Annotated in this window: 138 protein-coding genes and 1 tRNA gene (1 of these 139 running past the window's edge); 92 read left to right on the forward strand and 47 right to left on the reverse strand. The window is 59.4% G+C overall.

Translation table 11 applies throughout. The features are described 5' to 3' along the window. The 4 genes from AC4PS6_RS02660 to AC4PS6_RS02675 all read left to right on the forward strand — a co-directional run. A protein-coding gene (locus AC4PS6_RS02660; RefSeq protein ID WP_014719143.1) for a DUF969 domain-containing protein crosses the window boundary here: on the forward strand, positions 1-694 show its 3' portion. Its footprint begins 23 nt before the window's first position; the window shows 694 of its 717 coding nt (coding positions 24-717); its start codon lies beyond the left edge, outside the window; its stop codon occupies positions 692-694. Continuing rightward, on the forward strand, positions 691-1,641 hold the full coding sequence (locus tag AC4PS6_RS02665; protein ID WP_056785791.1) for a DUF979 domain-containing protein: 951 nt from the start codon (positions 691-693) through the stop codon (positions 1,639-1,641). The genes AC4PS6_RS02660 and AC4PS6_RS02665 overlap by 4 nt, the downstream gene beginning before the upstream one ends. A gap of 7 nt (positions 1,642-1,648) precedes the next feature. After that, a complete protein-coding gene (pcp, locus tag AC4PS6_RS02670) occupies positions 1,649-2,278 on the forward strand; it encodes a pyroglutamyl-peptidase I (RefSeq protein WP_073842558.1) in 630 nt (209 codons plus the stop codon). Between the two features lie 64 nt (positions 2,279-2,342). Next, positions 2,343-2,834, forward strand: coding sequence for an anti-virulence regulator CigR family protein (locus AC4PS6_RS02675; protein ID WP_014719140.1), 492 nt, complete (start codon positions 2,343-2,345; stop codon positions 2,832-2,834). Positions 2,835-2,846: 12 nt separating this feature from the next. Here the strand turns inward: AC4PS6_RS02675 and AC4PS6_RS02680 are convergent, their stop codons facing one another. From AC4PS6_RS02680 to AC4PS6_RS02690, 3 genes are read right to left on the reverse strand one after another with little or no spacing between them, the layout of a single operon-like run. Beyond that, on the reverse strand, positions 2,847-4,247 hold the full coding sequence (locus AC4PS6_RS02680) for a heavy metal sensor histidine kinase (RefSeq protein ID WP_020300940.1): 1,401 nt from the start codon (positions 4,245-4,247) through the stop codon (positions 2,847-2,849). Further along, a complete protein-coding gene (locus AC4PS6_RS02685; protein WP_003192516.1) occupies positions 4,244-4,915 on the reverse strand; it encodes a heavy metal response regulator transcription factor in 672 nt (223 codons plus the stop codon). The genes AC4PS6_RS02680 and AC4PS6_RS02685 overlap by 4 nt, the downstream gene beginning before the upstream one ends. Before the next feature lie 42 nt (positions 4,916-4,957). Continuing rightward, positions 4,958-5,218: a DUF2790 domain-containing protein gene (locus AC4PS6_RS02690; RefSeq protein WP_020300939.1), complete on the reverse strand. Its 261-nt coding sequence runs from the start codon at positions 5,216-5,218 to the stop codon at positions 4,958-4,960. A 184-nt stretch (positions 5,219-5,402) separates the two neighbouring features. Here AC4PS6_RS02690 and AC4PS6_RS02695 point away from each other — a divergent pair, with 184 nt between their 5' ends. Continuing rightward, a complete protein-coding gene (locus AC4PS6_RS02695; RefSeq protein WP_336827386.1) occupies positions 5,403-6,107 on the forward strand; it encodes an HAD family hydrolase in 705 nt (234 codons plus the stop codon). Here AC4PS6_RS02695 and AC4PS6_RS02700 read toward each other — a convergent pair. The 3 genes from AC4PS6_RS02700 to csrA form a co-directional block, all read right to left on the reverse strand. Next, complete coding sequence (locus AC4PS6_RS02700; protein ID WP_014719136.1) at positions 6,069-6,365, reverse strand: DUF1652 domain-containing protein; 297 nt, start codon at positions 6,363-6,365, stop codon at positions 6,069-6,071. The two genes, AC4PS6_RS02695 and AC4PS6_RS02700, sit on opposite strands and share 39 nt — an antisense overlap. 98 nt (positions 6,366-6,463) lie before the next feature. Then, positions 6,464-6,724, reverse strand: a complete 261-nt coding sequence (locus AC4PS6_RS02705) for a hypothetical protein (RefSeq protein WP_014719135.1) — start codon at positions 6,722-6,724, stop codon at positions 6,464-6,466. A 210-nt stretch (positions 6,725-6,934) separates the two neighbouring features. Next, positions 6,935-7,129, reverse strand: coding sequence for a carbon storage regulator CsrA (gene csrA, locus AC4PS6_RS02710; protein ID WP_003192511.1), 195 nt, complete (start codon positions 7,127-7,129; stop codon positions 6,935-6,937). A gap of 264 nt (positions 7,130-7,393) precedes the next feature. Here csrA and AC4PS6_RS02715 point away from each other — a divergent pair, with 264 nt between their 5' ends. Then, the gene (locus tag AC4PS6_RS02715) at positions 7,394-7,759 is read left to right on the forward strand and encodes an SPOR domain-containing protein (RefSeq protein ID WP_019820896.1); all 366 of its coding nucleotides are present in this window, start codon (positions 7,394-7,396) and stop codon (positions 7,757-7,759) included. 35 nt (positions 7,760-7,794) lie between these two features. Here AC4PS6_RS02715 and AC4PS6_RS02720 read toward each other — a convergent pair whose 3' ends face one another. The 3 genes from AC4PS6_RS02720 to AC4PS6_RS02730 form a co-directional block, all read right to left on the reverse strand. Next, positions 7,795-8,484 (reverse strand): endonuclease, encoded by a 690-nt coding sequence (locus AC4PS6_RS02720; protein ID WP_014719133.1) that lies wholly within the window; start codon positions 8,482-8,484, stop codon positions 7,795-7,797. A gap of 4 nt (positions 8,485-8,488) precedes the next feature. After that, complete coding sequence (locus AC4PS6_RS02725) at positions 8,489-8,740, reverse strand: DUF1654 domain-containing protein (protein ID WP_014719132.1); 252 nt, start codon at positions 8,738-8,740, stop codon at positions 8,489-8,491. Between the two features lie 191 nt (positions 8,741-8,931). After that, positions 8,932-10,020 carry an asparaginase gene (locus tag AC4PS6_RS02730; protein WP_019820900.1) on the reverse strand — a complete coding sequence of 363 codons (1,089 nt, stop codon included), beginning with the start codon at positions 10,018-10,020 and terminating at the stop codon, positions 8,932-8,934. 565 nt (positions 10,021-10,585) lie between these two features. Here AC4PS6_RS02730 and AC4PS6_RS02735 point away from each other — a divergent pair. The 7 genes from AC4PS6_RS02735 to AC4PS6_RS02765 are packed head-to-tail and all read left to right on the forward strand — an operon-like array spanning position 10,586 to position 17,554. Further along, positions 10,586-11,545: a sugar ABC transporter substrate-binding protein gene (locus AC4PS6_RS02735; protein WP_014719130.1), complete on the forward strand. Its 960-nt coding sequence runs from the start codon at positions 10,586-10,588 to the stop codon at positions 11,543-11,545. A gap of 57 nt (positions 11,546-11,602) precedes the next feature. After that, positions 11,603-13,156, forward strand: coding sequence for a sugar ABC transporter ATP-binding protein (locus AC4PS6_RS02740; RefSeq protein ID WP_019820902.1), 1,554 nt, complete (start codon positions 11,603-11,605; stop codon positions 13,154-13,156). Further along, complete coding sequence (locus AC4PS6_RS02745) at positions 13,153-14,130, forward strand: ABC transporter permease (RefSeq protein ID WP_003192502.1); 978 nt, start codon at positions 13,153-13,155, stop codon at positions 14,128-14,130. Before AC4PS6_RS02740 ends, AC4PS6_RS02745 begins: the two co-directional genes overlap by 4 nt. 3 nt (positions 14,131-14,133) lie before the next feature. Continuing rightward, on the forward strand, positions 14,134-15,156 hold the full coding sequence (locus AC4PS6_RS02750) for a LacI family DNA-binding transcriptional regulator (protein ID WP_014719128.1): 1,023 nt from the start codon (positions 14,134-14,136) through the stop codon (positions 15,154-15,156). Between the two features lie 23 nt (positions 15,157-15,179). Then, positions 15,180-16,097, forward strand: coding sequence for a ribokinase (gene rbsK, locus AC4PS6_RS02755; protein ID WP_103451632.1), 918 nt, complete (start codon positions 15,180-15,182; stop codon positions 16,095-16,097). Then, positions 16,094-16,498 carry a D-ribose pyranase gene (gene rbsD, locus AC4PS6_RS02760; protein ID WP_019820905.1) on the forward strand — a complete coding sequence of 135 codons (405 nt, stop codon included), beginning with the start codon at positions 16,094-16,096 and terminating at the stop codon, positions 16,496-16,498. The genes rbsK and rbsD overlap by 4 nt, the downstream gene beginning before the upstream one ends. Before the next feature lie 27 nt (positions 16,499-16,525). Then, complete coding sequence (locus AC4PS6_RS02765) at positions 16,526-17,554, forward strand: nucleoside hydrolase (RefSeq protein WP_019820906.1); 1,029 nt, start codon at positions 16,526-16,528, stop codon at positions 17,552-17,554. 29 nt (positions 17,555-17,583) lie between these two features. Here AC4PS6_RS02765 and AC4PS6_RS02770 read toward each other — a convergent pair whose 3' ends face one another. After that, positions 17,584-17,790, reverse strand: coding sequence for a hypothetical protein (locus AC4PS6_RS02770; RefSeq protein ID WP_014719124.1), 207 nt, complete (start codon positions 17,788-17,790; stop codon positions 17,584-17,586). Positions 17,791-17,946: 156 nt separating this feature from the next. Here AC4PS6_RS02770 and AC4PS6_RS02775 point away from each other — a divergent pair, with 156 nt between their 5' ends. Both AC4PS6_RS02775 and AC4PS6_RS02780 read left to right on the forward strand, forming a co-directional pair. After that, positions 17,947-18,252, forward strand: a complete 306-nt coding sequence (locus tag AC4PS6_RS02775) for a hypothetical protein (RefSeq protein ID WP_014719123.1) — start codon at positions 17,947-17,949, stop codon at positions 18,250-18,252. Positions 18,253-18,396: 144 nt separating this feature from the next. Further along, complete coding sequence (locus AC4PS6_RS02780; protein WP_003192494.1) at positions 18,397-18,717, forward strand: I78 family peptidase inhibitor; 321 nt, start codon at positions 18,397-18,399, stop codon at positions 18,715-18,717. 67 nt (positions 18,718-18,784) lie between these two features. Here the strand turns inward: AC4PS6_RS02780 and AC4PS6_RS02785 are convergent, their stop codons facing one another. Both AC4PS6_RS02785 and AC4PS6_RS02790 read right to left on the reverse strand, forming a co-directional pair. Continuing rightward, the gene (locus AC4PS6_RS02785; RefSeq protein ID WP_003192493.1) at positions 18,785-18,997 is read right to left on the reverse strand and encodes a cold-shock protein; all 213 of its coding nucleotides are present in this window, start codon (positions 18,995-18,997) and stop codon (positions 18,785-18,787) included. Between the two features lie 289 nt (positions 18,998-19,286). Beyond that, positions 19,287-19,601: a hypothetical protein gene (locus AC4PS6_RS02790; RefSeq protein WP_019820908.1), complete on the reverse strand. Its 315-nt coding sequence runs from the start codon at positions 19,599-19,601 to the stop codon at positions 19,287-19,289. Positions 19,602-19,965: 364 nt separating this feature from the next. Here AC4PS6_RS02790 and thrS point away from each other — a divergent pair, with 364 nt between their 5' ends. From thrS to AC4PS6_RS02835, 9 genes are all read left to right on the forward strand, one after another. Beyond that, the gene (gene thrS, locus AC4PS6_RS02795; RefSeq protein ID WP_003192490.1) at positions 19,966-21,888 is read left to right on the forward strand and encodes a threonine--tRNA ligase; all 1,923 of its coding nucleotides are present in this window, start codon (positions 19,966-19,968) and stop codon (positions 21,886-21,888) included. Continuing rightward, the gene (gene infC / locus AC4PS6_RS02800) at positions 21,888-22,439 is read left to right on the forward strand and encodes a translation initiation factor IF-3 (protein WP_015884933.1); all 552 of its coding nucleotides are present in this window, start codon (positions 21,888-21,890) and stop codon (positions 22,437-22,439) included. Before thrS ends, infC begins: the two co-directional genes overlap by 1 nt. Positions 22,440-22,498: 59 nt before the next feature. Continuing rightward, entirely contained in the window at positions 22,499-22,693 is a 195-nt protein-coding gene (rpmI, locus tag AC4PS6_RS02805; protein WP_002553160.1) for a 50S ribosomal protein L35, read from the forward strand. Positions 22,694-22,722: 29 nt separating this feature from the next. Next, entirely contained in the window at positions 22,723-23,079 is a 357-nt protein-coding gene (gene rplT, locus AC4PS6_RS02810; protein WP_003192488.1) for a 50S ribosomal protein L20, read from the forward strand. Positions 23,080-23,188: 109 nt separating this feature from the next. Continuing rightward, on the forward strand, positions 23,189-24,205 hold the full coding sequence (gene pheS, locus AC4PS6_RS02815) for a phenylalanine--tRNA ligase subunit alpha (protein ID WP_003192486.1): 1,017 nt from the start codon (positions 23,189-23,191) through the stop codon (positions 24,203-24,205). Positions 24,206-24,231: 26 nt separating this feature from the next. Then, positions 24,232-26,610 (forward strand): phenylalanine--tRNA ligase subunit beta, encoded by a 2,379-nt coding sequence (gene pheT, locus AC4PS6_RS02820; RefSeq protein WP_003192485.1) that lies wholly within the window; start codon positions 24,232-24,234, stop codon positions 26,608-26,610. A gap of 3 nt (positions 26,611-26,613) precedes the next feature. Next, positions 26,614-26,916 carry an integration host factor subunit alpha gene (gene ihfA / locus AC4PS6_RS02825; RefSeq protein ID WP_002553164.1) on the forward strand — a complete coding sequence of 101 codons (303 nt, stop codon included), beginning with the start codon at positions 26,614-26,616 and terminating at the stop codon, positions 26,914-26,916. Further along, complete coding sequence (locus AC4PS6_RS02830) at positions 26,897-27,253, forward strand: MerR family transcriptional regulator (RefSeq protein WP_003174972.1); 357 nt, start codon at positions 26,897-26,899, stop codon at positions 27,251-27,253. Before ihfA ends, AC4PS6_RS02830 begins: the two co-directional genes overlap by 20 nt. Positions 27,254-27,343: 90 nt before the next feature. Beyond that, a tRNA-Pro gene (locus tag AC4PS6_RS02835) sits at positions 27,344-27,420 on the forward strand. Between the two features lie 79 nt (positions 27,421-27,499). On the opposite strand, the gene AC4PS6_RS02840 is transcribed toward AC4PS6_RS02835, so the two are convergent. The 8 genes from AC4PS6_RS02840 to AC4PS6_RS02875 all read right to left on the reverse strand — a co-directional run bounded on the left by AC4PS6_RS02840 (position 27,500) and on the right by AC4PS6_RS02875 (position 32,369). After that, the gene (locus AC4PS6_RS02840; protein ID WP_492180686.1) at positions 27,500-28,663 is read right to left on the reverse strand and encodes a tyrosine-type recombinase/integrase; all 1,164 of its coding nucleotides are present in this window, start codon (positions 28,661-28,663) and stop codon (positions 27,500-27,502) included. Next, positions 28,549-28,935 (reverse strand): helix-turn-helix transcriptional regulator, encoded by a 387-nt coding sequence (locus tag AC4PS6_RS02845; RefSeq protein ID WP_492180638.1) that lies wholly within the window; start codon positions 28,933-28,935, stop codon positions 28,549-28,551. The genes AC4PS6_RS02840 and AC4PS6_RS02845 overlap by 115 nt, the downstream gene beginning before the upstream one ends. A 2-nt stretch (positions 28,936-28,937) precedes the next feature. Further along, complete coding sequence (locus AC4PS6_RS02850; RefSeq protein WP_186527144.1) at positions 28,938-29,156, reverse strand: hypothetical protein; 219 nt, start codon at positions 29,154-29,156, stop codon at positions 28,938-28,940. A gap of 36 nt (positions 29,157-29,192) precedes the next feature. Then, the gene (locus AC4PS6_RS02855; RefSeq protein WP_492180639.1) at positions 29,193-29,573 is read right to left on the reverse strand and encodes a hypothetical protein; all 381 of its coding nucleotides are present in this window, start codon (positions 29,571-29,573) and stop codon (positions 29,193-29,195) included. Positions 29,574-29,622: 49 nt separating this feature from the next. Continuing rightward, the gene (locus AC4PS6_RS02860; protein WP_492180640.1) at positions 29,623-30,396 is read right to left on the reverse strand and encodes a DNA-methyltransferase; all 774 of its coding nucleotides are present in this window, start codon (positions 30,394-30,396) and stop codon (positions 29,623-29,625) included. An 85-nt stretch (positions 30,397-30,481) separates the two neighbouring features. Beyond that, positions 30,482-31,036, reverse strand: a complete 555-nt coding sequence (locus AC4PS6_RS02865) for a hypothetical protein (RefSeq protein ID WP_492180641.1) — start codon at positions 31,034-31,036, stop codon at positions 30,482-30,484. Beyond that, positions 31,033-31,401 carry a DUF4406 domain-containing protein gene (locus tag AC4PS6_RS02870; RefSeq protein ID WP_492180642.1) on the reverse strand — a complete coding sequence of 123 codons (369 nt, stop codon included), beginning with the start codon at positions 31,399-31,401 and terminating at the stop codon, positions 31,033-31,035. The genes AC4PS6_RS02865 and AC4PS6_RS02870 overlap by 4 nt, the downstream gene beginning before the upstream one ends. A gap of 44 nt (positions 31,402-31,445) precedes the next feature. Continuing rightward, positions 31,446-32,369, reverse strand: a complete 924-nt coding sequence (locus tag AC4PS6_RS02875) for a DNA cytosine methyltransferase (protein WP_339231164.1) — start codon at positions 32,367-32,369, stop codon at positions 31,446-31,448. Positions 32,370-32,444: 75 nt separating this feature from the next. Between AC4PS6_RS02875 and AC4PS6_RS02880 the strand changes: the two genes are divergently transcribed. Then, the gene (locus AC4PS6_RS02880; RefSeq protein WP_492180643.1) at positions 32,445-32,912 is read left to right on the forward strand and encodes a hypothetical protein; all 468 of its coding nucleotides are present in this window, start codon (positions 32,445-32,447) and stop codon (positions 32,910-32,912) included. A gap of 29 nt (positions 32,913-32,941) precedes the next feature. Here the strand turns inward: AC4PS6_RS02880 and AC4PS6_RS02885 are convergent, their stop codons facing one another. From AC4PS6_RS02885 to AC4PS6_RS02945, 13 genes are all read right to left on the reverse strand, one after another. Continuing rightward, a complete protein-coding gene (locus AC4PS6_RS02885; protein ID WP_492180644.1) occupies positions 32,942-33,805 on the reverse strand; it encodes an adenine nucleotide alpha hydrolase family protein in 864 nt (287 codons plus the stop codon). 91 nt (positions 33,806-33,896) lie between these two features. Then, entirely contained in the window at positions 33,897-34,211 is a 315-nt protein-coding gene (locus AC4PS6_RS02890) for a hypothetical protein (RefSeq protein WP_289328861.1), read from the reverse strand. Positions 34,212-34,280: 69 nt separating this feature from the next. Beyond that, positions 34,281-34,874, reverse strand: a complete 594-nt coding sequence (locus tag AC4PS6_RS02895) for a hypothetical protein (RefSeq protein ID WP_492180645.1) — start codon at positions 34,872-34,874, stop codon at positions 34,281-34,283. 7 nt (positions 34,875-34,881) lie between these two features. After that, a complete protein-coding gene (locus AC4PS6_RS02900; protein ID WP_014717876.1) occupies positions 34,882-35,379 on the reverse strand; it encodes a siphovirus Gp157 family protein in 498 nt (165 codons plus the stop codon). Further along, a complete protein-coding gene (locus AC4PS6_RS02905) occupies positions 35,376-36,107 on the reverse strand; it encodes a hypothetical protein (protein WP_492180646.1) in 732 nt (243 codons plus the stop codon). Before AC4PS6_RS02905 ends, AC4PS6_RS02900 begins: the two co-directional genes overlap by 4 nt. Positions 36,108-36,260: 153 nt before the next feature. After that, entirely contained in the window at positions 36,261-36,437 is a 177-nt protein-coding gene (locus AC4PS6_RS02910) for a hypothetical protein (protein ID WP_014717878.1), read from the reverse strand. Further along, positions 36,434-36,637, reverse strand: a complete 204-nt coding sequence (locus AC4PS6_RS02915; RefSeq protein ID WP_014717879.1) for a hypothetical protein — start codon at positions 36,635-36,637, stop codon at positions 36,434-36,436. The genes AC4PS6_RS02910 and AC4PS6_RS02915 overlap by 4 nt, the downstream gene beginning before the upstream one ends. Further along, positions 36,634-36,849 (reverse strand): hypothetical protein, encoded by a 216-nt coding sequence (locus AC4PS6_RS02920; protein WP_106111222.1) that lies wholly within the window; start codon positions 36,847-36,849, stop codon positions 36,634-36,636. Before AC4PS6_RS02920 ends, AC4PS6_RS02915 begins: the two co-directional genes overlap by 4 nt. Further along, positions 36,846-37,274, reverse strand: a complete 429-nt coding sequence (locus AC4PS6_RS02925; RefSeq protein ID WP_492180647.1) for a hypothetical protein — start codon at positions 37,272-37,274, stop codon at positions 36,846-36,848. Before AC4PS6_RS02925 ends, AC4PS6_RS02920 begins: the two co-directional genes overlap by 4 nt. Before the next feature lie 21 nt (positions 37,275-37,295). After that, on the reverse strand, positions 37,296-37,556 hold the full coding sequence (locus AC4PS6_RS02930; RefSeq protein ID WP_198834883.1) for a hypothetical protein: 261 nt from the start codon (positions 37,554-37,556) through the stop codon (positions 37,296-37,298). A 21-nt stretch (positions 37,557-37,577) separates the two neighbouring features. Then, a complete protein-coding gene (locus AC4PS6_RS02935) occupies positions 37,578-37,805 on the reverse strand; it encodes a DEAD/DEAH box helicase family protein (RefSeq protein WP_339231145.1) in 228 nt (75 codons plus the stop codon). Between the two features lie 402 nt (positions 37,806-38,207). Then, entirely contained in the window at positions 38,208-38,450 is a 243-nt protein-coding gene (locus tag AC4PS6_RS02940) for a hypothetical protein (RefSeq protein WP_492180648.1), read from the reverse strand. Between the two features lie 65 nt (positions 38,451-38,515). After that, the gene (locus tag AC4PS6_RS02945) at positions 38,516-38,788 is read right to left on the reverse strand and encodes a hypothetical protein (RefSeq protein ID WP_492180649.1); all 273 of its coding nucleotides are present in this window, start codon (positions 38,786-38,788) and stop codon (positions 38,516-38,518) included. A 487-nt stretch (positions 38,789-39,275) separates the two neighbouring features. Between AC4PS6_RS02945 and AC4PS6_RS02950 the strand changes: the two genes are divergently transcribed. Then, complete coding sequence (locus AC4PS6_RS02950) at positions 39,276-39,587, forward strand: DUF1654 domain-containing protein (RefSeq protein WP_056786195.1); 312 nt, start codon at positions 39,276-39,278, stop codon at positions 39,585-39,587. A 53-nt stretch (positions 39,588-39,640) separates the two neighbouring features. Here AC4PS6_RS02950 and AC4PS6_RS02955 read toward each other — a convergent pair whose 3' ends face one another. From AC4PS6_RS02955 to AC4PS6_RS02965, 3 genes are all read right to left on the reverse strand, one after another. Then, on the reverse strand, positions 39,641-40,264 hold the full coding sequence (locus tag AC4PS6_RS02955; RefSeq protein ID WP_156408315.1) for a hypothetical protein: 624 nt from the start codon (positions 40,262-40,264) through the stop codon (positions 39,641-39,643). After that, positions 40,257-40,622, reverse strand: coding sequence for a hypothetical protein (locus AC4PS6_RS02960; protein WP_156408314.1), 366 nt, complete (start codon positions 40,620-40,622; stop codon positions 40,257-40,259). The genes AC4PS6_RS02955 and AC4PS6_RS02960 overlap by 8 nt, the downstream gene beginning before the upstream one ends. A gap of 66 nt (positions 40,623-40,688) precedes the next feature. Then, positions 40,689-41,549, reverse strand: a complete 861-nt coding sequence (locus AC4PS6_RS02965; protein ID WP_056786178.1) for a S24 family peptidase — start codon at positions 41,547-41,549, stop codon at positions 40,689-40,691. 95 nt (positions 41,550-41,644) lie between these two features. Here AC4PS6_RS02965 and AC4PS6_RS02970 point away from each other — a divergent pair, with 95 nt between their 5' ends. From AC4PS6_RS02970 to AC4PS6_RS03110, 29 genes are all read left to right on the forward strand, one after another. Beyond that, on the forward strand, positions 41,645-41,893 hold the full coding sequence (locus tag AC4PS6_RS02970; RefSeq protein WP_056786176.1) for a transcriptional regulator: 249 nt from the start codon (positions 41,645-41,647) through the stop codon (positions 41,891-41,893). Between the two features lie 29 nt (positions 41,894-41,922). Continuing rightward, complete coding sequence (locus AC4PS6_RS02975; RefSeq protein ID WP_040267807.1) at positions 41,923-42,117, forward strand: hypothetical protein; 195 nt, start codon at positions 41,923-41,925, stop codon at positions 42,115-42,117. 19 nt (positions 42,118-42,136) lie between these two features. Continuing rightward, positions 42,137-42,382, forward strand: coding sequence for a hypothetical protein (locus AC4PS6_RS02980; protein WP_201491453.1), 246 nt, complete (start codon positions 42,137-42,139; stop codon positions 42,380-42,382). Between the two features lie 164 nt (positions 42,383-42,546). Further along, on the forward strand, positions 42,547-43,269 hold the full coding sequence (locus tag AC4PS6_RS02985; RefSeq protein WP_233453227.1) for a phage antirepressor protein: 723 nt from the start codon (positions 42,547-42,549) through the stop codon (positions 43,267-43,269). A 23-nt stretch (positions 43,270-43,292) separates the two neighbouring features. Beyond that, entirely contained in the window at positions 43,293-43,991 is a 699-nt protein-coding gene (locus AC4PS6_RS02990; protein WP_233475234.1) for a helix-turn-helix domain-containing protein, read from the forward strand. After that, on the forward strand, positions 43,988-44,740 hold the full coding sequence (locus tag AC4PS6_RS02995; RefSeq protein ID WP_492180651.1) for a replication protein P: 753 nt from the start codon (positions 43,988-43,990) through the stop codon (positions 44,738-44,740). The genes AC4PS6_RS02990 and AC4PS6_RS02995 overlap by 4 nt, the downstream gene beginning before the upstream one ends. Positions 44,741-44,933: 193 nt before the next feature. Beyond that, complete coding sequence (locus AC4PS6_RS03000; RefSeq protein WP_492180652.1) at positions 44,934-45,329, forward strand: DUF1062 domain-containing protein; 396 nt, start codon at positions 44,934-44,936, stop codon at positions 45,327-45,329. After that, positions 45,326-45,802, forward strand: a complete 477-nt coding sequence (locus AC4PS6_RS03005; RefSeq protein ID WP_492180654.1) for a hypothetical protein — start codon at positions 45,326-45,328, stop codon at positions 45,800-45,802. The genes AC4PS6_RS03000 and AC4PS6_RS03005 overlap by 4 nt, the downstream gene beginning before the upstream one ends. After that, on the forward strand, positions 45,799-46,215 hold the full coding sequence (locus AC4PS6_RS03010; protein WP_492180655.1) for a recombination protein NinB: 417 nt from the start codon (positions 45,799-45,801) through the stop codon (positions 46,213-46,215). Before AC4PS6_RS03005 ends, AC4PS6_RS03010 begins: the two co-directional genes overlap by 4 nt. Continuing rightward, a complete protein-coding gene (locus AC4PS6_RS03015; protein WP_492180657.1) occupies positions 46,215-46,709 on the forward strand; it encodes an HNH endonuclease in 495 nt (164 codons plus the stop codon). Before AC4PS6_RS03010 ends, AC4PS6_RS03015 begins: the two co-directional genes overlap by 1 nt. Next, a complete protein-coding gene (locus AC4PS6_RS03020) occupies positions 46,706-47,305 on the forward strand; it encodes a recombination protein NinG (protein WP_492180658.1) in 600 nt (199 codons plus the stop codon). The genes AC4PS6_RS03015 and AC4PS6_RS03020 overlap by 4 nt, the downstream gene beginning before the upstream one ends. Continuing rightward, a complete protein-coding gene (locus AC4PS6_RS03025; protein WP_492180660.1) occupies positions 47,302-47,979 on the forward strand; it encodes a bacteriophage antitermination protein Q in 678 nt (225 codons plus the stop codon). Before AC4PS6_RS03020 ends, AC4PS6_RS03025 begins: the two co-directional genes overlap by 4 nt. Positions 47,980-48,262: 283 nt before the next feature. After that, the gene (locus tag AC4PS6_RS03030; protein WP_003175039.1) at positions 48,263-48,601 is read left to right on the forward strand and encodes a hypothetical protein; all 339 of its coding nucleotides are present in this window, start codon (positions 48,263-48,265) and stop codon (positions 48,599-48,601) included. Beyond that, positions 48,598-48,942: a hypothetical protein gene (locus AC4PS6_RS03035; RefSeq protein WP_339231116.1), complete on the forward strand. Its 345-nt coding sequence runs from the start codon at positions 48,598-48,600 to the stop codon at positions 48,940-48,942. The genes AC4PS6_RS03030 and AC4PS6_RS03035 overlap by 4 nt, the downstream gene beginning before the upstream one ends. A gap of 53 nt (positions 48,943-48,995) precedes the next feature. After that, positions 48,996-49,247: a hypothetical protein gene (locus tag AC4PS6_RS03040; protein ID WP_008431846.1), complete on the forward strand. Its 252-nt coding sequence runs from the start codon at positions 48,996-48,998 to the stop codon at positions 49,245-49,247. A gap of 9 nt (positions 49,248-49,256) precedes the next feature. Then, entirely contained in the window at positions 49,257-49,865 is a 609-nt protein-coding gene (locus AC4PS6_RS03045; protein ID WP_339231111.1) for a hypothetical protein, read from the forward strand. Between the two features lie 2 nt (positions 49,866-49,867). Next, positions 49,868-51,355, forward strand: a complete 1,488-nt coding sequence (locus AC4PS6_RS03050) for a terminase (protein ID WP_339231108.1) — start codon at positions 49,868-49,870, stop codon at positions 51,353-51,355. Beyond that, on the forward strand, positions 51,355-52,809 hold the full coding sequence (locus AC4PS6_RS03055) for a DUF4055 domain-containing protein (protein WP_339231105.1): 1,455 nt from the start codon (positions 51,355-51,357) through the stop codon (positions 52,807-52,809). Before AC4PS6_RS03050 ends, AC4PS6_RS03055 begins: the two co-directional genes overlap by 1 nt. Continuing rightward, on the forward strand, positions 52,784-53,863 hold the full coding sequence (locus AC4PS6_RS03060) for a minor capsid protein (RefSeq protein WP_339231103.1): 1,080 nt from the start codon (positions 52,784-52,786) through the stop codon (positions 53,861-53,863). Before AC4PS6_RS03055 ends, AC4PS6_RS03060 begins: the two co-directional genes overlap by 26 nt. Positions 53,864-53,903: 40 nt before the next feature. Beyond that, positions 53,904-54,620 carry a hypothetical protein gene (locus AC4PS6_RS03065; protein ID WP_492180663.1) on the forward strand — a complete coding sequence of 239 codons (717 nt, stop codon included), beginning with the start codon at positions 53,904-53,906 and terminating at the stop codon, positions 54,618-54,620. A 14-nt stretch (positions 54,621-54,634) separates the two neighbouring features. Continuing rightward, entirely contained in the window at positions 54,635-55,651 is a 1,017-nt protein-coding gene (locus AC4PS6_RS03070) for a hypothetical protein (RefSeq protein WP_339231097.1), read from the forward strand. A gap of 46 nt (positions 55,652-55,697) precedes the next feature. Then, positions 55,698-55,898, forward strand: a complete 201-nt coding sequence (locus AC4PS6_RS03075) for a hypothetical protein (protein ID WP_339231096.1) — start codon at positions 55,698-55,700, stop codon at positions 55,896-55,898. Between the two features lie 3 nt (positions 55,899-55,901). After that, a complete protein-coding gene (locus tag AC4PS6_RS03080; protein ID WP_339231094.1) occupies positions 55,902-56,402 on the forward strand; it encodes a DnaT-like ssDNA-binding protein in 501 nt (166 codons plus the stop codon). 14 nt (positions 56,403-56,416) lie between these two features. Then, the gene (locus AC4PS6_RS03085) at positions 56,417-56,779 is read left to right on the forward strand and encodes a hypothetical protein (RefSeq protein ID WP_339231091.1); all 363 of its coding nucleotides are present in this window, start codon (positions 56,417-56,419) and stop codon (positions 56,777-56,779) included. Next, positions 56,776-57,198, forward strand: coding sequence for an HK97 gp10 family phage protein (locus AC4PS6_RS03090; RefSeq protein WP_339231089.1), 423 nt, complete (start codon positions 56,776-56,778; stop codon positions 57,196-57,198). The genes AC4PS6_RS03085 and AC4PS6_RS03090 overlap by 4 nt, the downstream gene beginning before the upstream one ends. Next, positions 57,195-57,611, forward strand: a complete 417-nt coding sequence (locus tag AC4PS6_RS03095) for a phage tail terminator-like protein (protein ID WP_492180665.1) — start codon at positions 57,195-57,197, stop codon at positions 57,609-57,611. The genes AC4PS6_RS03090 and AC4PS6_RS03095 overlap by 4 nt, the downstream gene beginning before the upstream one ends. A gap of 72 nt (positions 57,612-57,683) precedes the next feature. Continuing rightward, complete coding sequence (locus AC4PS6_RS03100) at positions 57,684-58,340, forward strand: phage tail protein (protein WP_339231084.1); 657 nt, start codon at positions 57,684-57,686, stop codon at positions 58,338-58,340. Between the two features lie 3 nt (positions 58,341-58,343). Next, positions 58,344-58,727 carry a phage tail assembly chaperone gene (locus AC4PS6_RS03105; RefSeq protein WP_339231081.1) on the forward strand — a complete coding sequence of 128 codons (384 nt, stop codon included), beginning with the start codon at positions 58,344-58,346 and terminating at the stop codon, positions 58,725-58,727. Between the two features lie 62 nt (positions 58,728-58,789). Beyond that, positions 58,790-59,041, forward strand: a complete 252-nt coding sequence (locus AC4PS6_RS03110) for a DUF1799 domain-containing protein (protein WP_339231079.1) — start codon at positions 58,790-58,792, stop codon at positions 59,039-59,041. A gap of 167 nt (positions 59,042-59,208) precedes the next feature. Here AC4PS6_RS03110 and AC4PS6_RS03115 read toward each other — a convergent pair whose 3' ends face one another. After that, positions 59,209-59,475 (reverse strand): hypothetical protein, encoded by a 267-nt coding sequence (locus AC4PS6_RS03115; RefSeq protein WP_339231077.1) that lies wholly within the window; start codon positions 59,473-59,475, stop codon positions 59,209-59,211. 79 nt (positions 59,476-59,554) lie between these two features. Further along, entirely contained in the window at positions 59,555-59,809 is a 255-nt protein-coding gene (locus AC4PS6_RS03120) for a hypothetical protein (protein WP_492180666.1), read from the reverse strand. A 130-nt stretch (positions 59,810-59,939) separates the two neighbouring features. On the opposite strand from AC4PS6_RS03120, the gene AC4PS6_RS03125 reads away from it, so the two are divergent. The 13 genes from AC4PS6_RS03125 (at position 59,940) to AC4PS6_RS03185 (ending at position 72,652) form a co-directional block, all read left to right on the forward strand. Further along, entirely contained in the window at positions 59,940-60,272 is a 333-nt protein-coding gene (locus tag AC4PS6_RS03125; RefSeq protein ID WP_339231075.1) for a hypothetical protein, read from the forward strand. A gap of 57 nt (positions 60,273-60,329) precedes the next feature. Then, positions 60,330-63,245, forward strand: coding sequence for a phage tail tape measure protein (locus tag AC4PS6_RS03130; RefSeq protein WP_492180667.1), 2,916 nt, complete (start codon positions 60,330-60,332; stop codon positions 63,243-63,245). A 2-nt stretch (positions 63,246-63,247) separates the two neighbouring features. Beyond that, entirely contained in the window at positions 63,248-63,586 is a 339-nt protein-coding gene (locus AC4PS6_RS03135; RefSeq protein ID WP_492180668.1) for a phage tail protein, read from the forward strand. Positions 63,587-63,596: 10 nt separating this feature from the next. Continuing rightward, entirely contained in the window at positions 63,597-64,346 is a 750-nt protein-coding gene (locus tag AC4PS6_RS03140) for a phage minor tail protein L (protein WP_492180669.1), read from the forward strand. A 2-nt stretch (positions 64,347-64,348) separates the two neighbouring features. Continuing rightward, positions 64,349-65,104 (forward strand): C40 family peptidase, encoded by a 756-nt coding sequence (locus tag AC4PS6_RS03145; RefSeq protein ID WP_492180670.1) that lies wholly within the window; start codon positions 64,349-64,351, stop codon positions 65,102-65,104. After that, positions 65,101-65,682, forward strand: a complete 582-nt coding sequence (locus AC4PS6_RS03150; protein WP_057712031.1) for a tail assembly protein — start codon at positions 65,101-65,103, stop codon at positions 65,680-65,682. The genes AC4PS6_RS03145 and AC4PS6_RS03150 overlap by 4 nt, the downstream gene beginning before the upstream one ends. A 57-nt stretch (positions 65,683-65,739) precedes the next feature. Then, entirely contained in the window at positions 65,740-69,564 is a 3,825-nt protein-coding gene (locus AC4PS6_RS03155) for a TipJ family phage tail tip protein (protein WP_492180671.1), read from the forward strand. Positions 69,565-69,889: 325 nt separating this feature from the next. Then, positions 69,890-70,537 carry a hypothetical protein gene (locus AC4PS6_RS03160; RefSeq protein ID WP_032903613.1) on the forward strand — a complete coding sequence of 216 codons (648 nt, stop codon included), beginning with the start codon at positions 69,890-69,892 and terminating at the stop codon, positions 70,535-70,537. 28 nt (positions 70,538-70,565) lie between these two features. Beyond that, positions 70,566-71,096, forward strand: a complete 531-nt coding sequence (locus AC4PS6_RS03165; protein ID WP_052224553.1) for a hypothetical protein — start codon at positions 70,566-70,568, stop codon at positions 71,094-71,096. Continuing rightward, positions 71,096-71,386 (forward strand): hypothetical protein, encoded by a 291-nt coding sequence (locus AC4PS6_RS03170; RefSeq protein WP_034118364.1) that lies wholly within the window; start codon positions 71,096-71,098, stop codon positions 71,384-71,386. The genes AC4PS6_RS03165 and AC4PS6_RS03170 overlap by 1 nt, the downstream gene beginning before the upstream one ends. Further along, entirely contained in the window at positions 71,383-71,637 is a 255-nt protein-coding gene (locus AC4PS6_RS03175; RefSeq protein WP_019816795.1) for a hypothetical protein, read from the forward strand. The genes AC4PS6_RS03170 and AC4PS6_RS03175 overlap by 4 nt, the downstream gene beginning before the upstream one ends. 56 nt (positions 71,638-71,693) lie before the next feature. Further along, positions 71,694-72,119, forward strand: coding sequence for a cell wall hydrolase (locus AC4PS6_RS03180; RefSeq protein ID WP_482967104.1), 426 nt, complete (start codon positions 71,694-71,696; stop codon positions 72,117-72,119). Further along, positions 72,119-72,652, forward strand: a complete 534-nt coding sequence (locus tag AC4PS6_RS03185) for a lysis system i-spanin subunit Rz (RefSeq protein WP_014717935.1) — start codon at positions 72,119-72,121, stop codon at positions 72,650-72,652. Before AC4PS6_RS03180 ends, AC4PS6_RS03185 begins: the two co-directional genes overlap by 1 nt. Here the strand turns inward: AC4PS6_RS03185 and AC4PS6_RS03190 are convergent, their stop codons facing one another. Both AC4PS6_RS03190 and AC4PS6_RS03195 read right to left on the reverse strand, forming a co-directional pair. Further along, positions 72,653-73,561: a DUF6236 family protein gene (locus tag AC4PS6_RS03190; protein WP_492180672.1), complete on the reverse strand. Its 909-nt coding sequence runs from the start codon at positions 73,559-73,561 to the stop codon at positions 72,653-72,655. A gap of 133 nt (positions 73,562-73,694) precedes the next feature. Then, the gene (locus AC4PS6_RS03195) at positions 73,695-74,378 is read right to left on the reverse strand and encodes an SOS response-associated peptidase family protein (protein ID WP_014717937.1); all 684 of its coding nucleotides are present in this window, start codon (positions 74,376-74,378) and stop codon (positions 73,695-73,697) included. 83 nt (positions 74,379-74,461) lie between these two features. Between AC4PS6_RS03195 and AC4PS6_RS03200 the strand changes: the two genes are divergently transcribed. Further along, positions 74,462-74,671 (forward strand): hypothetical protein, encoded by a 210-nt coding sequence (locus AC4PS6_RS03200; RefSeq protein ID WP_038449292.1) that lies wholly within the window; start codon positions 74,462-74,464, stop codon positions 74,669-74,671. Here the strand turns inward: AC4PS6_RS03200 and AC4PS6_RS03205 are convergent. Continuing rightward, positions 74,663-75,022: a hypothetical protein gene (locus AC4PS6_RS03205; RefSeq protein WP_492180673.1), complete on the reverse strand. Its 360-nt coding sequence runs from the start codon at positions 75,020-75,022 to the stop codon at positions 74,663-74,665. The two genes, AC4PS6_RS03200 and AC4PS6_RS03205, sit on opposite strands and share 9 nt — an antisense overlap. A gap of 1,243 nt (positions 75,023-76,265) precedes the next feature. Between AC4PS6_RS03205 and aqpZ the strand changes: the two genes are divergently transcribed. Further along, complete coding sequence (gene aqpZ / locus AC4PS6_RS03210; protein ID WP_073844912.1) at positions 76,266-76,958, forward strand: aquaporin Z; 693 nt, start codon at positions 76,266-76,268, stop codon at positions 76,956-76,958. 40 nt (positions 76,959-76,998) lie between these two features. Here aqpZ and AC4PS6_RS03215 read toward each other — a convergent pair whose 3' ends face one another. After that, positions 76,999-78,330, reverse strand: coding sequence for an LLM class flavin-dependent oxidoreductase (locus tag AC4PS6_RS03215; protein ID WP_336827387.1), 1,332 nt, complete (start codon positions 78,328-78,330; stop codon positions 76,999-77,001). Position 78,331: 1 nt separating this feature from the next. Next, positions 78,332-80,524, reverse strand: a complete 2,193-nt coding sequence (locus AC4PS6_RS03220) for a TonB-dependent receptor (protein WP_336827388.1) — start codon at positions 80,522-80,524, stop codon at positions 78,332-78,334. A gap of 197 nt (positions 80,525-80,721) precedes the next feature. Here AC4PS6_RS03220 and AC4PS6_RS03225 point away from each other — a divergent pair, with 197 nt between their 5' ends. The 12 genes from AC4PS6_RS03225 (at position 80,722) to gspD (ending at position 91,569) form a co-directional block, all read left to right on the forward strand. Beyond that, on the forward strand, positions 80,722-81,762 hold the full coding sequence (locus tag AC4PS6_RS03225) for a LacI family DNA-binding transcriptional regulator (protein WP_073452972.1): 1,041 nt from the start codon (positions 80,722-80,724) through the stop codon (positions 81,760-81,762). 225 nt (positions 81,763-81,987) lie between these two features. Further along, the gene (gspE, locus tag AC4PS6_RS03230) at positions 81,988-83,685 is read left to right on the forward strand and encodes a type II secretion system ATPase GspE (protein ID WP_032902067.1); all 1,698 of its coding nucleotides are present in this window, start codon (positions 81,988-81,990) and stop codon (positions 83,683-83,685) included. Continuing rightward, positions 83,682-84,878 (forward strand): type II secretion system inner membrane protein GspF, encoded by a 1,197-nt coding sequence (gene gspF, locus AC4PS6_RS03235; RefSeq protein WP_014719116.1) that lies wholly within the window; start codon positions 83,682-83,684, stop codon positions 84,876-84,878. The genes gspE and gspF overlap by 4 nt, the downstream gene beginning before the upstream one ends. Positions 84,879-84,898: 20 nt before the next feature. Then, positions 84,899-85,309, forward strand: a complete 411-nt coding sequence (gene gspG / locus AC4PS6_RS03240) for a type II secretion system major pseudopilin GspG (protein ID WP_019821138.1) — start codon at positions 84,899-84,901, stop codon at positions 85,307-85,309. Between the two features lie 7 nt (positions 85,310-85,316). After that, entirely contained in the window at positions 85,317-85,742 is a 426-nt protein-coding gene (locus tag AC4PS6_RS03245) for a GspH/FimT family pseudopilin (RefSeq protein WP_020300759.1), read from the forward strand. After that, entirely contained in the window at positions 85,739-86,071 is a 333-nt protein-coding gene (locus tag AC4PS6_RS03250) for a type II secretion system protein (RefSeq protein WP_014719114.1), read from the forward strand. Before AC4PS6_RS03245 ends, AC4PS6_RS03250 begins: the two co-directional genes overlap by 4 nt. Next, positions 86,068-86,676, forward strand: a complete 609-nt coding sequence (locus tag AC4PS6_RS03255; RefSeq protein WP_072433813.1) for a type II secretion system protein GspJ — start codon at positions 86,068-86,070, stop codon at positions 86,674-86,676. Before AC4PS6_RS03250 ends, AC4PS6_RS03255 begins: the two co-directional genes overlap by 4 nt. Continuing rightward, positions 86,673-87,374: a type II secretion system minor pseudopilin GspK gene (locus AC4PS6_RS03260; protein ID WP_336827390.1), complete on the forward strand. Its 702-nt coding sequence runs from the start codon at positions 86,673-86,675 to the stop codon at positions 87,372-87,374. The genes AC4PS6_RS03255 and AC4PS6_RS03260 overlap by 4 nt, the downstream gene beginning before the upstream one ends. Next, positions 87,371-88,363 (forward strand): PilN domain-containing protein, encoded by a 993-nt coding sequence (locus AC4PS6_RS03265; protein WP_060767776.1) that lies wholly within the window; start codon positions 87,371-87,373, stop codon positions 88,361-88,363. Before AC4PS6_RS03260 ends, AC4PS6_RS03265 begins: the two co-directional genes overlap by 4 nt. Beyond that, positions 88,338-88,940 carry a type II secretion system protein GspM gene (gene gspM / locus AC4PS6_RS03270; protein WP_032902001.1) on the forward strand — a complete coding sequence of 201 codons (603 nt, stop codon included), beginning with the start codon at positions 88,338-88,340 and terminating at the stop codon, positions 88,938-88,940. The genes AC4PS6_RS03265 and gspM overlap by 26 nt, the downstream gene beginning before the upstream one ends. Next, positions 88,937-89,437: a type II secretion system protein, XpsN-like gene (locus AC4PS6_RS03275; RefSeq protein ID WP_072446239.1), complete on the forward strand. Its 501-nt coding sequence runs from the start codon at positions 88,937-88,939 to the stop codon at positions 89,435-89,437. Before gspM ends, AC4PS6_RS03275 begins: the two co-directional genes overlap by 4 nt. Before the next feature lie 5 nt (positions 89,438-89,442). Further along, complete coding sequence (gene gspD, locus AC4PS6_RS03280) at positions 89,443-91,569, forward strand: type II secretion system secretin GspD (protein ID WP_336827391.1); 2,127 nt, start codon at positions 89,443-89,445, stop codon at positions 91,567-91,569. A 147-nt stretch (positions 91,570-91,716) separates the two neighbouring features. Here the strand turns inward: gspD and AC4PS6_RS03285 are convergent, their stop codons facing one another. Both AC4PS6_RS03285 and AC4PS6_RS03290 read right to left on the reverse strand, forming a co-directional pair. Continuing rightward, entirely contained in the window at positions 91,717-92,553 is an 837-nt protein-coding gene (locus AC4PS6_RS03285; protein WP_020300753.1) for a 5'-nucleotidase, lipoprotein e(P4) family, read from the reverse strand. 637 nt (positions 92,554-93,190) lie between these two features. Beyond that, on the reverse strand, positions 93,191-94,267 hold the full coding sequence (locus AC4PS6_RS03290; RefSeq protein WP_336827431.1) for an aldo/keto reductase: 1,077 nt from the start codon (positions 94,265-94,267) through the stop codon (positions 93,191-93,193). Between the two features lie 214 nt (positions 94,268-94,481). Between AC4PS6_RS03290 and AC4PS6_RS03295 the strand changes: the two genes are divergently transcribed. The 4 genes from AC4PS6_RS03295 (at position 94,482) to AC4PS6_RS03310 (ending at position 98,101) form a co-directional block, all read left to right on the forward strand. Then, complete coding sequence (locus AC4PS6_RS03295) at positions 94,482-95,114, forward strand: glutathione S-transferase family protein (protein ID WP_336827432.1); 633 nt, start codon at positions 94,482-94,484, stop codon at positions 95,112-95,114. A gap of 169 nt (positions 95,115-95,283) precedes the next feature. Next, positions 95,284-96,204 carry a LysR family transcriptional regulator gene (locus tag AC4PS6_RS03300; protein ID WP_336827433.1) on the forward strand — a complete coding sequence of 307 codons (921 nt, stop codon included), beginning with the start codon at positions 95,284-95,286 and terminating at the stop codon, positions 96,202-96,204. Next, on the forward strand, positions 96,204-97,088 hold the full coding sequence (locus AC4PS6_RS03305) for a LysR family transcriptional regulator (RefSeq protein ID WP_130174863.1): 885 nt from the start codon (positions 96,204-96,206) through the stop codon (positions 97,086-97,088). The genes AC4PS6_RS03300 and AC4PS6_RS03305 overlap by 1 nt, the downstream gene beginning before the upstream one ends. 80 nt (positions 97,089-97,168) lie before the next feature. Next, the gene (locus AC4PS6_RS03310) at positions 97,169-98,101 is read left to right on the forward strand and encodes a pyridoxamine 5'-phosphate oxidase family protein (protein ID WP_168224092.1); all 933 of its coding nucleotides are present in this window, start codon (positions 97,169-97,171) and stop codon (positions 98,099-98,101) included. Positions 98,102-98,263: 162 nt separating this feature from the next. On the opposite strand, the gene AC4PS6_RS03315 is transcribed toward AC4PS6_RS03310, so the two are convergent. Beyond that, the gene (locus tag AC4PS6_RS03315) at positions 98,264-98,737 is read right to left on the reverse strand and encodes an Sbal_3080 family lipoprotein (RefSeq protein ID WP_032901991.1); all 474 of its coding nucleotides are present in this window, start codon (positions 98,735-98,737) and stop codon (positions 98,264-98,266) included. Positions 98,738-99,094: 357 nt separating this feature from the next. Here AC4PS6_RS03315 and AC4PS6_RS03320 point away from each other — a divergent pair, with 357 nt between their 5' ends. The 5 genes from AC4PS6_RS03320 to AC4PS6_RS03340 all read left to right on the forward strand — a co-directional run bounded on the left by AC4PS6_RS03320 (position 99,095) and on the right by AC4PS6_RS03340 (position 101,984). Further along, positions 99,095-99,490 (forward strand): RidA family protein, encoded by a 396-nt coding sequence (locus AC4PS6_RS03320; RefSeq protein WP_003192423.1) that lies wholly within the window; start codon positions 99,095-99,097, stop codon positions 99,488-99,490. Positions 99,491-99,662: 172 nt separating this feature from the next. Further along, positions 99,663-100,325, forward strand: a complete 663-nt coding sequence (locus AC4PS6_RS03325; protein WP_336827434.1) for a hypothetical protein — start codon at positions 99,663-99,665, stop codon at positions 100,323-100,325. Continuing rightward, positions 100,322-100,840 carry a hypothetical protein gene (locus AC4PS6_RS03330; protein WP_003192421.1) on the forward strand — a complete coding sequence of 173 codons (519 nt, stop codon included), beginning with the start codon at positions 100,322-100,324 and terminating at the stop codon, positions 100,838-100,840. Before AC4PS6_RS03325 ends, AC4PS6_RS03330 begins: the two co-directional genes overlap by 4 nt. Then, positions 100,837-101,343: a hypothetical protein gene (locus AC4PS6_RS03335; protein WP_336827435.1), complete on the forward strand. Its 507-nt coding sequence runs from the start codon at positions 100,837-100,839 to the stop codon at positions 101,341-101,343. Before AC4PS6_RS03330 ends, AC4PS6_RS03335 begins: the two co-directional genes overlap by 4 nt. 41 nt (positions 101,344-101,384) lie before the next feature. Continuing rightward, entirely contained in the window at positions 101,385-101,984 is a 600-nt protein-coding gene (locus AC4PS6_RS03340; protein WP_003192417.1) for a hypothetical protein, read from the forward strand. Between the two features lie 23 nt (positions 101,985-102,007). Here the strand turns inward: AC4PS6_RS03340 and AC4PS6_RS03345 are convergent, their stop codons facing one another. Continuing rightward, positions 102,008-103,495 (reverse strand): aldehyde dehydrogenase family protein, encoded by a 1,488-nt coding sequence (locus tag AC4PS6_RS03345; protein ID WP_032901982.1) that lies wholly within the window; start codon positions 103,493-103,495, stop codon positions 102,008-102,010. 236 nt (positions 103,496-103,731) lie between these two features. On the opposite strand from AC4PS6_RS03345, the gene AC4PS6_RS03350 reads away from it, so the two are divergent. After that, the gene (locus AC4PS6_RS03350) at positions 103,732-104,901 is read left to right on the forward strand and encodes a p-hydroxyphenylacetate 3-hydroxylase oxygenase component (RefSeq protein ID WP_032901980.1); all 1,170 of its coding nucleotides are present in this window, start codon (positions 103,732-103,734) and stop codon (positions 104,899-104,901) included. Positions 104,902-104,914: the final 13 nt, after the last annotated feature.

Here is a 104,914-nt window from a genome sequence, read left to right on the forward strand (position 1 = left end):
GCCGTTGATCGGCGTACTTGTCATCGTGGTCGGCTTTGTATTGCGCTTCAATCCGCTGTTGGTGGTCACCGCGGCCGCCATCGCCACCGGGCTTGCCGCCCAGTTCCCGCTGGAAAAAATTCTCGCCACCATGGGCGATGGCTTCCTTCAGACCCGTGCCTTGCAACTGATTCTGTTATTGCCGCTGGCGGTGATTGGCCTGCTGGAACGCCATGGCCTGCGCCTGCATGCGCAGAACTGGATTGCACGCTTCGAACGCGCCACGGTCGGGCGCTTGCTGATCATTTATCTGTTTGTGCGTGAGTCCACGGCGGCCATGGGGTTGACGAGCCTGGGTGGGCATCCGCAGATGGTGCGGCCGCTGCTGGCGCCGATGGCCGAGGGCGCCGCAGAAAAACGTTATGGCAAGCTGCCTGACAAGCTACGCCACAAGGTACTGGCCATGTGCGCTGCCACCGACAACGTCGGGTTGTTCTTTGGTGAGGACATCTTCGTGGCCTTTGGTGCGATTGCGTTGATGCACACCTTCCTGCTTGGCTCGGGGATTGATGTGGAGCCGCTGCACATTGCGGTGTGGGGCATCCCGACGGCGATCTGCGCCTTCATCATTCACGCTATCCGGTTGCATCGTTTCGACCGGCGCTTGACCCGCGAAATGAGCTCGGCCACCGCTCCAGTGGAGGCTGCTCAATGATTATTTCCATTCAATACCTGTACTGGCTGGCGGGCGTGCTGTTGCTGATCACCGCCGGCATGATCCTGCTCGACCGTTCCCACCCCAAGCGCTGGTCCAGTGCGCTGTTCTGGTTGTTGTTCGCCGTACCGTTCCTTATAGGCGAGCGCTTGCCTTCGGTGGTCATCGGAGTGGGTGTGGTGGTGATGGCATTGATTGCGGGCTTGGGCGGCGTTGGTCGTGGCCAGCATGCCGAATTGCACGACAAGGCGTCCCGCGCCAGTGCCGGGCGCCTGGGCCACAAACTGTTCATCCCGGCGTTGGCGATTCCGCTGACCACGGTGATTGGCTCAGTGTTGCTCAAACACACCGAAATCGGTGGTGTACCGCTGCTGGACCCGAAGAACACCACCTTCGTCTCCCTGGGCATCGGTTGCCTGATCGCCCTTGGCCTGGCCTGCTGGCTGACCCGGGATACGCCGGTGCAAGCGTTGCGCGAATCCCGTCGCCTGACCGAAGCCCTGGGCTGGGCCATGGTGCTTCCGCAAATGCTGGCGATGCTCGGGCTGTTGTTCAATGAGGCCGGGGTGGGCACGGCGGTCGCTCATGTCACCACCACCTACATCAACCTGGACTACAAGTTGGTGGCGGTGATGGTCTATGTGTTGGGCATGGCCTTGTTTACCGTGATCATGGGCAATGGTTTTGCGGCCTTTCCGGTGATGACCGGTGGCGTCGGCGTGCCGGTGCTGGTGGGGATTTACGGTGGCAACCCTGCGGTGATGGCGGCCATTGGTATGTTCTCGGGCTATTGCGGTACGTTGATGACGCCCATGGCGGCCAACTTCAATATCGTACCGGCGGCGCTACTGGAACTGCCGGACAAAAATGCGGTGATCAAGGCCCAGATACCCACGGCGCTGATGATGCTGGTGGTCAATATCGTGCTGCTTTACCTGTTGATGTGAGGTCATTGTGCAAAACGTATTGCTGACGGGCTTCGAGCCCTTTGATAAGGCGGCGGTAAACCCTTCTTGGGAGGCCGTGCGCCAGTTGGACGGTGTGCCGTTGAGCGAGGGCGTGAAGATAGTTGCGCGTTGCTTGCCCTGCGCATTTGCCACCGCGGCCGAGACCTTGCTGCAGTTGATCAACGAACTGCAGCCGGCAATGGTCATCGCCACAGGCCTGGGGCCTGGGCGCAGTGATATTTCCATCGAGCGCGTTGCGATCAACGTTAACGATGCGCGTATTCCCGACAATCTGGGCGCTCAGCCAATTGATACCTCAGTGGTGGAGGGCGGCCCGGCGGCGTACTTCTCGACGTTGCCGATCAAGGGCATGGTCAAGGCGGTGCGTGAGGCGGGTATTGCGGCCTCGGTATCGCAGACGGCGGGGACGTTTGTGTGCAACCAGGTGTTTTATCGTTTGCAGCACGCCTTGGTGGGGACTGGGGTGCGCAGTGGGTTTATTCACGTTCCCGGCTTGCCCGGATCGAGCGAGCCGTCGATGGTGCTATCGACAACCGTGGAAGGGCTGCGGGTTGCGGCGCTGGCAGCCTGGCAAACCCAGGCGGATGTCGTCCTTGCCGGTGGCCAGATCAGCTGACAGCTGTACGCTGTGTTGCAATTTCAACTACAGTTCCAGCACACCCTTGCCTCGGAAAGTCGCCATGTTAAAGCGTACGAAACTTGTATCGGCTGCGTTGTCGCTTGCACTGTCCGTCACCAGTGGCCTTGCCCTTGCAGATCCAGGTAATGGCAAAGGCCAAGGCAATAACAAGGGTGATGCCTATGGTGGGCAGGACAACGGCAAAGGTCACGGTAATAACAAAGGTAATGCCCAGGGCGGGCCGGGTAAGGCCAAAGACAAGGGCGGCCAATCCAGAAATGACTTCAGCGTTGATCGCGGTCTTGTACTGAACGTGCTGGGCGGTCACCGCGATTATTGGCGCCCAGGGCCAGCCTTACCGCCTGGCATTCAGAAAAACCTGGCACGCGGCAAGCCCCTGCCGCCTGGTATCGCCAAGAAGCTGGACGGCCGCTTGCTGGGGCAGTTGCCTCGTTATGATGGTTACGAATGGCAGCAAGCGGGAACCGACTTGATATTGGTGGCCATTGCGACCGGTATCATCTACGAAGTTCTGAACGGTGCGTTTGATTGAGGTGCAGCGCCCTCAGGCTTCACGGCCGGGGAAAAACAACTCAAAACAGGTCACGCCATCTTCACTGCTTACACGGTACCGCCCGTTATGCAGCTGCATGATGGTCGCCACGATCGAGAGTCCCAGGCCGTTGGACTGGGATGACCGCTCGCGGGATTCATCGACCCGGTAGAACCGTTCGAACAGCCGCGGCAGGTGCTCAGCCGGGATCGTCTGGCCTTGGTTGCTGACTTTCAGGTTGATGCCCGCGCCATCCGGCACTGCCTGGATACTCAGCTCCGAGCCCGGCGCGCCATACTTGATGGCGTTGGCACACAGGTTGGCCAAGGCACGGCGCAGCAGCATTGGTTCAGCCCAGATCACCCCTTCGCCCAAGGCCGTGATGTGCATGTCCACATCACCGGCCAGCCCCTCGAAGTAATCCGCGATGCGTTCCACTTCATCCGCCGCGTCCAGCGCCTGGCGTTGGCGCAGTGCGCTGGCGGGGTCGGTGCGGGCCAGGAACAGCATGTTGTCGAGCATTCGCGCCAGGCGTTCCAGCTCTTCGACATTGGAGGCCAGCAGTTGCTGGTAGCTCTCGATGCTGCGCTGCTGCTGCAGGGCCACCTGGGTTTCGCCGAGCAGGTTGTTGATCGGGGTGCGCAGTTCGTGGGCCATATCGGTGGACACTTGGCCCAGTTGTACAAAGCCTTTGGCCAGGCGCTCAAGCATGGTGTTGAACGAGTCGATCATGGGCAGCAATTCTTTCGGCGCGCCTTGGCTGTCGAGGCGTTCGGCCAGGTTGCTGACGCCGATCCCTTGGGCATGCCGGGCCAGGCGGCGCAACGGCAGCAAGCCGCGATGAACCAGCAGGTAACCCACCAGCGCCAGGATGATCGCGGCGATACTCGCCTGGATGTAGACGCTGAGTCGATAACTGGCGAGCACGGCGGTGCGCTCGGTCATCAGGCGGCCGCTGGTGATTTGCAAGCTGCCCAGGTCGCCGGAGTCGATGTCCACGGCCACCAGCGAGAAGGGAATGCCGTTCAGGCCTGGCAAATGTTGCACGTCGCTCAATATGAGCCGGTGATCCTTGGGCAGCGGCTGGATCGACGGCAACTCAATATTTCCCGGGTTTACCAGCAGCAGCGGCTGCTGGCCGGGTGCGGCGATACTCAGCACCGATTCGCGGTTGCCCAACATGTTCTGGAACAGCTCTGGCTTGGTCTTGATCAAGTCCAAGGTATTGCTGTCGTTAAGCAGGTTGCGCAACTGATCCACTCGCGATATCAGCGCGGCGTCATCGCGGCGGATCAGTTCGCGCTCCAGCTCCCGGTACAGCGCCACGCCCAGGGTTGCCAGCAGGGCGAAGGCGAGCAGGGCGAAGATCAATGCCAGGCGCAGGGTCAGGGAGTAAGGGTGCTGGCGGCTCATGGCTGGGTATCGAAGCGGTAGCCAATGCCCCGCACGCTGTGGATCAGCTTGAGCTGGAACGGGTCGTCGATTTTCAGGCGCAGGCGGCGCACGGCGACATCCACCACATTAGTGTCGCTGTCGAAGTTCATGTCCCATACCCGCGAAGCAATCAGCGAGCGGGACAGCACTTGGTCCTGGTGCGTGGCAAACAGGTGCAGAAGGGCGAACTCTTTGTTGGTCAGGGTAATGCGCGTGCCGGCGCGGGTGACCCGACGTTTGAGTACGTCAATGTGCAGGTCGGCGATGTGCAGTTGCTCTTCATCCCGGCTCGGGCCACGACGGTTGAGGGTACGCAGGCGCGCCACCAGTTCGGCGAACGAAAAGGGCTTGATCAGGTAGTCATCGGCACCCAGTTCAAGGCCTTTGATGCGGTCGGCGATGTCATCGCGGGCGGTGAGGAACAGCACCGGCGTATCGGCCTCTTTGCGCAGGCGACGCAGCACTTCCCAGCCATCCATTTTCGGCATCATCACGTCGAGTACGATCACGTCGAAGGGCGTTTCAAGGGCCTGGTGCAAACCGTCCACGCCATCGCGGGCCAGGCTCACACAATGCCCCAGTTCCTGCAGGCCATTGAGCAGATAATTGCCGGCCTTGGGTTCGTCTTCGACTACAAGGATGTTCATGGGAAGTGCTCTGCTTCAATAAGTTGCGCCAGTGTAGCCCGATCAATTGTCATTGGCGCAACCGGTGCCCTGGACTTGGTAATCCAGCACATGTTCGCGGTCTTGGTGGTCCAGGTAGCGCAGTTGCGCCGGCACAACCCCGCATTGGCCGTAGGTGTCGGTGCTCGACAGCACCTTGGCGACATCCAGGTGCACGAAGAAGCCGGTTTTGTCGTGGATCACGTTGGTGGCGGGGGCGGTATCGGCAGCGAATACCGAGCCAGTGGCGAGCAAAGCGGCGAAGCCCAAGGCAATCAGTTTCATGGTGGTGTCTCACGTTCCGGGTGGGTAGTGAGCTCACGGTAACCAGGCGACCCCAACAGCCAACCAACAGGATCATGACAAGTTCGTCATTTTTGCCTCGGAACTGACGGGCCAGATCTCGGCGTTTACAAGCGTCAAGGTGATCCGTAGATTGCAGGGGCCCAGCCCATGAGGAAGCCGTGCAGTGTCCAGCCCAACTCCAAACGTATTTACCCGGCGTTACCGCGCCTTTCTGTTCGATATGGACGGGACCCTGCTCAACTCCATTGCGGCTGCGGAGCGCGTGTGGGGCATCTGGGCTGCACGGCATGGCTTGGATGTGGAAGCGCTCCTGCACACCATTCATGGTGCCCGCGCGATTGATACGATCACCCGCCAGGCGTTGCCGGGTGTCGATCCACAGGTAGAAGCCCAATGGATCACCGAGGCTGAGCTGGACGATGTCGAAGGCATCGTGGCAGTTCCCGGCGCGGTGGCGTTTTTGGCCAGCCTGCCCGTCGATCAATGGGCGTTGGTCACCTCTGCGCCAAAAGCGTTGGCCGTGCGCCGGCTGCAAGCGGCGGGCATTCCGGTGCCGGCGGTACTGGTGACAGCCGAAGATGTAAAGACGGGCAAGCCCGATCCGGCCTGTTATGTGCTGGGTGCCCAGCGCCTGGGCGTGCCGGTGCAAGACTGCCTGGTGTTCGAGGACGCCACAGTGGGCATTCAGGCTGGGGAAGCGGCGGGGGCGGATATCATGGTGGTGACCTCGACACACATGGCGCCGATGGTGACTGCCCATGCTTGCATCGAGGAATATAGTGCGTTGAAAGCCGAGCGTGGGGCTGATGGCTTGCTGTCCTTAAGTCCGTTACCGGTCTCGGCCTTCCAGGCAGTCGAGGGAGTCTGATAGGGCCTGCAACCGGCTGTTTTTCATGCCTTGGCGCGACATCACCATTTCCCTGAGTATCTCGGTGGCGAGCTGGTTGATGGCCTCTGTACCGTGATAGTGCGCACGCACGATGCCGGTAATCGCGAAGTGATCGGTCTCTGGGCCGCTGAGCACGGCTGACAGGGTGCCGTCGGCATGCAGCGTGCACTCAACCCTGTAGCTCGGCAGGCGTTCTGCCAAGGCTTTTTCGATTTGGGATTTGTTGAGGGTGTCCATCTGCTTTTGCACCTTTGATTAGCTGCGCAACGCAAGCCCAATGATAGGTGGTGGTGCGGCGGTGTAAATACCGGCGATCCGATAACCGCTAAACTCCCTCAGCGTGCGGCTTTTTCATGGGCGCGATGAGCGGCGCGCTGACACAGCTTGCGCAAGATCACCTTCTGGATGGGCTTGAGGCAGAACACAAGCAGGTAGCCACAGAGTAGAAGCGCCAGATCCACCCAGGAATGGGTGTCGGGATCGGCCCCTTCAACTTCCATTCTCAGGCCACACCCGAGTGCCACGAAGGTCAGCCCTATCAACAGGGCAATCATCCAGGATCTGGAAACAAGGGATTGCGACGCGGCTGGCCTCATCGACGTGTTCCTGAAATGCACTCGGATGGCAGGATAAAGTGTCAGAAATTGGGCTGCCAATAGCGCGACAAGTTCCGGATACCCTGACAGTTTCATCTTGCAGCGAAGGGAAAGCTCAAGGCGCGCTGGTCACGCGGGGAAACGCGAGCAGGCCAATTGGGTTTTCGCCAGCCGTTACAGTGAACGAAAAGGCTGGCTACTGGAGGCGTTTCAAGGCGTCTGGTTTTTATCGGGTGCAGTCAGGCCGGCCTGGATACGCTGGTAAATCTCCTCGCGATGCACGGCAACATCCTTAGGGGCGTTGATGCCGATTCGTACTTGCTGGCCGCTAACGCCCAGGATGGTGATCGTAATGTCATCACCGATGTTTATGCTTTCACCGACTTTGCGGGTGAGTATAAGCATGGACTTCTCCTTGAATTACTTTTAAGGACACATGTTTCAGACAGGGTAGGTGTCGGATGTGTGTAGCTTACTGCGAAGCGCTTCCCTGTGACTGCCTCTTTCTAGGACGCATAGAGGCGACATTAATTCCCATGGCGGTATCATACAGGTCGCGATACATGATTCGCATTGTTTAAGCCAACGTTTATGACGGCCAGAATAGACAGTGAATGGTAAAGTTGCCTCTTTGATCCTCAAAGGAGCAGGGCAGTGCGTAAAGTAGCGATGGCAATTGTGGTGTTGGCGTTGGCCGGATGCGGTGAAGGTAAGTCGGTCGATGCCCCCAAGGCCAAGCCTGCCGTGACCGAAAGCCTGCCGCAAACCGGTGCGATTGCCGCTCAGGAGTGGGATATACGGGTCGGCCCGCCGGACCACAAGCTGCAGGCGATCACCGACCTGACCGCCTGGTTGCTGGAACACGGCTTCAATTTCTATATCGTCAAAGTCGACGGCAAGGATGAGGTGCTATTGGGGCCGTTCGCGACCAAAGCCGAGGCCGAAGCCAAGCAGGCGCTGCTAAACGAAAAAATGGCACGGGCCAAGAAAAACGACACCGTGTCGGAGATCATCGAACACAAGGCTGCGCAGTAGCAGCAGGCCAGGTGGGCGGGCAGCCCCGCCCACGTTCAGCCGCAGGCCTTCAGGTTGACCGGGCCGACGAACTCATTGCCGCGCCCCATCACGCAAGCCACGGTCTGGTTGCGCTGGCGCTCCCAGGTTTGCACCGGATAGGTCTTGTTCCAGGCTTCATACAATTGCCGGTCCTGCTTCGACAGGCGTAGGCCGTATTGCTTGCTCATATAAAAATACGTACGTGCGATCATTCCGCGAATGGACGGGCGCGGCATGACTTTCTTTGCCTTGAAGTCCACCTGGGTCAGGCATGAGCCATACTGCCCGCTTTGCACCGGCAGCCAGCCAAAGCTGAAGTTGTTACGGTCGCCATTCACTTCGCCGATGCTCGGCACCAGGTTGTGCAGGTCTGCCTCGGCGCGCTTGAACACCTCATCATGGCGCGTGCAGTTTTTTCGCCCGCCATTTTGCCAGCATTGGCGCAGATGCCCGATTTGCCAGGCCGGTACGATGTGTTCCCACTCAATGCGCGCGGCGCGGTTGGCGTTTTTGCGGGGGATGTAACCGCAGGCTTTTAGGTTGACCCGGTTACCGGTGTATTTGCAGCCGCAATAAAATTCGGTGGATTGCGGCGCGTAGAGCTTCCAGGCGATTTTCTTGGCTTCGCTGAAGGTTCGAGGGGCTTGGGCGTTGGCGGTGACGGTTAAAAACAGACAGCACACAGCAATAAAACGGGCACTCATTGAATCAATCTTCCTTCGGCACAACCCAGAAAATCTGCACGCCACCGTCATCTCGATAGGCGAGGGTGACGTTGTCGTTTTCCGAAATCTCTTCCAGTAAACGTTGCCAATCGGTCTCCGGTTCATCGGGTAAACGGAAGATCAACGCTGCCTTGGCTTTTTGGGCGTTGGTCGAATTGATGATTTTTTGCACGCGGATAGCCAGGCGCTGGTAGGCGTCAGGCGATGCAGGGGCTGCGGAAGAGGGCTTTGCCACAGAACATTCCTTAATTGGCTGTACGCACATACAGTATTTAACTGTAGGAAATTTCGCAACTGCTTAAATTTCAAGAAGTTCGTCTGACAGCGAATCAGGAAGTTTGTTGAGGTGCGGGGGGAGAGGGGTTGAATATGGCGAGGGAGCAAGCTCCCTCGCCACAAAAGCATCTACAGGTGAATCAGCAGGGATCAGTATTCCCAGAAGATCCGTTGCAGTTCCTTGCTGTCCTGGGTCTTGGTCAGTGCGACCATGGCGAGGATGCGGGCTTTCTGCGGGTTCAGGTCAAGGGCGGCGACCCAGTCGTATTTGTCGTCTGGCTGTTCGGCGTTACGCAGAACCATGCCACCGGCGTTGACGTGGGAAGAACGAATGATCTGCACGCCTTGCTTGCGCAATTCCACCAATGCTGGAACGACCTTGGACGATACCGAGCCATTGCCGGTACCGGCGTGAATGATCGCTTTGGCGCCCGCTTGGGCCAATGCTTTGTAAGCGGTGTCGCTCACGTTGCCGTAGCCGTAGGCAATTTCAACGTCAGGCAGGCTTTTGATGGTCTTGATGTCGAACTCAGAATCCATGGTGTGACGCTTGGCCGGCAGGCGGAACCAGTAGGATTTGCCTTCAACGACCATGCCCATTGGCCCCCATGGGCTCTTGAAGGCTTCGGTTTTGATGTTGATCATCTTGCTGACGTCGCGACCCGATTGGATCTCGTCGTTCATGGTCACCAGCACGCCTTTGCCGCGGGCTTCCTTGCTGCCTGCGACCGCAACGGCGTTGTACAGGTTGAGCATGCCGTCTGCCGACATCGCGGTGCCTGGGCGCATGGAGCCGACGACCACGATAGGCTTGTCGGTTTTTTCCACAAGGTTCAGGAAGTAGGCGGTTTCTTCAAGGGTGTCGGTGCCGTGGGTGATCACGATGCCATCCACGTCCTTGCTGTCGGCCAATTCGGCGACACGGCGACCCAGTTGCAGCAGGTTTTCGTTATTGATGCTTTCCGACGCAATTTGCATTACTTGTTCGCCGCGAACATTGGCGATCTGGCTAAGCTCAGGAACGCCGGCGATCAGTTGTTCGATGCCGACTTTGGCTGCCTGGTAGGTGGCGCTGTTGGCCGCGCTGGCGCCGGCGCCAGCGATGGTGCCGCCGGTGGCGAGGATGACCACGTTGGACAGTTTGGTCTTGCTTTCAACTTCCTTTGCCTGGGCGGCAACGGGGAACAGCAGCAGAAGGGCCAGGGCGCCCGGAATAACGTTCTTCAATGCAGATTTCATTATTTTTCTCTCTGGTTTTTGATGAGTGCTGTAGCAGGTTCATCTAGAACACCCGGGCGGTTCTGAACGCCGCGAGGTGCTGAGAAAGAGCAGGATTTGTACCAGGCTGAGTATGTTGGTTTTTTTAAATTAACTTATTGATTTAAAACAACTTAAAGCAAGATTTCAGTTTGGTGGGGGTCGGTGCTGTCCGGCTTTCCGAACGAGAAGGGCTGTGGTGTTCGGTTGTCCGAAAAGCGTTCACGATTTGTCCGGGCACCCTTCATGATCATTCGCCACCCAGGCTGTCGTTTCAGCGAAGGTCAGAGAGGGCGAGCTTGCTTAAACGTATCAGCGGCCGATAGCTGAAGGGAGGGCGTGGAGGGCGTCCGTGAAAGCCTTGCTGCTACCGTTGACAAATCTCGACAAGGTTCTCATAGTTTACTCAACGCAAACGTTTGCGAGATGTTTCACTGCGCCCTTGGCACATCGTGACAGCTCGTATCAGCCGCCCAAGTGGGAGGGCTGCCGAAGGGGTCTTCGGTGCAAGCGTTGCTCACAATAATCATAAGATCGGAGTGAACCCATGAAGCTGCCATTTGCTGGACGTCTTCTTGCTGTTGCTGTGCTTGCTGCCGCATCCGCCGCTTTGCCTCTCTCTTCTGCATTTGCCGATGACGCTGCCAAAACGCCTACCGTGGGTTTGGTCATGAAGTCCCTTGCCAATGAGTTTTTCGTCACCATGACCGACGGTGCGAAGGACTACCAGAAAGCGCACCCAACAGAATTCAAGTTGATCTCCAACGGCATCAAGAACGAAACCGATACCAGCGCGCAGATCGCCATTGTCAACGAAATGATCAACGCCAAGGTCGATGCGCTTGTCATCGCTCCCGCCGACTCCAAGGCACTCGCCAGTGTGCTGAAGAAAGCTTCCGATGCCGGTATCAAAGTCGTCAACATCGACAACCGCCTGGACCCGGAAGTACTCAAAAGCAAAAACCTCAATATCCCGTTCGTAGGCCCGGATAACCGCAAAGGCTCCAAGCTGGTGGGCGACTACCTGGCCAAGCAACTGGCCGCCGGTGACAAGGTCGGCATCATCGAGGGCGTACCCACTACCACCAATGCCCAGCAGCGCACCGCAGGCTTCAAGGATGCGATGGACGCGGCAGGCATGAAGATTGTTTCCACCCAATCCGGTAACTGGGAAATCGACCAAGGCAACAAGATCGCGGCAGCGATGCTGAGCGAAACACCGGATATCAAGGCGCTGTTGGCCGGTAACGACAACATGGCCCTGGGCGCTGTTTCCGCCGTGCGTGCGGCAGGCAAGGCCGGCAAGGTGCTGGTTGTGGGTTATGACAACATTGACGCGATCAAACCAATGCTCAAGGACGGTCGTGTGTTGGCCACCGCTGACCAGGCCGCTGCCCAGCAAGCCGTGTTTGGTATCCAGAACGCGCTGAAGCTGGTCAAGGGTGAGAAAGTCGATGCCAAAGATGGCGTGATCGAAACCCCGGTCGAGCTCGTCATCAAGCAGTAATCCTGGCAGTACCCAACAGCGCCTGCTCGTCCTGAGCGGGCGCCTGGAGATTTTCCTATGTCATCTTCCGCCCCGAACGCTGTCCTCTCGGTCAGCGGTATCGGTAAGACCTATGCCCAACCGGTTCTGTCCGACATCACCCTGACGCTCAATCGCGGGGAAGTGTTGGCGCTGACCGGTGAGAACGGCGCAGGCAAAAGCACCTTGTCGAAGATCATCGGTGGCTTGGTCACGCCCACTACCGGGCACATGCAATTCAATGGTCAGGATTACCGCCCCGCCAGCCGCACCCAGGCCGAAGCCTTGGGCGTGCGCATGGTCATGCAGGAACTCAACCTGCTGCCGACGCTGACCGTGGCTGAGAACCTATTCCTGGATAACCTGCCGAGCCGCTGTGGCTGGATCAGCCGCAAACAACTGCGCAAAGCCGCGATCGAAGCCATGGCCCAAGTCGGCCTGGACGCGATCGACCCGGACACGCTGGTGGGCAGCCTGGGCATCGGTCACCAGCAAATGGTCGAGATCGCCCGTAACCTGATCGGCGACTGCCATGTACTGATCCTCGACGAGCCCACGGCGATGCTTACTGCTCGTGAAGTCGAGATGCTGTTCGAACAAATCACGCGCCTGCAGGCTCGAGGCGTGGCGATCATTTATATTTCTCACCGGCTCGAAGAGTTGGCCCGTGTCGCCCAGCGCATTGCGGTATTGCGCGACGGCAAGCTGGTCTGCGTCGAGCCGATGGCCAATTACAACAGTGAGCAGTTGGTGACCTTGATGGTCGGTCGCGAACTGGGTGAACACATCGATTTGGGCCCGCGCACCATCGGAGGCCCGGCCTTGACGGTGAAGGGCCTGACCCGTTCGGACAAGGTCCGCGATGTGTCCTTTGAAGTGCGCGCCGGTGAAATCTATGGCATTTCCGGCCTGATCGGCGCCGGCCGCACCGAGTTGCTGCGCCTGATCTTCGGCGCCGATCCGGCCGACAGCGGCACCGTGGCCTTGGGTTCGCCGGCCAAGGTGGTGAGCATTCGCTCGCCGGTGGACGCGGTCGGTCATGGTATTGCCTTGATCACCGAAGACCGCAAGGGTGAGGGCCTGCTGCTGACCCAATCCATCAGCGCCAACATCGCCCTGGGCAACATGCCGGAAATTTCCGGCGGTGGCGTCGTCAACAGTCGCAACGAAACCGCTCTGGCCAAGCGCCAGATCGACGCCATGCGTATCCGCAGTTCCAGCCCGACGCAACTGGTGTCCGAGCTGTCGGGTGGTAACCAGCAGAAGGTGGTGATTGGCCGCTGGCTGGAGCGCGATTGCGCGGTGATGCTGTTCGATGAGCCCACCCGTGGTATCGACGTCGGTGCCAAGTTCGACATCTACGCTTTGCTCGGTGAGTTGACCCGTCAGGGCAAAGCGCTGGTAGTGGTGTCCAGTGACCTGCGTGAGCTGATGCTGATCTGTGACCGCATCGGTGTGTTGTCCGCCGGGCGGCTGATCGAGACCTTCGAGCGTGACAGCTGGACCCAGGACGAATTGCTCGCCGCCGCCTTTGCCGGCTATCAGAAACGTGATGCGCTGCTCAACGAAGCCGCGCCTAGGAATACCCCATGAAAACAAGCATTTCCCCCGGTAAAACTGGCGGCAACTTCTATGGCCTGGGTACTTACCTGGGGCTGGCAGGTGCCTTGCTGGCGATGATTGCGCTGTTCTCGGTGCTCAGCGATCACTTCCTGTCCTATGACACCTTCAGCACCCTGGCCAACCAGATTCCTGACCTGATGGTGCTCGCGGTGGGCATGACCTTCATCCTGATCATTGGCGGCATCGACCTGTCCGTGGGCTCGGTGTTGGCATTGGCAGCCTCGGCAGTCAGCGTGGCGATCCTGGGCTGGGGCTGGAGCGTGTTGCCCGCCGCCCTGTTGGGCATGGGCTGCGCGGCGTTGGCCGGCACCATCACCGGTTCCATCACGGTGGCCTGGCGCATTCCCTCATTTATCGTATCCCTCGGCGTGCTGGAGATGGCCCGCGGCGTGGCCTACCAGATGACGGGCTCGCGCACCGCTTATATCGGTGACTCGTTTGCCTGGCTGTCCAACCCGATTGCTTTTGGTATTTCCCCGTCGTTCATCATTGCGCTGCTGGTGATTATTGCGGCCCAGTTGGTGCTGACCCGTACTGTGTTCGGGCGTTACCTGATCGGCATCGGTACCAACGAAGAAGCGGTGCGCCTGGCGGGTATTAACCCCAAGCCATACAAGATTCTGGTGTTCAGCCTGATGGGCCTGCTGGCCGGTGTGGCGGCGCTGTTCCAGATTTCGCGCCTGGAAGCGGCGGACCCGAATGCCGGTTCGGGCCTGGAGCTGCAAGTGATCGCCGCCGTGGTGATCGGCGGCACCAGCCTGATGGGCGGGCGTGGCTCGGTCATCAGTACGTTCTTCGGGGTGTTGATTATTTCGGTCTTGGCCGCCGGGCTGGCACAGATCGGCGCGACGGAACCGACTAAACGTATCATTACCGGCGCCGTGATCGTGATTGCCGTGGTCCTCGATACTTACCGCAGCCAGCGCGCCAGTCGGCGGGGCTGAACCATGGCAACGATCAAGGATGTGGCAGCGCTTGCAGGTATTTCCTACACCACCGTGTCCCATGTGGTGAACAAGACGCGCCCAGTCAGCGAGCCGGTACGCATCAAGGTCGAGGCGGCGATCAAGCAGTTGGACTACGTGCCCAGTGCCGTCGCACGCTCGCTCAAGGCCAAGACCACGGCCACCATCGGCCTGCTGGTGCCCAATAGCCTCAACCCGTATTTTGCCGAACTGGCTCGGGGTATCGAGGATTACTGCGAGCGTAATGGCTATTGCGTGATCCTCTGCAACTCGGATGACGACGCAGAGAAACAGCGCAGTTACTTGCGCGTGTTGCTGGAAAAGCGCGTCGACGGCTTGATCGTGACATCCGTGGGCGGCGATGACAGTGGCCTTGCCGCGGGCTTGAGTGCAGTGCGCACGCCCATGGTGATTGTCGACCGGGCGCTGGATGGGATTGATGTGGACCTGGTGCGCATCGATCACGAAGAGGGCGCTTACCTGGCGACCCGGCACCTGCTTGAACTGGGGCACCGGGACATCGCCTGTATCGGCGGCCCTGGGCATACCCGCGTGGCGCAGATGCGCCTGGCGGGTTACCAGCGTGCATTGCGCGAGGCGGGCATCGAGGTGTTGGCCAGTCGTACCCTGGAAAGCGATTTCACCAGCACGGGCGGGTATGCCGCAGCCGTAGAGTTATTATCGCAACACCCGCCCAGCGCGATTTTCGCCAGCAACGATATGATTGGTTTTGGCGTGCTGCGCGCCGCCGCCGAGCGCAATGTGCGGGTGCCGGGCGAGCTGTCGGTCATCGGTTTCGATGACATCCAGATGGGGCGCTACGTCTACCCCGCGCTGACGACGGTCGGCCAGTCGATCCTGCAATTGGGCGAGACTGCGGCCGAATTGTTACTGCAACGAATAGCAACACCCCAACTGCCGATCGATCAACGTATCGTGACGCCCAGTATTGTTTTGCGTGAGTCGACTGCGCCATTGGCTGATGTGTTCGCCCAATACCGCTGAACCGAATTGATGAGTACTGATGTATGCCAGCAAAAGTAGTGGTAATAGGCAGCTTGAACATGGACCTGGTCACTCGCGCCAGTCGCTTGCCGCGTGCCGGTGAAACCCTGATCGGCCAGACGTTCTCCACTGTGCCCGGCGGCAAGGGCGCCAACCAGGCCGTCGCCTCGGCACGCCTGGGGGCGAGTGTCGCCATGGTGGGATGCATCGGTACCGACGCCTATGGCAGCCAATTGCGCGATGCGCTGTTGGTGGAAGGGATCGATTGCCAGGCCGTCAGCACGGTGGACGGCTCCAGCGGTGTGGCATTGATCGTGGTCGATGACAGCAGCCAGAACGCCATTGTCATTGTGGCCGGCAGCAACGGTGAGCTGACGCCTGCGTCGCTGCGAACGTGCGACGCTGTGCTGCAGGCGGCAGACGTGATCATCTGCCAGCTTGAGGTGCCGATGGAGACTGTTGGGTATGCGCTCCGGCGGGGGCGCGAACTGGGCAAGACGGTCATTCTCAACCCGGCCCCGGCAAGCGGGCCGTTGCCCGCTGATTGGTATGCCTCGATCGATTATCTGATCCCCAATGAAAGCGAGGCCAGCGCTCTGAGTGGCGTGACGGTCGACTCCCTCGAGAGTGCCAAGGTCGCCGCGATCGCGCTGATCCAGGCGGGCGCCGGTAAGGTCATCATCACCCTTGGCGCCCAAGGCGCGCTGTTTGCCGACGGCAAGAGCTTTGAGCACTTGGTGGCGCCGAAGGTCAAGGCGGTGGATACCACCGCTGCTGGCGATACCTTTGTCGGTGGCTTTGCCGCCGCGCTGGCCGCGGGCCAGAGCGAAGCCCGGGCGATCCGTTTTGGCCAGGTGGCGGCGGCATTGTCAGTGACCCGCGCCGGCGCTCAGCCTTCCATTCCTACGCTGCACGACGTACAAGGTTTTGTGCCCGCATGAAAAAGACACCTTTGCTGAATATCGCCCTGTCGCGCGTGATCGCGTCCCTGGGTCACGGCGACATCCTGGTCATCGGCGATGCCGGCCTGCCGGTGCCTCCCGGCGTCGAACTGATCGACCTGGCACTGACTCAGGGCATCCCTGACTTCATCAGCACCTTGCGCATCGTGCTTAGCGAAATGCAGGTGGAAAGCCATGTGCTGGCAGAAGAGATCCTGCTGAAGCAACCGCCCGCGCTGACCGCGCTAAATGCGCTCACAGAGCAGGCTGCACTGGGTGAGCGCCGCCTGCTCAGCCATGACCAATTCAAGCAATTGAGCCGCAATGCCCGCGCCGTGGTGCGCACTGGCGAATGCCAGCCGTACTGCAATATCGCGCTGGTGTCCGGCGTAACGTTCTAGCGTCCCCCCAATGACAAGGAGTGCTTTATGCAACGTGGTCTACCTACCCTGAAAAACCTGTTCCGGAGTGTTCTGCTTTTGTCCGCGCTCACTGCTGCAAGCGCCCAAGCGGCGGAAAAAATCGACCTGATCATCGATACCGACCCGGGTGCCGATGACGTGGTGGCCTTGCTGTTCGCCATGGCCTCGCCGCAGGAGTTGAGCATTCGTGCGCTGACCACCGTCGCCGGCAATGTGCGCCTGGACAAGACCTCCCGCAACGCACGCCTGGCGCGCGAGTGGGCAGGGCGCGAGGATATCCCGGTGTACGCCGGTGCGCCAGCGCCGCTGCTGCGCAAACCGATCTACGCCGAGAATATTCATGGCAAGGAAGGCATCTCGGGCGTCACGGTGCATGAACCGAAAAAAGGTCTGGCCGAAGGCAATGCGGTCGACTATCTGATCAACACCCTGAGCAGCGCCAAGCCGCACAGCATCACCATCGCCATGCTCGGCCCGCAGACCAACCTGGCACTGGCACTGACTCAAGCGCCCGAAATCACCCAGGGCATCAAGGAAGTGGTCGTGATGGGCGGCGCCCACTTCAATGGCGGCAATATCACCCCAGTGGCTGAGTTCAACCTGTTCGCCGATCCGGTGGCGGCGGAGATCGTGCTCAAAAGCGGTGTGAAGTTGACCTACCTGCCGTTGGACGTAACCCATAAAGTCCTCACCAGCGACGCCCGCCTGAAGAAGATTGCGGACCTGAACAACAACGCGAGCAAGGTCGTCAGCAGTATTCTGAATGAGTACGTCAAAGGCGATATGGAGCACTACGGCATTCCGGGTGGCCCGGTCCATGACGCTACCGTGGTGGCGTACCTGCTCAAGCCTTCGCTGTTCAGCGGTCGTGAGGCCAATATGGTAGTCGACAGCCGCGAAGGCCCGACCTTCGGCCAGACCATCGTCGATTGGTACGATGGGCTCAAGCAGCCAAAGAATGTGTTCTGGGTTGAGAATGGCGACGCCCAGGGCTTCTTCGATCTGTTGACCGAGCGCCTGGCGCGTCTGAAGTAAGTTAGCGGGGCGGCACTCGTCGCCCGGTTCTAATCGCGCTCTTGGGCGCCCCTGTAGTCGGCCGGGTATTTCTCGAATATCTGGCCGATGAACGCTTGCGCCGCCTGGGTGCCCAGTTCCTTGACCAACAGATCGATACCAATGATCGCCAGTTCTTCCGGGCTTCCGGGGCTGTAGGAACTTTGCCCTTGGGGCCACTTGGCTTTGATGTCGGCTTGAAGCGTTACGGTGGTCATGGAAATCTCACGGGCTGAAAATGCGGGGTAGTGCACTGGAACGCCGTTCCAGATGGGCGCAGTTAAGCATTTTGTACGGCATTTGGCACTGCTACTTAGGCATGAAGCAGCGGCTGTGCGACACTGTCGGCCTGTTAAATGGCCCGGAAACACCGCGTGCAAATCGATTTGAGCAACCCCGACAACCTGACGCTGGAGGCCGTGCGCCAACTGCTTGGCAGCGCCAGTGACGACGAACATACCCAGCTGCGGGTGAGCAAGGCAGGCGTTGCCTACATTTCTTCCGGCGTAGTCGGTGGGGCTGATATCGGTGGCCTGCTGTTTCGCCTGGAGACCTGGGCCAAGGGTTCCGGTTATGTCGGCCTCGTGGCGGCCAGTGATGAAGTGTGGGTCATGCAGATTTTTAACGCGCTGAAGCAGAATTGGCCTACAGCGACGTCAGACTATATCGACATCTACTAAGTGCGTTCATATCTAGTCACGATTGACAGGGCGCTTGCCAGCAGTGAGTCAGGCAGACTTGCCCACAAGCGGTTAACGTCTTGAAACCAATCGCTTTGACTGATGTCGCACGATCTCTCTCCACTTTTTATCATAGGAGGCTTCATGCCTTGGAAGCTCGCATCATTCGGTACTTTGTTGGCTGCGCTCGCGTTGGCGGGTTGCAGCACCCCGGGTGCCTCTGAGCCAGGCAAAGCTGCCACTGCGACCGATGCCGGTCATAGCCGCTGTGAGTCGAAGGCTGCAGAGTTCGCCATCGGCCAGAAGGCCTCGCCCCAGTTGCTGGAGCAAGCTCGCACACGTGCCGGCGCGCAGAATGCACGCATTCTCAAGCCCAATGACATGATCACGCTGGAATATCGCTCCGACCGCTTGAACCTGAACACCGACAACAATCTGGTGATCAACCGGGTTAACTGCGGCTGATACGGCTTTTGCATCACCCATAAAAAACCCCGTCACATGGACGGGGTTTTTTTAGCTCAGCGGAGAATTACTCGCCGCGAACCTGTGCAGCTTGCATACCCTTTTGGCCTTTCTCAGCCACGAAGGAAACGGTTTGGCCTTCTTTCAGGCTTTTGAAACCGTCGCTTTCGATAGCTTTGAAGTGTACGAACAAGTCGTCACCGCCACCTGTAGGAGTGATGAAGCCGAAGCCTTTTTCATCGTTGAACCATTTAACGGTGCCGGTTTGGCGATTAGACATGGTGTATCTCCAAGAAACATATATTTTCAGTAGTGCTGTGCTGCTCAGGCCAACTGGGCACACTGGGCTATCATAGTCGAAATGTTCGGCTTGGGAGCCCCCCCAAGGCACTGTTTGCTAATCAATCGCTTTGCGTTTGATTTATCATTCGGCTGAAAGCCCCGATTTACGGGGCTTTGCGACGAAATATCAGCTGTTAAAAAAAGCCGTAAAACCTGCATAATTTGTGTGAAATGGCAGTTTTCAGGCTGTTTTTCCAGCGAAATGGCCGTCGAATCGTCAGCCAATCTTACTTTTTCTTCACCACTTTGCAGGACGAAATAGCCGCGACCGCTTTGTTTTTAAGCTCCGGGCTGGCGTTCTGGTTGGTCATCAATTCCTTGATCTCGGCAGTGCTCAATTCGGCATTGATCTTGTCAGCGCCGCATTCGCAGTGGGCCTTGGCGGTCTTGACGTCCACGTTCTGGCTGGCGGCGGCACTGCAGTCGTTGACGAAGGCGTCACGGGCGCCGGCTGGCCAGTTGGAAGGCGCTGCAGCCTGCGCGCCGAGGGAAAGGAGGCTCAGGGTAGCGGCGACAGCGAGGGTAGAGGTAAAACGCATCATGGGATGCTCCTTTGGGTCGAGGACGAACGGCGATTCTCAGTGGCTTTGAGGCCCTGCGTACAGCTCAAGTTCACTTTCGCAGCTATAAAGCCATGAATTGCTCTTTACCCAACGCTTGGCCGACGCGATGACCGTTCATCTGTGCTAGCATCCTTGCCTGGCTATTTCCGGGCGCGCCATTTGCCGCCTTGCCAGGTCCTTTTTGTTCACTCCAGTCACTCTGGTTCGATTATCGGTTGGCCGAAAGGCTCCTGCCGCTGTAAGGCAGGCGTTCTTCATTGAACGGCCTGGTGTTGGATCTTGTACTGGCTCATCCCAACCCACGTGACCTTTGGTAGGGGTCACCACTAGGAGAGGAGGCGCCATGCCAACTATTACTCTTCCCGACGGCAGTCAACGTTCATTCGATCATCCGGTTTCCGTAGCCGAGGTCGCCGCATCCATTGGTGCTGGCCTGGCCAAGGCCACCGTGGCCGGCAAGGTCGACGGCAAGCTGGTTGACGCCAGCGACCTGATCACCAGCGACGCCAGCCTGCAAATCATCACGCCCAAGGACCAAGAGGGGCTGGAGATCATTCGCCACTCTTGCGCGCACTTGATTGGCCATGCGGTCAAGCAACTGTATCCAACCGCCAAGATGGTGATCGGCCCGGTCATTGAAGAAGGCTTCTATTACGACATCGCCTATGAGCGTCCTTTTACTCCGGACGACCTGGCGGCCATCGAGCAGCGCATGCACGCGCTGATCGAAAAAGATTACGACGTCATCAAGAAAGTCACCCCCCGTGCCGAAGTGATCGACGTGTTTACCGCGCGTGGCGAAGACTACAAGCTGCGCCTGGTGGAAGACATGCCGGACGAGCAGGCCATGGGCCTGTACTACCACGAAGAATACGTCGACATGTGCCGTGGCCCGCACGTGCCGAACACGCGCTTTCTCAAGTCGTTCAAGCTGACCAAGCTGTCCGGTGCCTACTGGCGCGGCGATGCAAAGAACGAGCAACTGCAACGGATCTACGGCACTGCCTGGGCTGACAAGAAACAGCTGGCCGCCTACATCCAGCGCATCGAAGAAGCCGAAAAGCGCGACCACCGCAAGATCGGCAAGCGCCTGAACCTGTTCCACCTTCAGGAAGAAGCGCCGGGCATGGTGTTCTGGCACCCGAATGGCTGGACCCTGTACCAGGTGCTTGAGCAGTACATGCGCAAGGTGCAGCGCGAAAACGGTTACCTGGAGATCAAGACTCCACAGGTGGTCGATCGCAGCCTGTGGGAGAAATCCGGGCACTGGGCCAACTACGCCGACAACATGTTCACCACCCAGTCGGAAAACCGCGACTACGCCATCAAGCCGATGAACTGCCCGTGCCACGTGCAGGTCTTCAATCAGGGCCTGAAGAGCTACCGCGAGTTGCCGATGCGCCTGGCCGAATTCGGTGCCTGCCACCGTAACGAGCCATCAGGTGCGCTGCACGGCATCATGCGCGTGCGTGGCTTCACCCAGGACGACGCCCACATCTTCTGCACCGAAGAGCAGATGCAGGCCGAGTCCGCAGCGTTCATCAAGCTGACCATGGACGTTTACCGCGATTTCGGCTTTACCGAAGTCGAGATGAAGCTGTCCACTCGTCCGGAAAAGCGCGTCGGTTCCGACGAGCTGTGGGATCGCGCCGAAGCGGCACTGGCCGCTGCGCTCGACAGTGCGGGCCTTGCGTACGATCTGCAGCCGGGTGAGGGCGCCTTCTACGGTCCGAAGATCGAGTTCTCGCTCAAAGATTGCCTTGGCCGTGTCTGGCAGTGTGGTACCCTGCAGCTCGATTTTAACCTGCCGATCCGTCTGGGAGCCGAATACGTCTCCGAAGACAACAGCCGTAAACACCCGGTTATGCTGCACCGGGCGATCCTCGGTTCGTTCGAGCGGTTCGTCGGTATCCTGATCGAGCACTACGAGGGCGCGTTCCCTGCGTGGCTGGCTCCGACTCAGGCAGTGATCATGAATATCACTGATAAACAGGCAGATTTTGCCGCTGAAGTTGAAAAAACTCTCAACGAAAGCGGGTTTCGTGCCAAGTCCGACTTGAGAAATGAAAAGATCGGCTTTAAAATCCGCGAGCATACCTTGCTCAAGGTTCCCTATCTCTTGGTTATCGGAGATCGGGAAGTCGAGATGCAGACTGTCGCTGTGCGTACTCGTGAAGGTGCTGACCTGGGCTCGATGCCCGTCGCCCAGTTCGCTGAGTTCCTCGCGCAAGCGGTTTCCCGGCGTGGTCGCCCAGATTCGGAGTAATTATTATTAAGCGTGAAATGAGACAAGATAAACGAGCTGCACCGAAAGCCCCGATCAACGAGAATATCTCGGCACGCGAGGTTCGGTTAATTGGCGCTGATGGCGAGCAGATTGGCATCGTCTCGATTGATGAAGCGCTTCGTATTGCAGAAGAGTCCAAGCTGGACCTGGTGGAAATCTCCGCCGATGCAATCCCACCTGTTTGTCGGGTGATGGACTACGGCAAATCGATCTTCGAAAAGAAGAAGCAGGTTGCCGCAGCGAAGAAGAACCAGAAGCAGATTCAAGTAAAAGAAATCAAGTTTCGTCCAGGGACGGAGGAAGGGGATTACCAGGTAAAACTGCGCAACCTGGTACGTTTCCTGAGTGATGGGGACAGGGCCAAGGTATCCTTGCGATTCCGCGGCCGTGAGATGGCCCACCAGGAGCTGGGGATGGAACTCCTCAAGCGGGTTGAAGCTGACCTGCTCGAGTACGGTTCGGTCGAACAGCATCCTAAGATGGAAGGACGCCAGCTTATTATGGTCATCGCCCCGAAAAAGAAGAAGTAATCAACAGGGCACGGCAGGCCTTCTGATTATGTTTATCAACTGAATGCGGAGTACCGAACATGCCAAAGATGAAAACTAAAAGTGGTGCTGCTAAGCGGTTTCTGAAAACTGCTAACGGCATCAAGCACAAGCACGCTTTCAAGAGCCACATCCTGACCAAAATGTCGACCAAGCGTAAGCGTCAACTGCGCGGTAGCAGCTTGCTGCATCCGTCTGACGTGGCAAAAGTCGAGCGCATGCTGCGCCTTCGTTAATTTTGGTTCAAGAATAGAGGAAGTAACTCATGGCTCGTGTAAAGCGTGGCGTCATGGCCCGTAAGCGTCACAAAAAAATTCTGAAACTTGCTAAAGGCTACTACGGCGCGCGTTCACGCGTATTCCGTGTTGCCAAGCAAGCGGTAATCAAGGCAGGCCAATACGCCTACCGCGACCGTCGTCAGAAAAAACGTCAGTTCCGCGCTCTGTGGATCGCTCGTATCAATGCTGGTGCACGTGTTAACGGTCTGTCCTACAGCCGTTTCATCGCTGGCCTGAAAAAAGCGTCCATCGAAATCGACCGTAAGGTTCTGGCTGAACTGGCCGTGAACGAAAAAGCGGTGTTTGCTGCGATTGTCGAGAAAGCTAAAGCCTCCTTGGCTTAAGTACCCCCGACAGTCACCCTGGGCTACTCCTGTGGCCCAAGGTGGTAAACGTCATAAATAGGGGAAGAGCCTTCAAGCTCTTCCCCTATTTTGTATCTGGAGTCTGTACATGGAAAACCTGGACGCGCTCGTCGCCCAAGCCCTTGAGGCTGTGCAAAGCGCTGAAGATGTAAATGCCCTGGAGCAAATCCGGGTTCACTACCTTGGCAAGAAAGGTGAATTGACTCAGGTGATGAAGACCCTGGGAAATCTGCCTGCTGAAGAGCGTCCGCAAGTCGGTGCGCTGATCAACGTCGCCAAGGAGCGTGTCACAGAGGTTCTCAATGCGCGCAAGGCGTCGCTCGAGGAGGCCGATCTTGCGGCCAAGCTCGCCGCCGAGTCCATTGACGTGACCTTGCCTGGTCGTGGCCAGGCCTCGGGCGGTCTGCATCCGATCACCCGGACTCTGGAACGTATCGAACAGTTCTTTACCCACATCGGCTACGGCATTGCCGAAGGCCCTGAGGTCGAAGACGACTACCACAACTTCGAGGCGCTCAACATCCCAGGCCATCACCCGGCCCGGTCGATGCACGACACCTTCTATTTCAACGCCAACATGCTGCTGCGCACCCATACCTCGCCGGTACAGGTCCGCACCATGGAAGCGAACAAGCCGCCGATCCGCATTGTCTGCCCAGGCCGTGTGTACCGTAGCGACTCGGATATCACCCATTCGCCGATGTTCCACCAGGTCGAAGGCCTGCTGGTTGATCGCGATATCAATTTCGCCGACCTCAAAGGCACCATCGAGGAATTCCTGCGGGTGTTCTTCGAAAAAGAGTTGGCGGTACGTTTCCGTCCTTCGTTCTTCCCGTTCACCGAGCCATCCGCCGAAGTCGACATGGAATGCGTGATGTGCAGCGGTAAAGGCTGCCGCGTGTGCAAGCAGACCGGCTGGCTGGAAGTGATGGGTTGCGGCATGGTTCACCCCAACGTGCTGCGCATGTCCGGGATCGACCCGGAAGAGTTCTCGGGCTTTGCCTTCGGCATGGGCGTTGAGCGTCTGGCCATGCTGCGTTACGGCGTGAACGACTTGCGTCTGTTCTTCGACAACGACTTGCGGTTCCTCGCGCAATTTCGCTAGTCGTAACGAATCTTTAGGAGAGCAGGATGAAATTCAGTGAACAATGGCTGCGTGGCTGGGTAAGCCCGCAGGTAGATCGCGACGAGCTGGTTGCTCGTCTGTCGATGGCCGGTCTTGAGGTCGATAGCGTTACGCCGGCCGCCGGTGTTTTCAGTGGCGTGGTGGTGGGCGAGGTGTTGAGCACCGAGCAGCACCCGGATGCCGACAAATTGCGTGTGTGCCAGGTCAGCAACGGCTCGGAAACCTTTCAGGTCGTGTGCGGAGCGCCTAACGTGCGCCCGGGCCTGAAGATCCCGTTCGCCATGATCGGCGCCCAGTTGCCGGGCGACTTCAAGATCAAGAAGGCCAAGCTGCGCGGCGTTGAATCCAACGGCATGCTGTGCTCCCAGGCCGAGCTGCAAGTAGGTGAGGGCAATGATGGCCTGATGGAGCTGCCGGCCGACGCGCCAGTGGGTCAGGACATTCGTGCTTACCTGGAGCTGGAAGACGCCAGCATCGAGGTCGACCTGACCCCCAACCGCGGCGACTGCCTGTCCCTGGCTGGCCTGGCCCGTGAAGTGGGTGCGCTGTACAACGCTCCCGTCACCCGCCCTGTGGTCGCTGCTGTGCCGGCTGTGCATGACGAAGTACGCTCGATCGAAGTGCTCGCGCCGAACGCCTGCCCGCGTTACCTGGGGCGTGTGATCCGTAACGTCGACCTGTCCAAGCCAACCCCGCTGTGGATGGTCGAGCGCCTGCGTCGTGCCGACGTGCGCAGCATCGACGCCGCCGTCGACATCACTAACTATGTGATGCTGGAACTCGGCCAGCCGCTGCACGCCTTCGATCTCGCCGAAATTAACGGCGGCATCCGCGTGCGTATGGCCGAAGAGGGTGAAAAACTGGTGCTGCTCGATGGACAGGAAGTCAGCCTGCGTGCCGACACCCTGGTCATCGCCGACCACGCTCGCGCCCTGGCAATTGCCGGCGTGATGGGTGGCGAGCACAGCGGTGTATCCGCGACCACCCGTGATGTATTCCTTGAAAGCGCGTTCTTCGACCAGATCGCGATCGCTGGCAAGGCTCGTTCCTACGGCCTGCACACCGATGCGTCGCACCGCTACGAGCGTGGTGTGGACTGGAAGCTCGCCCGTGAAGCCATGGAGCGCGCCACCGGCCTGCTGCTGGAAATCACCGGTGGCGAAGCCGGCCCGATCACCGAAACCGTCAGCGAACAGTACCTGCCGTCGATTGCGCCGATCACCTTGCGTGCCAAAAGCGTTGAGCAGATGCTCGGCCTGGTCATCGAGCCGGCTGAAATCGAGCAACTGCTGTCCGCGCTCGGCCTGGGTATTTCCGCGGGCGGGGAAGGGCAGTGGCAGGTTGCAGTACCTAGCCATCGCTTCGACATCAGCCTGGAAGTCGACCTGATCGAAGAGCTGGCGCGCCTGTACGGTTACAACCGTCTGCCGGTTCGCTATCCGCAAGCACGCCTGGCACCGCAACCCAAGGCCGAAGCGCGTGCGCACTTGCCTGAACTGCGTCGCCTGCTGGTTGCCCGTGGTTACCAGGAAGCCGTGACCTATAGCTTCATCGATCCAAAGCAGTTCGAACTGTTCAACCCTGGTGTTGAGCCGTTGCTGCTGGCCAACCCGATCTCCAACGATATGGCTGCCATGCGTTCGTCGCTGTGGCCAGGCCTGGTGAAGGCGCTTTCCCACAACCTGAACCGCCAGCAAGACCGCGTGCGTCTGTTCGAAAGCGGCTTGCGTTTCGTCGGCCAGCTTGATGGCTTGAAGCAAGAGCCGATGCTGGCGGGCGTCGTTTGCGGCAGCCGTCTGCCAGAAGGCTGGGCGCAAGGCCGTGAGGTCGTGGACTTCTTCGACGTCAAGGCAGACGTGGAAGCGGTGCTCGGCTTTGCCGGTGCGCTGGACGCCTTTACGTTCGTGCCGGGTAGCCACCCAGCCTTGCATCCAGGCCAGACTGCACGTATCGAGCGTGAAGGTCGCTTGGTAGGCTTCGTGGGCGCCATTCACCCAGAACTGTCGAAAACCTTGGGGCTGGACCGTCCAGTCTTTGTGTTTGAGCTAGTCTTGGCTGAAGTTGCGTCGGGCAAGATGCCTAAATTCAGCGAGTTGTCGCGCTTCCCTGAAGTGCGTCGCGACCTGGCCCTGATTGCCGACCGTGAAGTCGCTGCCACTGCAGTTCTGGATGTAATCCGTGAAAATGCAGGGGAATGGCTGACAGACCTCAGGCTATTTGACGTCTATCAGGGTAAAGGCATTGATCCGCATAGAAAAAGCCTCGCAGTTGGCTTGACCTGGCAGCATCCATCGCGCACTCTTAATGACGATGAGGTGAATACCACGACGCAAAATATCCTCACCTCGCTCGAACAAAGGTTGAACGCCACGTTAAGGAAGTGACGTATGGGGGCTTTGACGAAAGCTGAGATGGCGGAACGTCTGTACGAAGAGTTGGGTCTGAACAAGCGCGAGGCCAAGGAATTGGTTGAGCTGTTTTTTGAAGAGATCAGACACGCTCTGGAAGACAACGAACAGGTCAAATTGTCCGGTTTCGGCAATTTTGACCTGCGAGACAAACGCCAGCGGCCTGGCCGCAATCCAAAAACGGGAGAAGAAATCCCGATCACGGCTCGCCGTGTGGTCACCTTTCGTCCAGGGCAGAAGTTGAAGGCCCGAGTTGAGGCTTATGCTGGAACCAAGTCATAACGACGAGCTACCCGTCATCCCAGGCAAACGCTACTTCACCATTGGTGAAGTCAGCGAGCTGTGTGCGGTAAAACCGCACGTGCTGCGCTATTGGGAGCAGGAGTTTCCTCAACTCAACCCCGTCAAACGCACCGGGAACCGTCGGTATTATCAGCGCCAGGACGTGCTGATGATCCGACAGATCCGCGCGTTGCTGTACGACCAGGGGTTCACCATCAGCGGCGCACGCCAGCGTATGTCCGGTGATGAAGCCAAAGACGACACCACCCAATACAAGCAACTGATCCGCCAGATGATCTCCGAATTGGAAGATGTACTGGTGGTGCTGAAAAAATGATTCAAGCTTTAAAAATACTTCCACATTTCAAAAGCTTGCGGTATATTCCGGTTCGCTTCGTTAAGAAGCGAACCCAGTAACACGCCTAGTCGGGGCGTAGCGCAGTCCGGTAGCGCACTAGCATGGGGTGCTAGGGGTCGAGTGTTCGAATCACTCCGTCCCGACCATATTATTCAATGACTTAGGCCAATGTTCACAGCATTGGCCTTTTTCATGTGCGTGACATTTGCGTGACTTCTCGTTTTTTCACGCCTGCTTCCTCTTCAAGATTGTCAGTATCGGTCCGCGAGAATCGGTTGCTGATACCATGTTCGCAGCTTCAATCAGATGACCGAGCTCAGCGCCCGAGTAGTGACTGGTGATGCTGCCGTTCTTGTGCCCCAAAAGGGCCTTGCGGTCTTCCTCAGTTACGCCTGCTGCGCGTAGCCGACGGCCAAACGTGTGTTTAAGGTCATGGATCCTGATGGATGCATACCCAGGGTGAGCGGGGCGAAGGTTTTCCTCCTGCCAGAGTTTCGCCGCTCTCACCCGAGCCTTCTTCCAGGCCGAGTCGTTCATTCGGTGCATCGCGGTGCCGTTGTATGGGAAAACCCATTCCTTGCTGATGCCGCGCTGCTTCTCGATGATCGACCTGGCCACGCTGTTCAGCACCACCAGCCTATCGTCACCGTTCTTCACGCCAGAGCGCTCATGCCGACCGCCAAAGTCGGCGGGTATCAGAAATACGCTGGTGCCCAGTTCCGGTACCGCAATCTCCCAATCCCATCTCAGCTTGCAGACCTCCTGCTCCCGTGTGCCGGTGTTCACCTTGAACAGCGCCATCGTTTGCAGGTGAGCCGGCAACTCTCCGAAAAGAATCGACTGCTCCGGCCATGACATCGGGTACGGCTTGCGGCTCGACTTCTTCTCTTCCAGCTTTGTGAGCATCGGCACGCTATCCAGCCACGGCCTGCGCTCATCGTCTCGCCACTTCCTGGCACACAACGACAAAACACGAACCACACGCTCGATCGAGATATTCACCGTTCTGTTGCTGACACCTTTCTTTACCTTCCCACCTTCAAGCTTTTTCGTCGCCAACCTGTCTTTGATGAATGGCACCAGGGCCTGGTCATCAATGTGGGTCAGCGGCATTTCGCCAATGAATGGGTCGAGCTGAGAAAGGTGGTGGGCCGAAAGCTTGATTGAAGGCTGATCCTTGAACTCCAGCAGGAAGCGAGTCGCCGCCTCCCGCCAGGTCCTGACCTTCTTCACACCGTACACCTTCTGCTGCCGGATCTGCTCCAACCTGAAGATCAGGTAGCGCTCCGCTTCTTCCCGGTCACCAGTTCCAGTGCTTTCGTAAAGTCGTTCTCCGTTGATTTTCTTGTCGATATGCCAGATACCTTTCCTTTGGGAGAGGCCTGTGATCGATTTTCGCGCCATGATTTATCTCCTTTCTGGCGCTCGCTGCGGTGCGATTGTTGCTCCGTTGCGCCTTTTTTATCAATCGCCTTTGCCTCGACGTACGCCGTGGCCCAGTCGTCAAGCTCCTGTCGATCAAAGCCAACGCCGCGCCCGCCGATGGGGAACTCGCTGACGAAGGGCCTGACGGTCTCGTCGAAAATTGCCCGGCACATGCCCAGGTACCCAGGCGCTTCCTTTGCTCGGATGAATCGCGGTATCAGTTGTTGCGCGCCCATACCTACCTCCCGCCCACCGTGGGCCGCGCTGTCTTGATGATGTGGATTGCCAGGCCGAAGCTGATCAGCAGCCAGGCGCATGTACCGGCGAAGGCGTAAAGCAGTGCCTCGGTGGTGCCCGTGCCAACAAGGCCTGGCCCGGCCCAGAAGAACCAGCCGAGTGTTCCTACCAGGTACAGAAAAGCGCCCAGCAGTATCAGGGTGAGTTTCATAGCGAACATGGGGTGTCCTTGCCGCGCTGGGCGGCAGAAGGTGGGTTAGGGTTTGGCGGGGAACCACTCGGTGTCGTATTCGAACTGGCTCACCAGCTCGACCGAGAGGTGCGGGATCTCCCGCTCGAATCGCAGTGTCCCGTAGTGGTGATCGACGAAAACCTTCGCTTCTTCGATGAATCGCTCCTTGAAGATGCGCACCAGATGATCGGCCGCCTGCTCGAAGTCTTCCTCGCGGTAGTTCCCCTCTGCGAGGCCGCCACGGCACACGCGCCAAACACAGCGCTTTGGCTGGGCTTCCGCCGCCTTGATCTTCCCGGCCATTTGGTCGCGGGCGTATTTCATCTGGTCCAAGGTGAGTGTTTCGACCCAGGCATCGGTGCCGATGCTTTGATTATGGCCGAACTCGCATTTGATTTCAGGCATAGGAATACCTCGCCCGCCGCTCACCGGCAGGCATGTAGTGGGATTGGGGTTAGGCTGTTGCGAACAGATCGATTTGCGGTACCGGGGTGTCGCGGATGGCAACTGCCTCGTTGATTCGCTCGGTCGCGGTCACGTAGATCTCGCGGTCCTGCTCGATGCCGACGAACTTCCGACCCAGCTGTATGCAGGCCACGCCGGTAGTGCCGCTCCCCATCGTGTTATCCAGCACCACCTGACCAGGCTGGGTATATGTGCTGATCAGAAACGACATCCAGGCCACAGGCTTTTGTGTTGGGTGAAAGCTGCCTGATTGCTTGTCGCTGGAAAAAAACTGCACCGAGCGCGGGTACCGCTCCGTCGAGTCGTATTCCGTCAGGGCCAAGGCCTTGCCGTAGCATTCCGAGTTGACCGTCTTGCGCTTCGCCGTCTTGCGCTCATGCCCCCCCGTCATCTGAGGGTTGTACACCGGTTGCTTGCGGTAGAAGACCTGGGCGCTTTCATGTGCCCGCAGCGGTTGCTTCTTGGCGTTCAGGAAACCGGTGGCATTGCCTTTCTCCCAGATCCACTCGTACCGGTAGAGCTTCGGGTTGCTCGCCACCAGCATCGACGCGAACGGCTGGGCCGCGCACAACACGATTGCGGCTTCTGGCTTGGCGATCCGCAAGTACTCCAGCCAGAGCGGCTCGAGCGTGATGACGGTGTCCCAGGCGCATTGGGTGGTGCCGTAGGGCAGGTCGGCCAGCACCATGTCCACGCTGGCATCTGGCAACTGCTTCATGACATCCAGGCAATCGCCAAGATAGAGCTGGTACTCGTTTTCCATGGCCGAGCGCATCCTTGCCGCTATAGCGGCTGACTTTGAAGGGGGAGGGGTTACAGATTGTCGCAAGGAGTACATCCGTACTCTTTCAGGATTTGACGCCCAGCATCTTGTCGATTGCGGCGTTGTGGCCGGTGACGTGCTCGTAGGTGTGCAGGCCGTCGGTCATCACCAGTCGCTCAGGCACCGCTACCGGCGCGGGCTGCTCGGCGTAGAGCGGAACAACCCTGTAAGGGCCGTTTTGTGTTGCTGAAATTTCAGATGCCTCAACACACCGCCGCGCCTCGCCTACGGTCCGGTATGGAACGTATGACTTTGAACCAACTTTCCAATTTGCCCACGCCACCGGCTCGCCCTGGGGCCGGGCGGCTTCCAGCTGCGCAAGAACACCCCTGTAAGCCTTACGCAGCGTTTCAAGCTCAGCCGAAAGCGCGGCTCGATCAGCGGCCAGCTTCACGTTATCTGCCTCAAGACCTTCCGCAGGCTTGGCAGGGGCATCCAGCAGGGCGCGCAGTATCCAGACAACACCGCGAGCGCTTTCCGCGTCCGCACCATCGCCACCATCATCGAACACTGCGGCCAGCTTCAGCGCTTGCTCAAGAGACTTTCGCGACACGCCGTCAATCGTTTGGTTGTGGCTCATACAGCCTCCCTTGTTACCAGATCATGGGCATCCACAACGGTCATGCCGAGCTTCTCGGCGATCAGCACTTCCAGGCGAGCGCCTTGCGACGTCTCCCAGTCCGGCAGCAGGGCGATCATTCCGCAAAGGCCCAGGCGGTTCAGGTCGTAGGCCATGTAGTCCGCCCACTGCGCGCCATCGACGACTCCGTGGTCTGCGGGGTTCTCGACTTCGTAGCCCTGGGCGCGCAACTGATCGGCGACGGCGTTGAAGGCCGGGTAGTTGAAGTCGACGATACCAGTCATGGGGCCGGCCACGTAAACGCGGTTGGCTCGGGCGACCTGGAGCGTCACGCCACTGGCGAAGAATTTGGTTTCTGTAGGCATGGTGAGTCCTTGCCGGGCCATGCCCGGGCGGTGGAGTGGGGGAGTTATGCGGCTGCGAGGTATGCTTCGATAACTCGCTGTCCGGCCAGCGGCGGTACTGCGTTGCCCGCCATGTGCATGGTCAGCCGGTGGTTGTCAGGTCGCAGGGTATTGGCCGGGAATGACTGGGCGGCCAGAGCCTCACTTGCACTGAGCATTCTCATCTCGTCGCCGCGTACCAGCGCCCACCGATCCAGCGTGGTGATGGTGCCGATGGGTCTGCCCATGTCTCTGCCCGTGAGCCCAGATCCTTTGCCGTAGTAGGGCATGATGAACTGATCACCGAAGCGATCCCTGCCATTGGCCACGCGTGCAAGAGTTGCCGTGGCGCGTCCTGGCTTATCTATGAGCGACCATTTTCCGGAATTGAAATCAAGGAAGCTGGTGGCTGGCACATGCTCATGCCGCTGTATCTGGAGCATCAGTGGCGCCCTGCTGCGGGTCAGCACCAGAAACAGGCGAATACGATGCTGGGGGACGCCCAGGTCGGCGCAATCGACGATGTGCGGTGCAACCTGGTAGCCAAGAGCCTGAACAGCTGCGAGCCAGGCCGGATATAGCGCCCAGTCCATGAACTCGGCTACGTTCTCCAGTATCCCGCCTTCAGGTCGGTGAAACTCAAGCGCAGAGACAACTGCCCAGGCAGTCGAGCGGCTCGCGTCGTGCTGTGGGTTGCCCGATGACTTGCCGCGCGCCTTGGAATGGCCCTGGCAACATGGAGATGCCAAAAGCAAATCATGCTTGGGGACTGTTTCCCACTTGGCTTGATGAAGGTCTTGGCAGACATGCTGAGTGCTGGGGTGATTGGCGCTGTGCCATTTGACTGCCTCGGGCCAATGGTTGGCAGCCCAAAGAACGTCAACGCCGGCGGCGCGCGCACCGGTACTCCATCCGCCAAGCCCGGCGAATAGGTCAATTGCTGTATGCATAGGGGATCCTCGCCGGCTGGCGTGATTTCGATTTGTGGGGTAGGTTCATCGCTCGTGAATCTGAGCAGAAGAGAAATGAAAGTTCGAACATCGCCACTGGAAAGGCTTGCAGTGGGCACCGCCACTGCTCTATTTATTGCCGGGCTTTCAATAGGCTATGCTGGAGAGTCGATTTGGCTTAACCGATTTGGCTCATTGATTATTGTTGTTGGCGTAGTAATGGCCGCAATCAAGGTCTCCGACATTCTTAATCAGCAGATTGAGCAGTTTATGGCTCAAGGGCATCAACAGCAGATGGAGCAGCTAATAGATGCTAACCGTTCATTCTTTGGTGGAGAGCTTCCTCCTGGATTCAAGGAAAAGCTTGAGAGCGATGTCTCGAGCAAGATCCGCGAAACATTCGCAACGTATAAACAAAAACGTCTCGATAGGGTTAAGCGAGTAGAGATTGGAGTTCTCGTATTCGGAACCCTCACAAATGGCTTCGGCGACTATCTACTGAGCTTTTTCAAAGCCGCCGCTATCTGCATTTGCACAAACTGAGTCGCTGCTCGAGAGCTCAGTGAAATTGATCAGTCGCCGCAGAAGCAATCGATGTCTTCAGAATAGCCAAATGCATCCATCTGGCCTTTGTAGTTTTCGGCGTACCAAGCCAAGTGAGAGTATTTTGGGCGGTCCATGCGGAACACCTGATTGAATTTTTCCTCCAGACCGGACCAGAAGATCACGCGCTCTGGCTCGGCCTGGATGGCCTTAAACAGCTTGTCTTCGCCCTTTTTCCAGCACAAGTCGCAGTTGCCAAGATCTGAATCCATGCCGAGGTCGAAGTCCTGCGCCTGCCAGAAGGCCGCCACGTCTTCCTTCATAATGCCCGCGGTGTAGGATGGGCAGACGCTGTCCCAGCGAGCGCCACCCTTAGCGTTGGCGGCCATCATGCGGTGGTAACGCCCTGGTTCATCCTTTCGAATGCCAATCACGCAGTCCCACTCGTCGTAACCTAGCGAGCGCATATGCTTCTCGCCGATCTTGATCTTCAGGTAGGCGGTGCACGCGTTGTTAGAGAAGTTGGGCAGCCACATCGGGAGTCCTTTTTCCTGCGCTCGGTACGCGGCAAAGTAGTCCAGCATCATGGTGAAGGGCTCACCGTTGCGGCTTGCGGTTTCGAAGTCCACCAGCTTGTACCAGGGGGCATCATCCGGCTGCCCGTACACCCGGCACCACTCCATCCATGTAACGTGCACATCCCAGCGCTTGGCCATCTGGTCGATGAAATGCAGCGTTTCTTCGCGCTCCTTGCCGGTGTTCTGGAAGCACAGATGTACATCTGGCGGGAGCACACCGCCGTGGGCCTCGAGGATCTTGTAAACCATGTGACCGCTGGTGCGACCACCACTGATGCCGATCTGGGCTGGCCCGGTGATCAAATAGGGATTCATAATTACTCCAGACAGCCGATTGCCTCGCCGGCTGGCGCTGTTCAGTGATATGGGGTATTACGGGTGACCGGCATGGAGCCGGATCAGGCGGTTATGCTTCTTCGGCGTCGAGCCGTGATGCTTGGCGTTGGCCGTGGCTGTAGAGTTGGTGCGCCACGTTTTCGTCAACAACGATTTCGTGGCGCGGATAGCGCAAGAACTCGATCAGTTCGCTGTCGGCCATCAAGTCCATCTTCATGATGGCTATCTGCAGGACTTCGCTGATGATCGGCACCTTGCCGCGAAGCCGGATACGCTCCATGGCCTGCTCGATGCCGGGCCTGACCTTGTGCCGCAATTCCTTCTCGGCGACCGCCTGGCGCTTCTGCGCAGCCTTGGCCGATCTTTCCTGCACAGTCTTGGCCATGGCCTACCTCTTCTATTCCGCTGGCCGGCAGTGCGAGCCAGGTTTGACGTTTGCGTTGCTGGGTGCGGGCTATGCGGCGCATGAGGTGCTTCCACGCCGAGCCTTTGGATAGTCGATGCCGTGGGCCGCGATGATCCGCTCAAAGGCCTTATTGTTGATGGCGAGCTTTCCGCAGCACTGGCGCCGTGTGATTCCAAGCTCCAGGAATGCACGGATGCGCTCGGCGTACTTCGCGTCGCGCTCACCCATTTGGTCTCGGCGATAGTTGTTGTTCGCACCACCTCGTTCCGGCTTCTTGAACGTGATGTCGTTCATGGTGGCGTGCTTGTAGACGTTGCGGCGACTGATGCCCAGGGCGGCAGCGGCCTCTGTTTGGGTGTGCGTGGCGCTCAGTTGGCGCATGTGCTCCACTAGCTTTAGCCTGGCCTGCTCCCGAACATCTTCCCTGTCCAGGGGCAGGGGAGCCGCTTCAACCCTGCGCCGAACGAACGGTTTTGGCGCTGGCGGCATCTGAGTTTTGTAGGTGATTGGCTTGGGTACGTAGCCGCTGGACGGGCCTTCTTCGATCTGCCCGCCCGCCGCCAGGAACTTCTCAACCGCGGCGGCCAGTTCGTTCGATGCCGGCCTAAGGCGCTCTACTTCGTTCTGTAGGATGCTGATCATGCTGACCTCACTTGATGCTGATCGAGCTTTTGCCGATCTCGGAGTGGGCGCCAGGGACCTCCTGTCCATCCTTCAAGGCCTTGGCGATGGCCGCCTTGTCCGGCGCACTGGTTACTTTGACGTTGACGAAGTCGTCAGGGATGGCCTTTTCATCGTCGATGACCACGATGGGCTTGCCCTTGCCGCAGGTGATGGTGAACAGGGGGTGGGTGATCTTGGTGATCCCGGCAGCATCCATGTTGCTGCGCAGGTACTCCTTGAGGCTTTCCTTGCGGTTATTGATGACCCGCTTGCGCTCGGTGAGCCGATCAATCTGCGACTGGATGGCCTCAAGGTCGCCGTCGATGTTCAGGGTGATCATGGCGATGGCCTTGCCCTTCTCCTGAAACTCGCCCTCGATCCCTTCCATGGTGTCGCGCAGGGCGACGGCCAGGTCTTCGTCGGCGGTCTCGGCCAGGGCGGCCAGCTCTTTGAACTGCTCGGCAATGGTGTAGAGCGTGGTCATGCTGCTGACTCCTGATCAAGGCGGGATTTCTGCTCGTCGTACTCACGCACGATCCGGGTGACGGCTTTCGTGTCGCTGCGCAGCGTCAGGCGGCGCACGGCAACGTCATGGAACGCCTTGAGTTCCTTGGGCGTTTTGGCGGTCTTCAAGGATTCAATGACGGACGCGATGTAGTCCAGGCGCTCCTGTTTTTGGCGCTCTTCCTCGGCGACCTTGTCTTCGGCCTGCTCGATCGCTTGCTCATCAGCCAGAGCGTTGACGTAGTCCTTGTCGTCGAACATCCCCAGGAACACGTCGGCGCTGAACCCGAGCGAGCTCAAAGCCTTCTTGATTGCGTCGGTGAGGCTTTTCTTTGGGGCCTCGCCATCTGTGAGCATCCCGTACGACGCCTTGTAGATGTAGTTTGTGCAGCCATACGATTCGATCTCGCCGCGCTGGCCGTCGAGCACGAACCAGAAGGCGATACGAACAGTGTGGTTACTGGTAAAGCCCAGGCTGGAGCGCTTGTCACCTTCGCCGATGAACACCTCGACGCCAGGGTCGAAACGCTCTTCCAGCACTTTCCAGCCGAAACCGATGCCTGCCGGACCGAACACTTCGGTGGCCTTCATGATCATCGCCGTACCATTCAGGCTGGTGATCTGCTGCCCGCCGACTTTGGCGTCTTTCGTGTAGCGGGTGTCCGTCTTATCGACGAGCTCCCAAATCTTCATGTTCTTGTCAGACATGATTGCTCTCCGCGCCACCGGAGAGGGGCGCCGTAAGTGTTTAAGAGGTGATTCGATCAGCGAGAGCGCCGAGCAGCATCAGGAAGGTGAAGAGGGCTAGGGCAGGGAAAGAGCCGCGCCAGATGAGTAGGCGACGGGTGCGCTGGTGGGTTGTCATGGCTTGCACTCCACGCTGAGCAATCGCTCGCCGAGCTTGATGCGCGCCGCCACCTTATCCCGGTCGGTTCCGGTAATTTCCGCAATTTCGCCAAGCGTGCACCCCTGCTGTCGCAGTGCTGCGCATCGCTTGGCGGCTGCCTGTTGACGCTTCTTCGCGCCTTCACCGCTCACGCTTTAACCTCGTAAGCGACAGTCCACTCGCCACACATGCAGGCCCGACCACTCCAGGCGTGAACGTTCGGGATTCCCGCGTCATGAGCCAGCGATAGGGCGCCCAGCCACTTGGTATGAGTGAAGGCCAGGATCATGCGGTCGGCGGGCAGCTCTTCGATTTGCTCGTCGATCAGCGATTTCAAAATTGGCGCGGTCATGCGACAGCCTCCTTGAGCTGCGTATTGCGCTCAACGAACTTGGCGTCCAGCGCATCGCGGTAACGGTTGGCGGTAGGGGAGTCGACCAGATCGGCGAACTCGGCCATTTCGATCATGCCCATGACGAAGGTGCGATCCGGTACCGGTGTGCACGACTTCTTCATCTTGGCGATTTCCAGGCCCAGGCGGGCGAGGGCGGTATGGGTATTCATAGTTCTTCGTCCTCGGCCTGGGAGGCCAGTGCATCGTCAGCGAGGGGTCGAAGTAGGGCCTCTGCAATTTCGCCAAGCTTGCCGAAGGGGTGATCGCTTCGGCCAAGAAGCTCGGCGGCGGCGTCTTTGTCGGACCGGCCACAGTTGTTGGCGACCAGAAGGCGCCCAAGGGCTGGCGTGCCTACCTCAAAGTCTGCCTGCCGGGCGTTCGCCAGCTCATCCGCCGCCAGCTCAAGCTGGGCCACCGTGACGCACTGTGGCGATCTCATGCGCAGCTGAACCTTCACGTCTGCGCCAAACCGCACCAACTGCTCCGTGGCGTTGTACAGCCACTCCCTGCGGGCAATCTCCACCACCGACTCGCTTACTGGAGGCGGCAACTGAGCGTCGTAACGCTCCTGGCATATCTTCAATGCTGCGTTCATGGTCGCCTCCAGGGTGGCGGGTCAGTCGTAATAGTCTTGGTCGGCCAGATACTCGGAATGCTCATTTACAAGCCATTCTTCCATCGAGGCGATTTCGGATTCAGTCATGAAGCTGGTGTCGTCTTCCGACTCCCAATTGATTTCGCAATGACCGAAGTACTCATCGGGATCGGCGGCTTGCGAGCTGAAGTTTCCTTTTCGAGCCGAGTAATATGTGACGGTCAGCTTGATAGCGATGTCCTCGCCGTCCTTGACCGTCCAATATTCGTAAGTTCGGGCCATGGCGACCTCCAGTTTTTGGGGTTAGGCGAGGTTCGTTTCGCGAATCACGAATACGGTCTCTTTGCAGCGCGGCTTATTCCACTTGGAATGGTCGTCACCATTTAGGCCGGACTCTTCAGCAAGGTCGTACGAAGCGACTTGAATACGCGCGCCGTACTCCGCCATCAGCGCAGAGCGGATGACAGCCATAACATGGCTCTTGCCGCTTCCTGTCGGGCCTGAAACCTCGATCTCAATCATCTTGCTCATGACTCTCTCCATTCGTTGGTTCACCTGTATTCGTCAACACACATTCCTCCCGCTGGTTGCCGATGGGCGCGGGGGAGGAGTGCTGACGCAATAAAGGCGCGTAAAAAAGCCCGAACATTGCCCGGGCTTTCGGTGCGACACATAGACCTCCCTACGTGGCGCGGGGGTACCAATTGATTGGGTTCACATGGCTGCCAATCCTCCGCGCCGGGTTGATCGAATAAGGATGCAGGTGGGCGGTTATAGGCCGCATTTTCGTCCGCATCGGGGATAGCAATCCAGGCCGTACCGTTGATTGCCTTGCGGCTTACGGAATCGAACCGCCCAGCGGGATTGCTGTCTCCGATGCGCTCTCATAGAGAGGATCGGGCAGTTAACGACAGGCTGTCGTGGCGCTGGTTGTCAGGCTGCGTCGTACGTCGCGGCGAAGATGTCAGGTTTGCAAGGGTAGAATTCGCCCTTCACGCCCTTGATGATCCAGTCGCCCGGCTGCGCAGTCATCACACCTTCGAGGGTTTCAATCTCCAGCGTGTTGCTGCCCAGATCCTGCGAACAGCTCGGGATCAACATTTCCTCCACAGAGGCGAAGGTGCCGTCAAACTGCACAGCTTCGATGACGACTGGTTTCTTGCGGAACATTGGCATTTGCATATCTCCGGGTTGTTTTCCCGATGCCCACCGCTCTGGATGGGTATCAGTGAAAAGGTCCGTCAGTCTTCGTCGCTCGCTTCGATCATCTTTTCGATGTCGGCGGCGACCGGCTTTTTCCAGTTCTTGATCTGGCCTGTCTCCAGGTCAATGTTCAGGATCAGGTAGTCGCCGTAATGCTCACCAGGGAAGAAGTCCGGCACATAGCCTTCATAGCTGCCGACCTCTTCGCCCTGGGCGTCTTTCAGGCCAGCAGCGAACCCGTCGCGGACCTTGATGTGCAGGTGCAGCTCAGTCACATCCACCTGCACCGTTCTCTGCTGATTGATTTGCATGCTGCTGTCTCCGGGTTGATTTTCCGGATGACCCTGTTGCCAAGGTCATCGAGGAAATCTGTTGTCTCCACCACGCGCATCGCCCGATTCATATCTCTGGCCAGGTCACACATTTCGTGTCCGGTGTTCTTCCTGGCTGGCTTGCGTGGTTTCGCGTACTCACATGTGGGAGTACGGCCAGTTCCAGAGCTGGCGTGGAGATCGAATTTATTGTTCGCGCTGTGCCCGTTGCCGGGGATCGATCTGCGAAGGTCCTGAGCTGTTAAAGAGCGGTCAGGCCCTGAGGCCCTGGCGAGTCCCTGTTGGGTGACTCGATGGAGTGAACAATAAGCTAATGCCTAATCGCCTGTAAATAGGTAATGCCTAATTATTTTCAGAAAATGTTCCCGGTCGTTATTTCGATTTCGGAGATGACATTCTCGGCAGCGCTGATATAAGCTTTGCCTAAGCTGTATGGATATACAGCATCAAACTGGGAGGGGATTTCATGGGGAAGAAGCAGGCGGCACCGGCGGAACGGCAGGAAATGAGCGGTATGGCGCGCCTGGGGCTGCGCGTCTCATCGATGATCAATCACCCGGTCGCTCAGGCTCAGCGCTGGGTGACGATTCATCGCTTGGACACGGACGGTGATCGGGAGTGGGACGAGGTGCTGAGTGTAATCACCGAGACGGACGAGCTTGAACTGACGCTCAATGACGACGGCAGCGTGACAGTGAGGTGGGAGCAGCAGGAAGTGGATAAGGCAGGGAAGGGCGAGCCAGAATTTGAACTCGAGGAAGGGGTGGCGCCTTTCTAGCGCGCAATAAAAAGCCCGCTTTGGGCGGGCTTCAATTTAATGAGACCAAGGATCTACGAGCCGGATAGTGTAAATACGTACCTCAGAGCAACTCCGAGCAATGCTGAAGCGATGGCTCCAATTACAATCGCTCCGCCCAGATACTTACCCATCGTAACCTTGATACCGTTGACATCCTCACCAACTTTCTTCGTATCTGCTTTGATGGAGCTTACGTCCTTTTCGATCCGGTCAAAACGCGATTCTGATATCTTTTCCAGCGCTTTATCGCGCTCTAACTGAGCCGCTAGAAATCCTGAAAATCTTTCGGCTAGCGCTGCATCTCTCGCGATCTGTTCATTTCGAAACGATTCTTGTCTCAGGTCAAATTCGCGTTTTAGCTGCTCATCACGCAAAGCAAGCTCTTTACGATATTCATCTGAGCGCCTTTCGCCGTCCTTTTCCATGCGCTCTATGCGCTTATCCATCCGGTCTTCAATACTGGATAAGGTTGACCTTAGCTCGTCGCGCGTTATGTCGTTCATTTTCCGAGTATCACTCGTTACAGGTCTATTGTCATCAACAAGGTCTGCTGCCAGGGTGTTGGATTTTTGATTAATCCCCGGAAACCTAGTGCAGGCATCGAAATGATTTTTCATATCATTCGCCGTACCAAATTTGCTCGTTGCGTTACTCATCGCTGGCTTCCCCAGCTGAAGAGTCATCGTCGTCGATCAAATCTGAGTCAGGCCTTGGATTGTTTTCCACCCATTCGTGAACAGTTGAGGCCATGTGGGTGCGAAGATAACCGCAACTGTTACAAAAATATCCAAAGGCGGACATGTAGAACATATCAGGTCGGTTTCGTACAGGCATACCTAGGCGAAGCGTTGGTCCGTCATCGTCAGGGCAAAGGATAGTCCAGTCATCTCCCTGACAAAGCGGGCAATTTTCATCCTTACCTGCTCCTTTTGCTACAAGGAATCTTGCAAAGTCCTTAGAGTCAACAGCAAACATCGTGAGCCGTTTCGGCTTTGACTCGGGTGTATCGGTCATTTATAGGCTCCTTGCATCATGCATTTTCAACCTACCAGCCTCTTTGTCACATGGTGAAATTGAGATCTATACCGGTTGTCCGTTCCATACGTAAAGTACCCGGGCCAGGATATGGGTGTCATCCACCCGGATGTCTTCGGGGTCGTGGTGCTTGTTGTCCGATATCATCTTGAAGCGGTCCCTGCCTTTCTTCTGCAATCGCTTCACGTACAGCATCTCGTCGTGGGAGAAGAGGTAGATGCCATCACCCGTGAACTCCCGGATCGTGATGTCGACGAGCAACGGGTCCCGATCCTTGATCGTCGGCGCCATCGACTGACCCCACCCGGTGATCATCTTGAGGTGGAAGTGCTCTTTGAAGGTAACGCCCAGGTCACGCAAGTGCTTGGGGCTGACCCGTATGTCCTGGAGCATTTCCGGGTATTCGTGCGGGATCTGCCCGCCACCCATCGCTGCGCGCACGTCGTAGTGCGCGATCCAAACCTCATCGCCAACCTGGCCAGGGCGAGAGAAGTCGACATGGATAACGTTTCCTGAGTCGCTTTGCTCTGCAGCAGCCAGCAACCTGGCGCGAGCGTCTTCTGAAAGGCTCTTGCCTTTCGACGCCAACATTTGACGAACCATGTCTGCCGCAGATGAGGCCAGCGAGCGTCCGTCATTACTATCTTGAATGGCAGAGTCTTCGTTGGTGACTTCGAGGTTTTCGTAGGAGAAGCCTGGGCGTAGCCCCCAGTGCTCAGGCCCGACGACGTCGGAGAAATAGGCGATCACGTCCATCAGCTTTGACTTGTCGATCCTGCCGTTTTTCACCCAGCCCTGTATCGACGGAGGCTTCACGGAGAAGTCGTCTGCGAGGTTCTTTTTCGATACGCCCTTGGCGATCCGCGCGGCCTCAATGGCGGCGCCTAATTCTGGTCCGGTAAGCATTGCCTAATTAAGCCTATTGTGCTGTTGGTTAGGCAATGGCTTGTCTAAGATAAGGTAATGCCTTATATTCACGCTAAATCTCCAGGAGAGAACTCATGAAATCAGCAGAAGCAGCCAAAGAAGCCTCTCGCTTGCTGGGCAGCCAGGTGGAAATGGCGCGCCTGCTGCAGGTCACTGCGCCCACTGTTAACCAATGGTGCTCGGGCGAGCGCCCGGTGCCCGCCAAGCGCGCAGTTCAAATCGAAGCGCTGACTCAAGGGGCCGTGAATCGTACCGACCTTTGCCCATCGTTTCCGTGGGGGCAGATCGCCTATGCCGCCTCTCACTCACTTTCCGCCGCTTAACCCTTTTGAACAACCAAGGAGCCTCACCAATGGCATATGACGACACCCGCCACCTGAAAGACCGGGAGATCAAGTCCCGCTATGACGATGAAACCTACGAAGCGTTAAAGGCTGTTGCCCGCCTGCACAAGCTACAGCTGGCCGTGTTCGTGCGCATGTGCGTCGAGGAGAAGTTGGAAAGCATCGTTGAACCGAATGCTACCGGTAAACACATGCAGGCCTGAAGGCCCTGAAGGAGGCTATGTGCCTGAAACCACGATCTGCCACGGGATCGATGGGCGCCTCTACGAAAAGCTTGAACGACTGGCGAAAGCTGAAGGGATGACCCCCGACGAGTACGCCGCAAAGCTTGGAGCGGAGCGTTTTTTCGAGAAGACCAGGCCAAGAGGCGCCGGAAAGATCCGGCATCTGCCAACAACAAGGCGAGAACCGCCGAAGCCCGGAATAGGGCCTGAAAAAGGAGGGCCTGATGAAGACCTCAACCAATAAACCCAAATCGCAGGCACAAAAAAGCCGGGGCGCAATCCCGGCTTCTTTAACTGCATACAGCAAAATCATCTGTGAGGCCGATTATGCATACCTCTAACCCTGATGTACAGGCCCTCAATAATCCCGCGCCACGTTTTCTGCAATCGCAAAACGTGGCGCGGACAATGTCATCCGTAGATCTGCGCGACCTTGTAAACGATGCCCGCACCCGTGCAGGCGAGTCAAAGGTCAGAAACGATCAGTTCATTATTCGCGTAGAGGACGAGTTATCCGGCGAGCTGGGGGTATGCAGTTTTATTGCACACCCCCAAAGCGGGGTAATGATGGCCTCGTACGACCTGACCCTGGACCAATGCACCCTGGTGGGAATGCGTGAATCCAAGGCTGTTCGCCGAACGGTCCTGCAAAAGATCAAAGATCTGGAGGGGCCTAAGCAGCTCTCGACCATCGAAATCCTGCAGATCGCCATGGAGTCTGAAAAGGCCCGCTTGATGCTTACCGCCCAGGTTGAGCAGCAGGCCACGAAGATCCATTCCCTGGAGAACCTGTTCAAGGAAGGCATGACCCACACGCAATTCTGCAAGGGCCTCAATGGGGTCAACGTCATGCAGGTGGGTAAGTACCTGGAAGCTCGCAGCTGGCTCTACAACGAGAGCAAGTCCGGCCTGCGTCACCGTGTGGGTTCGTACGCCCGCGACAAGTACATGACCGAACACCAGGTGGAAGTCACCCCGCACGGCAAAGAACCTTTCATCTCCTACACGCCCATCCTGCTGAAGAAGGGCGCCGCACGCCTGTACGACCTGTACCTGGCCGGAGAGCTGCCCATGAAGAAGACCTGGGACGGCCTGTTCACCCACGACAAGGCTATGCGGGGTGCAGCGTGAGTATGGAGTTGATGGTAAAGGCCATGAAGACCAAGGTCGGAAACCCGCTGCGCAAGCTGGTACTGATCAAGCTGGCCGACAACGCTAACGACGTGGGCGAGTGCTGGCCGTCCTACCAGCACATTGCAGATCAATGCGAGATCGACCGCAGCACTGTTCGCCGCCATATCAAGCACTTGGAAGAGCAGCGTCTGCTTAAAATTGAGAACCGCGATGGCCCGAAAGGCAACTCGTCGAACCTCTATTTGCTGACCCTTGGGGGTGTGGGCACAGAAAGCACCCCTGTAGGCCCAAAAAGCACAGGTGTAGGCACACCGCCTACACCCCCTGTAGGCCCAGAAAGCACCAGAACCAGTCACTCTTTTGAACCAGTCATTGAACCAGTAGAGCAGCCGGTCGCTAAAGCTCCCTCGCGCACAAAGGCAAAGGCTGTGAAGTTCGATCCGCTGACTGCCAAGCCCTGCAACGTGAGCGACTCGGCATGGGCTGACTGGTGCCAGCACCGCAAGGAGATCCGCAAGTCGCTGACAGCCACCACCTGCGCCAAGCAAGCCAAGACCCTGGCAGGGCACCACGACGCCGACGCCGTGATCAACCAGTCCATCAGCAATGGCTGGACCGGTCTGTTCCCGGACAAGGTTGTGGCAGGCGGCAGGACTGTCGGCAACGGCCCGGACTTCTACGATCAGTCGTGGCGCACCGATACGAGTGATGACCTATGAAGAACGTCACTCAGATGATCCCTGGTGCTGCGCGGGCCCTGGCCACCGCCGCCCCTTATCAGGCCCCGGCGCAGACCGGAACCCAGCTGGGCGTTGTGGATGACGCCACCGGTGAAGTGGTCGAGCGCCTTTTTCGGCAGTTGCAGGCCATCTTCCCGGCGCACAAGCAGGCATGGCCAGACGACAAGGCCAAGGCCGCCGCGATGCGCAACTGGACCATGGGATTCATGGCCGCGGGCATCCGCACGCTGGAGCAGATCCGTTATGGAATCGAGCAGTGCCGCAAAAGCGGCTCACCGTTCGCCCCAAGCGTCGGCCAGTTCATAGGCTGGTGCACGCCTGGACCAGAGGCGTTCGGCTTGCCAGCGAGCGCTGACGCATGGGTGGAGGCATTGATGGGCGCCTACAGCCACGAAGGTGTGCGTGTCGCGGCCAACGAGACCGGAATATTCGACCTGCGCACCGCCAAGCAGGAAGACAAGGGCCTACGTCAGCGCTTCGAGCACAACTACGCCGTGGTGATCCGCCGCGCCCAGGAAGGCCAGCCGCTGGACGGGAAGATCCTCACCGGAATCGGCCACGACAGCCAGAAAACGGAATTCGAACTCGCCAACGAGCTGGCCGACCAGCAGGTGCAGGCAAAAATACTTCAGCAAGGCATCCCGGCCGACGGCAAGTCCGCCCGCGAGCTGCTGCTGGCAAAAATGAACATTAAGCGCGATGCACAGCGCTGCAAGGAGGGCTTCTGATGAAGGCATATCGACCCTTATGGTCAGCCGTGCAAGGCGCGGGCTACGCAATTCTGTTCTTGGCCTTTTGCGCGTTGTTCGCATACCTGCTCGCGCCACCTCCATCGCTCGCAAACATCTGCGCGAAAACCAATGAGCGTGGTTCATCCGTCTGGGTGGCCTGTGTCGACCGAATGATTCAGGAGCAACGGCCATGACTATCGACAAGCAACAACTGCAAAAACTGCTCTGGGCCGAAGCCGCGTCATACCGGGCCGACTGCGCCGGCTGGAAGCGCAACACCGAGGAGTTGGACGAGTTCCTGGGCGAGAAGACCGTGGGGGAGGTGGCGCTGGAGCTGCTGGCTGAGAACGAGACGCTGCGCGCAAAATTGGAGTGCCCCGATCCGATCCTGATCCAGAGCTTAGACAGCGCCATTGCCGATTACGAGCAGCTTGAAAAGAATGCAACGCGGTATCAGTGGTTGCGCGAGGCTCGTCGCGGCTACATCGAGGTCGTGGAGTGGATCGGCCCGCACGCGACAGGCATGACCGGCGAAGACTTGGACGCACTGCTAGACGCCGCCATGGGCAAGGGAGAGCAGTCATGAAACCGATCATCACTCGCCAAATGCAACCATGCCCGTACAGCTGCGTGTCGACCTGCCTGGCAATGATAGTTGGGCGCCCGGCACAGGAAGTCATCGGGCAGATGCACCAGCCTTACCGGGATGGTGATCTGACCCTGCGGCAAATGCTGGAGCGCCTGGACGTTGAATACACGGCGTTCTTCAGTCTGGACTGCCCGCCGCTGGCAGATGAGGGTGTTTATCTGTGCACGTCACCTTCGCTCAACATCGAAGGCGGTAACCACCAGATCCTGATCGAGGTCACCGACGAGGGCTACTTCGTCCTTGATCCGGTTCAAGGGCGCGAGGATCGCAAGTATTACGTGGCGCGCGGGAAGGGCGATGGCATTTCGCTGGCGGTCGACCTTGGCGGGTTTGTCGTAGACGCCTTCATCTCGCGTGACCATCTTTTGGCCAAGCGGGCGGGCGCGACTTTGGCGGAGGCTGCAGCATGACCAGTCTCCAGATCCGCAACGAGTCAGACCGCAACAAAGCCATGGGCTACATCGCCGGCCTGGACCTGGCCAAGCCCAAGAAGCTGGCCATCACCGAAGTGGACCGCAGCGGGGAGCAGAACAAGTTGCTCCATAAGCTGCTGAGCCAAATCGCAGAGCAGGTTTCCTGGCACGGGCAGAAACTCACCATCGACGTATGGAAGCGACTGTGCACGGCGGCATGGCTCAGAGAAGCTGGGCATTCGCCGATGTTGGTTCCGGCTTTGGATGGGCACGGGATTGACATGATTTTTGAGCATACCTCCAAGCTCAGCGTTGCGCAGTGCGCGAGCCTCATCACTTGGATTGAAGCATTTGGCAGCCAAGAGGGCGTTCGCTGGGCGGCCCAGGATCACTACGGGGGGCGCTACTGATGAAGCTCAAGCCTATGCCCGACCACTCGTACTTGGTCAATCAAATCCATTACTCACAAGAAACCGGGGTTTTCACCTGGAAGGTTCGCAGGAAAGGGCGATATCAAGACGAGTCGGTAGGCTCTTTGCAGAAGAATGGTTACCTGCTCATAACCATCGACGGTGTTCGCTATTTTGCGCATCGCCTCGCGTGGTACTGGGTAACTGGCGAAGACCCTGCTTGCGGTATTGATCATCGCGACGGAGCTGGTACCAATAACCGATTTAGCAATCTTCGTCCGGGTGATCAGTTGCTTAACGTGCAAAATCAGCGCCGCCCGCGATCCGATAACTCATCCGGGTATTTGGGTGTTTCGCCTCTTGGCAAAAGATTCTCTGCGCAGATCCATCACTTAGGGAAAAAGCATCACCTTGGGGTTTTCGACACTGCAATAGCCGCCCATGACGCTTACGTGACAGAGAAGCGAAGGATTCATGCGGGGTGCACGTTATGACCATCGAGCGGAAGCCGGCCAAGCCGAAGAAGTGCCGAGTTGCTGCGTGCGGGGCCTCATTCGTGCCTTCGCGGATGGGCCAGGCGGTGTGCAGTCCAGCCTGCGCGCTCATCGACGGGCCGAGGCATGCGCCAAAGGCACGCAAGGCCCTGGCCGACATTGAGCGCAAGGACATCAAGGTCCGCAAGGAGAAGCTGAAGACCCGTGGCGACCACATGCGCGAGGCCCAGCAGGCATTCAACGCGTACATCCGTGCACGCGACCAGGCCGCCGGCCACCTGTGCATCTCCAGCGGCAAGCCATTGGACTGGAGCGGCAATGCGGTAGATGCAGGGCATTACCGCAGCGTCGGCTCCGCACCTCACCTGCGCTTCGATGAGCGCAACTGCCACGCACAGAGCAAGCAGGACAACCGGTTCCTATCCGGCAATGCCGTGGATTACCGGATAGGCCTGATCGCGCGCATTGGCCAGGAGGCCGTCGACGCGCTGGAGGCTGATCAGGCGCCGCGCAAGTACTCCCTCGAGCAGATCAAGGGCATCAAGGCCTACTACCGGGCAAAGACAAGAGAACTGAAAAAAGGGGAAGCCGCATGAAGCTGATCAACGCAAGACAGGTATGGACCGAAGCACAACACGAATCGAACGCGTCGATCAGCGCTGTGGCCATCGACAAAGCGCAATCGGCACCGATCAAGAAGGGGCAGCGCATGCGCCGAGCCGAGGCTGTGTTCGCTGCGCTGGGGGAAGACAAGGAAGAGCGCATCCAAGTTGTGCGGCAAAAGATCAGTATCAGCGAGACGCGCGGAACACCGATTGGCCGCTCCACCGCCCGCGCCGCCCACCTGGCCACCATCGGTAAGGTGTTGCGCGCCATCGACACACTGCCGTTCCAGGTGCAACAGTTTGGCCACTATCTCTACCACCCGGCAATGAATATGCGGCACCTGCTGAATGCGGTACTGCTGATCACCGCCAAGGCCGCGCTTCCAGACCTGACATCGGCGAAGCGAGTGAAGGCGCAGTACCTGGTGACCCTGGCCCTGCAATCGTACAAGGGTGAGGTCGCCGGATCGGCAGAGTGGGGGCCGGCCCGAGTTGCCGCTGAGATGCTGACATTCTTCGGCGTCACCATCGACCCGAAGAACTGGACGCGCGACTGGCTCGACCTGTGGGAATCCCTGAAAGAAGTGATAAAGGAAGTGGATATTCAGGCTCAACAACCTCTATGGCAGGTGATCCACTCGGAAAAAGATCAAGAGGCGGCATAATCATATTGACATGACGGGGTTTTAAGCGTACTTTTCCCATAGTGCACAAGTAACGCGAAACGCACACGAAACCCTGAACCCGGCCACCGCGCCGGGTTTTTTATTGCTTAAGTTTCCCCAAACCCTCAGAGCCTCTGACTTGTCACGCTGATGAGGGACCTATTCAGGGCCTCGACATTGATCGGGGGCTTCTAGTTTTCGGCTCCACCACACCCATTGCTCCGAGCTGGGAGTGCTGTGAGAGCCGATTCAATTCCCAAACATGCCCCACGGAGTCGAGCGCATGGAGTATCTACAGCGCCTGCTCGACAAGATCGACAGGTTCGAATTGTTGATTGCGGGCCTGATTGGGGCCGTTGTTGCGAGCTGGTGGCACAAGGATGACTTGTCCGACTGGCGTGCTTGGATGGTGTTCTTGGTCACCGGGGTTGCGTGCTCTCTGTACCTGACGAGCATGGTCAGCGCCTACCTGAATGTCACTGAGCCGAAGATCGTCGCCGGGATTGGTTTTCTCCTGGGCACGTTCGGTGGTTCGCTCCTGGCAGCAATCAACCGAGCCATCAAAGCCGCTGACCTCTGGGCGCTTATTCGCCAGCGGTTCGGGGGAGGCAATCCACCATGAATCTTGAACTGATCAACTCCATCGCCTGCGGCCTCATCGCCTTCTGGGCAGCCTGGTGCGTACTGAGCGGGAAGGTGAGGGACGGCATCCTCGGGAAGCTGATCTACACCACGATCGCCATCACGGGGTTTGTTGTGTCGATGCGTAGCCAGAACATCTTCTTCGGCCCGACCACTGCTGGCCTGACGCTGCATGTCGCCCTGGCCATGGCCGGCGCCCGCCATATCTTCATGGTCACCTACTGGCAGACCGTGAAGGCCTGGCTGTGCAAGACGCTGAACTGCGAGCAGTGCATGGGTTGCCCGAAGGCGCCAGAAAGCATCGACCAGCCAAAGCAGTAATTCGCGCCACGTTTTCGAATGCGCAAAATCGTGGCGCGAGACAGGAGTAGGGCATGACCGTCAAGGTTCTTGAGTTCAAGCGGGAAGACTGGCGCGATGCCGCCAAGACCTTGCGCAAGATTGCCGACGACCTCGACGCAGGTGAGCACCCCGAATGCACCGTAGGCGCTTTGACGCTGATCGGTGCGAAGGGAGAGGTGACCGTGTTCGGTCTCGGGCCCAAGTGCGATGACCTTCAATGCCTGGGTGCCATGCGCCTGGGCGAGCAGAAGCTGATTGATGTGCTGCTGGACAGCCAAGACTAAGGATTCCGCATGACAACCAAGCAACCCGACTGGGAGCGCATTGAACAGCTCTTCCGGGCTGGCTTGCTCTCAGTGCGTGAGATCGCCGCTGCCTGCGGCGTCTCCCATACAGCGATCAACAAGCGGTCGAAGGCTGAAGGCTGGGATCGTGACCTGAATGCCAAGATAAAGGCCAAAGCCGATTCACTGGTTTCCAAACGAGAGGTTTCCACAAAGGTTTCCACGGAAACACTGGCAACCGAGCGTGGAATCGTAGAAGCAAATGCTGAGGTCATTGCTGACATCAGGATGGCCCACCGAGGCGATATCTCTCGCGGCAGGCGGCTCACCAACAAGCTGCTGGATGAGTTGGAAGGGCTGACCGACAACCGGCACTTGTTCGAAGAGCTGGGCGAACTGATGCGCGACCCAGACGACAATGGTTTCGACAAACGTAACGACCTATACGGCAAGGTGATAAGCCTGCCGGGCCGCTCCAAGACGATGAAGGAAATGGCCGAAACTCTGAAGACTTTGGTTGCTCTGGAGCGCCAAGCCTACGACCTCGACACCAAATCCGGCGGCACTGATGCCGACGAGCTGTCCAAGCTGATGGACGATCTATCGAAGGACGCCTGACCATGAAGCCCGAGCACATGAAGCTGCTGCGGGACAAGTTCTGGCGACTGAACAACCTGTACTTCATCACGGACAAGCAGGGCAAGAAGGTCCGCTTCCGGATGACGGACGAGCAGATCGAGTATTTCCAGGGGATGCACACGCGGAACCTGATCCTTAAGGCTCGGCAGCTTGGCTTCACCACCGAGTGCTGCATCATTCAGCTCGATGCCGCGCTGTTCGAGTCTGCCAAGTGCGCACTGATCGCCCACACCCTGAACGACGCCAAGCGCTTGTTCCGGGAGAAGGTGAAGTACGCTTACGACAACCTGCCGAAAGAGATCCGCGCCGCGAACCCTGCGAGTAATGACGCAGCCGGTGAACTGGTATTCAGCAAGGGCGGATCGCTCTACGTCAGTACTTCATTCCGGGGCGGCACGCTGCGTTACCTGCACGTGTCCGAGTTCGGGAAGATCTGCGCCAAGTTCCCACACAAGGCCCGCGAAATCGTCACTGGCGCCTTCGAGGCCGTGGCTACTGACTGCTTTGTCACCATCGAATCAACAGCGGAAGGCAGGGCCGGCTACTTCTTCGACTACTCGCAGAGCGCTGAGAAGCAGCAACTATCCGGCGTGGCCCTGGGCCTGCTGGACTGGAAGTTCTTCTTCTTCAGCTGGTGGAACAACAAGGCTTACTGGCTCGACCCTGCTACAGCGATCATCCCTGATCGCCTGACCGCTTACTTCGATGAGTTGGCAGCCAAGCACGGGATCGCCGTCAACCCAGGTCAGCGCGCCTGGTACGCAGCCAAAGAGAAGACCCTCGGCGACGATATGAAGCGGGAATACCCGTCGATCCCCGCCGAAGCCTTCCAGCAATCTATCGAGGGCGCCTACTACGCCAGGCAGTTCGCCAAGCTGTACGGCGATCAGCGAATTGGCGTGTTACCGGACAATAGCCACCTACCAGTGATCACCATTTGGGATATCGGCGTCAGCGACTCGACAGCCATTTGGTTCGTTAGGCAGGTTGGCGAGCAGTACCACGTTATCGACTACTACGGAAACTCAGGAGAAGGCCTGCGGCACTACATGAAGGTGCTGAAGGATAAGGGTTACACCTATTCCGAGCACTGGGGCCCGCACGATATCGAGAACCGCGAGTTCGGTAGTGATGCCAAGACGCGCAAGGACATAGCGCGCGAGGGTTACGAAATCGATGGCCAGATATACCGCATGACTTTCCAAGTCGTGCCGAAGATTGGCGTTGACGACGGAATCGAGCAGGCAAGGGAGATCCTGGCGCGCTGTGCCTTCGATGAAGCCAAGTGCGAAGAAGGCATCACCTGTCTGGAGAACTACCGAAAAGAATGGGACGACAAAAAGGGCTGCTGGAAGGATAAGCCGCTCCATGACTGGTCATCCCACGCGGCGGATGCATTCCGGTACTTCGCTGTCGCCAAGAGCGCCCGGAAGCCGGTCAAATCAATCAAAATGGGATTCGCACGCTAATGGCAGACGTCACCTATACCCGCCCGGAGTACGACGCGGCACAGTCCCGTTGGCGGCTGGTGCGCGACGTGTGCAAGGGCTCCGAGACCGTGAAGGCCCGAGGAGATCACTACCTACCTCGGCCGAATGCGCAGGACACGAGCGACGACAACAAGGCCAGGTTCAACACCTACCTGATGAGAGCCGTGTTCTACAACGCTACTGGCCGTACCAAGAACAGTCTCGTCGGAGCAGTGTTTCGCACCTGGCCAACCTTGACAGCGCCCGCGGCGCTTGAATACGTCGCAAAGGACGTCGATGGTCAGGGCATCAGTATTTACCAGCAGTCGCAATCAGTCATCGGGCACATCCTCGAAGTCGGCCGACATGGGCTACTTGTTGATTACCCAAGCGTTGAGCCTGGTTCAACCAGCAAAGCAGACAGCGCTGCGCTGGGTATCCGCCCAACCATCGCCAGCTACAACGCCGAATGCATCGTCAACTGGAAGACTCGCAAGGTCGGCGGTCAGTACCTGCTGAGTTTGGTAGTGCTGAAGGAAGTGGTCGATAAGGACACCGATGATGGTTTCGGCGTCGAGAGCAAAGATCAATATCGCGTGCTGCGCCTGAATGACTCTGGCCTATACGAGCAAGAGCTGTGGACCACTGATGGTGGTCAGTGGGCGGCTACTGAGGCTCGGACGCCCCTGGACGGGCAGGGGAAGCCCTGGCGGATCATCCCGTTCATGTTCGTGGGCAGTGAGAACAACGATTCTTCAATTGATGACTCCCCGCTGTACGACATGGCCGAGATCAACATCGGCCATTACCACAATAGTGCGGACTACGAGGATTCAGTTTGGTTCTCGGGCCAGCCTCAGTTCTGGATTGCCGGTCTCGATGAGGCATGGCGCGATCATTTGGAACAAAACGGCATCTATGTCGGCTCGCGTGCACCGCTTACGCTGCCGGCGAACGGTTCCTGCGGGTTTGCACAGCCTGAGCCAAACACCCTCGTTAAGGAGGCCATGGACGGCAAGAAAGAGGACATGGTCTCGCTCGGCGCCCGGCTGATTGAGCGCGGTAGCGCGGTGAAGACCGCAACCCAGGCTGACAACGACAGCGCGGCAGAGCACAGCATCCTGTCGCTGGCCGTGAGCAACGTCAGCGAGGCATACAGCCAGTGCCTGATGTGGATGTGCGCGTTCGAGAACGTCGCCGGCGAAGCGCTGCTGAAGCTGAATCAGGACTTCACGCAAGTGAGCCTCGACGCGGCAATCATGGCCAGCCTGTTCAATGCAGTGCAGGCCGGGCGCGTGCCGGAGTCTGACTTCTGGCAGTACCTGCGCGATCGCGGCGTGATCGATCCAGAGAAGACCGACGACGACATTCGCGGCGAGCTCGAAGCGAATCCAGTAGGCCTTGGCCTGGACGATGAGGACAAACTAAATGGCGGCAAACCAAGCGATCCTTGATGCCACCATTCGGCACGCTGTCTTCCTCGAAAGGCTGAAGGCGGGGGAGGTGAAGAAGTTCACCCCCTTCCTCAAGGAGATCGACCGCTCGCTGCGTGAGCGACTGACGAAGTCCGATCTGACCGGTTTCAGTCGCAAGCGCATGGAGAAGCTGCTCGATGAGGTGGATAGCCTGCTGCTGGGCATCTTCACCCGCTTCACCGATCAGTTGACCTTGGACTTGATCGACCTGGCCAACTACGAAGCACAGTTCGAGGCAACGAGCCTGACGAAAGCGGTACCGGCCGGCATCAGCCTTGAGGCTGCGATTCCCTCTGTCACGGCGATTCGCTCGGCAGTGATGAACAACCCGCTCAGCATCCGAGAGGGCGGCAAGCTGCTCAAGCCGTTCATCAAGGATTGGACGACAGCCGAGCGCGAGCGTGTCACCGGAGCAATCCGGCAAGGATTCTTCGAAGGGCAGACAAACTTCCAGATCCTGCAGAACATTCGAGGCACGAAGGCAGCAGGCTACGCCGACGGCATTCTGGCTATCACTGACCGCAACGCCTCAACGGTGGTGCGCACTGCAATCCAGCACGTTGCCAGCCAGGCGCGCATGGAGACGGCCAAGGCCAACACCGACGTGGTGACCGAGATTCAACTGGTAGCCACGCTAGACAGCAAGACCAGTCAGGTGTGCCGAACCCTGGACAAGCGCCGCTTCCCGGTGGACTCGGGCCCAAGGCCACCGTTCCACCCGAACTGCCGAACCACCTTCGTACTGCTGACGCGTCTGAGCGATATGTTCGCAAAGGGGGCGACAAGGGCCTCAGTAGGGGCAAGCGGCGCCGGCCAGGTCAGTGCTGACCTCGACTATTACCACTGGCTCAAGCAGCAGCCAGCCGCTTTCCAGGACAAGGCGATCGGCAAGGCCCGCGGCGCGCTGTTCCGCAATGGCGGCCTCAGCGTCAAGCGATTCTCTGAGCTCCAGCTAGACCGCAACTTCGAACCACTGACGCTCGTTGAGATGAAGGCCTTGGAACCTTTGGCCTTCGAGCGCGCAGGCATCTGATCCGCAGGCCGAGCCTGCAAACCAGTCCCAGGGGGACAGCATGAAATACCTGATCGACAAAGCAGCATATGACGCGCTGGAGCCATCCTTGCAAGTGTTTTACAAGGCCCAGGGCGAAGACTACGTATTGGCGGTAGAAGGTTTGCCCGCGCCCGAGGACACCGCCGGCCTGAAAGCCAAAGTGGAAGAACTGCTGCGGGAGAAGAAGGACGAAAAGACCCGGCGCGAACAGGCTGAGCAGTCGGCCAGGCTGGCAGCTGAAGAAGCAGCCCGCAAGAACGGTGACACCGAAGCGCTCGACCGTAGCTGGAACGAGAAGCACACCGCCGCCCTGGCTGAAAAAGAAGGGGCTCTGACCTCTCTGCAGGCCCAGGTGCACGCGCTGACGGTAGGTGCCACCGCTGCCCGTGTCGCTGGTGAGCTGGCCGTCCAGGGTTCCGCTGCAGTGCTTCAACAAATCATTGAGCCTCGCCTCTCCATGGAGTTGCGCGAAGGCAAGCCCACCGTCGTGGTGCTGGACGCTGAGCGCCGGCCTACCGCTCTGACGGTAGAAGAGTTCAAGACGCAGCTGTTCAACGATGCCGCCCTGGCGCCGTTGATCGCTTCAAGCAGGGCTTCTGGCGGCGGGGCTGCCGGTGGCAAAGGCGGCGGGGCCGCAAAACCGTGGAACCAATTGACCGGCATGGAGCGCGTAGAGCTTCGCCGAACCAACCCCGCCGAGCACGCGCGCCTGAAGGCCGCAGCTGAGGCTCAGTAAAAGGATATTCTGCAATGCCAACCATTCTTTCCGATGTCATCTTCCGCGACGAACTGCGGGACTACATCACCGTCAACAGCGTTGAGCGCACTGCGTTCTTCGAGTCGGGAATCCTGACCACCAACAGCGACATGAGCACGCTGCTGGCCAGCCCATCCAACACCTTCACCATTCCATGGTGGGTTGACCTGGACGCGTCCATCGAGTCGAACTACTCGAACGACGTGTACACCGATATCGCGGTACCGCTGTCCGTGCATACCGCCAGCATGCAGGCGCGCGCTGCGTACCTCAACGAAGGCTGGAACTGCATGAATCTGGTGAAGAACATCACCAAGCAGGATCCGCTGGAGTTTGTTGCTGGTCGCTTGCTCAGCTACTGGCGCAAAGTGGCTCAGCGTCGTGCGATCGCCACCACCATCGGTATCTACAACGACAACGTGGCTGCCAACGACGGCGACATGGTCGTGGATGCTGGCGGCACCATTAGCGCAGCGGCAATCATCCGTGCCAAGGCGACCATGGGTGACTACAGCGGTCAGCTGGGCGGCCTGAGCGTCATCGCGATGCACTCCGCCGTTCAAACTGAGCTGCAGATCCTCAACCTGATCGATTTCACCCCGATCGCTGACCAGATTCCAGAATTCGGTCGCTTCCAGGGTATGCGCGTCGTTGTTGATGACAGCATGCCGGTGATCGCTGGCACGCCGAACAAATACCTGTCTGTGATCTTTGGCCCGGGCGCCCTCGGTTTCGCCGAGCAGCAGCCAGAAGGCGAAGACGGCCTGGAATACGAGCGTGCGCCGGATCGCGGCAACGGCGGCGGCACGGAGACCTTGTGGACTCGCCGCAACTTCGTTGTGCACCCACTTGGCTACTCGTTCCTGAGTGCGACCATCACCGGCACTCCGACCACCAGTCGCCCGATCTCGGCGAACTGGGCCGATCTGGCGCTGGCCACCAACTGGGAGCGCAAATTCGACCGCAAGCAGGTTCCGCTGGCTTTCATCACTTCCACCGTAGCAGCCTAATCAATAGCCGGCCCTGCGGGGCTGGCAACATTGAAGGAGAGTCATCATGGCAGTAGAAAAAGACAAGCACATCGATCCCAACGTCAAGGCGCGCTGGGGGTTTGGCGGTACCGCTGATAACATTACTGTCGGTCCTGAATCGGTCGGTGAAACAGGTGGCGTCGACAGTGTGCGCACCGAATCTGATGAGCCAGCCGCTCGCAAAAACGGCGGCGGCGCTGACAAGAAATCCACCACCAAGGAATAACCCATGCTCATCATCGAGGACGGCACCGGCAAGCCGGACGCAGACAGCTACTCGACCGCAGCGGAACTGGTCAGCTATGCCGCAAGGTACGGTGTGACCATTCCAGCGGAGCCGGTAGCACAGGAAGCGCTGCTGCGCCGGGCCGCCTTGGCGATGGATGGCATGAACTGGAAAGGATGCCGGGCCAACCATGACCAGGCTCTAGCCTGGCCTCGCCGCGGCGTAAACATCGACGGTGAGAACAAGCCGTCAGATTACATTCCTGCACGTATCCAGTACGGGCAGATGGCCCTCGCGGGTGAGATCCACATTGACGACATCGACCCGATCGATAAGCGCAAAGGCGCCGTGACGCTCGAACGTGTCGAGGGTGCGGTGACTCGCGAATATGCCTCCATCAGCAACACCAGCGGCCGATTGCTGCCGGCAGCGCCTGACCGGCCGAGCCGCACACAATTCGCTGACTACCTTCAAAAGCGCGGGCTGTTCGCCATCCGCGCATAACAGCCGGAGCCACCATGGCCTTCTACGACGAAATGGCCGCGTTGGCTCTCGAATTGATCGCTGAGTTCGGCCAACCAGTAACGTTACGGGACATCCAGGCCGCCGAGTACGACCCCGATAACCCGGCCGGCGGTGATGTGATCATCGAGCAAACCGCCCAAGGCATCCTGCTCGACTTCACTGGCCTCGAATTCCAGAACGACACCCTGATCGTGCGCGGCGACAAGAAGCTAAAGGTCGCGGCGCTGGGCATGGCATGGAAGCCAAAGCCGCTGATAAAGGCTGACGTGCAGGGAAAGACGTGGACGGTGATCAACTTCAAGGAGATCAACCCGGCCGGCACGCCGATCCTGTATGAGTTGCAGGTGCGCTCATGAAAAAGTACGCAGGTCAGCAGGGCAGCTTCGGATTACAACTGGCCGAGTTTGCAGAACAGGCCAAGGAAGCGGTGGACGCCAGCCTTCGCGAGATCATCATCGAGGTCGGCAACTCGCTGATTCGGATGTCGCCGGTCGACACCGGCCGGTTCCGTGGCAACTGGCAGATGTCGATTGATGCTCCGCCGGCGGGTGCGCTCAGCACGCTTGATCCTACCGGGGCTGAAGCCACGGCGCGCATCGCAGGCGAGTCGATCCTGTTCCGGGCTGGGACCACGGCCTTCATCGTGAACAACCTGCCTTACGCCATCCCGCTCGAGTACGGCCACTCCGATCAGGCGCCGGGCGGCATGGTGCGCATCACCCAGGCGCGCTTTCAGCAGATCGTCGAAGAAGCCATCAGGAATAACCAGGTATGAGCCATAACATCATAGCGGCCGCTTTCGAGTCGCGCCTGTTGGCCTGGGCCAGGGCTCGAGCCAAGCCACTGAAGGTGGTGGTGGAGAACGAGACCTATACCCCGGCTTCCGGTGAGACGTACCTGCGGTTCTTCACTCTGCCGGCGGTAACCACCAGCAACACGCTCGGCGGCGACCACCACCTGTACGTAGGCGTGTTCCAGGTGAACATCGTTGCACCCTCCGGCAAGTACCGGACAGAGGCCAGCGGCATCGTGGATGAACTGGCCGCGCTGTTCCCGGTGAACCTGCGCATCCCGCGCGCCGGTCTGATCGCCATCGTGCTGACGCCAGTTGGCCCAGGCCCAGGCATTCCTGAAGGCTCCACCTACACCGTGCCGGCCTCGTTCCAATACCGAGCCGACACCAACTGAATTCGCCCGCTGGGCAAACCCAGAACCCGCCACTGAGCGGGTTTTGTCATTTCTGCAAAGAGGAAAATACACATGGGCTTTCGACTCCCCAACGGCGCGACCCTGCAAATCGCTTCGACCTACGGCCCGGCTATCCCGGTAACCGCGCTGAGCAACGCAAATCCAGCGGTAGCGAGCGCAGCGGCCCACGGCCTGACTGATGGCGACATCATCGCTGTGACCTCGGGCTGGACCCGCCTGAATGACCGCGCTGCACGCGTGGCCAACAGCCTGACCGGCACTTTCGCCCTGGAGAACATCAACACCACCAATCTCCAGCCATACCCGGCCGGCTCTGGCCTGGGTTCGGTACGCGAAGTAACCGGTTTCGTTGAGATATCGCAGATCACCGACGTGGCAACCACGGGCGGCGACCAGCAGTTCCTGACCTTCGGCTTCTTGGCTGACGATGACGACCGCCAGATCCCGACCACCAAGAACCCGATCAGCATGTCGTTCACCGTAGCGGATGACCCGGCCCTGCCGTACGTGCCGGTGGTTGAGGGCGCCGACGAGGATAAAGTGACCCGTGTACTGCGCCTGAACCTACCGAACGGCGACAGCATCCTCTACAACGCCTACGTGACCATCACGTCGACCCCGGCCCTGTCCCGCAACAACCTGATGACCCGCGTCATCACTCTGTCGCTGGCTGGCCGCCCAACCCGCTACTCCGCAGTGGCGGTGTAACCGATGGCCAAGATCAAGATCGCACCAAACCCAACGTTCAAGGCCAAGGTGCAGATCCCCCGCGTGGGCGGTGAAGCAGTGGCCGTGGACTTCGAGTTCAAGTACTTGGACCGCATTGCGCTCTCGGCGCTCTTCGACCGCTGGAACACCGCGCGCGACGCGCACGCAACCAAGGTGCAAGACGAAGGCATGTCCTGGCAGGACGCCACGGCCTCCGAGATCGCGCTGCAGGTGAATCAGCTCAAGGACATCGTCAGCGGCTGGGGCTTCGACGAGAAGCTGTCCGACGAGTCCATGACTGCACTGGTAACCACCTGCGTAGGTGCGCCCAAGGCAGTGCTTGAGGCGTATCAGGCAGCCTACCAGCCGGCCCGCCTGGGAAACTGACCGGCGTCGCCCGCATCCTGTACGAGCAGGGGCCATCAGAGGCTGACCTGGCGGCCTTCGGCATGACCAAGGCCGACATCCCCGATGAAGAGTTCGAGGTCTGGCCAGATAACTGGCCGGCCTTCCTACTGTTCGAGGCGATGTCCACGCAGTGGCGTGTGGGTATGGGCGGCGCCGTGGGCCTGGACTACAACGCCATCAAGCCGGTGGCCAGCATGATAGGCCTCAAGCGCGCAGAGCTGACGCAGGCTTTCCCTGACCTGCGGATGATGGAGGCAGAGGCACTGCTGGTGATGAGCGAGAGCAGGACGTAGACAACCAACATAACGCGGCATAGCCGCAGGAGGAATTATGGACGCCAAAGAACAAATCGAGAAAATCATCCTTTCGGACACTTTAATCCGATCCGTTAATTGGCATGCTGGCGTAAGCGGTTGGGAGCTTACGCCAGATGGCTCATTCCGTATCTACGGGCAACCGATCAAGCAAGGCCATTCTGCTTGAGCCAATCAATCACTTGAGACTGGTCGTTCACCAGAAAGCGGAGAGGGCGCTCATACGCTTCTTTCGCACTGCTGCCTTGCAGAGCTGAAGGAGCATCGTGGATAAACTTTTCGGCCAAAGCTGTCAATGCCTCGTTATTGAAATTCGGCGAAGACTTCAGAGCCATGGCAATGGCATTCATCGCCATGAAAAGCCCAAGCTCAGTTGGCGTCATTGCAACTTCGATATCTGATTCGCTGCTCAATTTGACCTCCAGGTCATAAACGCGCCGATATTGGCGCTATCCCAGTCCTTGGGCTTGCGGACGAAGGACTGGGAAATCCTTATTCGGCAGTCTTCATTCCGTCATATGGGAGAAGGGTAATGTCGACTTGCAATAGGTGCCCATTCTCACCCCTAACAATTTCCAGCGGCACTCCAGGCGAGAGCATCTGGGTAACTACCCACCCGCCGCTGAAGGTGTACTTCACTTCAACGGGGGTAGGGGCACCTCGGAAATTCATGGTAAGAGATTTTCCGACGGGGGTATTTTTTAGTGCCTCTTCAAGCTGCTGAGAAAGGTCCGCGTTACGCTTCATTTGGTTTCTCCGTAGATGAGGCCATACGCTACTACTGGCCGATGGTCGGGCGTTACTGGGGATTCGTACAGGCTGCTTTGGTGCTTCCCGTGGATGGTGGTAGATTGCCGCTATCTACAGGGAGCTGATTATGAAGCGTTTGGTGGTGATGGGGATGTTCGGATTGCTTCTGTCCGGGTGCGGCAATAGCGATATAAATGGCGCCAGGGAAGAGGTGAAACGCAACTTAAACGACTCGGCATCAGCTGAGTTCAGAGGGGAGAAGGTTTATCGCCTTCCCGACAATACGGTCGTATGTGGCGAAGTAAACGCCAAGAATAGCTATGGTGGATATGCAGGGTTCTCGAAGTACGTGGTCGAGGGGGTGGGAACCAGGCCGGTGGCCAAGTTCGGGGAAGCCATGCAAACGGACATAAGCATTACCTGCCAGTTTGCGGAAACGAATTCGAAGTTGAATAAATAGATCAATTGAACCCAATAGCCCGCTACTAAGCGGGTTTTTTTACGCCCGGAGAAAAGTATGACGTCGATTGCAGAACTCGGCATTAAGGTCGATTCGACGGATGCTGCGCAGGCGAGTTCTGAGCTCGACAAGCTCACGGCGGCAGGTGCAAGGGCAGAGAAAGCGGCTGATGGCGTAGCGCGCGGCGCTGACAAGGCGACTGCTTCGATGAAGAAGCAGAAGGATGAGCTATCAGACCTGCTGGGCGAGATTGACCCAACAGTAAAGGCCCTGGGCCGTCTCGACGACCTTGAAACGAAACTGGCCAAGCAAAAAAAGCTTGGCGCGCTGGATGCCTCAACGTTCAGCGAGTACCAGGGCAAGATCGACCAGTCGCGGGCTAACCTGGGCAGATTCGGCGACAGCCTTACTCGCACTGGAAACACGGCAAAGCAGACAGCTGCAGCGCTGCGAGGCGTTCCTGCTCAGTTCACTGACATTGCCGTCTCTCTCCAGGGTGGACAGGCTCCGCTGACGGTTCTGTTACAGCAGGGCGGCCAGCTGAAAGATATGTTCGGCGGGATTGCGCCGGCGGCGAAGGCGTTGGGCGGTTACGTTCTAGGGCTGGTAAACCCATTTACGCTGGCGGCTGCAGCGGTTGCCGCGTTGGGGCTAGCCTATTACAAGGGTAGTGAAGAGGCCGACGCCTACAATGAGGCGCTGATCCTCAGCGGCAATGTGGCTGGTACGAGTGCAAGTCAGCTCAGCGATATGGCGCGGCAGGTCAGCGCAACAGTGGGGACGACTGGCGCTGCAGCTGAGGTGCTGGCCAAGCTCGCCGGTAACGGAAAGATCGCCAGCGAAAGTTTCGGGCAGATCACCGAAGCCGCCCTGCAGATGGAGAAGGCTACAGGTCGGGCTATTGATGAGACGATCGCAGAGTTCGCGAAAATTGCGAAAGATCCTGTCGCCGCTGCAAAAGAACTCAATGATCAATATCACTTTCTAACAGCGTCGGTTTACTCGCAGATCGTTGCCCTTAAAGAGCAGGGCGACACAGTGGGTGCGGCTAAATTACTGACGGATACATACGCCAGTACGATTGAAACTCGCACCGGAGAGATTACGCAGAACCTGGGAATCATAGAGCGCGGCTGGAATGCGGTAAGGGACGCAGCAAAAGGCGCTCTGGACGCCACGAAGGAGATCGGACGTACTCAAACCCTGGAGCAGCAAGCCGAAGTAATACGCCAAAGGCTGAAAACTGGGCAGGGCCGTGGCGGCCGCGCTGCTGCCATGGGGATCGAGACGCGCGATACTGCGAAAGACACCAAGGATTTGGCGTTTCTTGACCTCCAGATAGAAGCAGAGAAGACGCGCACCAAATACCTTGGCGACCGGCAGAAGATCCAGGACAAGGGCATCGAGGCCGAGCAGGAGCTTGAGCGCATTCGTGTTGCGTCCTACAGCAACAAGCAGAAGCGCGACAAGGAAGAGGAAGCGTACCTGCGCAAGATCGCTGCTCTGCGTGAGGCGAACCCTGACAGCCCGCTGCTCGCCCAGAAGAACATTGATCGCGACCTGAAAAACATCCGCGACAAGTACAAGGACCCGAAAGGCGCGACCACAGCGGTCGACCTAACCTCGTTCAACGACTCGAAGAACCAGCTCAACGCTGTGCTCAGCTACTACAAGAGCGCCGACAAGGAGCTGGAAGCCGCGCAGAAGGCCGGGATCATCTCACAGGAGAGTTACACGGCTCAGCGCGTGGCATTGCTCCAGCAGCAGGCGTCCGAGGTCAAATCCTCCTATGAGGCCGAGATCGTGGCGCTTGAGGGTGCCAAGGGCAAGGCCGGCACGTCGGCTGCCCAACGCATCCAATTGGACCAGAAGATCGCCGACGCCAGGGCCAACATGGTCAAGGCTCAGCAGGAATCGGACAGCGAGCTGGCGGTGATCGCGACCAATGAGCAAGGCAGGCTGAAGAAGCAGGAACTGGCCATCAAGTCGTACACCGATGCGCTGGACCAGCAGAACGCAGCATTGCAGCGCGCCGGCAGCCGAGCGGCTCAAGGTGTCGGACAGAGCGACCGCCAGAACGCCATCAGCGGCGACCTGAATGGTATTTCGGACCGAGCCAATCAGCAGCGCCTGGACCTGGCCCGCGATAAGGCTGACGCATCCCGCAATATGAGCGCCGAGGAATACCAGGCCAAGCTTGAGGCGATCAATCGCAGCGAACGCGACCTGACGCAGACCACGCTCAGCAATTACGAGCAGATGTCCGTGGCCCAGAGCGATTGGCGTAATGGGGCCACTTCGGCGTTCAGCAACTACCTTGACTCGGCCCGTGATGTGGCCGGGCAAACCCGCAGCCTGTTCACCAACGCCTTCAGCTCTATGGAGGATGCGGTGGCCAGCTTCGCCACCAACGGCAAGTTCTCGTTCTCCGACTTCGCCAAGTCGATCATCGCCGACATGGCGCGTATCGCAACTCGGCAGGCGGCCTCCGGATTGCTGTCGAGCCTTGCCGGTAGCGCGCTTGGCGCGTACTTCGGTGGTGGTGCTGCGGCGGGTGCGGGTGCTGGCAGTTTCGGCTCCAGCATCGGCAGCGCTCTGGTAGAGGGCAGGGCGTCAGGTGGGCCTGTCGATCCGAACACGCTCTATGAGGTAAACGAAAAGGGGCCCGAGCTGTTCAATCAGGGTGGCCGGTCGTACCTCATGACGGGTGCTCAGGGTGGCAGCGTCACGCCTTTGATGACGGGTGGTGGATCTATTGCGGCGGCCTCTGGTGCCGGTGGCGGCGGAAACACCTACAACTTCCCCGTGTCGGTTTCCGTGCAAACAGGAGGTGACGGAGGCAATGCGACTCAGGAAGACACCTCGCAGGCCGGAAGGAATATCCAGCAGGTCACCAAGACCGAAGCCGAGGCTGCCATCGCACGCGGTGTTCAGCCTGGTGGGGCTATCTGGCGAGCTATCAACGGGAGGTAACCATGGCGATTGAAACATTCACCTGGCCCACCCAGAACGGGGAGGCGCCCGATATCACGTATCGGGTGCGCACCTCACAGTTCGGGGACGGCTACAAGCAAGAGGTCGGTGACGGGATCAACAATAAAGTCGATGCCTACCCGATCACCCACACAGGCAACACGGCCACAGCCCTGGCCATGATGGCGTTCTTCGACCGTCACAAGGGCGCCAAGGCCTTCCTGTGGACCACGCCACTTGGCCAGGTCGGCTTGTTCACCTGCAAGAACCCAACCCCTACGCCCATGGGCGGGGGCGTATTCAAAGTGACGGCGACGTTCGAGCGCGCCTTCCACCCGTAAAGGTCAATCCATGTCGCTGATCAACGCTATCCAGACTCTTGAGCCTGGGAATGAAGTCATGCTGTTCGAACTGGACGGCAGCGACTACGGCGCCGATGTTCTGCGCTTCCATGGCCACGCTATCCCGCATACGCCTGCAGAACTGATCGCCGCCGGCGGCAACGCTGACCAGCTCCCGGCTAAGTCGATCTGGTGGAAGGGTGAAGAGTATGGCGCCTGGCCCATGCAGTATGAGGGTAGTGAGGCGAACGGCGACGGCACGGCAGTACGGCCAAAACTGTCGGTTGGCAACGTCAATGGTCGAATCACCGCTCTATGTCTGGCCTTCGAGGATCTGCTCGAGTTCAAGCTGACCATTCGCAACACCCTGGCCGAATTCCTCGATGCGGTGAACTTCGAAGTCGGCAACCCGACGGCAGACCCCACTCAGGAGTCGATCGAGGTCTGGTACGTCGACCAGAAAACCAACGAGGACGGCGAGACAGTCAGCTGGGACCTGGCCAGTCCGGGCGATGTCGGCGGAGAGACAATTGGGCGGCAGATGACCACCCTGTGCCACTGGTGCCTCACCGGTGGCTACCGAGGCCCAAACTGTGGCTACACCGGCCCCTACGTCACAAAGGACGGGGTTATCACGGATGACCCGGAACTCGACGAGTGCGACGGAACGCTTGGCAAGGGCTGCGACCCGCGCTTCGGCACGGATAACCCCTTGCCATTCGGCGGTTTCCCCGCTGTGTCATTGATCGCCCGGAGCTGACCATGCGCAAACACATCATTGCAGCCATCCAGGCGCATGCGGCGGCCGAGTACCCGAAAGAGTGCTGCGGGCTGGTGCTGGCCGTGGGGCGGGCGCAGAAATACTTCCCGTGCCGGAACATCGCCACGGAGCCAAACGAAGAGTTTCGGCTTGATCCAGAGGACTACGCCGCGGCGGAAGACCAGGGCCAGGTGATCGGCATCGTCCATTCTCACCCGGACGCCACCAGCCGCCCGTCATACCGCGACCTGGCGATGTGCGAGGCCACGGCCTTGCCTTGGCACATTCTGTCCTGGCCCGAGGGCGACCTGCGCACGATCACGCCGACCGGCAGCACGCCGCTGCTCAAGCGCCCGTTCGTACATGGCGCCTGGGACTGCTGGCAGGTCTGCGCTGATTGGTACCAGCGCGAGTGGGGCCTTGAGTTCGAGGCCTTCCAGCGCGCTGATGGCTGGTGGGAGAGTGAAGACAGCGCCAGCTTGTACGAGGCGAATTACGCCGCAGCCGGATTCGAGCAAGTCGACAGCCCCCAGCGCGGCGATATGATCGTGATGGAGGTCGGTCGCACGGCCCACCCAAACCACGCAGGGATCTACCTGGGGACTGACCCGACGCTGCCTGGCGAAGAAGCCGGCATTTTCGGACCTGGCCCGTTTGTCCTGCACCACATGTACGGCCGGCCGTCCGAGGTGTTCATCTACGGTGGCCCGTGGCTCCAGCGCACCCGCTTAATTCTTCGACACAAGGAGGCTAGATGAGCGCCATCGTTTATTCGCCGATGACCACTATCAAGTTGTCCGGCTCGCTGGCCCAGAAGTTCGGCAGGCTGCACCGGCGCCAGGTTGGCTCGGGCGATACCTGGGAGGTGTTCAGGGCGCTGAAGGCAACCATTGACGGGTTCGAAGCAGAGATCCGGCGACTTGACCGGCTCGGCCTGCGCTTCGCCATCTTCCGCAACCGGAAGAACGCCGGGCAGGATCAATTCGGCATGGGTGGGACCAAGGAAGTTCGGATTGTGCCGGTGGTAGAGGGCGCAAAGCGCGCCGGCCTGCTCCAAACAATCATCGGTGTTGTACTGATCGCCGCGTCTTATTTTACCGGAGGCGCGACCCTCAGTACTGGCATCGCGTTACTCGCCGGCGGTGTGATTCAGATGCTTAGTCCCCAGGCGGCAGGCCTCAAACAGAGCGCTTCGCCTGAAAACATGCCTAGCTACGCATTCGGCAGCGCCAAGAACACCACGGCCAGCGGTAACCCCGTCCCTATCTGCATCGGCGAGCGCCGGTGGGGCGGGGCGATCATCTCGGCATCGGTCTACGCCGAAGACAAGACATAACCACGACGCATCGAGCAGGCCGCCCAAGAGGCGGTTTTTTATTGCCTGGAGGAAAGCATGGGCGCAGCACAGAAGCTGGATATTCACGGTGCCAAAGGTGGCGAGAGCAAGCCAAAGGCCCCTGTAGAGGCGCCCGACAGCCTGCGCTCGACCAACATAGCCAAGATCCTGATCGCGGTGGGCGAGGGCGAATTCGACGGCACTCCCACTGCGCGCGATATCTTCCTCGACAACACCCCGATTCAGGATGCCAGCGGCAATTTCAACTTCACCAACGTGAAGTGGGACTGGCGCCCAGGCTCCGTTGAGCAGGCCTACATCCCGGGTATTCCGTCTGTAGACAATGAGACCTCACTGAACATCGAGCTGCGCAGCGGCACGCCTTGGGTTCAGTCGCTGACCAACCTTCAGCTCTCGGCCGCGCGTATCCGCCTGGCCACGCCGCGCCTGGCGAGCCAGGACGCTGAAGGCAATATCAACGGCTACCGTATTGAATATGCGGTCGATGTGGCAACCGACGGCGGGGCATATCAGCAGGTGCTGGTGGGCGCTATGGACGGAAAGACCACCACCCGCTACGAGCGGTCTCTGCGAATAGACCTGCCACCGGCTACCAGCGGCTGGCTGATCCGCGTTCGCCGCCTCACGCCAAACTCGCAGAACACCGACAAAGTCGCGGACAGCCTCTTCATCGCCGGCTACACCCAGGTGATCGACGCAAAGCTGCGCTATCCGAACACTGCATTGCTGTTCGTTGAATTCGACGCCGAGCAGTTCACCAACATCCCGGCCGTGACCGTGAAGTGCAAGGCCCGTCGTTGGCAGATTCCGAGTAACTACGACCCAGTGGCCCGCACGTACACCGGCGCATGGGACGGCACCATGAAAGAGGCCTGGACCAATAACCCGGCCTGGATCACCTACGGCATCTGCACCCAAGACCGTTTTGGCCTGGGCCGCCGTATCAAGCCGTGGATGGTCGACAAGTGGGAGCTGTACCGAATCGCGCAGTACTGCGACCAGATGGTGCCCAATGGTGCCGACGGCGTTGAGCCACGCTTCCTGTGCGACGTGAACCTGCAGGGCAAGGCAGATGCCTGGTCACTGCTCCGGGACATCGCTGGCATCTACCGCGGCATGACGTACTGGGCCCAGGGCCAACTGGTCATGCAGGCTGATATGCCTCGGGCGCAAGACATCGACTACGTCTTCACCCGATCCAACGTCATCGACGGGAAAATCTCCTACGGCAGCGCATCGGCGAAGACCCGCTTTACTCGCTGTCTGGTCAGCTATGACAACCCGCTGAACAACTACGACACCGACGTTACGGTTTATTCCGACCTTCCACTCCAGCGCCGGCTGGGTGACAAGCCTACGGAGATCAGTGCCATCGGCTGCACTCGCGCATCTGAGGCCCAGCGCCGGGCAAAGTGGCTGGTCCTGAGCAACAACCAGGACCGCACGATCAGCTTCAGGACCGGCATGGAAGGCCGTATCCCGTTGCCAGGGTTCATTATCCCTGTTGCCGACTCGCTGCTGGCGGGCCGGGAGATCGGCGGGCGCATTGCAGCGGCGGCTGGGAAGGTCATCACCTTGGACCGCGACACCTTGGCCAAGGCCGGCGACCGGCTGGTGATCAACCTTCCCGGCGGGCGAGCAGAGGGGCGCACCGTGGAAAGCGTGAGCGGTCGCAATGTTACCGTGACGGTTGCCTACAGCGAGGCTCCGGCTGCACAGCTTCAGTGGGCAATCGACGCTGACGACCTGGCAATCCCTCTATATAGGGTTATGAGGACTGCCCGGACGCCAGAGGGTGATTACGACATCAGCGCCTTGCAGTACGAGCCAAGCAAGTTCCCCAGCATCGACACCGGAGCACGCCTGGAAGAGCGCCCAATCAGCGTGATCCCGATCACTGTAGTTCCGGCACCGGCGAGCGTCACGATCACATCGAACGTTTCCATCGACCAGGGCCTGGCCATCAGCACCATGAACATCTCGTGGCCGGCCGTTGCCGGCGCCGTCGCGTATGACGTGGAGTGGCGCAAGGACAACGGCAACTGGATCAAGGTGCAGCGTACTGGTTCGACGAGCGTGGACGTCACCGGCATCTACTCCGGGGCCTACTTGGCCCGGGTGCGGGCAGTGAGCGCTTTCGAAATCTCGTCGATCTGGAAAAACTCGAACCTGACCAACCTTGAAGGCAAGACCGGCTTGCCGCCGGCGTTGTCGTTCCTGACCACCACCAGCGAGCTGTTCGGCATCGGCATCAAGTGGGGCTTCCCTGCTGGCGCCGAGGATACTCAGCGCACCGAGCTTTGGTATGGCCCGGCGAACAACCTGCAAGCCGCGACTAAGCTGGCCGACCTGGCATATCCGCAGGCCGACTATCGTATGCAGTCACTGCTGGCGGGTGCAACGTTGTTCTTCTGGGCGCGCTTGGTGGACCGGACCGGCAACATCGGTCAGTTCTATCCGATGGTGAATGGGGTGATGGGCCAGGCCAGCTCGGATGCTGGGCCGATCCTTGAGCAGATCAAAGGGCAGATCGACGAGACGTCCCTGGGGCAACTGCTGAATGAGCGCATCAACCTTATCGACGGCAATGGCCCAGGCTCGGTCAATGGGCGCATCGAAGCGGCCAAGGATGAGCTGGAAGGTTTGATTAACCAGATCGTCGACGCGCTGGAGTACGATCCTTCCAAGGCTTATACCCTTGGCAACATCGTCCGAGTCGGACAGCACCTTTACCAGGCGCGTGGAGACGTCCCGGCGGGAATGTCTCCACCGAATGGGACGTATTGGTTCGATATTGGCACTGTGGCGCAAACGGTTGACGCACTGGCTCTGCAAGTTCAGCAGAACTCCGCAACGATCACGCAACACGGTCAGGACATTACCGCCCAGGCTTCGCAATTGAACGCCGTCAAAGCAACAGTGAATGATCCTGTCACCGGGGTGGTTGCGACTGCAAGCGGCCTGAGCACGCTCAAGACCACGGTCACCACGCTAGATGGCAAGGTGACCACCACGGCAGAGCGGGTTGACGGCATTTACCTGCAGGTCAATCCGCCGCTCCAGGGCGATAGCGGTTCGATGATGGGGTCGGAGGCAAGCTATGTGGGTGTCTGGTCTACCCAGTCCGCGCTGATCGAGGGCGACTTGGTACAAGGCCAGCGCACAGATGCGGTCGAGGTCAAAACCTCGGCGAACGCTGCTGCCGTGCTGTCTGAGCAAACCGCTCGCATCAATGCGGATGGTGCTCTTTCCACTCGGATCGACACCGTTACAGCGCAGACGGCGAGTAATGCCTCGGCGGTCCAGGCAGAAATCATTGCGCGGACAAATGCGGATCAGGCGCTTGGCCAGCGCATCGACACCGTTCAGACGACGGTGGGCGGGAATACGCTCGCAATCCAGACCAACGCCACAGCCATACAAACGGTCGACGGCAAGGTCACCGGGAGCTGGTCGGTGCGTATGCAGTACGAAAGTGCCAGCGGCTTGTACAAGTACGCGGGTATCGGCCTGGGCCTGGAGAACGGTCCCGGTGGGTTGCAGTCGCAGTTCATTATCGACGCCGACAGGTTCGCTATCGGCCAGGCCGGGACTGTGCCGTTCGCAGTCACGGGTGGGCAGACCTTCATCAAGGCTGCGTTCATCCAGGATGGCACGATCACCAACGCCAAGATCGGTAACTACATCCAGTCGAACAACTACGACCCGCAAAAGGCTGGATGGAAGCTGTTCTTCGACGGGACGTTCGAAATCAACGGCGTAGCTCCAGGTCAAGGACGATCAATGATGACAAATCGGTCGCTGCGCTTTTGGGATGCGGGCGGTGTAAAGCGCCTACAGCTTGGAGATCAAACCGAATGAGTTCTGCCTTAAGGATCTGGTCTTCGTCGGGGGTGCTGGAGTTCGATACAAGTGTCGCCACATACAGGATTGTTTTATCTGTTCTGGTTTCTTATTCGTCGGGCCCAGCAGGAACTCGAGAGTTTTCGGTGCCGGGTTGCAATACAAGCAACTCGATATGCTTTTTTTTGCCGATAAATAACGATACCTCGCAAGTTTCTGAAAATAGACAGTTGGAGTGCGAAATGGGTCAGGATGTGGTTTATACACGAAACTTCCTGAAAGGCAGCCCGTCTGGGTCTTTTTCATCCGCAACAATGCGGCTAATAGTTGCGAGGTGGGGGTGATGACCTATGGCTTGAGCGTTGTTAACGATGCTGGAGCGATCTCCCTAGACTCTGAGTATGCAAGGCTATGTGTTTTTCATAAAGGCACCTACAGCGCTGGCGTCACAGTCACATTCCAAAATGTGGTTGATACACAGGAACCCCCGCTAATTTTCATCAGGCCACCTGACAATGGATCGCTTATACAGTTAGGTGTTCTGCTTGAGGGTTCTGCGGGGGCTTGGACTGGCGCTACTGTTGTGTCCGGGCAAGTCCACTCGGGCAATATTTTCGTGGGGGCGTTTTCGTCGAAGCCCTTAGCGTCGTACGGGCTAAGAATGTGGGATGCCAATGGCAAGCAAATCTTTGACTCTGGTACTCAAGCAGCAGTATTTACCAGATCGTTACAAAATTGGACTTACACGCATACTACGTATAGCGCCCAAGGATTGCCGACTAATTGGTATTCGGTTCCGCTGAGTTATGAGCTTGGCGATTACTTGATGATTAATAACGCCAGAATGCCGATGATGGCAGGAAATAATGAGTCTCGTGGAACGGGACTTAGATATGACTTTCCTGCTGGGCTTATAAGATTCAGCGTGACCACCGTGACGAACCCATTTTACTTCTCCCTTGCCGCAGTTTTTGGGAAGGTGGTTGTTTAAATTTAAGTCATCATAAGGATGCAAGCACATGGCAAGACAAGAGATAAACCTTGGTACGGCCCCTACGGGTGTAGGTGGGGATACCACTCGTACGGCTGGCGTCAAGATCAACGCCATGACAGATGAGATATATAAGAGCTTCTATCAGAGGTCGAATATTCTCGCTGATGTTGCTGATTTAAACGGCCTTCCGAACGGCGGTATTATCGAGACAAAAACAAACTCAAACGGAACCTATACGAAATTTGCAGACGGCACTCTAATTTGCTTTAACACGTTTATCGTAACTGCGACCGTTAACCCTGGCGCGTCTGTGGTGCCATCTGTAGTTATGCCGTACGCTTTTTCAGGCTCGCCTTATATTGCCAATTCTCTGATTTTTTATACGGCAGGGCAGGGCGCGCAGATATACTCATCCAAGCAAAACTATGGTTTGATTGGGGCGTTCATAAACACTGGTGTGTCTGCATCTTCATCGTTCCCGAGCTTTACGACACTAGGAACTAATATTTCTTATTCCTATGAATATCGCTATTTGGCAATAGGGAGGTGGAAATAATGATAATCAAATTATCGCCGCAGCGTCGGGATGATCAGCTGGTCGTCAGTAAGCGCAATGATGTGCTGACAATCAACGGTGAACGGTTCGACTTCCGAGAACTTCCTGAAGGTGCAGTCTTGCCAGCATCTGCTGTGGCTTGCGAATTCGTCGTCGGCGACGTTATGAGGCTCGACGGAGATCTGATCATAACCTTGCTCCTTCCGTGCGGACCTGAAGCAAGCAACTCAGCTTGCTTCCCTGCCGATATCGTCGCCCCACCGAACGGTAATGTGAGTCTTCCCCTATGAGTAATATCGATTTCAGCAAGATGGTTACCGCCGAGCAGCGTCATGCGGATGAAGAGCGTGCCGCCCTTGAGTCCGTTCTGTCATCGCGTCGCGCTGCCTACCTGTCCGAGTCCGACCCGCTCAGGCTGGAAGCCGACTACGACGCGTTGAGCCGTGGCCTGGAGCCTGACTACACCGCCTGGCTGGCCTCAGTGGCCGCGATCAAGGCGCGTTTCCCTTTACCGGTGAGCGCTTCCGCCTTAGACGCCTAAAGCCAGCAGTACACCGCCACCCGCCTTGAGCGGGTTTTTTATTGCCTGGAGAAAATATGAACGCATCCGAGAAAGACCGGGACATTCTGACGCGCACGCTCTGGGGTGAGGCCCGCGGCGAAGGACTGGCCGGACAGATCGCCGTGGCCTGGACCATCCGCAACCGCGTATTCGATGGAAAGGCCAAGTCCTGGTGGGGGGAGGGTTACGCCGGCGTTTGCCTGAAACCCTGGCAGTTCAGCTGCTGGAACCAGAACGACCCGAACTACGCCTACCTGAGCGGTGCCAAGCCTATCCCGGCCGCGCAGTTCGCCCAAGCCCAGCGTGCGGCTGATCAGGTGATGGCGGGCGTGGTGCCGGATCCAACCGGCGGCGCCACGCACTACTACGCAACCACAATGCCCAAGGCCCCGGCCTGGGCGGCGAAGGCCACGCAGGCGCTGCGCCTTGGTCACCATGTCTTCTTCAAGGATGTGCCGTGATGACGCCGATGCAAAAGCTGATCGGCCTGGGGCTGGCAATCCTGCTGGCGCTGGGCATCGGCTTTGGCGGGGCATGGCAGGTTCAGGACTGGCGTCTTGGCAAGAAGATGGCTGAGCGTATTGCGGAACAGGGCGCCCGCCACCAGACGGAACTGGATGCAATCACTGGCGAGGCCTGGCGTCAGCAGGCGGCCGAACAGGACAAGCGCCTGGCCACCGAGGAACAGCTCGCGCTCCAGGACCAACAACACACCAAGGAATTATCCGATGCCCAGCGCAACCAGGCTCGCCTGCGTGACCAGCTTGCTACTGCTGATGTCCGGCTGTCAGTCCTCCTTGCCGAGGATCCAGCCAGTATCTGCAACGTGCCCACCACCCCCGGCGCCGTCGGCGTGGTTCATGCAGCCCGTCGAGCCCAACTTGACGCAGCGCATGCTCAAAGAATTATCTCCATCACCGACGACGGCGATAACGCCCTGACTGCCTTGCGCGCGTGCCAGTCATATGTCAGCGCAGTATTAAAAATGAGATGATTAGCGGGTATTGAAATTCTGTTCAATGCTATAAGCATACTTGAATGGAGAACTGTCTTTCTTGAATTGTCTTAGTTTTATATCGCTCGATACATTTATTTGGCTGGCAGCGCCGGCAACGGCTGAAGCTAGGACCGATGCAGTGATTGGGAGATTAAGCTTTTGGCTTCCAATCCAAGCTCCGGTTGCCGAAGTCATAGCCTTGGATATATTGAAGTTGAAAGATGACTTGAAATTTATGAGAGTCAGCGGCATTTGCCACTCTTTCGCAGTTTGCGCAAGATCTGCACATGCTTTGTCAATATCATTGGTTGCTTGTATTAGCGCCGCCTCGCTATCGGATGATTGTCCAATTTCATTAACAAGTAATTCTAAGTGGGCCCGAAAACTGATCAGCTCGTCGCGTCGCTTGTGCCTGAACTGTAATATTTCCTCGAGAGGTACAGCCTCAGTAGGGATTGGAATACAGCTCTGCAAGGTTAATAATGTGCCTGCATCATTTATAACTTGATGTTTGTCGTGTCTTATAGAGTTCGTTCCGCTACCTAGCGCCCATCCCCCCGGCTCTTTTTTATTGTAATCTTGTAATGCTTGTAAGTAGCCCATTAAGATTGTTTTTGAAACGTCGCCGTTGTAATGATAGCTTGGTCTTTCTAATATGCCTGAAGACTCTAAAAAAGCTTCATCTTTTGAGCCGCCGAAATGAATTCCTCCTGCTTCTGGCCAAACTAGTCTATCCCAAAAAAATAAAGAAAATCTCAAGTCTTGTGGGTCGAGACTTGAGCCTCCGGACACGCTCGTGCCGCTAATTGTCATTGGGTTGCTTATTATGAGTCCTCGCTTTTTAATGCTGTTCGGTAACTTTCCGAAGTGGACATCATTTTGCTTTCTGAATTTTGCTTCGCCCATATAATTGTCGCTCTCTGTTGGTGAGGCCGAAGGTTAGTTGACACATTTCACTCTAGTCTGTTTTTTTGTTCGGGAGTAATTTTTTTATGAGATGGTTTTGGCAGTTTATTACGCAAATTCACCAATTCGGGGATCAGCGTTCAGCTGGCTCAATTAGCTCAGGGCCCTTGTTTCGGACGTTGCCTACAGCTGTGCCGACCTTGAACCACTCGAACATCTCGGAAGGCTCGCCCTGGTGCAGCACCATCCGCTCGGCGCGCTCCTTGGGCGTGGCTGGGTCTAGCCATTCCCGGGCCAGGTCTGGCGTCAGCACTACAGGCCGCCGGTCGTGAATGTCCACCATTCCCCCGGCGCTGTCGGCAGTGATGATGACGAAGCCGTCATGCTCGCCAGGGCCTTCATCAGCGTCCGGTAGCTGGCCTATCGCAGCGCAGAGTATCGGTGCACCATCCCGCCGACGGATGAGGTAGGGCTGCTTCTTTGGCCCGCCTTCATCCACCCACTCAAACCAGTTGTCGATTGGCGTGATCGCCCGGTGAGGCCAGATCGCGCGGAAGAACGGGCCGTGGGCTACCTTCTCCACGCGGGCATTGATCGGTGCGGCGCGGTCTTTCGCCCAGTGCGGCCGCCATCCCCAACGAACTGGATCGGCGTGGAGCAAGTCGCCCTGCAGGTGCAGCAGCGCAACCTCGGTCGTCGGTGCGACGTTGTACCGCTCAATCGGCTGATCGCCTACTGAGTTCGCCAGAGCATTGGGCATGCTCAGCGCTGCAACGAAGTCGTGGATTCCCCGGTACTGCGAAAGTCTCCCGCACATAAGCATCTCCGCTCGTCGGCGCCGATGAACAGCCGGTCCCCGGCCAATCTCTACACTGTAGACACTGGCCCGAGGTATTCGTCATGGCGATCAACATTGATCAGGTGAACGCAATGGAGGCGTGGTTTGCGTTGCGTAACGATCCAACCTTCATATCGGCCACACCGGAAGAGCGTTACGAAACGCGACTGGCCCTGGCTGACGACCTCAAGCAACAGGGGCTGATCAACGAAGGTGAGTGGCGTGAGCTGACTGAGGAGGCAGTTGCGGCCTATGCCGACGAGCTAGGCTAATGGCTGCTTGTAAACGCTAAGCTCAAGCAGTAGTCGCTGGTTTTCCCTGATAAGGTGGTCCCTCTGTTCCGTGATTATCGCCAACCCGTTTAACTTGCGGCCCTGGCGTGAGGTTTCCAGGTTCAAGGCAGCGACTTGGGACAGTGCGGCTTTCAAGGAGGTCTCCGCCTGGTCCTTTCCTGTCATCAACAGGTCATTCATCTGCACCAGGCCTGCGATATTCGCCCGCGCTCGACGGAGCATGCGCTCGGTCTGCACCAGTTCATCCACAAGGATCGAGCATTGGTGCTGGTACATCTCCAGCGGAGTGGGGCAGCCGAGCCAATCATCGGTGTCCATGTCTACGTTCATAGCGTGAATCTCAAATACTGTATGTGCGTACAGTAATCGAGGTTTGGCAGGTTTGGGGAGTGGTGTTCGTCGGCAGGACGCCGGGGCGGGTGCGTGACATTTGCGTGACTCTCTCACGCGCTTGTAAGCTCTTGTGGGCAGTCGATTGCAGCGAGCGCCAATAAAAACAGCTACTTAACAAGGTCTTACGGGTGTACTGCGTGCATGGGGTGCTAGGGGTCGAGTGTTCGAATCACTCCGTCCCGACCATTTATTCCTGAGTAAAATCAGTCACTTAAGCCGATAAGATGAATCGGCTTTTTTGTGCCTGCGCAAAAGCTGCACAAAACTACCCAGTGATTTCGCAGATATTCAGGTCCGGAACTGCCTCGGACCAGATGATTTCCTCATGGCCTCGCTGGTATTTTTTGGTCATGCCCTCGCTCGCATGACCCGCAGATCTTCTGCCCCTCGAAACGCATGCCTAGGATGTCGGTCCGCCGCTGAGCGGTGATAAGCGCCAGGCCGATGGCGTTCTGTAGCCAGGCAGGCGACTTTTCCCTGATAGCCTTCAGGCCCTCAACGGTGTGCCGCTTGCGCTGCTTCTTCTCGACTCGTTTGATGGTGCTGGCCGCTGGGTTGTCCGGGCAGAGGCTCTTGGCTGCGGCGTGGTTGAAAAAGTCGACCAACGGCGCGCGGCATTGGTTGGCTGAGCGCGGGGTGAACCATGATCCCAACATGCTCGACGCTGATTACCGGGATGGGGCTGACGAAGCTGGAAGCTCTGTGGCGGGAGCGGGACGCAGACCTGCTGGCTTAGCAGGTAGCAATGACGATAGCCCGGCCCAGCGCCGGGCTATTGTTTCGCCTCAAGGCAACCCGACTGGTAGGTAATCCATAGCCTTTACCGGGCGGGGCTGCTTTCGGCTCCGGGTTCATACGGATGGGCGTGCAGATCGGCATCAACTCTGTTCTCAGCGCGGCCTTTTCCGTTGAAATCGCCCAGTCGACGACCGAGACCAGCAGAGGTGTCCGCTTGCATGGGGCGCCAGGGGGCGGGTGTTCGAGTCACTCCGTCCCGACCATATTATTCAATGAATTAGCCCAATCGGTGACGGTTGGGCTTTTTCAGGGAATAAATGCCCTTCCCAGCATCCGTCGCCATTTTTCATAATCACCACACACCAAGGAAATTTCCCACATCCAACGCAGGTACCCCGTTGTTACGCTCCCACTCTTTGACCTAACTTCAAGGAGTTACCTGATGACAAAACGTCTAGCCGCCGAGTTCTTCGGCACATTCTGGCTGGTACTGGGCGGTTGCGGCAGTGCCGTTCTGGCTGCCGCCTTCCCTGAGCTGGGCATCGGCTTTGTCGGCGTGGCCTTGGCATTTGGCTTAACCGTATTAACCATGGCCTACGCCGTCGGCCATATTTCCGGCGGGCATTTCAATCCCGCGGTCACCCTGGGTTTGCTCGCCGCCGGGCGGATTGACGGCAAGGACGTGGCGCCCTACATCCTCACTCAGGTCTTGGGCGCGATTGCAGCTGCCGGGGTGTTGTACCTGATCGCCAGCGGCAAGGCCGGGTTTGATGTGTCGGCGGGGTTTGCCACCAATGGTTATGGTGAGCACTCTCCAGGTGGCTTCTCGTTTCTGTCAGTGGTGGTCACCGAGTTTGTACTCACGGCGTTTTTCCTGCTGATTATCCTGGGTGTTACCGATAAGAAGGCGCCGGCCGGTTTTGCGCCGCTGGCCATCGGGTTTGCCCTGGTCTTGATTCACCTGATCAGCATTCCGGTGAGCAATACATCGGTTAACCCGGCGCGCAGTACGGGCGTGGCACTGTTTCAAGGCGATTGGGCGATAGCCCAGTTGTGGGTGTTCTGGGTGGTGCCTTTGCTCGGTGGCGTGTTTGGTGGGCTGGTGCACAGGTTCGTGTTGGCGACAAAACAGTAATCGCTCAGGCCACCTTTGCTCGGCGAGCGGACCGTGTTCTTCATGATCGAGCCGCCTTGTAACGGCTGACCGGGCGCGCCAAACCAAGGTTTTCGCGCAGTGTGGTGCCGGTGTATTCGCGCCGAAACAAGCCGCGCCGCTGTAACTCGGGAATGACCAGGCGGGCAAAATCCTCCAGCCCGCCCGGCAGGTGCGGTACCAGAATATTGAAGCCATCCGCCGCACCTTCTTCGAACCAGCGCTGCAGTTCATCGGCGATCTGAATCGGCGTGCCGATCACGCTGTAATGACCGCGGCCACCGGCAATGCGTCGGCCCAGTTGCGCCAGTGTCAGGTGTTCACGCTGGGCCAGTTCACTCAGCAGTTGCTGGCGGCTGCGTTGACCGCTGTCGGTCAAGGGTAACTCGGGCAGCGGCCCATCCAGGGGGTAGCCGGACAGGTCGAAATTACCCAACATGCGCCCCAGCAACGCCACCCCCACCTCGGGTTCGACCAGCGCCTGGAACGCTTCGAATTTGGCCTGGGCCAAGGCTTCGGTTTGCCCCACCACCACAAACACGCCCGGCATGATTTTCAGCGAGTCGGCCTCGCGCCCGTATTGGCCCAGGCGAGCTTTGAGGTCGCTATAGAAGGCCTGCGCGTCGGCCAATGAGGTCTGCGCGGTAAACACCACTTCGGCGGTCTGCGCGGCCAGTTCACGACCGGTTTCCGAGGAACCAGCCTGCACGATCAAAGGCTGGCCCTGGGGCGAGCGCGCCACGTTCAGGGGGCCTTTGACTCGGAAGTGTTCGCCCACATGGTCCAGCACATGGCGCTTACTTGGCTCGTAATAGCGCCCGCTGGCCTTGTCGCGCACGAAGGCGTCGTCGTCCCAGCTGTCCCACAGCCCCGTCACCACCTGATGAAATTCCCGTGCGCGGCTGTAGCGTTCGGCATGCCCCAGGTGCTCGTCGCGACCGAAATTCAGCGCCTCGGCCGCGTTATCCGAGGTCACCAGGTTCCAGCCTGCGCGACCGCCGGAGAGGTGATCCAGCGAGGCGAATTTGCGCGCCACGTGGTACGGCTCGTTATAGCTGGTGGTGGCGGTGGCGATCAGGCCGATATGTTCGGTCACGGCACTGAGGGCCGAGAGCAGGGTGAGCGGCTCGAAATGATCCGAGCGCGCCATCTGGCTGGCGACCTCGCCGGTGGCGGCGGCAATGCTGTCGGCCACGAACAGGGCGTCGAACTTCGCCGCTTCCGCCACCCGTGCTAAATGCTTGTAGTGGGCAAAGTCCAGGCCAGCGTTCGCCGGTACGTCGGGGTGGCGCCAGGCGGCCACATGGTGCCCGGTGGCCATCAGGAAGGCGCCGAGTTTGAGTTGACGGCCCATGCTAGAAATCCTTGCGTAGTTGCACGCCGAAGTAACGCTCATCGTCACGAGGCACGGCGCGGTAGATGTAGTTGCCGCCGCTGGCCAGCAGCGGTGAGTAGGATTTGTCAGCGAGGTTCTTCGCCAACAGCGCCACGCGCCAGCCATTGGTGTAGTCGGCCAGGGCCACGCTGGCGTTCCAGAGGCCGTAGGCGCCTTGTTTGGTGTCGAGGTTCTGGCTGATGTCGTACTGCACTTCGCTCTGCCAGCTGTAGTCAGTGCCCAGTTCGATATCCAGGCCGTTCTCCAGGGGGATGCTGTAGTCGGCGCGCACGTAGCTTTTCCAGTCCGGGCTGAACGGCAGTGGTTTGCCATTGACGTTGCAGGTTGCCGCTGCGCCTGGCGGGCACGCGAACTGATCGATGCGCGCTCGGGTATAGGTCAGGGCGCCGGAGAGCTTGAGTTGCTGAGTGGCTTGCAGGGCGTAATCGAGCTCGACGCCTTCGGTGCTGACGCTGCCGGCGTTGATCAGGCGCGTCACGACTTGGCCGGCGACGGTGTCGAAAAAGTTGGCCTGGTAGTTGTCGTAGTCACTGTGGAACACCGCCAGGTTGGTGGTCAGGCGGTTGTTCCAGGCCGTGGCCTTGATTCCGGCTTCCCAGGTATTGGAGGTCTCCGGCTTGAGCGCGTCGGTATCGCGCGGCTGCATGTTGAAGAACACGTTGTAGGCCGGGCCTTTGTAGCCACGTGAGTAGGTGAGGTAGCTGGTGATGTTGTCGCTGAGGTCGTACTGCACGCCCAGCCGACCGGACCAACCATCCTCGTCTACCGAACCGGAACTCGACGTCGCCGGTTGAATGCCGCTGACGGTAGTGGCAGAGGTGGACACGCGGCGATGGTCGTACTGCAAGTCGTCATGGGTGTAACGCAACCCGGCGATGCCGCGAAAGCGCGAGGTGAAGTTGAGCGTGGTCTCGCCGAACACCGCGTAGCTGTCGCTGGTGGTGCTGTAGTCGGCAATGCCTCTATCGACCCGCGTCGTGGTGGTGAGGGTGCGCTGATAGGTCTCCTCATCCTTGCCATGCATGTAGAACAGGCCGCCGACGTACTCCAGGAACTCGCCTTTGGGCGAGGCCAGGCGCAGCTCCTGGGAGTATTGGTCGAACGCCAGGTCGCCCTTGTCAGCGGTGCCGGGGAACGCGGCGGTGACCGTGCCCAGACGGTCGCCATCCTGATATTGAGTGTTGTCCCAGCCGCGCCAGGCGGTGATTGACGTGAGGGTGTAGTCACCCAGATTCCAATCCAACTGCGCCGACAAGCCCTTGTTGGTGTCTTCCACATGGCTGCGGGTATCGGTGTTGATATCGCGGTTGTCACTTGAGGCGCGCACCGGTCTCAAGGCATTGCTGAACGCCGGGCTGAGGGACTTGCTGACCACGCCATTGGGCGCGTCGTCGTGGGATTGCATGTAGTCGGCGATCAGGGTCAGTGTCACGTCGTCGTTGGGCGTGAATTCCAGCTTGCCGCGAATGCCCTTGTGGTTGTAACCGTTGACCTCCTGGCCGTTGTGGCGGTTGTCGACGTTACCGTCGTAGCTGCCGAACAAAGTACTGATCGAGCCCTTGAGCACCTCCGGCACCAGGCTGCCACCGATGCCAAAGCGCGTGCGGCTTTCATGGCCGCTGTAGAACGACTGGTCGATAAAACCGTGGGTCTGGGCAGTCGGCGCCTTACTGGTGATATTCAGCACACCGGCCGACGCGTTCTTGCCGAACAGCGTGCCTTGCGGGCCACGCAGCACTTCGATGCGCTCCAAATCCAACAGGTCGAGTGTGGCCTGGCCGGGGCGTGCATAGACCACGCCATCGATCACCGTAGCCACCGTTGGCTCAACGCCCGGCGAGGTTGAAATGGTGCCCACGCCGCGCACGAACAATGAGGTGTCCTTGTTCGAGGCGCCGGTGCGAAAGTTCAGCGACGGTACTTGCTGCGCGATGCTCGCCACCCCGTTGCGATTGTCACGCTCCAGTTGCTCGCCATCGAGCACCGAGACGGCCACCGGGACTTTTTGCAGCGATTCTTCGCGGCGGGTAGCGGTGACTGTCACGGATTGGAGCGTGGGTTCCTGTTCGTCAGCCGCTACAGCGCCGCAGACGGGCAAGGCGCAGAGGCCTGCCAGAAGCAACAAATGGGTGTGCCGTGGAAAGTTATGCATGCTGTGCCCGCTCGAAAAAATACCCTGGTCCGCTGCGGTTCTGCGACCTTCAGCGCCTGAAAATGTCTTGGGCATTCGCTCGAGCGAGTAGCAGACAGTGCGCTTTGTTAGCGCTAACATCGGCATTATTGAAGGCGTCGGTTTAGAGCGTCAAATACTAAAAAATTAGTTTTATATTCCTTTTTGAGGTTTTTGCCGTGAACGAACACAAACCGCGCAAGCGCCGGGGCGCCGGCCGCGTCACCCTCAATACCGTGGCGCGCCAGGCCGGGGTGTCGGCCATTACGGTGTCGCGTTACTTCAACCAACCTGAACAGGTGTCACCCGAGCGCCGTGAACGTATCGCCCAGGTAGTCGCGCAGTTGGGGTATGTGCCGAACCTGGTGGCCGGCGGGTTGGCCTCCGCGCGCGGCAAAATCGTTGCGATGGTGACTCCGAATATCTCGGGGCCGATTTTTGCCAATACGCTGCAGGGCTTCAGCGACACCCTCAGTCGTCACGGCTACCAGCTGTTGCTGGCCTCCAGCTATTTCAGCATCGAGCAGGAGGAAAGTGCGGTGCGCGCTTTTCTCGGTTGGTCGCCGGCAGCGCTGGTGCTGACCAGCCGCTTTCACAGCCCTGGCACCGAGAAGATGATCGCCGAGGCAGATATACCGATCGTCGAAACCTGGGACTACGTGCCGGAACGCGCGCCGTTGCAAGTGGGGTTTTCTCATTATGAAGTGGGCGTCACCGCCGCGCGCTACTTGCATGGCAAAGGCTATCGACGCATCGCCTTCGTACAAAACAGTGCAGTGGGCGACTTCAGCGCATTGGAGCGGCGCGATGGGTTTACCGCGACCCTCTCCGAGTTGGGTGTGCACCCGTGGGTCTTTGTGCCGGACGCCGACCGTGCGCCCTTCGAAGCCGGCAAGCAAGCCATGGAAGCGCTGATGGGGCAGGCGATCACGCCCGACGCGATTTTCTTCGCCAATGACAACCTCGCCGCGGGCGGTTTGCTGGCCGGTCAACGCGCCGGGCTGAGCATCCCCCAGGACTGCGCCGTATTGGGTTTTGGCGATTACCCGTTTGCCCACATGTTGTTGCCCAGCCTCAGCACCCTCCAGCCACCCGCGTTGGAGATCGGTGTGCTCGCCGCCACACGCGTCCTGCAAAGTCTGGGTGTATTAGCCACCGATGAGGAAGTTGAGCGCTTGAATCTTTTGCACTGTCAGTTAATTGAACGAGAGAGCACCTGAACAACTTAATTATGGCTAAGTGCAACTAGTGGCTATTGGCTGCCAACGCTCTAAATCAGTGCATTTGGCAATGTTTTGTATTTAATTACCCCCTCGTCCGGAACTAGGGCTATAACTTCCAGTCGATACACCCGGCTAACGCCTGCCTGGGCTATGGCGAACTAATGGCATTGTTCGGTAGTTCTAAATAGCCATACTTTTCGCAACGTTAGATATTCCTCAATGATGTCGTCAGCGCCCATCGATGCTTGCAAAATGCAGATCCCGCATACCGACCAGGTGTGCGCGTGGCTGATGCAGCACGCCGGGCTCAAAATCGCTGATCTGGAACGCGCCCAGCGTTTATCCACTGAGCCTGGCGACCTGCTCGGTTTACTCACGCGCCTGGGCCTGGTGTCCGAGGTCGAACTGGCTCGCGCCTGGGCCGATTTGCTGAATGCGCCACTGCTGCTGGCCGACGCGGCGCCGCCGTTGCTCGACCCGCTTCCCGTGCTCACCGAGCGCTTTATGCGTCATTACCAGGTCGTGCCGATGGGTTGGCATCAGGGCGGGTTGCGCGTAATGGCCGCCAACCCGGCGCAGTGGTATCCGTTCCAGGCCCTGGCGTATGCCTGTGAGGTGCCGGTCTGGCTGGCCATCGGTTCGCGTAATGAAGTCGACACACTGATCGAGCGCTATTACGGCCAGGGCCGTTCCGCCATGGGCAGCCTGATCGAAAACCTCGATGAGCAGGGCGGCGTGCTGGAAGACATCGAACACCTCAAGGACATGGCCTCCGAAGCGCCAGTGATTCGCCTGGTCAATCTGATCCTGCAGCGCGCCGTGGAACAGCGCGCCTCGGATATCCATATCGAACCCTTCGAAAACCAACTCAAGGTGCGCTACCGCATCGACGGCGTGCTGCACGACGCCGAAGCACCGCCTGCCAGTTCGTCGGCGGCGGTGATCTCGCGGGTGAAGATAATGGCGCGCCTGGACATCGCCGAACGACGCCTGCCCCAGGACGGGCGCATCATGCTGCGCATCCAGGGCAAGGCGCTGGATCTGCGGGTGTCCACGGTGCCCACCAGCTTCGGCGAGTCGGTGGTGATGCGCCTGTTGGACCGGCAAACCGTGCAATTCGATTTCCCCAGCCTGGGCTTTGATGGCCCGCGCCTGGCGGCCTTCCAGGATCTATTGGCGCGGCCCCACGGCATCCTGTTGGTCACCGGGCCTACGGGCTCTGGCAAAACCACCACGCTCTATACCGCGTTGTCGCAGCTCAATACCGCTGAACGCAAGATCATCACCGTGGAAGACCCGGTGGAATATCAGCTTGAAGGGATTAACCAGATCCAGGTCAAGCCGGCCATCGGCCTGGACTTTGCCGGAGCGCTGCGCGCCATCGTGCGCCAGGACCCGGACGTGATCATGATCGGCGAAATCCGCGACCTGGAAACCTGCCGCATTGCCGTCCAATCGTCACTCACTGGCCATCTGGTCCTCTCGACCCTGCACACCAACAGCGCTGCGGCGAGTATCACGCGCTTGCTGGACATGGGCGTGGAAAGCTACCTGATTGCCTCCACGGTCAGCGGTATTCTCGCCCAGCGCCTGGTGCGGCGCCTGGACCCGGCCACGCGAGTAGCCTTCCAGGCCCCAGCGGAATTGATCAAGGAGCATGGCCTGGATCGCCTGACCGAGCAGCGTCCGATCCTGCTTTACCGCGGTGACTATCACGGCCGCAGCGCCCTCACTGAATTGTTGGTGATGAACGATGAGTTGCGTGGCTTGCTGATGGGCCACGCCGACGCCGCCAGCCTCGAGCACGCCGCCCGCCGCGCCGGTTTGCGCACCTTGTATGAAGACGGTTTGCGCCAGGCCCTGGCCGGTGTCACCTCCCTGGAAGAAGTGCTGCGCGTCACCCGCGGAGATGACGCGTGAGCCTGTTCAAGTTCCGCGCCCTGGACAGCCAGGGCGTGGCCCAGAGCGGCACGTTGCAGGCCATTGACCAAGCGGCCGCTGTCGCCGTCTTGCATCAGCGCGGGTGGTTGTTGCTGCACATCGAAACGGCCAGCGGCCCCTTGTTGCGCCAGGCACGTGGGCAGTTGAAGGGCGTAGCGCTGGTGAGTTTCACCCAGCAATTGGCCACGCTACTGGGCGCCGGCCAGCCCCTCGAACGCGCTTTAAACCTGTTGCTCAAGCAAGCCCGCCATCCCCAGGTGCAGGCCTTGATCGAGCGTATTCGCGATCAGGTCAAGGCCGGCAAACCGCTGTCGGCGGCGCTGGAGGAGGAGGGCGGCACGTTTTCCCCGCTGTACCTGAGCATGGTGCGCGCCGGTGAGGCCGGCGGGGCGCTGGAGGGCACCTTGCGCCAGCTCAGCGACTACCTGGAACGCAGCCAGTTACTGCGCGGCGAGGTGATCAATGCGCTGATCTACCCGGCGTTCCTGGTGGTGGGTGTACTGGGTTCACTGGCGCTGTTGCTGGCCTATGTGGTGCCGCAATTCGTGCCGATTTTTCAGGACCTGGGCGTACCGATTCCACTGATCACCGAGATGATCCTGGGGCTTGGCGAGTTCCTCGGTGCCTATGGCCTGGTGGTGCTGGCCGGGTTGTCGATCAGTGGGTGGATCCTGGCGGCGCGCCTGCGCGACCCCCTGCGCCGTGAGCGTTACGACCGTCACCTGCTGGGCATCCGCGTGATCGGCCCGCTGTTGCAACGGGTGCAAGCCGCCCGCCTGACCCGCACCCTCGGCACGTTGCTCAGCAATGGCGTGGCGCTGCTGCCCGCGCTGGTGATCGCCCGGCAAGTCTGCAGCAACCGTGCGCTCCAGGCGCAAGTGGCGCTGGCAGCGCAACGGGTCAAGGGCGGCGGTACGCTGGCCGATGCGTTCGGTCGCCAGCCGCTGCTACCGGAGCTGGCGCTGCACATGATCGAAGTCGGTGAACAGGCCGGCGAACTGGACAGCATGCTGCTCAAGGTTGCCGACATCTTCGACGTCGAGGCCAAGCGCGCCATCGAACGCTTGCTCGCGGCAATGGTGCCGACCCTGACCGTGGTCATGGCGGTGCTGGTGGCGGTGATCATGCTGGCGATCATGCTGCCGCTGATGAGCCTCACCAGCCATATATGAACTTTCAAGGAGCAGAACCGATGAAAACCCGACACCGCCAAGGCGGCTTCACCCTTTTGGAAATGCTGGCGGTGATCGTGCTGCTGGGCATTGTCGCGACCATTGTGGTGCGCCAGGTCGGTGGCAATGTGGACAAGGGCAAGTACGGCGCGGGCAAGGCGCAACTGGCCAGTTTGAGCATGAAGATCGACAGCTACGCCCTGGACGTGGGCGCGCCGCCCAACAACCTGCAACAGCTGCTCGACAAGCCGGCCAGTGCTTCCAACTGGGCCGGCCCCTACGCCAAGCCTTCGGAGCTGAAAGACCCGTTCGGCCACGGGTTTGGCTATCGCTTCCCCGGTGAGCACGGCGCCTTCGACCTGATCTTCTACGGCCAGGACGGCCAACCCGGCGGCGAGGGCTACAGTGCCGACCTGGGCAACTGGGAATAACCCGCCCGTGGGCCAGCGAGGCTTTACCCTGCTGGAGATGCTGGTGGTCATCCTATTGATCGGCATTGCGGCGGGTTTGTTGGGGCTGGGTGTACGGCAAGGGCTGCAGGTGGCCAAGGAGCGGCGGGTGGTCGCGCAGATGGTCGAGGCGCTGCGCGCCACGCGCGCGAGCGCCATCGTCAGCGGCCAGGCGACGCACACTCGGTTTGACCTCCAGGGCCGCACGTTCCAGGCTTCAGGGCGTGCGTCACAGCAGTGGCCAGCGCAGGTGCAAGTGACCTTGCACAGTGCCGAGCAGGCAGGGTCCGCCGTGGTGTTCTATCCCGACGGCAGTTCTACCGGCGGCAACCTGCTGCTGGCCAACGGCAGCCGGCGTTGGCGCATCGATATTGGCTGGCTCACCGGCAGTGTGCAATCCAAGGCGCTGCCATGAAGCACCAGGCCGGCTTCACCTTACTGGAAATGCTCGCCGCCCTGACGTTGATGGCGGTGTGCAGCAGCGTGTTGCTGGTTGCCTTCGGCCAGAGCGCGCGCGCCTTGTCCCAGGTGGCCCGCAGTGACCGCCTTACCCATGCCGCGCTCACGCTGCTGGACCAGGAAGCTGCCGGCCCGCTGATTGAAGGAACCCGCCAAGGCCAACTCGACGGCATCCATTGGCAACTGACCAGCACCCGCCAACAGCCGCACCTGTTTCGTCTTGACCTGAACGTGCGTGAAGGCGCGCATCAGGCGCACTTCAGCACTTTGAAGGCGCGCCTGTGAAGCGCCGTGAGCAGGGTTTCACCCTGCTGGAAGTGCTCGTGGTGCTCAGCTTGCTGTCGGTGTTGTTGCTGCTGGTGAGCGCAGCGTTGCTGGGGGCCAATCGGGCGGTGGCCAAGGCCCAGGCCTACACCGTCAGCCTGGATGAAATGCGCGCCGCCCAACAGTTTTTGCGCACCTCGATCAGCGAGGCGCTGCCGCTAAAGCTCACTGGCGATGACAGCCAGGCCGAAGGTTTTTTTATCGGCACGCCTGAGCGTCTGCAATTTGTGGCGACCTTGCCCGGTGTATTGGGCGGGGGGATCCAGCGCTTTACCCTCCAACGGGTCGGGCAGGATTTGCAGGTGGCTTTTTCGCAGAGGGCCTCCCACGCCAACGCGCAGCGCGATGAGCCGCAGGTACTTTTGCACAACGTCGAGGCGCTGCAGTTCAGCTATCGCGGTGTCTCGCCACTGGGCCAGCCCACCGACTGGTTGAGCCCGTGGCCCTGGCCCCGGCGCCTGCCCACAGCGGTGCGCATCGACGCCTCCGTCGACGGGCCGGTGCCATGGGTCGCCCAGGTGGTTGCGCTGCGCCTGAACCTGTCCAGCGCGAGCAGCGAAGAATGAAGCGCCAACGCGGTGCGGCCCTGTTGCTGGTGTTGTGGGTGCTGGCCTTGCTCAGCGTATTGCTGGGTGGCCTGGCCGGGTGGGTGCAACTGCAAAGTCGCCAGGCGCTGTGGCTGCGCCAGCATACCCAGACACTATTGGCCGCCCAGGCCGGTATCGCACAGGTCATGGCGCAAGGGCAGTGGGTGGCGGACGGGCGTTCTATGGCGCTGACCTTCGACGACGCCCGCTTGCAGGTCAGTCTGCGCAGTGAGCGTGGCAAGTTGTACCTGGTCAACGCTGCCCCCCAAGACCTCACGCGCCTGGCCCTGGCCTGCGGCGCCACACCGGTTCAGGCCCAGCAGTTGGCCAAGGCCCTTGAGACGCGGCGCCATAAGGGCCTGGCGCCGTTTCGGGTACTGGAGCAAGTGCGTCAACTTCCCGGCATGACCCAGGCGCTCTACAGCGAACTACTGCCGGAAATTACCTTGTGGAGCGACCTCGACCGGCCCGCTTCGGCATTCGCCAGCCCCTTGATGCGCAAGGCGCTGAACCTGCCACGCCAGGACGCCGAGGGCGTCGACCCCGGCCAGGTCATGGAAATCGACAGCCGCGCCGAGCGCCCCGGCGGCTATCAGGCACGCCTGCGACTGACCCTTTTATTAAGCCCTGCGGAGGACAGCGCACAGCCCTATCGGGTGGTGCGGTGGCAAGAATGATTCAACTCGAACCAATTGCCCGCTATTGGCGCGGCAGCCTGCTGCAACAAGGCTGGCGCCTGTGGCTCACAGAGTTACGCGGCTGTGTGCCGAAGTGGCTGGCGTTCCAGGACCCGCCCGAGCACGTTCATCACTGGCCGCTCACGGCACCGGTGGTGCCAGGCAATGCGCGCCAGGTGCTGATGCTTGCTCCTGATGCTGTGTTGCAGCAAAGCGTGCAACTGCCTCTGGCTGCCGCGCGCAACCTCGTGGAGGTGGTTGGCTATGAACTGGACCGCTATACCCCGTTCAACGCCGAGCAGCTCTACTTTGTCGCCCGCCTGGAGCAGCGCACGCCCAGCCACCTGGAGGTGAGGGTGGTGGCGATCCTGCGCGAGCGCCTGGACCAGGTCCTCACTGACTGTGCCGCCCTCGGCCTGTACCCACACCGTGTGGACGCGGCGGGCCTGGGTATCGACCTGCTGCCCGCGCCGTTGCGCCCGCGTTCACGTTCTGCCGGCAAGCAATTACAGCGCAGCCTGCCGTGGTTGTGCGGCGCGTTGCTGATTGCGGCGATGCTGTTGTGGCTCAACGATCGCCAGCGGGTACTCGACAGCATGCACGCCACTGTTCAACAGCAAAAAGCCGAGGTCGCGCAGGTGCACGCCCTGCGCCAGCAACTGCTCAACACCCGTGGTGCGGCGCAGTACCTGTCCCAGCGCAAAAGGGCGCAACCCCCCCTGGCCGGCCTACTGAATGACTTGACCAGCTGTCTGCCCGCCGACACCTGGCTCGACCAATTGGACGTCAAGGACGGCGAGGTGAGCTTTTCCGGCCAGAGCGCCAAGGCCAGTGGCCTGATCAGCCGCATCAAAGGCTGCCAGCGCTTGGACAACGCGCAGTTCGAAGGGGTGATCCAACCCGACGCACGCACCGGCAAGGACCAGTTTGCCTTGCGTGCCCACTTACGCCAGGAGGCCGCCGATGCGCCGACCCCTCACACGCCGTGAACGCCGCGGCGCCGCCTTGTTGACCCTGGCGTTGGTGCTCGGCGCGGCCTATTGGCTGTTGATCGACAGCTGGTTCGCCGGGCCGCTGCGGGCCATGGGTGAACAGGCCGAACAGTTGCGTGAACAGCAGCAGCGCTATGCCAGCGTCATACGCCAGGGCGATGCCTTGCGCGAACAGCTGGCGCAGGCACAGCAAGACCCGGCCAGCAGCGCCAGCCTGTTGCCGGGGGACGACCCGGACGTGGTCGCCGCCGACCTGATGCAGCGTCTTGCCGACCTGATCAACAGCCACGCCAACCTCGGCGGCGGCTGCAACCTCACCCAGCGCAAGCCGATCACGCCTGAACAAAACGACAGCGAGCCCTATCGTCAGGTCAAGGTCAGCCTCACGCTCAATTGCGCGATCGAACCGCTGACCGCGATCCTGCATGGGCTGGAATATCAGCCGCCTTTTCTGTTCGTCGATGAGCTGCATATTCGTCGCGACAAACAGGCGCCAGCCAGTGGTGGGGCAGGCAAGCTGGCGGTGCAACTGCTGGTGCGCGGCTACCTGCAACCGGCGCGGGTGGCACCATGATCGGCCCATTGCGTCCTCTTGAATGGGGCTGGCTCGGCGTGGCCGGGCTCTTGGGATTGTTGATGGCGATGATCCTCAGCAGCATCGGCGATGCCCCCCGGTGGTTACCCGATGCGCCGGTGCACGCGCCACCCTCTTTCCAGGTGCAGGCCGCTCCCACGCCGGCGTTGCGAGACCTTGCCGGTACCTGGCAAGCGCCGCTGTTCAGCCCGGATCGCCGCCCGGACCGGGAGGTGGGTAAAACCCAGGTGGCGAGCCTGGCCAACCTGACCCTCAGCGGCATCATGATCACCGGCAACCTGCAAATGGCCATGCTCAAGCAAGCCGGTGGCCCAACGCTCACGGTGCGCTTGGGCCAGGCGTTGCCCAACGGCTGGCGCCTGGAACACCTGACCCCGCAATACGCTCGTTTTGCCCTGGACGGGCGCACCCAGACCCTGAGCCTCTACGGTAAGCGGTTACCCCTGATCTCACATCCCCGCGAGTCTCTCCCTTGATTGATATGCGCACTTCGCTGTTTTGCCTGGCTACCGCCGTCTCCCTGGGCGGCTGTGGCTCTTTGCCCGACACCCTCGACCCGGACGACGACCTGCTGCACGAGGCCCTGCAGGGCACCGGCACACAACGCCCGGCGCTTCAGGCGCCTGTGGCCGAAAGCCCTCCACCTGCCACCCAGGCTCCGCCGCAGCGCCAGCTGATTCGTGGCAATCAAGCGTTTGTGCGCCAGCCCGCAGCGCCGGCAAACGTGCCGCAGCAGGGGGGCGACATCGTGTTCAACTTCGCCGACCAGCCTATCGAGGCCGTGATCAACAGCGTGATGGGCGACCTGTTGCACGAGAACTACAGCATCGCCGAGGGCGTGAAGGGCACTGTCAGCTTCTCCACCTCCAAACCCGTGGACAAACAGCAAGCGCTGTCGATTCTCGAAACCCTGCTGTCCTGGACCGACAACGCCATGATCAAGCAGGGCAACCGCTATGTGATCCTGCCGGCCAACCAGGCAGTGGCGGGCAAGCTGGTGCCGCAGATGCGCGTGGCGCAACCGGCCAGCGGCCTCTCGGCACGTCTGTTTTCACTGCGCTATATCTCGGCCACCGAGATGCAGAAACTGCTCAAACCCTTCGCCCGTGAAAACGCTTTTTTGTTGGTCGACCCGGCGCGTAATGTCCTGAGCCTGGCCGGCACGCCCGACGAACTGGCCAACTACCAGGACACCATCGACACCTTCGACGTGGACTGGCTCAAGGGCATGTCGGTGGCGGTGTTCGGCCTGCAACGCGCCTCGGTGGCCGAGCTGATGCCCGAGCTGCAAGCCATGTTCGGCGCGGACAGTGGCACACCCCTGGCCGGCATGCTGCGGTTCTTGCCGGTCGAGCGCACCAACTCGGTGGTGGCGATTTCTTCCCAGCCCCAGTACCTCACCGAAGTGGGCGACTGGATCCGCACCATCGACGAGGGCGGCGGCAACGAGCCGCAGATGTATGTGTACGACGTGCGCAATATGAAGGCCGCTGATCTGGCCAAGTACCTGCGGCAGATTTACGGCAATGGCGCGATCAAGGATGATGCCCCGGCGAAGGTCGCGCCGGGCTTGCGTACCACCACCCTGTCCTCGTCCACCAGTGCCGGTTTGCAGGCGAGCGCCCCGGTGCCCGCAGCCGAAGAACCTGAATCCGAGCCTGACGAAAACACCCCGGCATCGCCCACCAGCGACCTCGAAGCGGGCACGCGCATCACCGCGCAAAAGAGCAGCAACCAACTGCTGGTACGCACCCGCCCGGCGCAATGGAAAGAGATCGAAGCGGCGATCAAACGCCTCGACAACCCACCGCTGCAAGTGCAGATCGAGACGCGCATCCTGGAGGTCAAACTCACCGGCGAACTGGACCTGGGGGTGCAGTGGTACCTGGGCCGCCTGGCCGGCAATTCCACCAGCACCACGGTGGCCAATGCTTCCGGCAGCCAAGGCGCCTTGGGCGGTGGCGGGGCAGGGCTGGGGGCGGCGGACTCGTTGTTCTACTCCTTCGTCAGTTCCAACCTGCAAGTGGCCCTGCACGCCCTGGAGACCAATGGCCGCACCCAGGTGCTGTCGGCGCCATCGCTGGTGGTGATGAACAACCAGCCGGCGCAGATCCAGGTGGGGGACAACATTCCCATCAGCCAGACCACCGTCAATACCGGGGACGCCGACACCACCTTGAGCAGTGTGGAATATGTGCAGACGGGGGTGATTCTGGATGTGGTGCCGCGCATCAATCCGGGTGGGCTGGTGTACATGGATATCCAGCAACAGGTCAGTGATGCCCAGAACCCGACGGGGAACAGTGAGACGCCGGTGAACCCGCGTATCTCCACGCGCTCGGTGTCCACCCAGGTGGCGGTGCAGAGTGGCCAGACGGTATTGCTCGGCGGATTGATCAAGCAGGACAACGCTGAGAGCGTCAGTGCCGTGCCTTACCTGGCGAAGATTCCGGGGTTGCGCTGGTTGTTTGGCAATACCGGCAAGTCCAAGGACCGCACGGAGCTGATTGTGCTGATTACGCCGAGGGTGATTACCAGCAGCAGCCAGGCGCGGCAGGTGACGGATGATTATCGCCAGCAGATGCAGTTGTTGCGACCCGCCCAATAAGCCCTCTCCCACATTGATCGTTCCCACGCTCTGCGTGGGAATGCCGCCCTGGACGCTCCGCGTCCCATCTGCACAACGTGACGCGGAGCGTCACAGGATGTATTCCCACGCAGAGCGTGGGAACGATCATCACGGCAGGGCGTCACCCTATTGCTGCAACAGCAACGCCTGCTGCTTGAGCTTGCGTTTCTGCGCAAACGGCAAGCTCTCATCATCCCCATACGGCGCGCTGTACCAGTTGCCGTAGCTGGGGTTGGGCAGCAGGAACCAACGCTGGCCTAGCCAATTCACATAGGGTTCGACGGCCTTGCGTTGTGCATCCAGGGTGTTGTGCTCGGCCTGCACGAAATCGCCCAGGGAGTCTCCGGCCATCAACAGCACGCGGGCATGCCTGGCGACCCACTGACGGCGGCACTGCTTGCCGTAGCCCGCGCTTTCGCAGTGGCCGGTGGGGGTGCTGGCCGCCAGGATCTGTGCGTCGCTCTCAATCGGGAAACCGCGCAAACGCAGGTTTTTGGCCGTGGCCGCGACCTGGCTGTGTTCTCGGTTGGTGAGGTAGTAAACCTGGATGCCTTTTTGCCGGGCCGCCTGCAGGAACGCCACCGAGCCTGGCAGTGCCTGGGCCTTGGCCTGCTCGACCCAGGTGTTCCAGCGATCATAGGAATAGACCTGATTGTTGATGATGTCGCGGGCGTTGAGGGGCACGTTGTCCAACAGCGTTTCGTCGATATCCACCACCACCGCCGGGGGCAGGCCGGCCAGGTTGCGTGGGGCAAAAGGCAGGGCGTCCCAGCTCGGGTCGGCCAGGGCGACGTCCAGTTGACGGGTGGCATTGGCGAAGAGCTGGCGGTAGATCAGTTCGTGCTCGATGGACGTCTGGGTCCAGAGCACGGCGTCGAGTTGGTCATTGGCCGGCGGGTGTTGCTGGCAGCCTGCGAGGGCGGTGGTGAGCAAGCAGAGGCTGGCAAAGAACAGGTTGCGCATGGGCTGGGTCTCGAAGAGCGTGGTGGCGTGGTCAGCACGCCAGTCTAATCACTTGCGATGCTCGCGGCTCGTTGCCGTTTCGCAATCGTCTTAAAGCCAGGCTTCACCCTTGGCGGGTAATGTAGCGAGCGCCTGCGAAGAGGGCCTGACAGTCAACACAGCTGGATTGTGTACATATCCATTGCTGCGGTAACGGCCACTTAGGGTTTCCGCTCTGACAGCGGGTCACTTTGGAAAAGCCCCAAAGTAACCAAAGGGCTCTTGCCTTACCACTCGGCACCTCGCTTAGGCTCGGCCAGCGTGGTTTAACGGGGCGCTTGAGATCAAGATCAAAAGCAGATCAAGAGCGGCTCGCTTCGCATCGTGGTTACCGTCTGCTGCTACAGCCCAAAAAAGTTGTGTAGATGGCGATGCCGAACCTGTGGCGAGGGAGCTTGCTCCCGTGACGCCCTGAAAGCCTGCGCATATCTACCTGACGACCCGTGTTCCAACTGTGGGAGCTGGCTTGCCTGCGAAAGCGGTGGGTCAGTCGCTGCATCTGTGACTGCACCACCGCTTTCGCAGGCAAGCCAGCTCCCACGTTGAATCTTCGTGCATTGCGTTCGCTTAATTCATCGGCATTGGAGCGGGTGCTGTTTTATTTGTCCTGGCGCGCATCCAGGGTTTTTTGATGCTCGGCCAGGAAGGGTTGCTCCGCTGGATCAAAACGATCAATCCCGGCGGTGAAGCGGTGCCAGTAGGGGTACAACGGCTGACGGCGAGTGACGGCTTCGATGCGCGCCGACTGCTCGTCGGTGAGTTTCAGTTCGGTGGCCGCCAGGTTATCGCGCAGGTGTGCTTCCGTACGGGCGCCGACAATCAGCGAGGTGATCCCCGGGCGATCCTTGAGCCAGGCCAGGCAGGTACGGGCGACCGAGACGCCGTGTTCATCGCCGACGGCGGCGAGGGTCTCGATAATGTCCAGCGCACGTTCCTGGTCGTGGACGTAGGGTTCCGGCCAACCGCTGCCCTGGCGGGTATTGGCCGGTGGCTTGTGCCCGCGGCGGGTTGTGCCGGTCAGCAAGCCTTCGCCCATCGGGCCCCACACCAAAGTGCCGACCTGCTGGTCCAGGGCCAACGGCAGCAACTCGTACTCGGCCTCGCGGGATTCCGGAGTGTAGTAGATCTGCTGGCTAATCGGCTTGAGCATGCCGTGCAGTTCAGCCTTGCCCAGGGTTTTCATCATCTGCCAGGCGGTGAAGTTGCTGGTGCCGAAATAGCGGATCTTGCCCGAACCCACCAACAGGCGCAGGGCTTCCAGGGTCTCTTCGATTGGCGTCATGCCGTCCCAGTTGTGCAGTTGGTACAAGTCGATGTGGTCGGTACCCAGGCGCTTGAGGCTGGCTTCGCACGCGCGGATCAAGTGGTAGCGCGATGAGCCGGAGTTGTTGGGGTTGTCGTCCACCGGGCTGCGGCCCTTGGTGGCTAGCAGAATGTCGTGACGCTTGTCGCCCAGCGCCTTGCCCACCACTTCTTCGGCCAAGCCGTGGGAATAGAGATCAGCGGTGTCGACCATATTCACCCCGGCGTCGAACGCCATATCGAACATGCGCTTGGCCAGGGGCACATCCACCGCACCGCATTTTTCAAATTCTGCGCGACCGCCAAAAGGGACGGTGCCAAGGATGATTTCCGATACCAGCAGGCCGGAATGACCCATTTGTCGATACTGCATGTTGCCTCCTACTTAACGTTGCACGTGAAGGTGTGAACGATGGGGGCGGCGATAGTTTGAATTTTTTCGTGAAATCCTCGCGCCCGTCTTGGCATGACGTCAATGAAGATTGTTTCGCTGGATGAAATGCTGGATTGTGAATCCTGGTCATTCCGCCAGACAGGGCAGCGGTAGAACATCCCTGGCGTCGATACCCACTCATTTGGAGCCTGTCATGACCCAGCCTGCGATCAAACTCTATGGTTTTCCCCTGTCCGGCCACTCCCACCGGGTCGAGCTGATGTTGTCCCTGCTGGGGCTGGCGAGTGAATTTATCCTGGTGGACCTCAAGCAAGGCGCGCATAAAACGCCTGAGTTCCTCACCACCCTGAACAGCTTTGGCCAGGTGCCGGTGATTGATGACGGCGGCACGGTACTGGCCGACTCCAATGCGATCCTGATTTACCTGGCCAGCACCTATGGCAGCGGCCAATGGCTGCCGAGCGACCTTGTCGGGCAAGCCAAGGTGCAGCGTTGGCTCTCGGCCGCCGCCGGCCCACTCCATGCCGGGCCTGCCACGGCGCGCTTGGCCACGGTGTTTGGCGCCGAGGTGGACACTGTCGGCGCAATCAACCGTGCCCATGCCTTGCTTAGCGTGATGGAGCAGCAACTGAGCCAGAGCCGTTTCCTCGCCAGTGAACAGCCCAGCATTGCCGATATCGCCTTCTACACCTATGTGGCCCATGCGCCGGAAGGCAATGTGTCCCTGGCCGACTACCCTGAGGTACGCGCCTGGCTCGCCAGCATCGAAGCACTGCCGGGTTTTGTCGGCATGCCGCGCACGGCTGTCGGTTTGCAATCGAGTTGAAGCCCAACACCTGTGGCGAGGGAGCTTGCTCCCGCTGGGCTGCGCAGCAGCCCCAACAAGGCTGCCGTATTTATTCAGCCAAACCGCGCTGGCAGCTTTCAGGGCCGCTGCGCGCCCCAGCGGGAGCAAGCTCCCTCGCCACAGGGGCACATAATCAGAAGGCGTAAAGATGGATCGATTTCATGAGATGCAGGTTTTTCTGGCGGTAGCCGAAGAGGAGGGCTTCGCGGCTGCCGCCCGGCGCCTGAACACGTCGCCGCCCAGCGTGAGCCGCGCCATTGCCGCCATGGAACAACGCATCGGCACGCAGTTGCTGGCGCGCACCACCCGCAGCCTGCACTTGACCCAAGCCGGCCAGCGTTACCTGGACGATTGCCGACGCATCCTTGCCGAGCTGGACGAAGCCGAGGAAGCGGCGGCGGGCAGTTACTCCATCCCGGGCGGCCAGTTGACGGTGACCGCACCGGTACTGTTTGGCGAGTTGTATGTGGCGCCGGTACTGGGGGATTATCTGGACCGTTTTCCCTTGGTGAGTATCAACGCCTTGCTGGTCGATAGGGTGGTCAATATGACCGACGAAGGTGTTGACGTGGCGGTGCGTATCGGCCACCTGCAGCCATCCTTGCAGCAAACGATCAAGGTCGGCGAAGTACGCCGGGTGGTGTGCGCATCGCCGGCTTATCTTGACCAACACGGGCGGCCCCAGCGCCCCGAGCAGTTGCGTGAGGCCAAGCTCGTCACCTCATCGTCCAGCCAACTGGTCAGTGAGTGGACATTCATCGACGCCGGCCAGCCGCTGAAGGTACCGATCGAGCCACGCCTGGTGGTCACCGCCAACAATGCCGCGATCAACCTGGCCCGCCTGGGCTGGGGCATGACGCGGGTGCTGTCTTACCAAGTCGCGGCAGCGGTGGCGGCGGGTGAGTTGGAGCTGGTGCTGGAGGATTTCGAACCGGCGCCGCTGCCGATCCACGTGGTGTTCCAGCAAAACGGCCGCATACCGGCCAAGGTCAATACGTTTGTGGATTTCCTCAGCCATCGCCTCGGGCAGGACCCGGCCCTGAACGCGGCGACCAAGCAGCGCGCCTGATGGAGCGTTTTCGCGATATGCAGCTGTTTGCCGCGCTGGCCGGGCAACCCAGCCTGGCGTCGGCGGCGCGCCATGCGCAGGTCTCCGGCCCGACGCTGGTACGAGCGGTTGCGCGCCTTGAGGCACGCCTGCGCGTGGTGTTGCTGCAACGCAGCACCCGTGGGGTCAGCCTGACCGATGCAGGCCAGGCTTACCTTGCCGACTGTGTGCGTCTGCTGGCAGCGGTGGACGCGGCCGAGGCTTCGGCCAACGGTTTGCATGTGCAGGCCCAGGGCGACCTGCGGATATTCCTGCCGTTGCTGTTCAGCCGCTATGTCATGGCGCCGTTGTTGGCCGGCTATGCGGATCGCTACCCGGCGGTGCGTGTCATCGCGCACTATCACGATTATTTCCCTAACCTGCACGTAGAAGGGCTGGATGTGGCGGTACTGGTCGGCGAATTGCCCAGTTCGTCGCTGATTGCGCGGCAGGTCGGGCAGGTGGGCACTGTCCTTTGCGCCAGCCCCGCTTACTTGGCGACCCGGGGCGAACCCCGACATCCGGCCGACCTCAAGCAGCATCATCTGATTACCAGCACCGACCCGGTGCACTGGGATTTCCCGCATTACACCCTCAAGGCTCGCGCCCGGCTGCGTTGCGCCACTGTCCAAGGTGCGATCAATGCGGCGGTGCAGGGGGCGGGCGTGATTCGAGCCTTGAGTTACCCCCTGCACGAACACCTGGCGAGCGGCCAGTTGCAGCGCCTATTGCCTACCTTCGAGTTGCCGCCGCAGCCGGTGTATGTGGTTTACCGCGAAGGTCGTCATGCGTCGATGCGCGTGCGCAGCTTTGTCGACTACTGCGTCACCGCGTTGCGCGAGCATCCGGCGTTTCAGTTGGCGTAATAGTGGATTGCCCAGGGTGGGCATTCTCTCCATCGCGGTGTGGGTGCAGCATCTTCAGTATCTAACCGGAGGTGAGCGCCATGCACTCGATTGAACCAACCCCTTGGCATGTCGGCGAACGACACATGCAGGAAAGTGCCGGCGTCTCTGAACGCATGGCCATGATCGGGCCCAAGGTCATTCGTGATCATCTGCCTGAGCAGCACCGCGATTTCTATCCGCTGCTGCCGTACTTGATCGCGGGCGTGGTGGACGAACAAGGCATCCCCTGGGCGACGATGCTGGAGGGCGCACCAGGCTTCGCGCACTCACCAGATCCGCACACGCTGCAGATCGACAGCCTGCCTTCCAGAACTGATCCCGCCTGGGCTGGAATAACGGATGGCTCGGCCATTGGCCTGCTGGGCATCGACCTCAACACCCGCCGCCGCAATCGCATGAATGGCCGCATTGGAACACTTGAGCAGGAGGGCTTCACGGTCGAGGTGGTACACACCTTCGGCAACTGCCCCAAGTACATCCAACTGCGCCCCGTCGCCGGCATTGCGCGCAAACCCGGCAACCTGGCCGAGCGCAGCTGCCGCCTGGACGACGCCGCACAAGCACTGATCCGCCACGCCGACACCTTCTTCGTCGCCAGCTACGTCGACCTGCACGGCGAACGCTCGGTGGACGTCTCCCACCGAGGCGGCAATACGGGATTTGTGCGCGTGGAAGGTAACGTACTGACCATCCCGGATTTTGCCGGCAACCTGTTCTTCAACACCCTCGGCAACCTGCACGCCAACCCGGTGGCGGGGTTGTTGTTTGTTGATTTTGAGACGGGTGACGTGCTGCAAGTGGCCGGGCGTACTTCGTTGATCCTGAGCGGGCCGCAAGTAGCTGAGTTCGAAGGCGCGCAGCGCTTGTGGACGGTGACGGTGGAACATGTGGTCCGCCGCCCGGCAGCGTTGGCCTTGCGTTGGCAATTCGCTGAATTTTCACCGCACAGCCTGGCGATGGGCACCTGGTAGCCTGGCACGATAATGCCATGTAGGAGCGAGCTTGCTCGCGAAAAACGTCAACGATAACGCGTGCTTCCTGAGTAAGTGCGGCGCCTGTGGGTTTTTCGCGAGCAAGCTCGCTCCTACAGAAGGTGGTATGAAGTGTGGCGCAGGCAGGTGGATGAGCTCGCTCTAGGGAAGAAGGTCAGCCTGACGTCGAGTCATGCCGTAATCAGCATTGGGAAACAGCTGACTGGTCATCTCGATGATTTTGCTTTGCGCGTCGATGAACTTGCCCATTCGGGCGCCACCCGAAGTTGAGTCATACAACGCCTGTCCGACCCTTCGACCGTTCTCGAACACCTGAATATCGGCGAAGCTCATGTACAGCGCCATGTCCCAGCTCCATGTACCGATATAAGTGGTCGACAGCGCGCAACTGGCGGGCGGGGCGCCTGGCGGCAACTCGCGGGGTTGAAAGCCCTTACTGCGTAATTGAGCGGTGTAAGTCGTATTGAAGCCTTCACGCAAGCCTGCGGCGGGAATCATGCAGATTTCGGGCGAGTGAACAGTTGAGGAGGGAACGGGGGTGACGGTTTGCGTGATACTGCAGCCGGTGAGGGCGCCGCATACCAGTAAGCAAGCGAGGGTTGTTACCTGGTGCATAGCGACCTCCATGTCATAAGTAGTGGCTGGATGATAGCAGTGAAGTTCCAGCATGGATCACTATCTACTGAGACACAGCCGATCCAATGTGGGAGCTGTCGAGCTTTAGCGAGGCTGCGATGGCGGCGGCACTGTCAACATACTCATTGCCTGACCCACCGCTATCGCGGCCTCGCTAAAGCTCGACGGCTCCCACAGGGGAATGTCATTGCCTGGCGGGTTTGCGCGTTTTCATCAGGCCGCCGGGCACTCAAGGTTCAGCGCTTCACCCACGAACATGTTGCTGGATGTTGAACCATCATCCTTAGCGATTCCTTTGGGTTAGCCTTGTTTTCCTACTGACAACAAGGATTGGTCATGCAACGAAAGGTTATTAATCCCACGACGGTATTCAACTCCCTGCAGTACGGTTTCAGCCAGGCCATGGAAGTGCCAGAGGGCCGGCGAATCATGCTGTCGGGGCAGGTGGGGGTAGATGCTCAAGAGCACACGGTCGGCCCCGGCATCGCCGAACAGACCGCCGCAGCGTTGGACAATATCGAAAAGGTGCTGGCCGAGGTCGGTGGCGACCTGTCTCATGTGATCATGCTGCGGCTGTATATCGTCGAGTCTGCCCGTGAGCAGCAAGCGTCGATCGCCCATGCGCTACTTGAGCGCTTCCCGCACAACCCGCCACCGTCTTCGTGGATTATCGTCAGCGGGTTGTCGTTGCCGCAGTGGTTGATTGAGATTGAGGCGGAGGCGGTGATATGAGTGGCTTTCACCGAGCGCTGACAAATGCTGCTGATCATCTGTAGTCAAACCGCGATTCCCCCCGTACCATTCGCCCCCCTCGCAGTGACGCGAGGCGCAGCGCCAGGAAGGCTCATCCCATATTTTTCCTGACGCCTGCCGTTTATTTTTATGCCTGCGTTCAGGGTTCGATATGTCTCACTTCTCTCGGCCTTTGGCCTTGTTCTTGATTACGGCAGCCCTGGCAGGTTGCGGTACTCAGTCTGCGTCGCTGGTTAGCCAGCCGTTGCAACCTGGCCCCCAGGACCCGGTCGCTTATGTAGTCGGATCAATCGGCCCGCAGAGCCTTAGCGCATCTCCTGCGCCTAATCAGCGTTTACTGTTTCGCAAACGCGGTTCCGAGTTTGGCGCCGCAGCGATCTGGGTGGGCGTCGGTCGGCAAACACCTCAGGATGTGAAGGATGCGGCCGGTGCCGCCAGTGTATTCGTGTTGGCGCTCAAGCCTGGGGATTATGAGTTCTATGATTTTCAGTTTTTCTCCAGCAGTTATTCACCCCCTCTGGGGACGACCTACACCTCGGTGCAGGCGCGAGAGAAATTCAACCTGCCACTGCGCCTGAAGGCCGGCAACGCCTATTACCTCGGTGAATTTCGCTCGTTATGCCTTGGCGCTTCGCTGTGTGCCTTCCGCTGGCGCGACCAGCAAGCACGCGATGAGCCGCTAGCGCGGCACTCTGTTGCGGGCCTGCCGGCTCTGGAGTTGTTGCCGCTGGATTATCGCAGCGCCGCCCCTTATATCATCGCGCCGCTGCCATCCGGGGCGGGCCAGAACATCCTTCACGAGACACGCCCATGAACCGTTTTATTACGTTCAGCGCCCTGGCGCTGCTGACCGGGTGTGCAACCACCCATACGCTTCCTGAGCGTGCATTGCCGGATGGCAAGGAATATCTCAAGCCGATCCACGTCATGATCGATGACCCGCTTAATGCAGCACAAATTCGTAACCAATTGCGTGAGACTGGGGTGTTTCGCAGTGTCGAAAGCGGCCGGGGCAACGCGGACGATTACTCGGTGTGGGTGCGCTACAACGTTCAGCGTGATATGCCGCCTTTCCCGGTGGTACTGCTGAGCGCGGCAACTCTGTTTCTGCTGCCCCTGTCCGTGAGCATTGACACCACCACCGAGTTCTCCCTGCAGCACAATGGGAAGCAGCTCAAGCAGTACAGCTACCGCAACGTCACCCACAAATATTCCTGGCTGCTGGATGGCCCTGGCGGGATGGAGCTACAGAGCGGTCACCGTGTTGCACGGGCTTTTGCCGAAGATGTACAGCGCGACGGGCTGCTGCCCGAAGAGCACGCACAATGATCAGGACTACGTTACTGGCCGCCGTGCTGTTGCTCGGTGGTTGCGGTACCGCCCTCAAACCGTTGGATTACAAGGCAGAGCGTGCCTACGTGCCGATGAGTGTCACGATGCCGTCGCCCGTGTCGAGGTTGGAACAGCAGACGCAACGCGAAGTTATCCAGTTGTTGCGTGACACAGGTGCCTTCAGTTTTATGGATGGCGGTTTCAGCAAGACGGGCTACAGCTTGTTGGTCGATCAACGCGGCGGTAAAGGGGCCGGTGCGCTCCCGGCGATACTTGGCGCGTTGACGCTGTTGACCGTGCCAGTGCCCTACACCTACGAGCGCCAGTTGCACGGCTCGCTGTTCAAGGACGGGCAACTGCTCAAAACCTATGCTTACAAGCGTGGTGGTTGGACAGCTACGACCTGGTACATCCCCATGACCGAGCCCCGCAGCGAAAGCGAGATGTTGAGCGAGTTGATGCGGGATCTGGAGCACGATCACTTGATTCCTTATCAGTGACAGCTGGTTATTTTAATTAGTGTTGATAGAGAGGTTCATGGATGAATTACGAATTGTTGTTTGGCTTGGATGTGCAACTGGGCTTTTTGGTGATGGCCTTTGTGTTGGTGATGGCGGTGATTGGCTTCATTCTGGACAAAGACACCACGCCGCAGGTTGTCGTGGCGACCGGCGTTGCGCTGATTTCGATTGCCGCGTGTGCCGTGGTCTCCATCGACGCATTCAATGGGCTGGCGCAGTCACTGCACGAAAAAGGCAAAATCAGCGGTGCTCTGTTTGACCAGGTGAAACACCGCTCCAACCTGTTCCTCTTTGTTTTCCCGTTTGTAACCGCCGCCATCGGCACGAACCTGATTTCCGACGTGTTGACCAAGAAATTGCATTATGAAAAATCCTTGGGCCCTGTGAATTTGTTGCAAGGGTGCTTGGAACTTATGAAAATTCTTTTCGGTTTGGTTATTTTTCCGTTTGTTGCAATTGGCTTGGCGCCCTTCGTGTTGGTCGATACGTGGAAGCGCCATGTCACCCGTTATATGGAAGGGGTTGGCGCAGTGAATCGTCATCTGCAACTCAAGATGCTGAAGGCCGACATCATTTCCAGGAACCTGTTTCGTGGCCCACCCGCCAAACCTGCGCCCTGATTCCGGTCGTCGGCACTCAGCCCTTAATACCGAACCATCACCGACTTAAGCTCGGTGTAGTCCTCAATGAACGCACTGCCAAACTCCCGCCCTAATCCCGAAGACCGGCTGCCACCAAACGGCACTGCCGGGTCGAGCAAGGTGTGCATGTTCACCCACAGGGTGCCGGCCTTGACGGCCGGGATCATGCGCAGGGCCTTGCCCAGGTCATTGGTCCACAGGCTGGCGCTCAACCCGTAGGGCCCGTGGTTCATCATGGTCAGTAGTTCGTCTTCATCGTCGTAGGGCAGGAAGGTGGCGATGGGGCCGAAGGTCTCCTCGTTGAGCAGGGTGTCGTGCAGGTGGTTGGCGAGGATCACGGTGGGTTCAACGTAGCAGCCGGGGCGGTCGATGAGGTGGCCGCCGTGGATGATCGTGTTGTTTTCGGCGCGGGCCTGGTTGAAGTAGCCGAGCAGTTTGTGTTGGTGTTGCTGGTGGGTCACGGGGCCGAAGTCGGTGTGGTCATCCAGGGGTGAGCCGATGGTCAGGCGGCTGAGACGTGCCTTGAGTTTTTCCAGCACGGCATCGATCTGTGAGCGGTGCACGAAGAAGCGCTCGGCCGCTGCGCAGATTTGCCCCGAGTGCAGGAAACCCGCTTCGATAATGCCATCCACCGCTTTGTCTACATCCATGTCGCGCAGGAAGCCGGCGGCGTTCTTGCCACCCAGTTCCAGGGTCGCGCGGGTCAGCCCGGCGCCCATGGCACTGCGGCCTACTGCAATACCGGTGGGCACTGAGCCGGTGAAGGACACCTTGTGCGTGCCGGGGTGTTCCACCAGCCCCTTGCCGACTTGGCCGCCGCCGGTCAGCACGTTGAGCACCCCCGCCGGCAATCCGGCGTCGATGGCCAGTTCGGCGATGCGCAGCAGGGTCAGCGGTGTGAATTCGCTGGGCTTGATGATGATGCTGCAACCGGTCACCAGTGCCGAGGCGAGCTTCCAGATGGCGATCATGGTCGAGAAATTCCACGGCACAATGCCCACCACCACGCCCACCGGTTCGCGCAAGGTGAAGGCGGTGTAGCGCTCGCCATTGAACGAAGGCAGCGACGGCGTGAGGGTCTGGCCGCTGAGCTTGGTGGCCCAGCCTGCGTAGTAGCGCAGGAAGTGCGCGGCCTGGTCGACCTCAAAGGCGCGGGAAATCTGGATGATTTTTCCCGACTGGCAGGTTTCGATCTGCGCCAGTTCTTCGCGATGGTGTTCCAGCAGGTCGGCCAGTTTCAGCAGCACGTTGCCACGGATGGCGGGAGCGGTCTGGGACCACAGCTGGAAACCACGGTTGGCGCAAGCGACCGCGGCGTCGATATCCGCCAGGTCTGCGTCGGCCACGTCGGCGATCACCTGGCCGGTGGCGGGGTTGGTCACGCTCAGGCGTGCATCGGCGTGGCTGCGCACACTGGCGCCGTCGATAAACAGCCCATGACGGCGACGCAAAAAGGCTTCGACGTGAGGCAGCAGCGGGATATCGCTCATGGCAGGTTCCTGGCAGTTCACTAAAGAAACCCCGAGGTTAACCAGCGCGCAGGTACGCGGCTTGACTGTGCCTGCCAGGTTTTATGCCTGTGCCTGCCGTGCCTGTGAAAAGTACAACCTTGCCTGCCGAACGTGCATGTTGTGCCGGCGCAAGCCGTTCGATACTGGCCCTGCATCCCGCGCCGTTCCACGATTCGGAGCGCCTGCCGGACTTCCAATAATAAGCAGGGCCGTCCATGAAAAAGCCAAACCCGCTCCTTGAAGACCTCAAGCCTCTTCTGCCTGCCATTGCCGCGAACGCCAGCCGTGCCGAACAGCTGCGCCAGGTGCCGGATGAGAATATCGCGCTGCTCAAAAGCATCGGCCTGCACCGCGCCTTCCAGCCCAAGGCATTCGGTGGCCTGGAACTGTCGCTGCCCGAATTCGCCGACTGCATCGCCTTGCTCGCCGGCAGTTGCGCCAGCACCGCCTGGGCCATGAGTTTGTTGTGTACCCACAGCCATCAACTGGCGCTGTTCTCGGCGCAGTTGCAGGAGGAGATCTGGGGCGCCAACCCGGATGCCACGGCCAGCAGCAGTATTGCGCCGTTCGGCCGGGTGACCGAGGGCGAGGGTGGCGTGTACTTCAGTGGCGAGATGGGCTGGAGCAGCGGCTGTGACCATGGCGAGTGGGCGATTGTCGGCTGCCGTCGCCAGAATGCCGAAGGTACCCAGGATTACTGCTTTGCCGTGCTGCCGCGCAGTGACTATCAGATTCGCGATGACTGGTTCGCGGCCGGCATGAAAGGCAGTGGCACCAAGACCCTGATCATCGACAACGCCTGGGTGCCTGAGCACCGGATCCAGAAGGCCAAGGACATGATGGAAGGCAAGTCCGCAGGCTTTGGTCTCTACCCAGACAGCCAGATTTTCTACGCGCCGTACCGGCCGTATTTCGCCAGTGGTTTTTCCACCGTCAGCCTCGGCGTGGCCGAGCGCATGCTGGAGGTGTTCCGCGAAAAAACCAAAAACCGTGTGCGCGCCTATACCGGTGCCGCCGTCGGCGCAGCGACCCCGGCGCTGATGCGCCTGGCCGAGTCCACCCACCAGGTGGCCGCCGCTCGGGCGTTTTTGGAGAAAACCTGGCAAGACCACGCCGAACACAGCGCCGCCCACCGCTACCCAGCGCGAGAAACCCTGGCGTTCTGGCGCACCAACCAGGCCTACGCCACCAAGATGTGCATCGAAGCGGTAGACCGGCTGTTCGCCGCCGCCGGTGGCAATGCCTGGTTCGAACACAACGAAATGCAGCGCCTGTTCCGCGATGCCCACATGACCGGCGCGCATGCCTACACCGACTATGACGTGTGCGCGCAGATCCTTGGCCGTGAGCTGATGGGCCTGGAACCCGACCCGAGCATGGTGTAGCTGCGTTTTCCCT

The sequence above is a fragment of the Pseudomonas sp. DW-iso17 genome, from assembly GCF_058725345.1.

Excerpts from the sequence above, each read along its gene's own strand:
- AC4PS6_RS02665 (WP_056785791.1), top strand. The coding sequence starts at position 691 with ATGATTATTTCCATTCAATACCTGTACTGGCTGGCGGGCGTGCTGTTG.
- AC4PS6_RS02675 (WP_014719140.1), top strand. The coding sequence starts at position 2,343 with ATGTTAAAGCGTACGAAACTTGTATCGGCTGCGTTGTCGCTTGCACTG.
- AC4PS6_RS02680 (WP_020300940.1), bottom strand. The coding sequence starts at position 4,247 with ATGAGCCGCCAGCACCCTTACTCCCTGACCCTGCGCCTGGCATTGATC.
- AC4PS6_RS02685 (WP_003192516.1), bottom strand. The coding sequence starts at position 4,915 with ATGAACATCCTTGTAGTCGAAGACGAACCCAAGGCCGGCAATTATCTG.
- AC4PS6_RS02690 (WP_020300939.1), bottom strand. The coding sequence starts at position 5,218 with ATGAAACTGATTGCCTTGGGCTTCGCCGCTTTGCTCGCCACTGGCTCG.
- AC4PS6_RS02700 (WP_014719136.1), bottom strand. The coding sequence starts at position 6,365 with ATGGACACCCTCAACAAATCCCAAATCGAAAAAGCCTTGGCAGAACGC.
- AC4PS6_RS02705 (WP_014719135.1), bottom strand. The coding sequence starts at position 6,724 with ATGAGGCCAGCCGCGTCGCAATCCCTTGTTTCCAGATCCTGGATGATT.
- csrA (WP_003192511.1), bottom strand. The coding sequence starts at position 7,129 with ATGCTTATACTCACCCGCAAAGTCGGTGAAAGCATAAACATCGGTGAT.
- AC4PS6_RS02715 (WP_019820896.1), top strand. The coding sequence starts at position 7,394 with ATGGCAATTGTGGTGTTGGCGTTGGCCGGATGCGGTGAAGGTAAGTCG.
- AC4PS6_RS02720 (WP_014719133.1), bottom strand. The coding sequence starts at position 8,484 with ATGAGTGCCCGTTTTATTGCTGTGTGCTGTCTGTTTTTAACCGTCACC.
- AC4PS6_RS02730 (WP_019820900.1), bottom strand. The coding sequence starts at position 10,020 with ATGAAATCTGCATTGAAGAACGTTATTCCGGGCGCCCTGGCCCTTCTG.
- AC4PS6_RS02735 (WP_014719130.1), top strand. The coding sequence starts at position 10,586 with ATGAAGCTGCCATTTGCTGGACGTCTTCTTGCTGTTGCTGTGCTTGCT.
- AC4PS6_RS02740 (WP_019820902.1), top strand. The coding sequence starts at position 11,603 with ATGTCATCTTCCGCCCCGAACGCTGTCCTCTCGGTCAGCGGTATCGGT.
- AC4PS6_RS02745 (WP_003192502.1), top strand. The coding sequence starts at position 13,153 with ATGAAAACAAGCATTTCCCCCGGTAAAACTGGCGGCAACTTCTATGGC.
- AC4PS6_RS02750 (WP_014719128.1), top strand. The coding sequence starts at position 14,134 with ATGGCAACGATCAAGGATGTGGCAGCGCTTGCAGGTATTTCCTACACC.
- rbsK (WP_103451632.1), top strand. The coding sequence starts at position 15,180 with ATGCCAGCAAAAGTAGTGGTAATAGGCAGCTTGAACATGGACCTGGTC.
- rbsD (WP_019820905.1), top strand. The coding sequence starts at position 16,094 with ATGAAAAAGACACCTTTGCTGAATATCGCCCTGTCGCGCGTGATCGCG.
- AC4PS6_RS02765 (WP_019820906.1), top strand. The coding sequence starts at position 16,526 with ATGCAACGTGGTCTACCTACCCTGAAAAACCTGTTCCGGAGTGTTCTG.
- AC4PS6_RS02770 (WP_014719124.1), bottom strand. The coding sequence starts at position 17,790 with ATGACCACCGTAACGCTTCAAGCCGACATCAAAGCCAAGTGGCCCCAA.
- AC4PS6_RS02780 (WP_003192494.1), top strand. The coding sequence starts at position 18,397 with ATGCCTTGGAAGCTCGCATCATTCGGTACTTTGTTGGCTGCGCTCGCG.
- AC4PS6_RS02785 (WP_003192493.1), bottom strand. The coding sequence starts at position 18,997 with ATGTCTAATCGCCAAACCGGCACCGTTAAATGGTTCAACGATGAAAAA.
- AC4PS6_RS02790 (WP_019820908.1), bottom strand. The coding sequence starts at position 19,601 with ATGATGCGTTTTACCTCTACCCTCGCTGTCGCCGCTACCCTGAGCCTC.
- thrS (WP_003192490.1), top strand. The coding sequence starts at position 19,966 with ATGCCAACTATTACTCTTCCCGACGGCAGTCAACGTTCATTCGATCAT.
- rpmI (WP_002553160.1), top strand. The coding sequence starts at position 22,499 with ATGCCAAAGATGAAAACTAAAAGTGGTGCTGCTAAGCGGTTTCTGAAA.
- rplT (WP_003192488.1), top strand. The coding sequence starts at position 22,723 with ATGGCTCGTGTAAAGCGTGGCGTCATGGCCCGTAAGCGTCACAAAAAA.
- pheS (WP_003192486.1), top strand. The coding sequence starts at position 23,189 with ATGGAAAACCTGGACGCGCTCGTCGCCCAAGCCCTTGAGGCTGTGCAA.
- pheT (WP_003192485.1), top strand. The coding sequence starts at position 24,232 with ATGAAATTCAGTGAACAATGGCTGCGTGGCTGGGTAAGCCCGCAGGTA.
- ihfA (WP_002553164.1), top strand. The coding sequence starts at position 26,614 with ATGGGGGCTTTGACGAAAGCTGAGATGGCGGAACGTCTGTACGAAGAG.
- AC4PS6_RS02830 (WP_003174972.1), top strand. The coding sequence starts at position 26,897 with ATGCTGGAACCAAGTCATAACGACGAGCTACCCGTCATCCCAGGCAAA.
- AC4PS6_RS02845 (WP_492180638.1), bottom strand. The coding sequence starts at position 28,935 with ATGGGCGCGCAACAACTGATACCGCGATTCATCCGAGCAAAGGAAGCG.
- AC4PS6_RS02850 (WP_186527144.1), bottom strand. The coding sequence starts at position 29,156 with ATGTTCGCTATGAAACTCACCCTGATACTGCTGGGCGCTTTTCTGTAC.
- AC4PS6_RS02855 (WP_492180639.1), bottom strand. The coding sequence starts at position 29,573 with ATGCCTGAAATCAAATGCGAGTTCGGCCATAATCAAAGCATCGGCACC.
- AC4PS6_RS02860 (WP_492180640.1), bottom strand. The coding sequence starts at position 30,396 with ATGGAAAACGAGTACCAGCTCTATCTTGGCGATTGCCTGGATGTCATG.
- AC4PS6_RS02865 (WP_492180641.1), bottom strand. The coding sequence starts at position 31,036 with ATGAGCCACAACCAAACGATTGACGGCGTGTCGCGAAAGTCTCTTGAG.
- AC4PS6_RS02870 (WP_492180642.1), bottom strand. The coding sequence starts at position 31,401 with ATGCCTACAGAAACCAAATTCTTCGCCAGTGGCGTGACGCTCCAGGTC.
- AC4PS6_RS02875 (WP_339231164.1), bottom strand. The coding sequence starts at position 32,369 with ATGCATACAGCAATTGACCTATTCGCCGGGCTTGGCGGATGGAGTACC.
- AC4PS6_RS02880 (WP_492180643.1), top strand. The coding sequence starts at position 32,445 with ATGAAAGTTCGAACATCGCCACTGGAAAGGCTTGCAGTGGGCACCGCC.
- AC4PS6_RS02885 (WP_492180644.1), bottom strand. The coding sequence starts at position 33,805 with ATGAATCCCTATTTGATCACCGGGCCAGCCCAGATCGGCATCAGTGGT.
- AC4PS6_RS02890 (WP_289328861.1), bottom strand. The coding sequence starts at position 34,211 with ATGGCCAAGACTGTGCAGGAAAGATCGGCCAAGGCTGCGCAGAAGCGC.
- AC4PS6_RS02895 (WP_492180645.1), bottom strand. The coding sequence starts at position 34,874 with ATGATCAGCATCCTACAGAACGAAGTAGAGCGCCTTAGGCCGGCATCG.
- AC4PS6_RS02900 (WP_014717876.1), bottom strand. The coding sequence starts at position 35,379 with ATGACCACGCTCTACACCATTGCCGAGCAGTTCAAAGAGCTGGCCGCC.
- AC4PS6_RS02905 (WP_492180646.1), bottom strand. The coding sequence starts at position 36,107 with ATGTCTGACAAGAACATGAAGATTTGGGAGCTCGTCGATAAGACGGAC.
- AC4PS6_RS02915 (WP_014717879.1), bottom strand. The coding sequence starts at position 36,637 with ATGACCGCGCCAATTTTGAAATCGCTGATCGACGAGCAAATCGAAGAG.
- AC4PS6_RS02920 (WP_106111222.1), bottom strand. The coding sequence starts at position 36,849 with ATGAATACCCATACCGCCCTCGCCCGCCTGGGCCTGGAAATCGCCAAG.
- AC4PS6_RS02925 (WP_492180647.1), bottom strand. The coding sequence starts at position 37,274 with ATGAACGCAGCATTGAAGATATGCCAGGAGCGTTACGACGCTCAGTTG.
- AC4PS6_RS02930 (WP_198834883.1), bottom strand. The coding sequence starts at position 37,556 with ATGGCCCGAACTTACGAATATTGGACGGTCAAGGACGGCGAGGACATC.
- AC4PS6_RS02935 (WP_339231145.1), bottom strand. The coding sequence starts at position 37,805 with ATGAGCAAGATGATTGAGATCGAGGTTTCAGGCCCGACAGGAAGCGGC.
- AC4PS6_RS02940 (WP_492180648.1), bottom strand. The coding sequence starts at position 38,450 with ATGCCAATGTTCCGCAAGAAACCAGTCGTCATCGAAGCTGTGCAGTTT.
- AC4PS6_RS02945 (WP_492180649.1), bottom strand. The coding sequence starts at position 38,788 with ATGCAAATCAATCAGCAGAGAACGGTGCAGGTGGATGTGACTGAGCTG.
- AC4PS6_RS02950 (WP_056786195.1), top strand. The coding sequence starts at position 39,276 with ATGGGGAAGAAGCAGGCGGCACCGGCGGAACGGCAGGAAATGAGCGGT.
- AC4PS6_RS02955 (WP_156408315.1), bottom strand. The coding sequence starts at position 40,264 with ATGAGTAACGCAACGAGCAAATTTGGTACGGCGAATGATATGAAAAAT.
- AC4PS6_RS02960 (WP_156408314.1), bottom strand. The coding sequence starts at position 40,622 with ATGACCGATACACCCGAGTCAAAGCCGAAACGGCTCACGATGTTTGCT.
- AC4PS6_RS02965 (WP_056786178.1), bottom strand. The coding sequence starts at position 41,549 with ATGCTTACCGGACCAGAATTAGGCGCCGCCATTGAGGCCGCGCGGATC.
- AC4PS6_RS02970 (WP_056786176.1), top strand. The coding sequence starts at position 41,645 with ATGAAATCAGCAGAAGCAGCCAAAGAAGCCTCTCGCTTGCTGGGCAGC.
- AC4PS6_RS02975 (WP_040267807.1), top strand. The coding sequence starts at position 41,923 with ATGGCATATGACGACACCCGCCACCTGAAAGACCGGGAGATCAAGTCC.
- AC4PS6_RS02985 (WP_233453227.1), top strand. The coding sequence starts at position 42,547 with ATGTCATCCGTAGATCTGCGCGACCTTGTAAACGATGCCCGCACCCGT.
- AC4PS6_RS02990 (WP_233475234.1), top strand. The coding sequence starts at position 43,293 with ATGAAGACCAAGGTCGGAAACCCGCTGCGCAAGCTGGTACTGATCAAG.
- AC4PS6_RS02995 (WP_492180651.1), top strand. The coding sequence starts at position 43,988 with ATGAAGAACGTCACTCAGATGATCCCTGGTGCTGCGCGGGCCCTGGCC.
- AC4PS6_RS03000 (WP_492180652.1), top strand. The coding sequence starts at position 44,934 with ATGACTATCGACAAGCAACAACTGCAAAAACTGCTCTGGGCCGAAGCC.
- AC4PS6_RS03005 (WP_492180654.1), top strand. The coding sequence starts at position 45,326 with ATGAAACCGATCATCACTCGCCAAATGCAACCATGCCCGTACAGCTGC.
- AC4PS6_RS03010 (WP_492180655.1), top strand. The coding sequence starts at position 45,799 with ATGACCAGTCTCCAGATCCGCAACGAGTCAGACCGCAACAAAGCCATG.
- AC4PS6_RS03015 (WP_492180657.1), top strand. The coding sequence starts at position 46,215 with ATGAAGCTCAAGCCTATGCCCGACCACTCGTACTTGGTCAATCAAATC.
- AC4PS6_RS03020 (WP_492180658.1), top strand. The coding sequence starts at position 46,706 with ATGACCATCGAGCGGAAGCCGGCCAAGCCGAAGAAGTGCCGAGTTGCT.
- AC4PS6_RS03025 (WP_492180660.1), top strand. The coding sequence starts at position 47,302 with ATGAAGCTGATCAACGCAAGACAGGTATGGACCGAAGCACAACACGAA.
- AC4PS6_RS03030 (WP_003175039.1), top strand. The coding sequence starts at position 48,263 with ATGGAGTATCTACAGCGCCTGCTCGACAAGATCGACAGGTTCGAATTG.
- AC4PS6_RS03035 (WP_339231116.1), top strand. The coding sequence starts at position 48,598 with ATGAATCTTGAACTGATCAACTCCATCGCCTGCGGCCTCATCGCCTTC.
- AC4PS6_RS03040 (WP_008431846.1), top strand. The coding sequence starts at position 48,996 with ATGACCGTCAAGGTTCTTGAGTTCAAGCGGGAAGACTGGCGCGATGCC.
- AC4PS6_RS03045 (WP_339231111.1), top strand. The coding sequence starts at position 49,257 with ATGACAACCAAGCAACCCGACTGGGAGCGCATTGAACAGCTCTTCCGG.
- AC4PS6_RS03050 (WP_339231108.1), top strand. The coding sequence starts at position 49,868 with ATGAAGCCCGAGCACATGAAGCTGCTGCGGGACAAGTTCTGGCGACTG.
- AC4PS6_RS03055 (WP_339231105.1), top strand. The coding sequence starts at position 51,355 with ATGGCAGACGTCACCTATACCCGCCCGGAGTACGACGCGGCACAGTCC.
- AC4PS6_RS03060 (WP_339231103.1), top strand. The coding sequence starts at position 52,784 with ATGGCGGCAAACCAAGCGATCCTTGATGCCACCATTCGGCACGCTGTC.
- AC4PS6_RS03065 (WP_492180663.1), top strand. The coding sequence starts at position 53,904 with ATGAAATACCTGATCGACAAAGCAGCATATGACGCGCTGGAGCCATCC.
- AC4PS6_RS03070 (WP_339231097.1), top strand. The coding sequence starts at position 54,635 with ATGCCAACCATTCTTTCCGATGTCATCTTCCGCGACGAACTGCGGGAC.
- AC4PS6_RS03075 (WP_339231096.1), top strand. The coding sequence starts at position 55,698 with ATGGCAGTAGAAAAAGACAAGCACATCGATCCCAACGTCAAGGCGCGC.
- AC4PS6_RS03080 (WP_339231094.1), top strand. The coding sequence starts at position 55,902 with ATGCTCATCATCGAGGACGGCACCGGCAAGCCGGACGCAGACAGCTAC.
- AC4PS6_RS03085 (WP_339231091.1), top strand. The coding sequence starts at position 56,417 with ATGGCCTTCTACGACGAAATGGCCGCGTTGGCTCTCGAATTGATCGCT.
- AC4PS6_RS03090 (WP_339231089.1), top strand. The coding sequence starts at position 56,776 with ATGAAAAAGTACGCAGGTCAGCAGGGCAGCTTCGGATTACAACTGGCC.
- AC4PS6_RS03095 (WP_492180665.1), top strand. The coding sequence starts at position 57,195 with ATGAGCCATAACATCATAGCGGCCGCTTTCGAGTCGCGCCTGTTGGCC.
- AC4PS6_RS03100 (WP_339231084.1), top strand. The coding sequence starts at position 57,684 with ATGGGCTTTCGACTCCCCAACGGCGCGACCCTGCAAATCGCTTCGACC.
- AC4PS6_RS03105 (WP_339231081.1), top strand. The coding sequence starts at position 58,344 with ATGGCCAAGATCAAGATCGCACCAAACCCAACGTTCAAGGCCAAGGTG.
- AC4PS6_RS03110 (WP_339231079.1), top strand. The coding sequence starts at position 58,790 with ATGACCAAGGCCGACATCCCCGATGAAGAGTTCGAGGTCTGGCCAGAT.
- AC4PS6_RS03120 (WP_492180666.1), bottom strand. The coding sequence starts at position 59,809 with ATGAAGCGTAACGCGGACCTTTCTCAGCAGCTTGAAGAGGCACTAAAA.
- AC4PS6_RS03125 (WP_339231075.1), top strand. The coding sequence starts at position 59,940 with ATGAAGCGTTTGGTGGTGATGGGGATGTTCGGATTGCTTCTGTCCGGG.
- AC4PS6_RS03130 (WP_492180667.1), top strand. The coding sequence starts at position 60,330 with ATGACGTCGATTGCAGAACTCGGCATTAAGGTCGATTCGACGGATGCT.
- AC4PS6_RS03135 (WP_492180668.1), top strand. The coding sequence starts at position 63,248 with ATGGCGATTGAAACATTCACCTGGCCCACCCAGAACGGGGAGGCGCCC.
- AC4PS6_RS03140 (WP_492180669.1), top strand. The coding sequence starts at position 63,597 with ATGTCGCTGATCAACGCTATCCAGACTCTTGAGCCTGGGAATGAAGTC.
- AC4PS6_RS03145 (WP_492180670.1), top strand. The coding sequence starts at position 64,349 with ATGCGCAAACACATCATTGCAGCCATCCAGGCGCATGCGGCGGCCGAG.
- AC4PS6_RS03150 (WP_057712031.1), top strand. The coding sequence starts at position 65,101 with ATGAGCGCCATCGTTTATTCGCCGATGACCACTATCAAGTTGTCCGGC.
- AC4PS6_RS03155 (WP_492180671.1), top strand. The coding sequence starts at position 65,740 with ATGGGCGCAGCACAGAAGCTGGATATTCACGGTGCCAAAGGTGGCGAG.
- AC4PS6_RS03160 (WP_032903613.1), top strand. The coding sequence starts at position 69,890 with ATGACCTATGGCTTGAGCGTTGTTAACGATGCTGGAGCGATCTCCCTA.
- AC4PS6_RS03165 (WP_052224553.1), top strand. The coding sequence starts at position 70,566 with ATGGCAAGACAAGAGATAAACCTTGGTACGGCCCCTACGGGTGTAGGT.
- AC4PS6_RS03170 (WP_034118364.1), top strand. The coding sequence starts at position 71,096 with ATGATAATCAAATTATCGCCGCAGCGTCGGGATGATCAGCTGGTCGTC.
- AC4PS6_RS03175 (WP_019816795.1), top strand. The coding sequence starts at position 71,383 with ATGAGTAATATCGATTTCAGCAAGATGGTTACCGCCGAGCAGCGTCAT.
- AC4PS6_RS03180 (WP_482967104.1), top strand. The coding sequence starts at position 71,694 with ATGAACGCATCCGAGAAAGACCGGGACATTCTGACGCGCACGCTCTGG.
- AC4PS6_RS03185 (WP_014717935.1), top strand. The coding sequence starts at position 72,119 with ATGACGCCGATGCAAAAGCTGATCGGCCTGGGGCTGGCAATCCTGCTG.
- AC4PS6_RS03190 (WP_492180672.1), bottom strand. The coding sequence starts at position 73,561 with ATGGGCGAAGCAAAATTCAGAAAGCAAAATGATGTCCACTTCGGAAAG.
- AC4PS6_RS03195 (WP_014717937.1), bottom strand. The coding sequence starts at position 74,378 with ATGTGCGGGAGACTTTCGCAGTACCGGGGAATCCACGACTTCGTTGCA.
- AC4PS6_RS03200 (WP_038449292.1), top strand. The coding sequence starts at position 74,462 with ATGGCGATCAACATTGATCAGGTGAACGCAATGGAGGCGTGGTTTGCG.
- AC4PS6_RS03205 (WP_492180673.1), bottom strand. The coding sequence starts at position 75,022 with ATGAACGTAGACATGGACACCGATGATTGGCTCGGCTGCCCCACTCCG.
- aqpZ (WP_073844912.1), top strand. The coding sequence starts at position 76,266 with ATGACAAAACGTCTAGCCGCCGAGTTCTTCGGCACATTCTGGCTGGTA.
- AC4PS6_RS03215 (WP_336827387.1), bottom strand. The coding sequence starts at position 78,330 with ATGGGCCGTCAACTCAAACTCGGCGCCTTCCTGATGGCCACCGGGCAC.
- AC4PS6_RS03220 (WP_336827388.1), bottom strand. The coding sequence starts at position 80,524 with ATGCATAACTTTCCACGGCACACCCATTTGTTGCTTCTGGCAGGCCTC.
- gspE (WP_032902067.1), top strand. The coding sequence starts at position 81,988 with ATGTCGTCAGCGCCCATCGATGCTTGCAAAATGCAGATCCCGCATACC.
- gspG (WP_019821138.1), top strand. The coding sequence starts at position 84,899 with ATGAAAACCCGACACCGCCAAGGCGGCTTCACCCTTTTGGAAATGCTG.
- AC4PS6_RS03250 (WP_014719114.1), top strand. The coding sequence starts at position 85,739 with ATGAAGCACCAGGCCGGCTTCACCTTACTGGAAATGCTCGCCGCCCTG.
- AC4PS6_RS03260 (WP_336827390.1), top strand. The coding sequence starts at position 86,673 with ATGAAGCGCCAACGCGGTGCGGCCCTGTTGCTGGTGTTGTGGGTGCTG.
- AC4PS6_RS03265 (WP_060767776.1), top strand. The coding sequence starts at position 87,371 with ATGATTCAACTCGAACCAATTGCCCGCTATTGGCGCGGCAGCCTGCTG.
- gspM (WP_032902001.1), top strand. The coding sequence starts at position 88,338 with ATGCGCCGACCCCTCACACGCCGTGAACGCCGCGGCGCCGCCTTGTTG.
- AC4PS6_RS03275 (WP_072446239.1), top strand. The coding sequence starts at position 88,937 with ATGATCGGCCCATTGCGTCCTCTTGAATGGGGCTGGCTCGGCGTGGCC.
- gspD (WP_336827391.1), top strand. The coding sequence starts at position 89,443 with ATGCGCACTTCGCTGTTTTGCCTGGCTACCGCCGTCTCCCTGGGCGGC.
- AC4PS6_RS03285 (WP_020300753.1), bottom strand. The coding sequence starts at position 92,553 with ATGCGCAACCTGTTCTTTGCCAGCCTCTGCTTGCTCACCACCGCCCTC.
- AC4PS6_RS03290 (WP_336827431.1), bottom strand. The coding sequence starts at position 94,267 with ATGCAGTATCGACAAATGGGTCATTCCGGCCTGCTGGTATCGGAAATC.
- AC4PS6_RS03295 (WP_336827432.1), top strand. The coding sequence starts at position 94,482 with ATGACCCAGCCTGCGATCAAACTCTATGGTTTTCCCCTGTCCGGCCAC.
- AC4PS6_RS03300 (WP_336827433.1), top strand. The coding sequence starts at position 95,284 with ATGGATCGATTTCATGAGATGCAGGTTTTTCTGGCGGTAGCCGAAGAG.
- AC4PS6_RS03305 (WP_130174863.1), top strand. The coding sequence starts at position 96,204 with ATGGAGCGTTTTCGCGATATGCAGCTGTTTGCCGCGCTGGCCGGGCAA.
- AC4PS6_RS03310 (WP_168224092.1), top strand. The coding sequence starts at position 97,169 with ATGCACTCGATTGAACCAACCCCTTGGCATGTCGGCGAACGACACATG.
- AC4PS6_RS03315 (WP_032901991.1), bottom strand. The coding sequence starts at position 98,737 with ATGCACCAGGTAACAACCCTCGCTTGCTTACTGGTATGCGGCGCCCTC.
- AC4PS6_RS03320 (WP_003192423.1), top strand. The coding sequence starts at position 99,095 with ATGCAACGAAAGGTTATTAATCCCACGACGGTATTCAACTCCCTGCAG.
- AC4PS6_RS03325 (WP_336827434.1), top strand. The coding sequence starts at position 99,663 with ATGTCTCACTTCTCTCGGCCTTTGGCCTTGTTCTTGATTACGGCAGCC.
- AC4PS6_RS03330 (WP_003192421.1), top strand. The coding sequence starts at position 100,322 with ATGAACCGTTTTATTACGTTCAGCGCCCTGGCGCTGCTGACCGGGTGT.
- AC4PS6_RS03335 (WP_336827435.1), top strand. The coding sequence starts at position 100,837 with ATGATCAGGACTACGTTACTGGCCGCCGTGCTGTTGCTCGGTGGTTGC.
- AC4PS6_RS03340 (WP_003192417.1), top strand. The coding sequence starts at position 101,385 with ATGAATTACGAATTGTTGTTTGGCTTGGATGTGCAACTGGGCTTTTTG.
- AC4PS6_RS03345 (WP_032901982.1), bottom strand. The coding sequence starts at position 103,495 with ATGAGCGATATCCCGCTGCTGCCTCACGTCGAAGCCTTTTTGCGTCGC.
- AC4PS6_RS03350 (WP_032901980.1), top strand. The coding sequence starts at position 103,732 with ATGAAAAAGCCAAACCCGCTCCTTGAAGACCTCAAGCCTCTTCTGCCT.